The sequence below is a fragment of the Pontibacter vulgaris genome (assembly GCF_022758145.1).
Classification (GTDB): Bacteria; Bacteroidota; Bacteroidia; order Cytophagales; family Hymenobacteraceae; genus Pontibacter; species Pontibacter vulgaris.
Genome location: NZ_JAJVDH010000006.1, coordinates 1 through 115,343 on the forward strand (window position 1 = coordinate 1; position 115,343 = coordinate 115,343).

Annotated in this window: 93 protein-coding genes (1 of these 93 running past the window's edge); 43 read left to right on the plus strand and 50 right to left on the minus strand. The window is 41.4% G+C overall.

Annotated elements, in window-relative coordinates:
• Positions 1-98: 98 nt before the first annotated feature.
• The 15 genes from LWP20_RS14455 to LWP20_RS14525 form a co-directional block, all read right to left on the minus strand.
• Positions 99-1,385 carry a glycosyltransferase family protein gene (locus tag LWP20_RS14455; RefSeq protein WP_242928879.1) on the minus strand — a complete coding sequence of 429 codons (1,287 nt, stop codon included), beginning with the start codon at positions 1,383-1,385 and terminating at the stop codon, positions 99-101.
• Positions 1,386-1,492: 107 nt separating this feature from the next.
• On the minus strand, positions 1,493-2,695 hold the full coding sequence (locus tag LWP20_RS14460; protein ID WP_242928880.1) for a glycosyltransferase: 1,203 nt from the start codon (positions 2,693-2,695) through the stop codon (positions 1,493-1,495).
• 11 nt (positions 2,696-2,706) lie between these two features.
• A complete protein-coding gene (locus tag LWP20_RS14465) occupies positions 2,707-3,663 on the minus strand; it encodes a glycosyltransferase family 2 protein (RefSeq protein ID WP_242928881.1) in 957 nt (318 codons plus the stop codon).
• Between the two features lie 57 nt (positions 3,664-3,720).
• Complete coding sequence (locus LWP20_RS14470; RefSeq protein ID WP_242928882.1) at positions 3,721-4,536, minus strand: glycosyltransferase family 2 protein; 816 nt, start codon at positions 4,534-4,536, stop codon at positions 3,721-3,723.
• 20 nt (positions 4,537-4,556) lie between these two features.
• Positions 4,557-5,651 carry a glycosyltransferase gene (locus LWP20_RS14475; protein ID WP_242928883.1) on the minus strand — a complete coding sequence of 365 codons (1,095 nt, stop codon included), beginning with the start codon at positions 5,649-5,651 and terminating at the stop codon, positions 4,557-4,559.
• A 53-nt stretch (positions 5,652-5,704) separates the two neighbouring features.
• Positions 5,705-6,718 (minus strand): glycosyl transferase, encoded by a 1,014-nt coding sequence (locus LWP20_RS14480; RefSeq protein WP_242928884.1) that lies wholly within the window; start codon positions 6,716-6,718, stop codon positions 5,705-5,707.
• Between the two features lie 13 nt (positions 6,719-6,731).
• Complete coding sequence (locus LWP20_RS14485) at positions 6,732-7,568, minus strand: FkbM family methyltransferase (protein WP_242928885.1); 837 nt, start codon at positions 7,566-7,568, stop codon at positions 6,732-6,734.
• 4 nt (positions 7,569-7,572) lie between these two features.
• Complete coding sequence (locus tag LWP20_RS18270; protein ID WP_262914613.1) at positions 7,573-8,202, minus strand: acyltransferase; 630 nt, start codon at positions 8,200-8,202, stop codon at positions 7,573-7,575.
• Positions 8,186-9,460 carry an ABC transporter ATP-binding protein gene (locus LWP20_RS14495; RefSeq protein ID WP_242928886.1) on the minus strand — a complete coding sequence of 425 codons (1,275 nt, stop codon included), beginning with the start codon at positions 9,458-9,460 and terminating at the stop codon, positions 8,186-8,188. Before LWP20_RS14495 ends, LWP20_RS18270 begins: the two co-directional genes overlap by 17 nt.
• 4 nt (positions 9,461-9,464) lie before the next feature.
• Positions 9,465-10,316 (minus strand): ABC transporter permease, encoded by an 852-nt coding sequence (locus LWP20_RS14500; RefSeq protein ID WP_242928887.1) that lies wholly within the window; start codon positions 10,314-10,316, stop codon positions 9,465-9,467.
• Between the two features lie 125 nt (positions 10,317-10,441).
• Positions 10,442-11,554 (minus strand): GDP-mannose 4,6-dehydratase, encoded by a 1,113-nt coding sequence (gmd, locus tag LWP20_RS14505; RefSeq protein ID WP_242928888.1) that lies wholly within the window; start codon positions 11,552-11,554, stop codon positions 10,442-10,444.
• Positions 11,555-11,724: 170 nt separating this feature from the next.
• Positions 11,725-12,669: a GDP-L-fucose synthase gene (gene fcl / locus LWP20_RS14510; RefSeq protein WP_242928889.1), complete on the minus strand. Its 945-nt coding sequence runs from the start codon at positions 12,667-12,669 to the stop codon at positions 11,725-11,727.
• Between the two features lie 57 nt (positions 12,670-12,726).
• A complete protein-coding gene (locus LWP20_RS18405) occupies positions 12,727-15,102 on the minus strand; it encodes a GumC family protein (protein ID WP_242928890.1) in 2,376 nt (791 codons plus the stop codon).
• 24 nt (positions 15,103-15,126) lie between these two features.
• Complete coding sequence (locus LWP20_RS14520; protein ID WP_242928891.1) at positions 15,127-15,906, minus strand: polysaccharide biosynthesis/export family protein; 780 nt, start codon at positions 15,904-15,906, stop codon at positions 15,127-15,129.
• 136 nt (positions 15,907-16,042) lie between these two features.
• Complete coding sequence (locus tag LWP20_RS14525; RefSeq protein ID WP_242928892.1) at positions 16,043-16,717, minus strand: DUF481 domain-containing protein; 675 nt, start codon at positions 16,715-16,717, stop codon at positions 16,043-16,045.
• Between the two features lie 478 nt (positions 16,718-17,195).
• Here LWP20_RS14525 and LWP20_RS14530 point away from each other — a divergent pair, with 478 nt between their 5' ends.
• Both LWP20_RS14530 and LWP20_RS14535 read left to right on the plus strand, forming a co-directional pair.
• On the plus strand, positions 17,196-17,852 hold the full coding sequence (locus LWP20_RS14530; protein ID WP_242928893.1) for an HD domain-containing protein: 657 nt from the start codon (positions 17,196-17,198) through the stop codon (positions 17,850-17,852).
• Positions 17,853-17,960: 108 nt separating this feature from the next.
• Entirely contained in the window at positions 17,961-19,952 is a 1,992-nt protein-coding gene (locus LWP20_RS14535) for a monovalent cation:proton antiporter family protein (protein ID WP_242928894.1), read from the plus strand.
• Positions 19,953-20,020: 68 nt separating this feature from the next.
• On the opposite strand, the gene LWP20_RS14540 is transcribed toward LWP20_RS14535, so the two are convergent.
• Positions 20,021-20,617, minus strand: a complete 597-nt coding sequence (locus LWP20_RS14540; RefSeq protein ID WP_242928895.1) for a DUF4136 domain-containing protein — start codon at positions 20,615-20,617, stop codon at positions 20,021-20,023.
• Between the two features lie 201 nt (positions 20,618-20,818).
• Between LWP20_RS14540 and LWP20_RS14545 the strand changes: the two genes are divergently transcribed.
• The 4 genes from LWP20_RS14545 (at position 20,819) to LWP20_RS14560 (ending at position 29,432) form a co-directional block, all read left to right on the plus strand.
• Positions 20,819-22,108: an acetyl-CoA hydrolase/transferase family protein gene (locus LWP20_RS14545; RefSeq protein ID WP_242928896.1), complete on the plus strand. Its 1,290-nt coding sequence runs from the start codon at positions 20,819-20,821 to the stop codon at positions 22,106-22,108.
• A 68-nt stretch (positions 22,109-22,176) separates the two neighbouring features.
• Complete coding sequence (locus tag LWP20_RS14550) at positions 22,177-23,019, plus strand: DUF1206 domain-containing protein (protein ID WP_242928897.1); 843 nt, start codon at positions 22,177-22,179, stop codon at positions 23,017-23,019.
• Between the two features lie 128 nt (positions 23,020-23,147).
• Positions 23,148-24,506: a sigma-54-dependent transcriptional regulator gene (locus LWP20_RS14555; RefSeq protein WP_242928898.1), complete on the plus strand. Its 1,359-nt coding sequence runs from the start codon at positions 23,148-23,150 to the stop codon at positions 24,504-24,506.
• A 252-nt stretch (positions 24,507-24,758) separates the two neighbouring features.
• Positions 24,759-29,432 (plus strand): PAS domain S-box protein, encoded by a 4,674-nt coding sequence (locus tag LWP20_RS14560; protein ID WP_242928899.1) that lies wholly within the window; start codon positions 24,759-24,761, stop codon positions 29,430-29,432.
• A gap of 80 nt (positions 29,433-29,512) precedes the next feature.
• Here the strand turns inward: LWP20_RS14560 and LWP20_RS14565 are convergent, their stop codons facing one another.
• The 3 genes from LWP20_RS14565 to LWP20_RS14575 all read right to left on the minus strand — a co-directional run bounded on the left by LWP20_RS14565 (position 29,513) and on the right by LWP20_RS14575 (position 32,797).
• A complete protein-coding gene (locus LWP20_RS14565) occupies positions 29,513-30,334 on the minus strand; it encodes an ion transporter (protein ID WP_242928900.1) in 822 nt (273 codons plus the stop codon).
• Between the two features lie 157 nt (positions 30,335-30,491).
• On the minus strand, positions 30,492-31,034 hold the full coding sequence (locus LWP20_RS14570) for a plastocyanin/azurin family copper-binding protein (protein ID WP_242928901.1): 543 nt from the start codon (positions 31,032-31,034) through the stop codon (positions 30,492-30,494).
• Between the two features lie 29 nt (positions 31,035-31,063).
• Entirely contained in the window at positions 31,064-32,797 is a 1,734-nt protein-coding gene (locus tag LWP20_RS14575) for a L,D-transpeptidase family protein (protein WP_242928902.1), read from the minus strand.
• A 329-nt stretch (positions 32,798-33,126) separates the two neighbouring features.
• Here LWP20_RS14575 and LWP20_RS14580 point away from each other — a divergent pair, with 329 nt between their 5' ends.
• Complete coding sequence (locus tag LWP20_RS14580; RefSeq protein WP_242928903.1) at positions 33,127-35,022, plus strand: M1 family metallopeptidase; 1,896 nt, start codon at positions 33,127-33,129, stop codon at positions 35,020-35,022.
• A gap of 151 nt (positions 35,023-35,173) precedes the next feature.
• On the opposite strand, the gene LWP20_RS14585 is transcribed toward LWP20_RS14580, so the two are convergent.
• On the minus strand, positions 35,174-35,677 hold the full coding sequence (locus LWP20_RS14585; RefSeq protein WP_242928904.1) for a YciE/YciF ferroxidase family protein: 504 nt from the start codon (positions 35,675-35,677) through the stop codon (positions 35,174-35,176).
• Positions 35,678-36,019: 342 nt separating this feature from the next.
• Here LWP20_RS14585 and LWP20_RS14590 point away from each other — a divergent pair, with 342 nt between their 5' ends.
• On the plus strand, positions 36,020-36,913 hold the full coding sequence (locus LWP20_RS14590) for a cyanophycinase (RefSeq protein WP_242928905.1): 894 nt from the start codon (positions 36,020-36,022) through the stop codon (positions 36,911-36,913).
• A 69-nt stretch (positions 36,914-36,982) separates the two neighbouring features.
• Here LWP20_RS14590 and LWP20_RS14595 read toward each other — a convergent pair whose 3' ends face one another.
• Positions 36,983-37,909, minus strand: coding sequence for an isoaspartyl peptidase/L-asparaginase family protein (locus LWP20_RS14595; protein ID WP_242928906.1), 927 nt, complete (start codon positions 37,907-37,909; stop codon positions 36,983-36,985).
• A 173-nt stretch (positions 37,910-38,082) separates the two neighbouring features.
• Here LWP20_RS14595 and LWP20_RS14600 point away from each other — a divergent pair, with 173 nt between their 5' ends.
• Together LWP20_RS14600 and LWP20_RS14605 are read left to right on the plus strand one after the other, a co-directional pair.
• A complete protein-coding gene (locus LWP20_RS14600; protein ID WP_242928907.1) occupies positions 38,083-38,457 on the plus strand; it encodes a DUF3127 domain-containing protein in 375 nt (124 codons plus the stop codon).
• Between the two features lie 190 nt (positions 38,458-38,647).
• Positions 38,648-39,268: an RNA-binding domain-containing protein gene (locus tag LWP20_RS14605; RefSeq protein WP_242928908.1), complete on the plus strand. Its 621-nt coding sequence runs from the start codon at positions 38,648-38,650 to the stop codon at positions 39,266-39,268.
• 27 nt (positions 39,269-39,295) lie between these two features.
• On the opposite strand, the gene LWP20_RS14610 is transcribed toward LWP20_RS14605, so the two are convergent.
• On the minus strand, positions 39,296-39,697 hold the full coding sequence (locus LWP20_RS14610) for a toxin-antitoxin system YwqK family antitoxin (RefSeq protein ID WP_242928909.1): 402 nt from the start codon (positions 39,695-39,697) through the stop codon (positions 39,296-39,298).
• Positions 39,698-40,039: 342 nt separating this feature from the next.
• On the opposite strand from LWP20_RS14610, the gene LWP20_RS14615 reads away from it, so the two are divergent.
• On the plus strand, positions 40,040-41,473 hold the full coding sequence (locus tag LWP20_RS14615) for a PhoH family protein (RefSeq protein ID WP_242928910.1): 1,434 nt from the start codon (positions 40,040-40,042) through the stop codon (positions 41,471-41,473).
• 103 nt (positions 41,474-41,576) lie between these two features.
• On the opposite strand, the gene LWP20_RS14620 is transcribed toward LWP20_RS14615, so the two are convergent.
• Positions 41,577-42,128 (minus strand): SRPBCC family protein, encoded by a 552-nt coding sequence (locus LWP20_RS14620; protein WP_242928911.1) that lies wholly within the window; start codon positions 42,126-42,128, stop codon positions 41,577-41,579.
• Positions 42,129-42,335: 207 nt separating this feature from the next.
• Here LWP20_RS14620 and LWP20_RS14625 point away from each other — a divergent pair, with 207 nt between their 5' ends.
• Both LWP20_RS14625 and LWP20_RS14630 read left to right on the plus strand, forming a co-directional pair.
• Positions 42,336-42,785, plus strand: a complete 450-nt coding sequence (locus LWP20_RS14625; RefSeq protein ID WP_242928912.1) for a YkvA family protein — start codon at positions 42,336-42,338, stop codon at positions 42,783-42,785.
• A 150-nt stretch (positions 42,786-42,935) separates the two neighbouring features.
• Entirely contained in the window at positions 42,936-45,245 is a 2,310-nt protein-coding gene (locus tag LWP20_RS14630; protein ID WP_242928913.1) for a S46 family peptidase, read from the plus strand.
• 120 nt (positions 45,246-45,365) lie between these two features.
• Here the strand turns inward: LWP20_RS14630 and LWP20_RS14635 are convergent, their stop codons facing one another.
• The 4 genes from LWP20_RS14635 to LWP20_RS14650 all read right to left on the minus strand — a co-directional run bounded on the left by LWP20_RS14635 (position 45,366) and on the right by LWP20_RS14650 (position 51,819).
• Positions 45,366-46,799, minus strand: a complete 1,434-nt coding sequence (locus tag LWP20_RS14635; RefSeq protein ID WP_242928914.1) for a TolC family protein — start codon at positions 46,797-46,799, stop codon at positions 45,366-45,368.
• On the minus strand, positions 46,792-49,995 hold the full coding sequence (locus LWP20_RS14640; protein WP_242928915.1) for an efflux RND transporter permease subunit: 3,204 nt from the start codon (positions 49,993-49,995) through the stop codon (positions 46,792-46,794). Before LWP20_RS14640 ends, LWP20_RS14635 begins: the two co-directional genes overlap by 8 nt.
• Positions 49,996-50,020: 25 nt before the next feature.
• Complete coding sequence (locus tag LWP20_RS14645; protein ID WP_242928916.1) at positions 50,021-51,109, minus strand: efflux RND transporter periplasmic adaptor subunit; 1,089 nt, start codon at positions 51,107-51,109, stop codon at positions 50,021-50,023.
• A 347-nt stretch (positions 51,110-51,456) separates the two neighbouring features.
• Complete coding sequence (locus LWP20_RS14650; RefSeq protein WP_242928917.1) at positions 51,457-51,819, minus strand: hypothetical protein; 363 nt, start codon at positions 51,817-51,819, stop codon at positions 51,457-51,459.
• A 407-nt stretch (positions 51,820-52,226) separates the two neighbouring features.
• Between LWP20_RS14650 and LWP20_RS14655 the strand changes: the two genes are divergently transcribed.
• Positions 52,227-52,970 (plus strand): class I SAM-dependent methyltransferase, encoded by a 744-nt coding sequence (locus tag LWP20_RS14655; protein WP_242928918.1) that lies wholly within the window; start codon positions 52,227-52,229, stop codon positions 52,968-52,970.
• 88 nt (positions 52,971-53,058) lie between these two features.
• Here LWP20_RS14655 and LWP20_RS14660 read toward each other — a convergent pair whose 3' ends face one another.
• Complete coding sequence (locus tag LWP20_RS14660) at positions 53,059-55,548, minus strand: DUF5686 and carboxypeptidase-like regulatory domain-containing protein (protein WP_242928919.1); 2,490 nt, start codon at positions 55,546-55,548, stop codon at positions 53,059-53,061.
• Between the two features lie 283 nt (positions 55,549-55,831).
• Between LWP20_RS14660 and nirK the strand changes: the two genes are divergently transcribed.
• The 4 genes from nirK (at position 55,832) to LWP20_RS14680 (ending at position 59,639) form a co-directional block, all read left to right on the plus strand.
• Positions 55,832-57,307, plus strand: a complete 1,476-nt coding sequence (gene nirK, locus LWP20_RS14665; protein ID WP_242928920.1) for a copper-containing nitrite reductase — start codon at positions 55,832-55,834, stop codon at positions 57,305-57,307.
• A 22-nt stretch (positions 57,308-57,329) separates the two neighbouring features.
• A complete protein-coding gene (locus tag LWP20_RS14670) occupies positions 57,330-58,136 on the plus strand; it encodes a formylglycine-generating enzyme family protein (RefSeq protein WP_242928921.1) in 807 nt (268 codons plus the stop codon).
• A 13-nt stretch (positions 58,137-58,149) separates the two neighbouring features.
• Positions 58,150-58,776 carry an SCO family protein gene (locus tag LWP20_RS14675; protein ID WP_242928922.1) on the plus strand — a complete coding sequence of 209 codons (627 nt, stop codon included), beginning with the start codon at positions 58,150-58,152 and terminating at the stop codon, positions 58,774-58,776.
• Between the two features lie 224 nt (positions 58,777-59,000).
• A complete protein-coding gene (locus LWP20_RS14680; protein ID WP_242928923.1) occupies positions 59,001-59,639 on the plus strand; it encodes a hypothetical protein in 639 nt (212 codons plus the stop codon).
• A gap of 60 nt (positions 59,640-59,699) precedes the next feature.
• Here LWP20_RS14680 and LWP20_RS14685 read toward each other — a convergent pair whose 3' ends face one another.
• Complete coding sequence (locus LWP20_RS14685) at positions 59,700-60,575, minus strand: SDR family oxidoreductase (RefSeq protein ID WP_242928924.1); 876 nt, start codon at positions 60,573-60,575, stop codon at positions 59,700-59,702.
• Between the two features lie 126 nt (positions 60,576-60,701).
• Between LWP20_RS14685 and LWP20_RS14690 the strand changes: the two genes are divergently transcribed.
• Complete coding sequence (locus tag LWP20_RS14690; RefSeq protein WP_242928925.1) at positions 60,702-61,106, plus strand: nuclease A inhibitor family protein; 405 nt, start codon at positions 60,702-60,704, stop codon at positions 61,104-61,106.
• A 60-nt stretch (positions 61,107-61,166) separates the two neighbouring features.
• Here the strand turns inward: LWP20_RS14690 and LWP20_RS14695 are convergent, their stop codons facing one another.
• Entirely contained in the window at positions 61,167-62,048 is an 882-nt protein-coding gene (locus tag LWP20_RS14695) for a DNA/RNA non-specific endonuclease (RefSeq protein ID WP_242928926.1), read from the minus strand.
• A 223-nt stretch (positions 62,049-62,271) separates the two neighbouring features.
• Positions 62,272-63,729 (minus strand): phytoene desaturase family protein, encoded by a 1,458-nt coding sequence (locus LWP20_RS14700; RefSeq protein WP_242928927.1) that lies wholly within the window; start codon positions 63,727-63,729, stop codon positions 62,272-62,274.
• Positions 63,730-63,837: 108 nt separating this feature from the next.
• On the opposite strand from LWP20_RS14700, the gene LWP20_RS14705 reads away from it, so the two are divergent.
• From LWP20_RS14705 to LWP20_RS14715, 3 genes are all read left to right on the plus strand, one after another.
• Positions 63,838-64,665: an SDR family oxidoreductase gene (locus tag LWP20_RS14705; protein ID WP_242928928.1), complete on the plus strand. Its 828-nt coding sequence runs from the start codon at positions 63,838-63,840 to the stop codon at positions 64,663-64,665.
• 80 nt (positions 64,666-64,745) lie between these two features.
• Positions 64,746-65,984, plus strand: coding sequence for a BaiN/RdsA family NAD(P)/FAD-dependent oxidoreductase (locus LWP20_RS14710; protein ID WP_242928929.1), 1,239 nt, complete (start codon positions 64,746-64,748; stop codon positions 65,982-65,984).
• Positions 65,985-66,074: 90 nt separating this feature from the next.
• A complete protein-coding gene (locus LWP20_RS14715; RefSeq protein WP_242928930.1) occupies positions 66,075-66,527 on the plus strand; it encodes a ferritin-like domain-containing protein in 453 nt (150 codons plus the stop codon).
• A 344-nt stretch (positions 66,528-66,871) separates the two neighbouring features.
• Here the strand turns inward: LWP20_RS14715 and LWP20_RS14720 are convergent, their stop codons facing one another.
• A complete protein-coding gene (locus LWP20_RS14720; RefSeq protein ID WP_242928931.1) occupies positions 66,872-68,698 on the minus strand; it encodes a DEAD/DEAH box helicase in 1,827 nt (608 codons plus the stop codon).
• Between the two features lie 696 nt (positions 68,699-69,394).
• Here LWP20_RS14720 and LWP20_RS14725 point away from each other — a divergent pair.
• The 9 genes from LWP20_RS14725 (at position 69,395) to LWP20_RS14765 (ending at position 81,999) form a co-directional block, all read left to right on the plus strand.
• On the plus strand, positions 69,395-69,940 hold the full coding sequence (locus LWP20_RS14725; protein ID WP_242928932.1) for a hypothetical protein: 546 nt from the start codon (positions 69,395-69,397) through the stop codon (positions 69,938-69,940).
• A 171-nt stretch (positions 69,941-70,111) separates the two neighbouring features.
• Positions 70,112-73,507 (plus strand): UvrD-helicase domain-containing protein, encoded by a 3,396-nt coding sequence (locus LWP20_RS14730; RefSeq protein ID WP_242928933.1) that lies wholly within the window; start codon positions 70,112-70,114, stop codon positions 73,505-73,507.
• 41 nt (positions 73,508-73,548) lie between these two features.
• The gene (locus LWP20_RS14735; protein WP_242928934.1) at positions 73,549-73,977 is read left to right on the plus strand and encodes a VOC family protein; all 429 of its coding nucleotides are present in this window, start codon (positions 73,549-73,551) and stop codon (positions 73,975-73,977) included.
• A gap of 80 nt (positions 73,978-74,057) precedes the next feature.
• Positions 74,058-76,964, plus strand: coding sequence for a PD-(D/E)XK nuclease family protein (locus LWP20_RS14740; RefSeq protein WP_242928935.1), 2,907 nt, complete (start codon positions 74,058-74,060; stop codon positions 76,962-76,964).
• Between the two features lie 134 nt (positions 76,965-77,098).
• A complete protein-coding gene (locus LWP20_RS14745; protein ID WP_242928936.1) occupies positions 77,099-78,172 on the plus strand; it encodes an FUSC family protein in 1,074 nt (357 codons plus the stop codon).
• Positions 78,173-78,201: 29 nt separating this feature from the next.
• Positions 78,202-79,089, plus strand: coding sequence for an AraC family transcriptional regulator (locus tag LWP20_RS14750; RefSeq protein ID WP_242928937.1), 888 nt, complete (start codon positions 78,202-78,204; stop codon positions 79,087-79,089).
• 102 nt (positions 79,090-79,191) lie between these two features.
• On the plus strand, positions 79,192-79,584 hold the full coding sequence (locus LWP20_RS14755; protein WP_242928938.1) for a DUF983 domain-containing protein: 393 nt from the start codon (positions 79,192-79,194) through the stop codon (positions 79,582-79,584).
• 179 nt (positions 79,585-79,763) lie between these two features.
• Entirely contained in the window at positions 79,764-81,155 is a 1,392-nt protein-coding gene (locus LWP20_RS14760; protein ID WP_242928939.1) for an MBL fold metallo-hydrolase, read from the plus strand.
• Positions 81,156-81,393: 238 nt separating this feature from the next.
• Complete coding sequence (locus LWP20_RS14765) at positions 81,394-81,999, plus strand: hypothetical protein (RefSeq protein ID WP_242928940.1); 606 nt, start codon at positions 81,394-81,396, stop codon at positions 81,997-81,999.
• Between the two features lie 263 nt (positions 82,000-82,262).
• Here LWP20_RS14765 and LWP20_RS14770 read toward each other — a convergent pair whose 3' ends face one another.
• Positions 82,263-83,525 carry an alkaline phosphatase family protein gene (locus tag LWP20_RS14770; protein ID WP_242928941.1) on the minus strand — a complete coding sequence of 421 codons (1,263 nt, stop codon included), beginning with the start codon at positions 83,523-83,525 and terminating at the stop codon, positions 82,263-82,265.
• A 332-nt stretch (positions 83,526-83,857) separates the two neighbouring features.
• Between LWP20_RS14770 and LWP20_RS14775 the strand changes: the two genes are divergently transcribed.
• From LWP20_RS14775 to LWP20_RS14785, 3 genes are all read left to right on the plus strand, one after another.
• Positions 83,858-84,136: a hypothetical protein gene (locus LWP20_RS14775; protein ID WP_242928942.1), complete on the plus strand. Its 279-nt coding sequence runs from the start codon at positions 83,858-83,860 to the stop codon at positions 84,134-84,136.
• A 126-nt stretch (positions 84,137-84,262) separates the two neighbouring features.
• Complete coding sequence (locus LWP20_RS14780; RefSeq protein ID WP_242928943.1) at positions 84,263-86,140, plus strand: M1 family metallopeptidase; 1,878 nt, start codon at positions 84,263-84,265, stop codon at positions 86,138-86,140.
• A 147-nt stretch (positions 86,141-86,287) separates the two neighbouring features.
• On the plus strand, positions 86,288-87,664 hold the full coding sequence (locus tag LWP20_RS14785; RefSeq protein WP_242928944.1) for an MBL fold metallo-hydrolase RNA specificity domain-containing protein: 1,377 nt from the start codon (positions 86,288-86,290) through the stop codon (positions 87,662-87,664).
• 61 nt (positions 87,665-87,725) lie between these two features.
• Here LWP20_RS14785 and LWP20_RS14790 read toward each other — a convergent pair whose 3' ends face one another.
• Both LWP20_RS14790 and LWP20_RS14795 read right to left on the minus strand, forming a co-directional pair.
• Positions 87,726-88,190, minus strand: a complete 465-nt coding sequence (locus tag LWP20_RS14790) for an RES family NAD+ phosphorylase (protein ID WP_242928945.1) — start codon at positions 88,188-88,190, stop codon at positions 87,726-87,728.
• Positions 88,187-88,615 (minus strand): Xre family toxin-antitoxin system antitoxin, encoded by a 429-nt coding sequence (locus LWP20_RS14795; RefSeq protein WP_242928946.1) that lies wholly within the window; start codon positions 88,613-88,615, stop codon positions 88,187-88,189. Before LWP20_RS14795 ends, LWP20_RS14790 begins: the two co-directional genes overlap by 4 nt.
• Before the next feature lie 134 nt (positions 88,616-88,749).
• On the opposite strand from LWP20_RS14795, the gene LWP20_RS14800 reads away from it, so the two are divergent.
• From LWP20_RS14800 to LWP20_RS14810, 3 genes are all read left to right on the plus strand, one after another.
• Positions 88,750-89,475: a tetratricopeptide repeat protein gene (locus LWP20_RS14800; protein ID WP_242928947.1), complete on the plus strand. Its 726-nt coding sequence runs from the start codon at positions 88,750-88,752 to the stop codon at positions 89,473-89,475.
• A 79-nt stretch (positions 89,476-89,554) separates the two neighbouring features.
• A complete protein-coding gene (locus LWP20_RS14805; RefSeq protein ID WP_242928948.1) occupies positions 89,555-90,241 on the plus strand; it encodes a tetratricopeptide repeat protein in 687 nt (228 codons plus the stop codon).
• A gap of 158 nt (positions 90,242-90,399) precedes the next feature.
• Complete coding sequence (locus LWP20_RS14810; RefSeq protein WP_242928949.1) at positions 90,400-91,278, plus strand: OmpA/MotB family protein; 879 nt, start codon at positions 90,400-90,402, stop codon at positions 91,276-91,278.
• Positions 91,279-91,355: 77 nt separating this feature from the next.
• Here the strand turns inward: LWP20_RS14810 and LWP20_RS14815 are convergent, their stop codons facing one another.
• Together LWP20_RS14815 and LWP20_RS14820 are read right to left on the minus strand one after the other, a co-directional pair.
• Positions 91,356-92,231, minus strand: a complete 876-nt coding sequence (locus LWP20_RS14815; protein ID WP_242928950.1) for a c-type cytochrome — start codon at positions 92,229-92,231, stop codon at positions 91,356-91,358.
• Positions 92,232-92,501: 270 nt separating this feature from the next.
• On the minus strand, positions 92,502-92,939 hold the full coding sequence (locus LWP20_RS14820) for a DUF2062 domain-containing protein (RefSeq protein WP_242928951.1): 438 nt from the start codon (positions 92,937-92,939) through the stop codon (positions 92,502-92,504).
• Between the two features lie 513 nt (positions 92,940-93,452).
• Between LWP20_RS14820 and LWP20_RS14825 the strand changes: the two genes are divergently transcribed.
• Positions 93,453-94,247, plus strand: a complete 795-nt coding sequence (locus tag LWP20_RS14825; protein WP_242928952.1) for an SDR family NAD(P)-dependent oxidoreductase — start codon at positions 93,453-93,455, stop codon at positions 94,245-94,247.
• Positions 94,248-94,297: 50 nt separating this feature from the next.
• On the opposite strand, the gene LWP20_RS14830 is transcribed toward LWP20_RS14825, so the two are convergent.
• Positions 94,298-95,272: a multidrug resistance efflux transporter family protein gene (locus LWP20_RS14830; RefSeq protein ID WP_242928953.1), complete on the minus strand. Its 975-nt coding sequence runs from the start codon at positions 95,270-95,272 to the stop codon at positions 94,298-94,300.
• Between the two features lie 385 nt (positions 95,273-95,657).
• Here LWP20_RS14830 and LWP20_RS14835 point away from each other — a divergent pair, with 385 nt between their 5' ends.
• From LWP20_RS14835 to LWP20_RS14845, 3 genes are all read left to right on the plus strand, one after another.
• Positions 95,658-97,037, plus strand: coding sequence for a DEAD/DEAH box helicase (locus LWP20_RS14835; RefSeq protein WP_242928954.1), 1,380 nt, complete (start codon positions 95,658-95,660; stop codon positions 97,035-97,037).
• Positions 97,038-97,294: 257 nt separating this feature from the next.
• Positions 97,295-98,632 carry a DNA recombination protein RmuC gene (locus LWP20_RS14840; protein ID WP_242928955.1) on the plus strand — a complete coding sequence of 446 codons (1,338 nt, stop codon included), beginning with the start codon at positions 97,295-97,297 and terminating at the stop codon, positions 98,630-98,632.
• 167 nt (positions 98,633-98,799) lie between these two features.
• On the plus strand, positions 98,800-100,638 hold the full coding sequence (locus LWP20_RS14845; RefSeq protein WP_242928956.1) for a M2 family metallopeptidase: 1,839 nt from the start codon (positions 98,800-98,802) through the stop codon (positions 100,636-100,638).
• Between the two features lie 118 nt (positions 100,639-100,756).
• Here LWP20_RS14845 and LWP20_RS14850 read toward each other — a convergent pair whose 3' ends face one another.
• Both LWP20_RS14850 and LWP20_RS14855 read right to left on the minus strand, forming a co-directional pair.
• Positions 100,757-101,476 carry a pirin family protein gene (locus LWP20_RS14850; RefSeq protein ID WP_242928957.1) on the minus strand — a complete coding sequence of 240 codons (720 nt, stop codon included), beginning with the start codon at positions 101,474-101,476 and terminating at the stop codon, positions 100,757-100,759.
• Between the two features lie 168 nt (positions 101,477-101,644).
• The gene (locus LWP20_RS14855; protein ID WP_242928958.1) at positions 101,645-102,421 is read right to left on the minus strand and encodes an XRE family transcriptional regulator; all 777 of its coding nucleotides are present in this window, start codon (positions 102,419-102,421) and stop codon (positions 101,645-101,647) included.
• Positions 102,422-103,045: 624 nt separating this feature from the next.
• On the opposite strand from LWP20_RS14855, the gene LWP20_RS14860 reads away from it, so the two are divergent.
• Positions 103,046-104,296 carry a S8 family serine peptidase gene (locus LWP20_RS14860; RefSeq protein ID WP_242928959.1) on the plus strand — a complete coding sequence of 417 codons (1,251 nt, stop codon included), beginning with the start codon at positions 103,046-103,048 and terminating at the stop codon, positions 104,294-104,296.
• A gap of 49 nt (positions 104,297-104,345) precedes the next feature.
• Here the strand turns inward: LWP20_RS14860 and recQ are convergent, their stop codons facing one another.
• Complete coding sequence (gene recQ / locus LWP20_RS14865; RefSeq protein ID WP_242928960.1) at positions 104,346-106,481, minus strand: DNA helicase RecQ; 2,136 nt, start codon at positions 106,479-106,481, stop codon at positions 104,346-104,348.
• A 161-nt stretch (positions 106,482-106,642) separates the two neighbouring features.
• Between recQ and LWP20_RS14870 the strand changes: the two genes are divergently transcribed.
• Positions 106,643-106,978: a four-helix bundle copper-binding protein gene (locus LWP20_RS14870; protein ID WP_242928961.1), complete on the plus strand. Its 336-nt coding sequence runs from the start codon at positions 106,643-106,645 to the stop codon at positions 106,976-106,978.
• Between the two features lie 76 nt (positions 106,979-107,054).
• Here the strand turns inward: LWP20_RS14870 and LWP20_RS14875 are convergent, their stop codons facing one another.
• From LWP20_RS14875 to LWP20_RS14915, 9 genes are all read right to left on the minus strand, one after another.
• Complete coding sequence (locus tag LWP20_RS14875; RefSeq protein ID WP_242928962.1) at positions 107,055-107,393, minus strand: phage holin family protein; 339 nt, start codon at positions 107,391-107,393, stop codon at positions 107,055-107,057.
• A 46-nt stretch (positions 107,394-107,439) separates the two neighbouring features.
• Positions 107,440-108,525, minus strand: a complete 1,086-nt coding sequence (locus LWP20_RS14880; protein WP_242928963.1) for an agmatinase family protein — start codon at positions 108,523-108,525, stop codon at positions 107,440-107,442.
• A 1-nt stretch (position 108,526) separates the two neighbouring features.
• The gene (gene speE / locus LWP20_RS14885) at positions 108,527-109,822 is read right to left on the minus strand and encodes a polyamine aminopropyltransferase (protein WP_242928964.1); all 1,296 of its coding nucleotides are present in this window, start codon (positions 109,820-109,822) and stop codon (positions 108,527-108,529) included.
• A gap of 427 nt (positions 109,823-110,249) precedes the next feature.
• The gene (locus LWP20_RS14890) at positions 110,250-110,924 is read right to left on the minus strand and encodes a chemotaxis protein CheC (RefSeq protein WP_242928965.1); all 675 of its coding nucleotides are present in this window, start codon (positions 110,922-110,924) and stop codon (positions 110,250-110,252) included.
• Between the two features lie 9 nt (positions 110,925-110,933).
• Entirely contained in the window at positions 110,934-112,568 is a 1,635-nt protein-coding gene (locus tag LWP20_RS14895) for a chemotaxis protein CheA (protein ID WP_242928966.1), read from the minus strand.
• A complete protein-coding gene (locus LWP20_RS14900) occupies positions 112,565-113,683 on the minus strand; it encodes a chemotaxis protein CheB (RefSeq protein WP_242928967.1) in 1,119 nt (372 codons plus the stop codon). The genes LWP20_RS14895 and LWP20_RS14900 overlap by 4 nt, the downstream gene beginning before the upstream one ends.
• Before the next feature lie 57 nt (positions 113,684-113,740).
• Positions 113,741-114,103 carry a response regulator gene (locus LWP20_RS14905; RefSeq protein ID WP_242928968.1) on the minus strand — a complete coding sequence of 121 codons (363 nt, stop codon included), beginning with the start codon at positions 114,101-114,103 and terminating at the stop codon, positions 113,741-113,743.
• A gap of 41 nt (positions 114,104-114,144) precedes the next feature.
• On the minus strand, positions 114,145-114,732 hold the full coding sequence (locus tag LWP20_RS14910; protein WP_242928969.1) for a chemotaxis protein CheW: 588 nt from the start codon (positions 114,730-114,732) through the stop codon (positions 114,145-114,147).
• Positions 114,733-114,747: 15 nt separating this feature from the next.
• A protein-coding gene (locus LWP20_RS14915) for a HAMP domain-containing protein (RefSeq protein ID WP_242928970.1) crosses the window boundary here: on the minus strand, positions 114,748-115,343 show its 3' end. The gene runs 3,940 nt beyond the window's last position; only the last 596 of its 4,536 coding nucleotides appear in the window; the start codon falls outside the window, past its right edge; the stop codon is at positions 114,748-114,750.

Sequence of the window (115,343 nt, forward strand, 5' to 3'; positions counted from 1 at the left end):
TCGTTTCAAGTACTTCAGTAATCGCAGCATCGAGCTCAGGCTTTATTTTATGATATTGACCCTGTAGGTCGACCATCTGGATTCTCATATAAGCTATTTTAGTCTAAAATTTCTATTAATTTATACACTAAATTTTCAATATCGAATTCAGATGAATCAAATTCTAAATTTTGCTTTAGAGATTTATTTTTCCAATCAGAATAGATTTCAATCAAGCCATTATAAACACCACCCTCTGTTAATGAGTATCCGAGATTATGTTCTTGAATAAAGTTACTCGTCCAACAGCGTTCAGAAAATAAAGCTAAGGTTTTCTGTTGAGAAATATATTCATGGAATTTCGTTATTAGAGCATAACCTAAGCCTTTTGTAAGAAATAGTATACATACATCAGAAGTAGAAATACTCTTATATACTTCATCTAAAGGAACAACTCCATGGTATACAATATTTTTATGATGTTTTGTAGCGTCTAAAAAATATTTAGGTACATCCCCATAAAAATCGAACCTAATTATATTATATATTTCTTTATTATAATCTCTTAAATGATCAAGTGCATCGACTAATTCTTTGAAAATATAATCGATTTTTTCAAAAAGTGTTCCAGCATGAATAAACCTTAGAGTCTCATGATTAGTTATAGATTGTTTTATTATAGCATAATCATCTTTGTCGTAGCCATTAGGTATAGTTATAAACTTATTTAGATTTAAACTATAATTATCTATAAAGTAAGTATTCATTTCTTTTGATACACTAATTATTATATCAAATGATCTAACAACTTTAGCTTCTAATTGTAATTCATAATTCATTCTACTTTTAGATAATTCAGCATACCCAAAGCTTTGCAAATTATTGCACCAAGGATCTCTAAAATCAACTATAAACTTAATGTGTGGAAATTCTTTTTTTAAATCTATAATATCAGTTAACCATGTAAAAGGTCCTCCAGTAACAATTACATTTTTAAATTTATTACTAGTTAGTGAATTTCTGATTTGATTTAAAAAATCTTCATTAACAAAAAGAGTTGGGTCATAAATATTACCCTTAAATTTTGCTTTCAAATACAGTAATGTTAACCTATAATAGATTTTATCAATAAAAGAATATTCATCTTTATTTATAACACTAGGATAAAATAGATCGAAATATTGTATTTTATCTTTATACTCAAATGTATCGTTCAACCATGGAGAAACTTTATTTGAATGATTTAAAAAGGGCCTTTGGCTGTAAACAGAAATCTCAATGTTATTCCTATATAGATATTTACTAAACTTAGCCCATCTCCTTCCTCCAATACTGGGGTGTGGTGGGAAAAAGTATGATAATATTAAAACACTCTTTCTTTCTGATAAAATATTATTTATTTTCATTAAATAATTAGTTGATAGGATAAATGAACTAAAAATTTGCAGGAAATTTTACATCTAATTACTTTTTTAGAACTAGAGTTGTAACTCTTAAATATTAGTTTTTAATTTCAACTTAATAGTATGTCTGAGATATACTTTTTGAAGTTTTTATCAGCTCTAAAACGCTGTTCCCAGAAATACCTGACGCCCTTCCTGAATTCTAATGTATTATATTTAGAATCAGAAAAATTGTTGATGAGATCAGCGATTAGGTTAGGATCAAAATCTTTTTGTATAAGTATTCCTGTTAAGGAATTTACAATCTCTGGGATTCCTCCTACATTAGTACCCATAGTTGGAATTCCAAAACTTATAGCTTCTTGTATTGAAACTGGACAACCACCTTCTGATTCTGTTGTTGTTATAAAAAGGTTAACTTGATTTTGTCTATAGTAATCTACTATTTCTTTATTTGCAATACTTCCTTTAAAATCCACAGAAATATTTTTGGGTAAGTCTTTAGCTAATTCTTTGATTTCATTCAGCTGTGGACCATCTCCAAAATGTACCCATTTTAAAGGTAATTTAACGTATGAAAGAATTTCTACTATGAGATTAACCCTTTTTAAAGGAATAACATTAGAGCACGATAATAAGGTAAAAGAGTTATTTTCATTGAAAGGGCCTATTCCATTATCTGATACGCCAAGCCGGTGCATAAAAATTTTCTTTTCAAGTAAAGGATAATTCTTTAGTAGATAATTATAACCGGCAATAGAAACGGCACTAATTTTACTAACATGCTTTAATTGTAGGTTTCTGAAAGGAATAAATCCGTAGTCTGATCTTTCTTCATAAAGATCAAATCCATGCACTCTGGAGTAAAAATTAGTAATTAATCCATTTTCTTTTAATAGAGCTAAAATAGTAGCCCATTCATCAGTCCAATAGCTATAAAAGATACTTGAAGTATTTATTTTGTTTATTTTTAACCAACTCTCTACAAGTTTTTCTCTTGCTAATAAATTTTTAGTATAGCTTATCAGATACCGTATTTGCTCAAAACTTATTTCATTTGATAATTTCTTTTTAACAAAATAAACTATTTCTTGAATAACACTTATAGTAGGAATAGCAGGCAAACATCTTGACTTACTTACTTCCAACTGCACTACCTCAGCATTATCTGGTAAAGTACGAGGCTGACCAAATGCTATTAAGGGGAAAATTAAAATTTTATCAAAGGCTTCAGAAAGGTGAGCAATTTCATTTTCAATGAACGTTTCCCCAGTACCATATGGATAAGAGGAAGTAAAAAACATGAGTTGCATTAGTATATGCTCTATTTAACTTTGCTTACTAAGTTTTTGGTCTTACATTTGATAGGCTTTATAATATTGTCTTTAAATAGAAGAGTAAATAAGTACGGGTTAATTTTATAAAGCTTTAGGTATAATTTAATCTTAGGTAAGTTCCAGGCTCTTAAACCATTATGGATTGCATACTTAAGGTAAACATCTGCTAAAACGTTTTTATCAATAAAATTTAAGTTTTTTAATATCCAATCAAACAATATTGTGTATTCTAAAACATATCTTAATCCACTAGCCAAATTTTTAGATGCATTTATAGAATGTTCTCTATAAAAATTTAACGTCTCATTTAAATAAGCTATTTTATAGTCTTTGCATATCCTTAGGTAGCAGTACCAATCGCCAATATATTTAAAATCTTTATCTAGAGGGAAAATTTTTAATAATGCTTTCTTACTAAAAAGGACAGCGCTGGCATTATTTACAGTGCAGCTTTGAATCAGATTTTCCTGAATTTCTTTAGTGCCCTCTAGTATATAACTTCTACTCCACTTGTCGGTATTATAGTTATGATTTCTTAAATTAGAAAATGTTAAAATGTTTTGAACATCATCTTCCATAATAATATTAGAATTACAGTATATTAAACCTATACTTGGATCTACTTGTAAGACAGTAGTCAATTTATCTAAGAAAGATAGATCTGCCCAATCATCGCTTTCAGCAATCCAAATATAATCACCCTTAGCTTGTAAAACTCCCTTCTCCCACTGTTTAAACACAGAACCACTATTTTTTTCATTATATATTACCTTACTTATTTTGGGATGATTCCGATAAGATTCTATAATCTCTCTACTGTTATCTGTTGAATTATCATCTAAAATAATAAGCTCAAAATCAGAAAAAGTTTGATTTAAAACCGAGTCAATTCTTTGATTTAAATATTTTGCATGATTATAATTTGGAATTATAACTGAAACCATTTGCTAATATTAAAATTATGTTTATGTGATATCAAGACTTTTTAAACCTTATGCATATTATACAGATTTATTACACATTTTATAATACATATATTTAAAAAAAGATCGTAAGGGCCTATCCCGATCATTTTTGTATATATTAGATATGTGATGCAAATCTTTATAATTTTTGAGGAGTAGTTGCGCATGTTTAGAATAAAAGTATTCTAATCTTTTTGTTGCTCTACTTGATTGTTTACCACTTACAATTACTGAATCATGTCGGATTCTGTAGTCGTACAAGATCTCGTTTTTATGGTAAAATTTCCAACCAGCAGCAGCAGTTCTTATCCAAAAATCCCAATCTTCAATACCTATAAGAAATTTCTCTTCATCAAAGCCTCCAATATCTGCCCATACTTTTTTTCTAACTATAGAACATACATCAATATAATTATCGATAAGAAGTGTTTTCAAATTAAATTCCTTTGGGATAAAACGAGGTTGTGTTGAGTCTCCAAAAAAATTAGGATTACCATATACAACTCCTATTTCAGGATTACTCTCTAAAATTTCAATACAATCATCAATACCATTAGCTTTAATTTTATTATCACTGTCTAAAAACAATAAATACTTTCCCTTAGAAAATTGTACTCCAGTATTTCTTGCTGAAGCTGGTCCATGATTTTCTTGACGGATAACTATATATCCTAATAATTTTATTTTTTCTAATACTTCTAATGTATTGCTATCAGTAGATCCATCATCAACTACTATAACTTCATGTGGATATTTATTTTTGTATAAACTAATACTTGCTATAGCCTCTGGTAGGTATAAACCAGAATTATAGCAAGGGATTATTACAGATAACATGGTATCTTTTTTCATATTTGATTAATAAAGAATTTTCAGATACCAAACATTAATTTGAAATGATTTGAATTCTTTTTAAGTAGTGGCCACATCCAAACCTTTAACCTTCTAAGGTTAGTAAGCGATTTTAGATTCAACTTGATATACCACTTCATCAATGAAAAATATTGTTGAATTTCTAATTGATAGATTACTTCATTAGGCCTATATCTATTCAATATTTTGAGAGGAACTATCCAGTAAGCAACATGTTGTTTAAGTGTAAATCTATGTATACGCATATACCAGAATTTCCAAAATTTTCTATGTATGGTAATTAAGTTAATATTATAACCTTTTTTAAATGAGTCAAATATTATAGCGTACAATAAGAAATGATATGTAACATAACCAAAAGTTTCAAAATTATTTTTTAACTTTTCTAACTCAACCCTATCTTTTGGCATGTAATGCTTGTACTTTAATCTATCAGAATAGTATATTTTTCTACCAAGCATTAATATTGCTATAGCAACTTCATTATCTTCTCCCGCAGCTTTACCTGGAATCTTACTAGTAAGAGTTGAAAATCCTAATGATCTAATATAGTACCAATCGCATGCTTTTATTATCATACCAGCACCCCATACCCAGCAATTGTTTTTATTAAAATAACCTGGTTCCTTTATTGGACTTCCAATTATGAAATATGAAAAGAAATTTTCAATCCAAATTGGTGGTTGGGTTTCAAATACCCCGGTACTGTGACCTTGTAAAATGCCTATCTCAGGGTCATTCTTAAAGATTGAATAAGCATTAACTAAATATTTGGGATCGAGCCAATTATCATCATCTGCAGTAAGGATAAATGAGTATTTGGCACTGTCATAACCAGTTTCAATTGCATAGCCTTTTCCTGGTCTACACTCATCTATTACTTTGAGCGTAAAAGGATTACCAAATTTCTCCCAACAAGACTTAACGAAAGAAATTGTATTATCTTTTGAGGCATTATTTACTACAATTAATTCAATAGATATATCTTCTGGAATTTCAAGTAAACTTATATGGAGAAGAGTAGCTTCTAATCTTGATTCTCCATTATAAGTACATATGACAATTGAAAATCCTTCTTTTACTTCAGCTAGCACTTCTTTATAATATTAGTTAGAATAAATTTATCACAACATTCTTTATAAAACATCTACAAACAATTCAATAAAAGATGTTTATTAAATATCGTTATTACCTTTCTTTTTAGCTTTTGCTTGAAACTTAATTGTACGTTATTGCTATTTCTTTTTGCTATTGCTTCTTCATGTTTTGTTTTATAATATGGAACTAATGACTTGAAAAAGATGCTCCCATTTTTTAGAAGAGCTTGTTGATAGTTTTCAAAAAGTGGGGCAATATCTGGTCTGTTGTTAAAGTTAAACCTATTATTATAGATACTTATCCTTTCTGGTTTATTAACATCAAAATGACTGAAGTGAAAGAAAATTAACTTAAAAAGGCTATTAATTTCCCATTCAGAATTATTATCCATTTTAAAATGCCTTTCATGTAGGTTCCAATTAGCTGCATTGTACCCTGGGTGCCTAATTATATAATATGATTCGTAGAAAGCCGGGATGTAATTTATCCATATCTGATCGTAGAACATACCTTGATCATCTCTACGATAACCATACTTAAGACACCTGTCGCCCCACCAATTAAGAAAACAATTTAATTCTTTATGCTCTGATAATGCTACAAAACCTAAATTGAATATTCCTGTACGAAGTATGTGGTAATCATTCGGACCAAAATTATCATCAACGGGTGTGAGCATGTGAGGAGTTAATGTAATCATTGCCTTTTCCAAGCCCAATAATACTTCTTCCATCGGTGAGAAAAGTTGTATATCTGGATCAAGATATACAACTTTATCCGCATTTAATATGTTAAAGAAATGAGAAAAAAAGAATGGCTTTACTGTTGTATTTAACTCTACTATATTAAATTTTTGACAAAGAGATTCTATATTTTCAGGTAAATAAATATCTTCAGCTAGAATTATATTACATTCAAGAGATTGATAATCTATTTGTTTATCAATCTTGTCTACTAATCCTATATAAATATGGAATTCAGGATGGTATATTTTTAAAGAGTCTATTAAAACTTTTGCTGCGCCTAAATAATTGTTTGAACAAAGTGTAAATGCTATAGTCATAAAGGATATATATTTACTTGTAGCTTAATAAATTATTTAACGGCTTATCTCTATAGCCAAAAATATTTAATTGAAGATCATAATATAAATTCCCATTTTTATCGAACGGATGTTTCATATTTTCCCACGCTTCTTTTATGTATACCCTAAAACCTGACTTTCTTAAAAAGAATAAAATTTCATCCAATTTTTGTTCATTTGAAGGGTTACTATGATATTCAACAAAAATTCTATCTACATTTGAGAGTGATTCATAGCATTCTTTTAAAACCTCGTATTCAGCTCCTTCTATATCAATTTTTAAAAAATCTACTCTTTTTTCCTCCTTTAAAATTGAAGATAGCTTAATAGATTTAATGTTAACTTGATTCTCTGTATTTATTCCTAATGTTGAAATTGTTCCACCGAGAGCTCCATCAACCGAAAAAGGTAAATCTGTTTCTTCATTCCAAATTGCAGTATTATAAATTTCTATATTTTCAAAAGCAAATTGTTTTAAGTTATTAGAAAGAAGCTTATATATATTGGGATCTGCTTCATATGCTATAATTCTGCTTTGTGGATATAATTTCTTAAAGTATAAAATGCTTAATCCCCAATTAGCTCCACAATCTATTACTAAAGGTGTTTTTATTGAAGTTTTAAATTTATAAACTTCTTCAATAAAGAGTTCATCTAAACTGTGTGTATACCAAAAAGGATGGGAGATAAGAATGGGTTTATCGAATATTTTTGTTTCTGTTATTACTGATTTGTTTATTGTTTTTAGATGATTATACTCCTTCAAAGAAATTCCAATATTGTTAAGTTTTAACTCTATTGGACTTTTAGATTTAAATATTCTGAACATTCTATCATATATTTTTTACTGGATAATCTATCCAAGCACCTTGCTTGAAAGAGTATTTTTTTAATATTTTTGCTGGAACTCCAGTTGCAATTGAATAATCTGGAATATCCTTTGTGACTACTGAATGTGCCCCTATTACACAATTTTTACCTATCGATACTCCAGGTAGTACCGATACTCTATAACCTATAAAACAGTTAGCACCAATATTAACTTCTCCCTTTGAATATAGATCCTGCTGAATAGGAGGAGTATTTATAGAAGGATCGAAACCATGTGTATGATCAGAAGCATAAAAGTACTCACTAATTAATGTGTTATCATTTATAATTATCTTCTTTATACCAGTTATGCAAGCATAATTACCTATACAAACATTATCCTTGATATCTATAATTGGATTTCGATTTGAATTTAGTGCCTGGAATACTCCCAACCATGAGTTTTTTCCTATATAAGAATTCTTTCCTATTCGTATATTAAAACCATTATCGATTCTAAATGGCTTTTCAAGCTTTGCTCCTTCAGAAAAATCTAAACAATAAGGATTATGATGTATATCATGGCATAATTCTCTTTCGTCAAGGACTTCTACAATGATGTTTCTTATGAAATTTCTAATTTTCTTTTTCATAATTAAAACTTGAGGCTTCACATATGATACCTTGCCATTTTCCACCTAGAACAGAGCTATAATTATTTAATACATTCAAAGGGGTATAAGATAGCCATTGATCAATAACAATATTATTGCTAACAAGTATAATATCAATACTATATTGGCCAGCCCTAATAGCTAGTCTAGTATTTATATCAAAAATATAATCACCTTTTTCAATTTTGAAGAAATTTCCACCATAATCTCTACTATTTGTTGAATATATAATATAATCACTTGTATCTCTGACAACTAAGCCTAATTCAACATTTTCTAAAGATGTATAAGAGGTAAAATGGAATGAAAAAGTCAACTGTTCACCAGTAAATATTGAAAAGTTATCAGATACATTATTTTCAGACACTTTTTTTATGATCCATTTTCTAAAATATCCTTTTCCAGTATCAGGAATAGTATGACGGACTCCATCATTTTCTTTTATTATGTTGGTAGTTTGATATTTTTCTAATATGTCTGGTATATTACCCTCAAAATTTAACTCTCCATTTTTTAAAAGGATTCCATAAGAACACAACTGTTTTATTGCAGCAAGATTATGACTTACAAATAGAATAGTCCTTCCTTCCTTTAAACTAACATCTTGCATTTTACCAAGCGCTTTTTTTTGAAACTCAGAATCACCAACAGCTAATACTTCGTCTACAATTAGAATCTCAGGTTCGAGATGTGCTGCTACAGCAAAGGCCAGTCTTACCCTCATTCCAGAAGAGTAACGTTTGACAGGAGTATCTATATAACGTTCAGTACCAGAGAAAGCTACAATCTCATCAAATTTGGCTCTAATCTCAGCCTTTGTCATCCCAAGGATGGCGCCATTTAAGAAAATATTTTCCCTACCAGTTAACTCTTCATGAAAACCCGTGCCAACTTCTAATAGTGATGCAATGCGCCCTTTTACTTTGATGGCACCAGTTGTTGGAGCAGTTACTCTTGAGAGAAGTTTAAGCAATGTAGATTTACCAGCTCCATTTTTACCTATAATACCTAATACTTCTCCTTGCTTGACTTCAAAGTTAATATTCCGAAGTGCCCATGCATATTCACTTGTAGCTTTAGCTGATCTATCGTTTACCTCGCCGATCTTTAGGTATGGATCTTCCTTGCCACGCACTTTATGCCACCAGCGGTTTAAGTCATGAGAGATAGTACCTGTTCCTAACTCTCCTAGCCTGTATTGCTTCGATAGGTTCTCTACTTTAATAACAGTACTCATAAGATTAAACCGTATCCATAAATGATTTCTCTACTTTATTAAACACTACAATACCAAGTGCTAGCACAACGAAAGCAAATAAAGTAGAATACCCTAAATAAGCCCATTCAAATGTCCCCTGACCCAGAAAACTATACCTGAAGGTTTCTATAATCCCAGACATTGGGTTGGCTAATATGTAAATTTTATACTTCTCAGGTAAAGTAGAAATTGGGTAGATAACCGGAGAAGCATACATGGCTAACTGTACACCAAATGTTACCAGGAACTTCAGGTCGCGGTATTTGGTAGTCATGGCAGATATAAGCATACCAAAACCTAAACCAAGAGCAGCCATCAACAGCACCAGGTATGGCACAAGTATTACTGCCCAATTAGGTTGCACATTAGCATCATCTAAAAGATAATACGATAACAGCACCAGGAATAGAATAAACTGTACGCCAAACTTTAGCAAATTAGAAACGATAATTGAAAGTGGCATGATCAGCCTCGGAAAGTATACTTTACCAAAGATGTTCGCATTTTGCGTAAAGGTATTGGATGTTGTATTAAGGCATTCGGCAAAATAATTCCAGCCCACAATACCTGCCATGTAGAACAAAAGTGGTGGCACGCCATCTGTAGAAATACCTGCTATATTACCGAATACTATTGTAAAGGTTATGGTTGTAAACAGCGGCTGCAGGAAAAACCATATTGGTCCCAGAATAGTCTGCTTATATACCGCTACAAAATCGCGCCGCACAAACATCTGCAACAGGTCGCGGTAACGCCATACCTCCTTTAACTGTAAATCAAAAAGACCGGAACTGGGTTTTATTACCAGCGACCAGTCTTCATCCTGTTCTTTCATCGAAAGCTGATTAATTCCAAAACGTAATAAAAATACCTCAAAAGGTGCTATAAATTTAGCGAATCCTTTTGAGGTATAAATGTGTTAAGCAGTGTTTTTTTTACTGGCTATTCAAGAAAAAAAGCTTATTCATGATAGTTTAGCACTCTATGCCCGCCTTCCATCAGGTAGGTATCGCGCTTGAAGAGCTCCAAGTCAGACTGCATCATATCTTTTACCAGTCCAGCCAGATCATACTTTGGTTTCCAGCCAAGTTTGGTGTTGGATTTAGTAGGATCACCTATAAGAAGCTCCACTTCTGTTGGACGGAAATAGTTAGGATCAACTGATACCACTTCACGACCAATTTCGATCTGGTATTCAGGGTTATTGCAGGCAGCAACATAGCCTTTTTCCTCCACGCCTTCGCCTCTGAACTCAATATCTATACCCACTTCAGCAAAAGACATTCTCACAAAGTCGCGTACTGTAGTTGTAACGCCTGTTGCAATAACAAAGTCTTCTGGTTTCTCCTGCTGTAGTATCAACCACATAGCTTCTACATAGTCTTTTGCATGTCCCCAATCGCGTTTTGCATCCAGGTTACCTAAGTATAATTTATCCTGCAGGTTAAGAGCAATGCGGGCTGCAGCGCGCGTTATCTTGCGTGTTACGAATGTTTCGCCACGTAGCGGCGATTCGTGGTTGAACAGAATACCGTTGCAGGCATACATGCCATAAGCTTCGCGATAGTTCACCGTAATCCAGTATGCATAAAGTTTAGCAACAGCATAAGGTGAACGCGGGTAGAAAGGAGTCGATTCAGATTGAGGAACAGCCTGTACTAAACCATAAAGCTCTGAAGTAGACGCTTGATATACACGAGTCTTCTCCGAAAGTCCAAGTATACGTAAGGCCTCCAGAATACGAAGTGTACCTATACCATCAGCGTTAGCTGTATATTCAGGTGTATCAAAACTTACCTTCACGTGGCTCATGGCAGCCAGGTTATAAATTTCGTCAGGCTGCGTTTCCTGTATTATTCTGATAATGTTGGTAGAGTCAGTCAGGTCGCCGTAATGAAGTTTAAAGTTAATATTCTTTTCGTGCGGATCCTGGTACAGATGATCGATACGATCTGTGTTAAATAATGAGCTACGACGCTTAAGACCATGTACTTTATAGCCTTTGCTTAGTAATAGTTCTGCCAGGTAGGCGCCGTCTTGTCCGGTAACACCAGTTATCAATGCTGTTTTCATTATATCGTCTATTTCTTGTAAGGGTTAAATTTAGGGAGGCTTATGATTCCCCTGGCCCCTCCTAAGAGGGACCTTTCTATTAAATGAACAATGTTAATTTTTAATTGTGGGCACCTTTAATTCAGGTGTATGTTTTTCAATATATACGTTGTGAATACGTAACCGGAAGGCTAGCTGAGAGCTGGAGCTGTATATTTCTCTTTGAAATCGGCATAAGCCAGGGAAATACCTTCGAGAAGTTCAGTTTTATGCTTATAACCCAAGCTATGTAGCTTTGATACGTCCATCAATTTACGTGGAGTTCCATCCGGCTTAGCGGTATCGAATACGAGCTCGCCTTCAAAACCAACTACTTCTTTTACCAGCAGGGCAAGTTCTTTGATAGTAACATCCTCTCCTGTTCCAATATTTACCAGTTCACGCCCGTCGTAGTTTTCCATCAGGTAAAGGCAGGCTTCTGCCAGGTCATCTGCAAATAAAAACTCGCGTCTCGGGCTGCCTGTACCCCATACGGTAACAGTGCTATTTCCGTTTTCCTTCGCTTCATGAAACTTACGGATCAGCGCAGGAAGTACGTGTGAGTTGTTGAGGTCATAATTGTCGTTGAAGCCATACAGGTTTGTAGGCATAACGCTTATAAAATTGCTGCCATACTGGTCACGGTAGGCTTCGCATAACTTTATACCGGCAATTTTAGCGATGGCATAAGGCTCATTTGTCTGTTCCAATGCACCTGTTAAAAGGTACTCTTCTTTAAGCGGCTGAGGTGCCAGTTTTGGATAGATGCAGGAAGAGCCCAGGAACATCAGTTTTTTTACACCCGTTTTGTAAGCAGCATGAATGATGTTTGCTTCCATCATGAGGTTATCATACAGGAACTCTGCCCGGTACGTATTGTTGGCATGAATACCCCCTACTTTTGCTGCCGCCAAAAAAACGTACTCTGGTTTGTTTTCTTCAAAAAAATCATGAACCGCTACCTGATTGCGTAAGTCAAGCTCAGAAGATGTTTGGGTAAGTATGTTATTAAAACCGGCTTCTTTTAATTTTCGGCAAATAGCAGAACCTACCATCCCCCGGTGACCGGCTACATAAATTAAAGCATTATTTTCCATAGCCTCTTTATACTTAAATTACGCTATATAGTTATGATATTATTTAAAGAACCAGTATTAAATTTTAAGAAGCTTCTTCCATTTTGATCGATGTTGCCCGTCTTCTGCATAATAGCCGTACCCGTAACCATAGCCATAACCGTACCCATAGGTAAGTTTATTATAGTTTACATCGTTAAACAGAATAGCTACTTTATCTACTTTACCAGTTTCATACTGCTGCTGTATATTGCTCAGGAAGTTTTTATAAGTATAGTTCTGGCGTACCATGTAAATTGTTGCATCAGCAATGCGCATCAGTTCCAGTCCATCAGATAAAATACCTACCGGAGGCGTATCAATTATGATGTTATCATATTGCTGCTTTAGTAGATCAATCAGATCAGCCATTTGTTTACTTAACAGCAGCTCCGATGGATTTGGCGGAATTTCACCGGATGGTATAATATGCAACCCTTCCTGGATTGTATGGTGTACGATATCATCAATAGAGGCATAGCCTGCCAGGTAATTGCTTAGACCAACTCCACTGCTTACGCCAAAATCTGTATTGTTGTTTGGCTTACGCATATCCGCGTTTATTAAAATAGTACGTTCACCGGAAATTGAGAAAATATAAGCCAGGTTTTTAGCAGAAAATGTTTTTCCTTCGCCACTGATGGAAGAGGTTATAACATACATTTTTCCTTGCGCTTGCTGTGCGTTTATCATAAAGCGCAGGTTAGAACGAACCGTTCTGAAAGCTTCAGCTAAGGCTGACTTTGGACTTTGATCGATCAGGATGCCTTTTTCTTTCGTGTTGTGCCCTATTAGGCCTAGTACTGGGATAGTGGTGTATTTAGAAAGGTCTTCCGTAGTAGAAATCTTGTTGTTTAACATCTCTTTTAAAATGATATAAGCTGTAGGAAGTAGTAAGCCAATAAATAGTGCGATCAGGTAATTCTGGTCAGGTTTAGGTGAAATGACAGCCTTTACAGCGGCACCATTTACTAACTTTGCATCTGGTACTGTAGCGGCGGTAGATATGCCGGCTTCGGCACGCTTTTGCATCAGGAACACGTAAAGGCCCTCGCTTAATTCATACATGCGCTGAAGGTTAATGAATTTGCGCTCAGCTGACGGCAATTGTTGCAGTGAACCCATCATGCGCCTGATACGGTTATTGATATCATTTATGGCTATCTGGTTTACTCGCTGTAGGTTTCGTACATTTTCAGACATGCCCGCTAGTAACTCTTTTATCCTGTTGCGGGTAGTCCGGATCTGAGTATTAATAAGGGGGTTTTGAGTTTTTTCTTCATTCAGTGTAGTAAGCTGCAACTGAGCTTCTATTAATTGCTGGGTTAGCTGATTTAGAACTGGATCGGAAACTCCGAACGAAGACGGTGCTATTACACGCTCTGTTATATTGCCGGTAGCTATATAATTTTTGAGGTAATCAAAATATTTTGCGTTTATAAGCAAGGCCGCTTTTTCGCGCTCTAGTTCCTGGACCTGTTCAGTAGTCTTAGCCCCTTCATCGCTCATAGTAAGGTCGGTATTAGCCTTTTTAAAGGATTCAAGTCTATCTTCTACTAAAAACAAAGAGTCGCTTATCTGCTGCAATTGTTCATCAATAAAATTAATGGTATTGACTGCTGTAACATTTTTCTCTTTGAGCCCTTGTGCAATATAGGTTTTGGCATGCTGGTTCAGGAAGTCTATTGCCTTTTGGGTATTATCGCTCGTTGTGCTTATTTCAAGTATAGAAGTTTCTTTAATAGGTGCAATAATTAAACTCCCACGGTAATGATTTACGAGATCTTCTTTCTTATTAAAGCTAAAAAATAAGTCAAAATCGAATGGCTCGTTAGGCTTATACCTAACTACAGTAAAACTAAAGCCATTGGTGCTTATTAGTTGACCTGAGCGGAAGGTTTTACCTTTGAAGGCGTTGTTTAATTCCTGGTTACTTTCTGTAGAAAGAGTGAATGTATTGCCTTCTTTTAGTTCACATTTAATGAGTACGCCATAAGGAACATGCGTAGAACTAGTATCAAGTGTTACTTTAATTGGGCTCCAACCATAAACTTCTGTAAATTTAATTTCCCCCTCTGCAAAATAAGAGACATCAAAATCCAGATTATCAATAGTTTCACGTACAAGCTCGTTCGATTTAAGTAACACAGACTCATTATTCAGGTTTTTATCAGCTCCAAGTAATTCTTTCCCATAGAGCAAGTTAACAGGTGCATTAGAGAGGTTATCCGGCTCGTTTATGAGGACAGTTGTACTTGCTTCATAGATCGGTGTAGTATATCTGTTAACTATGTATGCTGCCAGCAGTGCCAGCGGAACAGATAGCAGAAATAAATACCAGTATTGTCTTAACTTTTGCAGGATTAACTGTAAGTCAAAAAGAGTGTCCTGTTGTTGTATTGGTGCCGGATTCACGTGGTGGCTGATTTAAATTTGATACTATAGAAAACGGGAAACCAGTAAGCTGAGCGTGGTGATAAGGCTTAGCGCTAAGCTTACATTAGTAAGCATATTCTCTCTTATATTTTTTGCAGGCAACGGATCAACTACGATCATGTCGTTTGGTTGTAGGAAAAAATTAGCCTGGGCTATAGTCTGGTTATTCAAAAGGCTAAAAGTATAAAGTTTAGCCTGGCCATTATCGTATCGTATAAGTTTGATCTGGCCGCGATTGGCATACGAACTCATCCCTCCTGCCGAAGCGATTGCTTCCATCAGGTTAATATTATCCTGGTAGGTAGTAAACTGCCCTTGCCTTGTTACTTCCCCAAGTACGGTATACCTGAACGTAAGCAGGCGCAGATTAACGGTTGGGTCTGTTAAGAATGGTTTTAAGGCTTCGGTTACTTTTAATCGGGCATCCGGCATACTCAGGCCGTTCAGATTTACTTTACCTACAGCCGGTAACAAGATATTTCCTTCGGTATCCAAAGTATAACCATCCAGAACTGGGTCAGTTTGTCCAAAAGTGGTAGATCCGGCACTCAGGAAATTAAATTCGGTTGGGGTTGTGCTCTGTACTTTAAGCGAAAGCACATCGCCTGGCTTTAATAAATATGCTTTTTGCTGGAGAGCAAACGTTTTTAATAATTCGTCGGCTTTACCTTGCTCTTTAACCTGTGGTTTGTCCTGCAGCAGGATAAGTTTTTTTTGTGGTACACAGGAGCTAAACAAAATTACTCCTGTAAGTATCCAGAATGCTAAAAGGGTGTTACGCATGCGTTGTGGCTTTGTCGCTTAATGAGGCTTTATTTGATATTATGGCAAATTTTAAGCCTTACTGTAAGTGGTGAAATTAACAAATTATTGTGGCAGTAACACAATTTAAGAGCTAATTAATTATAGTTTTATACTTTCAGAACTGTACCTGTATGCCGTTAGATATGGCATATACGAATTTAGTTACCGGCACTATCGGTTCATCTTCAAAGGTACAGTTAAAGTTGGTACGGAAGGTCAGTGTTTTATTGAGCTTTACATTTAGAGTCAGGTCGTTGCTGATGCGGTTACGCCAATCGTCAATTTTGCCATCATAGCCGGTCTGGTAATAGACTATGCCTTCGGTATTTACGTGGTCGTTTAATTTTACTTTTGCACTGAAGTAATTGGTAGATTTTGGCAGATCAGATACGCGTAAACGTCCCTCTTGTTCCGGGTCCTGCCATTCTTCGTGTTCGTGCATCAGGCCTGTGCCAAAGTATAAACTGGTATTTTCTTTTCGGAGCAAGGCAAGTCGCAGGCCACCTCCTGCCAGTGTTCGCAATTCTAAACCTCGGGCTTTATCGGCTTGTAGTTGCGTGAAAAGCTCGTAAGAAAGTTTCCGGTTACGATGCAGGTTAATGCGAAAGTGGGAATAACCGTTGCTGGCTACCGTGTTTCGCTCTGTTTTAGAATCGTAATTAATAAGCAGGTAGTTCAGGTAATTCAAAAGGAGGTAACTGTGTTTGGCTGAAATGTACGCCAGATCGCCGTTGAAGGTTAATAACAGGAAGTTGTTTGGGTTGTTTTTACCAGCATTACGGTTGAACATTGAAAAGTTAAGCCCTCCCTTTCCGGTAAGGTAATTAACTGTATCTCTGTCAACACGGGAACGTTCTATATTAAGGATTTGAGATTGAGCAGGGCTGGCTACTGAAAGTATAAATAGTACTGGTAGAATAGATGTTAGGATAATGGTTTTTAAGCGCATCAATCGGGCAAGTATAGTAGACGAAGAACCAAATATAAACCTTTCTAAATAAATTGATTTACAAACCTATATATAACACAGGCGATTTTTGACAGTAATGAAACGGTTGCATTATAGTTTTTGCTGGCTTCTTTTGTAAACCTGGGGTGTTTTGAAGTTATGGTAGTTTGTTTTCTCTTTGTAGCTGCTTCTTAATGTAGTTTTTAGCTAAAAGCATTTCTTGATTTTAGTTTATACCTATCAAAGTATAAGTAGAATTTAATTGCTGCTTTAAAGTATAATCAGCAGTTTTGAGCTGTAAATTAATCTACTACGCAAAATGCACTCAGACGAAGAACTGATAAATTTAACGGCTGAATATGTAAAGAATTTGCTTTCGGGCGAAGGTTCAGGCCATGATTGGTGGCACATACAGCGTGTTTGGAACAATGCTAAAAGTATAGCTGCACATGAACAGGCTGATATTTTTATAGTTGAACTGGCCGCTTTGCTGCACGATATCGGAGACCATAAATTTCATAATGGAGATGAAACAGTTGGACCGCGTATGGCACGTGAATGGCTGGAAAAACATGAAGTTAAAAATGAAACTATAGACCTTGTTTGTGCTATAATCAGTGAGTTATCTTTTAAAGGTGCGGGCACAACTTCAGCCATGAGTAGTCTGGAAGGTTGTATTGTGCAGGATGCTGACCGACTGGATGCGATAGGCGCCATTGGGATTGCACGTACCTTCGCCTATGGCGGACACAAAGGCCGCGAAATGTACAACCCTAACATCCCTCCTGTGCTGCACGATTCGTTCGAAGCTTATAAAAACAGCGCCGGTCCTACATTAAATCATTTCTACGAAAAGCTACTATTGCTACAAGACCGTATGCATACTACTACGGCAAAGCGTATTGCTGCAGAGCGCCATCAATATATGGAAGAGTTTGTGAATCGTTTCTTGGCTGAATGGGATGGCAGGCTTTAATAGGTAGATGATATAGGTTTAAATATTTTCTTATTTATTACTCTCTGAAAATTGTTAGCATTCTGATAATCGATTATTTATACTTTAGTTTTTCAAAACCAACTTTCTATGGAAATACCATTACTGCCCGATATTGTAATCATACTTGGTCTGGCAGTGATCGTAATTCTGCTTTTCCAGCGATTCAGGTTGCCAACTATACTTGGGTTTCTGGCTACAGGCGTAATTACCGGGCCTCACGGGCTGGGCATCATCAAGGAAACGCACAACATTGAAATCCTGGCCGAGATCGGCGTTATCTTGTTGCTGTTTATTATTGGGATGGAGTTTTCTCTCAAGAGCCTTTCCATGATAAAGCGGACAGTTTTTATAGGAGGATTAACACAGGTTTTGCTAACCATTTTATTAGTAGCGCTTGTTCTCTGGCTTGCTGACCTCCCGCTTAACCAATCTGTTTTTATAGGATTTCTGTTCTCGCTAAGCAGCACGGCCATTGTTTTAAAACTGCTGCAGGACCGCGGTGAGATTAACAGTCCGCATGGCAAAATCGTTTTAGCCATCCTTATTTTCCAGGATATTGTAGTAGTGCCCATGATGCTGCTTACGCCGCTAATGGCTGGGGGCTCTCAAAATATTGGTTCTGAGCTAGCCTGGATGGCGTTGAAAGGCGTTTTTGTAATTGTATTTGTACTGATAAGTGCCCGCTATTTAGTACCACAGTTACTATACCTGGTAGCTAAAACCAAGAGTAAAGAGCTGTTTATACTTTCGGTTGTGGTTATATGCTTTGCCGTGGCCTGGTTGACCTCCAGTATCGGTTTATCGCTGGCGTTGGGGGCTTTTATGGCAGGGTTGATTATTTCAGAATCAGAGTATAGCCACCAGGCTACCAGCAATATCCTGCCCTTCCGTGAAATTTTTACAAGTTTCTTTTTTGTGTCGATAGGAATGCTACTCGACTTTTCTTTTTTAGTGGAGCATTTACTCTATATTTTAGCATTTACAATTCTTGCCTGTATCTTAAAAGGTTTGGTGGCCACATTTGCTGCCCGTATTCTGCAATACCCCTTGCGTACTTCATTACTGGTTGGATTAGCTGCTTTTCAGGTAGGTGAGTTTGCGTTTATACTTTCTAAAACTGGTATACTTAATGGTTTACTGAGTCAGGAGGCCTATCAGTATTTTCTGTCGGTATCTTTGCTGACAATGGCCATAACCCCTTTTGTAATACAGTATTACCAGCCCATTTCTTCAAGTATAAGTTCATGGTTTGTAAAAGGACCTCAGTTAACACAGCCTGAGCCTGCAGATTTACCGGATAACGATCCGCTACACAACCTAAGTGACCATATTGTTATTATAGGCTTCGGAATTAATGGCCGCAATGTGGCTAAAGCTGCCCGCCATGCCAATATTCCTTATGTAATTGTAGAATTGAATGCCGTTACGGTAAAACATGAGCGCAAAAACGGGGAGCCGATAGTTTATGGTGATGCTGTACATAGCTTCATTCTCACGCATGTTAACCTCCACCGGGCTCGTGTAGTAGTGGTGGCAATTTCTGATCCCGAAGCTACTAAGCGCATAATATCCAGTATCCGCCAGATTAGCGATAAAGTTCATGTTATAGTTAGAACACGTTTTCTTCAGGAAATGGAAGAGAATTTTTTACTTGGCGCTGATGAGGTTATTCCGGAAGAATTTGAAACCTCTATTGAGATATTTACCAGGGTACTTTCAAAATACCTGATGCCGCGCGATGAGATTGAAGCCTTTACAAACAGCATCAGGGCCGACAATTATGATATGCTACGCAGTATGGTGAATATTAAAGAACCTGCCAGAAAAATTGAGCTTGATTTGCCGGATATAGAGGTAGCCAGCCTGCGCATTTTTACAACAGATGATACAATTGTAGACCTGCCCCTGTATAAAACAGATATCCGCACCCGGTTTAATGTAATGGTGGTGGCCATAAAGCGCGAAGGGCAAACTATTCTTACCATAAATGCCCACACCAGATTACAACGAGGCGATATTGTGTATGTAGTAGGTAAACCAACAGATGTAAATAGATTCGGGAATTTTATTAGCAGATAACTCTTCAGGCAAAGTATAAATACCTTTCTAACTGAAATTTATACTTTGCCTGAAGAGCTTTATCCATGTTATTTTGTAGCCGCCGGAAATTTATTTAGTATGGTTTCTACTTCTTTATGTACGGTGCCGGCACTGGCTTTAAAGTTTTCAATTGCCCCTTCTGTCCAGCCTCTCCAAAGTAATTGCTTCGATTTTGTATCTACTACATCAAGTATAAGTGTGCCTTGTTTAAACAGATCTACGGCGCGGTAACCTGGTAAACCGGCATCGCCATACTTATAACGGTAACCTGCCATGTAGCCATAACTGTAGCCAAAACCAGGGGCAAAATTTTCAGGCTTATCTTTTTCTACTGGCACCGATACACTAACATCATAAGCCAGCAACATGTCTGCTTTGCCCGTAGCTTTCTGATAGCCCTTTTTGAGCAACTCCTGTTCTATTGCCAGCCTGATATTCTTATCCAAAGCTGCATTGTATCCTTTATCAAATACCGGTTCTGCAGCGGGTTTATCCTGGTACCAGGCAAAGGTTTTATACTTTGTGAGGTTTGTTTTAGGTGCCAGAATTGTATTGGTATGGCTTATGCCGGAAGTGGCTACGCAAGCACTAAACAAAGTAAGTATAAGCAAGAAGTAGCAGGCATTGAAATATCGTGGTGTCATAGTTTTGTTTGTATAAGTGCATTTGTACGGTTTTACCGCAAGTGTGTGACAAAAATCGTGATAGTATCGAAAAATGCAATACTTCTTTAAAAGAACTGAGAATTATCATTTGCAGCATGATCAACACCCTGTAGCTTGCACCCGCTTTTAAGTATAACATCAACCCTAAAATAAAAGTATAGCCTACATAAATCAGGAAATATGAATGATATAGCTCCAAAATATAAAACAGCCGAAGAAGCTTTAGCCATTGTGCAGTCCGGAGATCGGGTTTTCTTACATGGCAGTGCTGCCACCCCGCAATATCTTATTCATAAGCTGGCAGAACGTGCCCATGAACTTCGGGATGTAGAATTGGTAAGTATCAGTACGTTTGGTGAAATGCCTTGCGCCGATATCAAGTATAAAGACTCCTTTTTTATTAATTCCCTTTTTGTTTCGGCAAATGTCAGGGAGGCTGTAAATAGTGGCCGAGGCGATTATGTGCCTATTTTCCTGAGCGAGATTCCGCAGTTATTTCGGTTGGGGATCATGCCGCTGGATGTTGCTATTGTTCATGTCTCTCCTCCTGACAGGCATGGGTTTTGTTCGTTGGGTGTTTCAGTTGATATAGCCCGCGAAGCAGTAAAAAGAGCCAAGTATGTAATTGCGCAGGTAAATCCGCAAATGCCCCGCACCCATGGCGATGCCCTGATTCATAGCCGCCGTTTTCATGCTATGGTAGAAGTAAACGAAGCAATTCCGGAGGTTGATTATTCCACCAAGATAAGCAGCGTGGAAGAAACCATTGGCCGCCATGTTGCAGGCCTAGTAGAAGATAAAGCCACTTTGCAAATGGGCATTGGCGGTATACCTGATGCAGTATTGAAAAGCCTCACTAACCATAAAAGTCTGGGTATCCATACCGAAATGTTTTCTAACGGTATTATTCCGCTAATAGAAAAAGGGGTTATCACAAATGAGTACAAGAAAATACTGCCGGGTCGCATTGCCACCGCATTTATAGCCGGTAACCGTGCCCTGTATGATTTTGTAGATGATAACCCGCTGATAAGCATGCACAGTACCGACTTCGTAAATGATGTCTCTGTAATTAAAGAGAACCCAAAAGTAACTGCCATTAACAGCGCCATTGAAATAGATATTACCGGGCAGGTTGTATCAGATTCTATCGGCACATATCAATTCTCAGGCATTGGCGGCCAGATGGACTTTATACGGGGAGCTGCATTATCTAAAGGCGGCAAACCAATAATTGCGTTGCCATCTGTTACGGCTAAAGGTGTATCGCGTATTACCCCTTTTATTAACCAGGGAGCAGGTGTTGTAACTACACGTGCGCATGTGCATTACATAGTTACGGAATATGGCGTTGCCTACCTCTACGGCAAAAATTTACGCCAACGCGCCAAAGAACTGATACGCATTGCCCACCCCGATCATCGCGAACGCCTTGAAGAAGAAGCATTCAAACGTTTTAAGCAGATGTAGCATAAATAAGGCTACAACATTTGTATCATTTCTGCGTGTATGCAATCATATACAAAAGAACTATACTTATGAACATAGCATCCGTTGCATCGAATATTCCTTCTCCCCGACCTGAATGGATCGAGCGATTTGCCCGTTTTGGTTTAATAGCTAAAGGCGTAGTTTATTGCCTGGTAGGTATACTTGCCTTTATGGCAGCTTTTGAACTAGGGGGAAACCGCCAGAATGCAGGTAAAACCGGTGTATTCCAGTTTATACTTGAACAGCCTTTTGGTACCATACTGCTGGCATTGGTAGCAGCCGGTATGCTTTGTTATGCACTGTGGCGCTTTATACAAGCAATAAAAGATACTGAAGATAAAGGCACAGATACAAAGGGCATAGGTAAACGTATAGGATATGCTTTCAGTGGTTTTGTGTACGGAACACTTGCTTTTTATGCTTTTAAATTACTGATGGGTAACAGCAGCGGTAGTAACGGAGACTCACGTCAGAAGATGGCAAGTACCCTGCTTAGTCAACCTTTCGGGCAATGGCTGCTTGGCGCTGTAGCGCTTGGCACAATTGCAGTAGGTATACATCAGATTTACAGGGCTTTGTCTGGCAAGTATAAAAAGAATGTACAGGGTATGCACCTGAAGCCTGAAATAGAAAAAACATTAATAAAGGCTGGAAAAGTAGGTTATATTGCCCGTGGAGTTGTGTGGATGATTATTGGTTACCTGTTTTTGAAAGCAGCTACAGAAGCAAATTCATCAGAAGCCGGTGGTAGCAAGAGGGCATTTCAATTTCTTGAGGAAGCCTCATATGGTTCATACTTACTGGGTGCTGTAGCGCTTGGGTTAATATGCTATGGTATTTTTATGTTTGTAAGAGCAAAGTATCAGAATATTGGTACGCCGGCAAACTAGGAGATGCTTCTAAGTATAGAACGGCAAAGAAATTAAAACATGGCTCTGCTTAATTTAATTCTTTTTTTAATGCCTGCGCTTTATCCTGTATCTTTGAAAGTCTGCAATGACTTTGTATTTCAAATTTCATGAAAAACGCGCCCTTTAAAATCTTTATTCTGGACGATGATGTGTGGTATAGTGAGCTACTCGAATACCATTTATCTCTGAATCCGGATTACGAACTAAAAAAATTCCATTCCGCCAAAGATTGCCTTGCCAGCATGTACGAGCGGCCCAATGTTGTTACACTTGATTATTCCCTGCCTGATAAGAACGGCGACGAAGTACTAAAGAAGATAAAAGAACAAAACCCCGATACACAAGTAGTTGTAATCTCAGGGCAGGAAGATGTGGCTACTGCCGTAAACCTGCTTAAAAAAGGGGCATATGATTACATTGTAAAGGATGAGGAAACCCCGGAACGCCTTTGGAATACCATTACCAAGATCAGGGAGAACGTATCGTTGCGCGAGGAGATTAATCAGCTTAAAGAAGAAATTGGTCAAAAGTATGATTTCAGCAATGTAATAATTGGTAAAAGCGAGCCTATCAAACGTGTTTTCGCTATGATGGAAAAGGCTTCTAAAACAAATATTACAGTTTCTATAAACGGAGAAACAGGCACAGGTAAAGAGCTTGTTGCAAAGGCTATCCATTACAATGGCCCTAAAAAGAAAACACCATACGTAGCTGTTAACGTTGCCGCAATACCAAAAGAGCTAATTGAGAGTGAATTATTCGGCCACGAAAAGGGCGCTTTTACAGGAGCTCTCGCCCGCAGATTAGGTAAATTTGAAGAAGCAAATAAAGGCACTATATTCCTGGACGAGATCGGTGAGCTAGATATCAGTCTACAATCTAAATTGCTGCGCGTTTTACAGGAAAAAGAGATAACCCGGGTAGGCGGTAATACCGTTATACCTGTTGATGTGCGTATTATTGTAGCTACACATAAGAACCTGGCAGAAGAAGTTAAAAAAGGTACTTTCCGTGAAGACCTTTATTACCGCTTGCTGGGTCTGCCAATTAACCTTCCGCCGCTGCGTGAGCGAGGTGGCGATATACTCGTACTTGCAAAACATTTTATTGATGCTTTTGCAAAAGAGAATGGCATGGGGCGTAAAACATTGTCGGCTGAGGCTCAGCAAAAGTTGCTCTCCTACCCTTTCCCAGGAAACGTAAGGGAGCTTAAAGCCCTCGTAGAGCTCGCTGCTGTTTTGTGTGATGAAGCTGTTATTCAGGAAGAGGATATAAACTTTTCAGCAAACCATATTGTCAGGGATTTTCTGGATCAGGAGCGTACTTTAAAAGAATATACAACCGATATTATTCAACGCTTTCTCAATAAATATGATAATAACGTACTGTTAGTGGCAGACAAACTAAACATTGGCAAATCTACGATATACAGGATGATTCAAAATAAAGAGTTATCCGTGGAGTAATAGGTATAAGTATTCATACTTAGAGCGCCTGTGTACTTATTACACAGGCGCTTTATTTTTATAGCTCTATATACTTATCTTAAAGCTGGGCTTTCGTTTATAATTTCAAGAGACGCGGCAAGTATAAGTATAGATGATTTTATACTTTATGCCCATTTTTTATTCATTCGGGAATAACTGAATTTTATCGGGGCAACTATTGAATCTTTCATCATAAAATTGCCTTAACTTGTTGATTATTATTTTACCCGGATGAAAACCCCATATGATGTAGTCCTGTTGCAGCAGGAATTGGAACGAGAGCGTAGTGCAAGAATTGCAGCTGAACAACAGGCCCGGCTATTTGCTGAAGAGCTTAAAGCTATAAAAGCAACTCAGACAGCTACCTTGTACCAGAAATCTCAGAATGATAATGCATGTAGTTTGATTCCATCCTTGATGGCAAATTTGCCATATGCAGTATTAGGTACAGATGATTCAGGTATAATTGTATTTATAAACAGCCATTTCTGTTCACTTTTCGAAATCTCATCAGATCCGGAGGACTTAATCGGAACGCCTGTCAGGTTACTGGAGCAATCGCCACTGCTGCAAACAGTTGATGCCCACTATATAAAAAATACAGCTGAAGGTATAAGCTATTTTCAAGAGTTTAACCTGCTTAATGGCAAAGTTATTGAGCGCGAGTATTTACCATTGGCTCAGCACCTGGCAATTTGCGGCGCAGCCTGGATTTACAGAGATACTACAGCTCATCGTACAGTACAAAATAAGCTGGAACTCCATTCAGATCTGCAGGAAGAGTATCCGCACCCTGTTTTCAGAATTAGTTTTAACAGTGAGCTTCTCTTCGTAAATGCAGCTGGCCAGGAACTGCTGCGCCATTATTCCAAAAAGCGGGCAGCCGGTTTCGTAAAGCTGATATTAAATAAAGTACTCGATTCGGGTGCATATACGAAGTCTGAAAGTATAGAAACACGTGTTGATGGTAGATATTACCTCCTGTTTGCAGTTCCTTTCCAGGAGAAAGGCTATGTGAATTTATACCTGACAGATATTACTGAAAGAAGGTTAACAGAACTTGCCCTGCAAGAGAGCCAGAACTTTGTTCATAATATTACCCGCACCATACCCAACATTATTTATATCTATGATCTTGAAAAGGATCTTACCATATATGTAAATCCACACATACGCAATGTGCTTGGCTATGATGAACAAGATATTCAGGCTATGAACGGGCATGTGCTGATGACTCTCGTTTTGCAGGAAGATCTCGGGAAATTAGAAAAACACATAGAAACGATGATGCTTTCCGGTAACGGGCAGGTAGAAGAAATAGAATACCGGGTTCGTAGTAAGAATGGCGATGTCAAGTATTTGCATTGTCGTGAAAGCGTTTTTAAAAGAAAAGAAGATGGAAGCGTATGCCAGGTAATTGGCTCTGCCGAAGATGTTACCGCCCTACGTGAAAACAGTAAAGAGCTTGTTCGGCAGAAAGAATTTTACGAATCAATACTAAACCATATACCTTCTGATATAGCAGTATATAACAGCGATCTGCGTTACCTTTTCGTAAATCCTGCTGCTGTCAGCAATCCTGAGATTAGAGAATGGATCATTGGTAAAACGAATGAGGAATATTGTGCCTTTCGAAATGTGCCCCTGCATCGGATTAAAACCAGAGGTCATAATCTGAGGAAATTGCTGGAAGAAAAAAAGATGGTTGAATTTGAAGAGAAACTTGTAGATGCTTCAGGTAAATCATCATACTTTTTACGCCGGCTTAATCCTGTTTTGAACGAGAATGGCGATGTAAGCCTTATGATTGGCCATGGCCTTAACATTACGGAACTTAGGGAGGCTCAGGAAGAGATCTTACTTAGCGAAGCGAAAAACCGGGCAATTCTGGCCGCCATACCTGACTTGTTATTTATAATAGACAAGGATGGTACCTATCTTCACATGAAAAGTGCTGAAAAGGATAACCTGGCTGTTGATATAGACCAGATTATTGGCAATTCAATGCGCAATATTTTGCCAGCCCACCTACATGCTGAGGCACTTGGGCTGGTGCAGCAGGTTTTGCGAACCGGTAATTCAGAACGTCTTGAATATGAATTGGAGGTGCCAGAAGGCATTCGTCATTTTGAAGGGCGTATAATTAAGTATAGCGAAACTGAAGTATTAACCATTATCCGGGATACTACGGAAGAACGCACAGTAACGCTAGAAGTTAAGGAAAAGAATGAGCTTATTCGGCTTGTACTGGACTCTAGCCCAAGCATTATTTATGTAAGAGATGGCTCGGGCAAATTTGTATTGGTAAATCAGGAGCTTGCTGACCTGCTGGGCAAAACACAGAGCGATCTCATCGGAAAAAACTTGTATGAATTGGGTTTCTTGGAGTCTGATATTTCAAATTATTATAGTACCGACCGTCAGGTAATTCAGGAAAACCGCGAAATTAAGTTACAGGAGTGTTTCACAAATCCGAAAGGTGAAGAAGTATGGTTCAGTTCCATTAAAAGGCCCCTGGAAACAGCTGACGGTGAAATACATGTGCTTGCTATTTCTACTAATATTACCGAGCAAAGGCTGGCAAATAAGCGCTTAGAGCAAAGCGAAGAGCTTCACAGGTTGTTATCTGAGAACTCTAAAGACATTATTTGTTTGCATGACCACACAGGGAAGTATATTTATATTTCTAAAGGTATGGAGGAAATGCTGGGTTACGCTCCTGCTGAATTAATCGGAACAGATCCATACGAGCTGATACACCCCGATGACAGGATGCATGTGATGGAGGACGGCCATTTAGTAGCAACTATAAACCAACAGGGTGCGCTTATACAGCACCGCATGCGTCATAAAAACGGCCACTATATCTGGCTGGAAACAAATGTCAGGCCGCTTTTAAATCAGAATGCAGCTGAAGTCAGGATTCAAACATCTACAAGAGAAATTACACAACGCCGGAATGCAGAAGAAGCTCTTAAAAGGAGTGAAAAAAAATACCGTGATCTAATTAATTATAGTCAGGCTTATATCTGCACCCACGATATGCAAGGGCATGTTTTATCTGTTAACCCATACCTGTTGAACATGTTAGGTTATACAGAGGAAGAAATGCTGGGAAATGTAATTAGTCAGTATTTTCCGTTGCAACATCAGAAGAATTTTAAGTATTACCTGGAGCAAATTAAGCACAAGCAAGTGGTTGACGGAGTGCTTTGTATTTTGAATAAGAATAACGAAGAGCGTTACTTAAATTACAAGAATTATAAAGTTCAGGAGCCCGGGCAGGACCAATATATTATTTGCATTGCTCACGACATTACAGATCTGATGCAGGCAGAGCAGGACCTTAAACTAGCCAAAGAAGCAGCAGAAGAATCGGCACGCGTAAAAGAGAATTTTCTTGCCAATATGAGCCATGAAATTCGTACCCCAATGAACGGTATATTAGGTATGGCTGGTTTACTGGGTAAAACAAATCTTAATGAAACGCAGCATAATTATCTGAAAATCATAAATAAATCTGCAGATAACCTGTTGGTGGTGATTAATGATATTCTGGATATTGCTAAAATTGAAGCAGGTAAGCTGGATCTTGAGACTATACCTTTCAATATTACTGAAACCATAAACAGTGCATTTCAAAGTTTGAGTTATCGGGCTGAAGAAATGGACATCGCTTATACCTTGCTGCCTTTAGAGTTGAAACAACCCCATGTATTGGGTGACCCTTACCGCTTAAACCAGATTTTACTGAATTTACTTACCAATGCCCTCAAGTTTACGGAAGAAGGCAGCATTACGCTCAGCAGTAAAATACTGGAAGAAACAAAGCAAACTGTTACACTGGAAATTGCTGTTGCAGATACCGGTATAGGAATTTCGGAGAGCAAAAAAGACCTGATTTTTGAAGGCTTTATGCAGGCATACTCCAGCACCACGCGCAAATATGGCGGAACAGGGCTAGGGCTGAGTATTTGCAAGAATCTTGTAGAAATGCAGGGAGGCCGTATTTGGGTAGAAAGTACCGAAGGCCGGGGCAGCACATTTAAATTTATACTTACTTATACTAAGTGTAAAGAAAAGCAGAAGCCTAAAAAAGAGGAAGCCCAGGTTAATTTAAATACGCTGCATAATGTATACGTGCTGCTGGCAGAGGATAATGAAGTGAATATTTTCCTGGCGCAGTCTATTCTGGAAGGTTGGAATTTTAAAGTAGATGTGGCACGCAATGGGCGTGAAGCAGTGGAGTTGGTAGAACGCTTTAATTACGACATTATCTTAATGGATATTCAGATGCCTGAACTTAGTGGCTTGGATGCAACTAAAGCTATTCGCTCCCATTTTGATAAAGTAAAAGCCAACATTCCTATTATTGCACTAACTGCCAATGCCCTCAAGGGAGATGCTGAAAAGTACCTGCATGCTGGTATGAGCGATTATATTTCAAAGCCCTTTAACGAAGAAAGGCTATACATAAAAATGCAGAACCTGCTTCCACATAAAGTCTCAACTATTCAAAAACCAACCGAGCTCAATTCTTTAGCCAATGAAGCTGTTCATACTTCACCGTTGTATGATCTCTCGTTGCTGGAGAAAATGTCGAGAGGGAATATGGCGTTTATACTTCGTACAAAGCAAATCTTTATTGAGACCGTGCCAGTTACACTGAATGAATTGCAACAAAATGCGAAGCTAGGTGACTGGGTTGCAGTTAGTGCAGTTGCTCACAAACTCAAATCAACCATCGATACTATCCGGATAGAGCGTTTAAAAGATGTGATAAGAAACATCGAAACCAAAGCGAAATCTGGAGAGATCACATCACAAATTCATAAAAACATAGATTACGTGGTTGAAGTTATGCAGGAAGTTATTGCCCGGTTTAAATCGGAGTTAAACAACTAATTGTTTTATACTTATAAAAAGAGCTTAGCCAATAACTGGTTAAGCTCTTTTTAATTTGACGTATACTTGATTTATAGCATTTATACTTCCAACAAACTGCCACAATTGCTGCAGTAATGTGCATCTGGCGTGTGTCCTTCTTTATGGCAGTTAGGGCAAACCTGCGTAGTAAAAGATTCTTTTTCGCTTCTGGCAAGTTCTACGGATACAATTCCGGTTGGCACAGCAATTATGCCATACCCCATTATCATAACAAAGCTTGCCAGAATTTGCCCCAAAGGCGTAGCCGGTGCTATATCGCCATAACCCACTGTAGTCAGCGTAACTATGGCCCAATATATACTTTTAGGAATGCTGGTAAAGCCATACTTTGCACCTTCAATAAGATACATTAAAGAGCCCACTATTACTACAATTATAAGTACAGCTCCCAGAAATACAGTGATTTTGGTTAAGCTAGCTTTTAGCGCCCTTGACAGTACCTGCCCTTCGTTAATAAAATGAGTAAGTTTAAATATACGTGCAGCCCGCAATAGCCTTAGAACCCTGATAATTAACAAGTACTGGGCGCCAGGAAATAACAGGCTCAAATAGGTTGGTATAATTGCCAGAAAATCAACTAAACCAAAAAAGGAGAACATATAGCTTAACGGTTTGGGCGAACTATACACTCTCAGCAGGTATTCCAATGTGAAAAGTCCGGTAAAAATTAACTCCAGAAACCTGAAGGTATCGCCATACTTCCTATTAAGCTGGCTCATACTTTCCAGCGAAACAACTAATACACTAAGCAGAATAATAAAGAGAAGCAAAGCATCGAAAACCCGGCCCGAAGTAGTTTCTGCTTCGAATATTATTTTATAGATCCTACGACGTACTGAATCTGATGTATTTGTTTGCATAGCTTATTCAGTTCTTCTGCTTTATTATGTTGGGCCTTATACGCTACTTGATTGGTTTTATGATTTAGATGGGTGAATGCTTGTACTATACTTTAGGATGGAGTGCCGGTAATGAAAACGGCGCCATATCTTTGTAGACAGGGCGCCGTTTTTAGAGTTAGTACACAATGAGTTTGCCATGCATACGGCGCCAATGTCCGGGATAAGTACAGACATAATCGTAAGAGCCCTGCTTTGCTGGCGCAGTAAATTCTATTATAACAGACTGCCCTGGCTTTGCTAAAGGAGAAGCTGCAATAATTACCTCGCTAGCAGGTATATAATTACCGGTAGGGCCTATTTTAGCACCAGCAAGTGCTGTTAGTTTATACTTGCCCTCTTCGGTAATTACCACATTATGTACCATAGGTTGTTTTGTCCCTTCATTTATTAAGGTAAGTTTTACAAATGAATTTGCTTTTACCTTTAAAGTGTCGTGGTCGTACCGGATATCTGTAATTGTATCACCCAGGGCCTTTAAAGTTAATTCTTCAACTACCTGCAACGTGCTATCAGAAGCAACAGTTTGAGATACAGCTATACTATCTGGCAGTGATGCTGGCACAGTCTGCTCAGCAGTTTCCTGCTTACCCTGGTTGCCGCAAGCTGCCATACTTAGCGCAAGTATAAAACCCAGAAAATATGCAGTTACTTTTCTCATGGGGTTATGTTTCTAAAGCTTGTTTAATATTAGCTGAAGAATTCTTTCTTAAGTTTTTTATCATGCCCGTAAATGTCTTCACGGAAATGCACATCGCCGTTTTCATCTACCCAACTTGTAAAATACACCAGGTATACCTGAGTTTTCTTTGGCAATGTGATCCATTTCTCTTCATTATTGCTTATGGCGCTTTGTATACTGCTTTCATCCCATTCAGGCATATCTTTAAGCAGGTATTTAGCCAGTTCAACCGGTTTTTCAAGTCGCACACATCCATGGCTGAAACCACGCTGCGTCTGGTTAAATAAGCCATCTGCCGGGGTGTCGTGCAGGTATACAGAATATTCGTTCGGGAAAAGGAATTTAAGCGAACCTAATGAGTTCTTTGGTCCCGGGCGCTGACGCACCATGTATGGGAAGTTCTTCTCTGTAACGGATGCCCAATCAATAGAACTGGCCGAAATCGGCTTAGGGTCTTTTTCTTTGGTTACAATTTCCATGTCCTGTGTTTCGAGCCAGTAAGGATTGCTCAGCATATTTGGTTTAATCTCTTTCTCTACAATGCTGTTTGGCACATTCCAGTAGGGTGCAATTACAACGGATTCGAGTTTATCGCTGAAAATTGGCGTTGAATTCAACTCCTTCCCTACTACCACACGCATCGACATGACTTTTTTATACTTGCGTTCAGCATCCGGATTGTTGTCCGGGTCTTCATAAATGTAGAGCATGTACTCTGGTATGTTCACCCAAATGTATTTCTGGTCAAGGCTTTTAGGTACCATGCGTTTCGGTATCCATCTCCAACGCTCCATATTGATGATGATTTGCTCAATGCGGTCATCTATAGGAACATTCATCGTTTTCAGGGTATTGCCACCTACCAAGCCATCTGTATCAAGCCCATGGAGTTCCTGGAATTTCTTTACCTGCTGCACCAGCGCATCATCGTAAACGCGCATTTTAGGGTCATTCACGTTGATAGCTTTCCCGGGATTAAGTCGCTTACGGAGTGTAACTACAGCTTCAGCCGAATCTCCTTTCTTAAGGCTTTTTAGTTTACCAAGATCTACTTTTGGCCATCCGCCTTTTGCCTCTATCTCTCTGTATTTCTTTAAAGCATCGCGCAGGTTGGTGTATCCGGCGTGCAAGGCCTCAAACTCATAGTATGGATAGGTGCTTTCGCGCTCTTTCAGTATAGTCTGGAGCGCTTTATTCAGTTTTATTTTGTTATTTTTAACGTTCCAGTCTACCTGTTGCGCTTCGTTAGGATTAATTCTGCCCTTATAAAAGTCCGAAGCAAAGTTAAAGTATGAGGCAGTTAGGGCCACATCAATTTCCTGCTGCAGTTCAAGGCGCGCTGAATCAGATGAACTCATTTCCTGGTATCGCTTAATCAAGTTTTCAAAGTCCACGAGTTTATAGCGTTTCGGATCAAGTCCTTCTGCAGTAGATCCTTCAATAACACTGATGAATTTTTCTGATTGCGGTACTAATTTATTTTCTTTAAACCAGGCAAGTTTATAGTCTCGTTCGCCATAAAACTGATAAAGCAAATCATCGTTTTTCTTAAAAGCAGGTTTCTTGCTTATATAGTTTTTTATAAAAAGACTATCCGTTTTAGTTTGTGCCAGCTCTTTCGAAAATATCTCTTTTACTTTGTTCTTACCGTCGCCTGAATTTTTGTTACATCCTAGTAAAAACAATACAGCTAATAGAGCTGCAATATTTATGGTGGTTAGTATTAATTGTTTAGGGTACATGTCGGGGTTATGTTAGAGTTGTGTATAAGCTTCAGCAGTTTTATGCTTTTATTTTATTCTTCTATTTGATAAGTGCAAATTTTGGATTTAAAACAGGGGCTAAAGCTTATCAGGATTATGTACTTTAAATATGTATAAAATGTTATCTAAGAATTTAACAGTATAAATGGAGCTACTCAATTAAAATGGCTTGCTTAAATAGGTGCAATTTCCTGCCTAACAGCTTTTATTTAATTTATACTTTCCCGGTTAAGTTGATTACTAACAACAGCCTGTTTTCAGAATAACCGTAAATAGCATATCTTAGGCGTAAGACATTTAAACTTACCATGAAACATTATACCAAGTACCTGTTTGGCCTGGGCCTTGCCGGAAGCCTGCAACTGGTATCCTGCAGTACCCAACATACTAACGATAATACTATGACTACAACACAACAAGAAGTGGAGCGCACACCTGCTGATGTGCACAGCTACGCTAAACCATCTGAGGCCATAGCCAAGGACCTTGACCTGGATATAGCTGTTGATTTCGATAATAAAATCATAAGCGGGAAAGCTACTTACCAGATCGAAAACCTGACCAAAACTGATAAGATCGTATTTGACACCAGGGACCTGCAAATCGAAAAAGTATACCTGGGCGACAATCAGGAGCAAACAACTTTTAACCTGGGAGAGAAAAATAAATTCCTTGGTCAGCCGCTTACCATAACTATAAAACCGGAGACAAAATCTCTAACGATAGTTTATAAAACTTCGCCCCAGGCAGCTGCTTTACAATGGCTTAGCCCACAGCAAACGGCCGGTAAAAAATATCCTTTCCTGTTTACGCAATCGCAGGCTATACTTGCCCGAACCTGGATTCCGATTCAGGATAGCCCAGGTATCCGGATTACATTCAGTGCTAGAGTGAAGGTGCCAAAAGAGTTGATAGCAGTGATGAGTGCAGAAAACCCACAAGAGAAAAATAGTGCCGGAGAGTATAAATTTTATATGCGACAGCCTATTCCTTCTTACCTGATGGCGCTTTCTGTTGGCGACCTGAAATTTAAAGCAATTGGCGACCAAACTGGTATTTACGCGGAGCCCGCTACACTTGAAACTGCCGTTTACGAATTTGCCGAAATGGACAAAATGCTGGTGGCAGCAGAAAAAATCTATGGCAAGTATAGATGGGACCGTTACGATCTGCTGGTGCTTCCACCATCTTTCCCATTCGGGGGCATGGAAAACCCGAGACTCACTTTCGTTACCCCGACTGTTCTGGCTAAAGATCGATCACTTACCAGTCTTATAGCACATGAGCTGGCACATAGCTGGAGCGGTAATTTAGTTACCAATGCCACCTGGAATGATTTCTGGCTGAATGAAGGCTTTACCGTATACTTTGAGCGCCGCATTATGGAAGAGCTGTACGGTAAAGAATATGCCGATATGCTAAACGTGCTTGGTTACCAGGATCTGCAGGCAACTATAGAAGAACTTGGCAAAGATAGTGAAGGCACTCACCTGAAATTAGATCTGGAAGGCCGCGATCCGGATGATGGCTTAAATGATATAGCTTACGAAAAAGGCAATGCGTTTTTACAGAACATAGAACAAGCCGTTGGCCGTGAAAGATTTGATGAGTTTGTAAATAAATATTTTCAGACGTTTGCTTTCCAAAGCACTAATACCGAACGTTTTCTGGAGTTCTTGCGCACGGAGCTAATAAAAGGTGATGAACAGCTGGCAGAGAAAATAAACATAGAAGGCTGGGTATTTACAGCTGGTTTACCGGAAGAACATAAAAAGCCAACCTCTACCCGGTTTGCCCAGGTAGAGCAAACTTATACTTCCTGGAAAAATGGAACGCCTGCTGCCAAACTAAATACGAAGGACTGGTCGAGCCATGAATGGCTGCACTTTATAAGAATGTTGCCTGAAAAGATGAGTAAAGAGCAGATGAATGATCTTGATAAGGCTTTCAACTTTACTAACTCAGGTAATTCTGAGATACTAGCGGCCTGGTTTTTGCACGCTATTCATAACAATTATATTACCGCTGATAAAGCCCTGGAAACTTTCCTGACTAATGTTGGTCGTCGTAAATTCCTGTTGCCTATATACAAAGCGTTAATGGCTACACCAGAGGGTAAGAAAAGAGCGCTTGCTATTTACGCAAAAGCAAGACCAAATTACCATGCTGTATCTACTGTTACCTTAGATGAACTTGTAAAGTAAAGCGATTTGCTGATCTGTTAAATATAAAAAGGCCCGCCAAGTATGCGGGCCTTTTGCTTGTAAATGAAAAACTCTGTTACCTTCTGGCCAGCATGGGTGCTTGGGGAAAGTACAGAGTTTTTTTCATGTTATATGGTAAGTAATGCGTTACTTACCGTTGTGATCTATGCTCGGCTTTTATGTTTACTTTGCTCTCAGCAATAAATGTCAGTTTCTGGTCAGTGTTCTTCTCTTCATCAAGAGTCATTTGCAATAAATGCAAAGCATCTGTAGCGCCAAGCTGCTTGGCATAAGTACATAGGGTGCCATAACCTGCAATTTCATAATGCTCTACGCGCTGTGCACTGGCAATCAGAGCGGCATCCATAACATCCGGATCAGCGTTTTCGCTAAGTATATCCTCTGCCTCTCTTATTATACCTTCCATGGCTTTGCATTTCTCTCCGGTGGCTTTCTCTCCCAGCGACTGAAAAACTTTGTCCAGTCGCTCAATCTGCGTTTCAGTTTCCTGTAAATGCGTCTGGAAAGCGGTTCGCAGTTCGTTTGAATGGCACTTCTCCATCATTTTAGGAAGTGCTTTCATGATCTGATGTTCTGCGTTATAAATGTCTTTCAGCTCGTGGATGAAAAGGTCGTTTAAGTTGTTTAGTTTCATAGCTTGGAAAGGTTTGGTCTCAATTAATAATCTACAATTGCTTGTGGACTTACTATACGGCATGTACCTTTGTTGGTTAGATAAATATGGTTAAAACATGCTGAATGTGCCTGATTTAATTGTAAACGCGTTTAATATATAAATTTATATATAGTAAGCTTGTTTGGTTGATTTTAAATCTGATTCATTTCAGTTATTGCCTTAATCAGAAACAGGATTGGCGTAACGAATTATTCTAAAAAATGGTACAGTTTATGGAAGATTCGATATTGTCAGGCTTGTATTGGCAGAGATTTTGTATTATAAAATTGATTACGTTTAACTTAAAATATTAACTACCAAGTGGATAAACCTAAAGGAAAGCTGATAGCCATAGGTGGCAACGAAGACAAAGGCACTTACCCAAACCCAAGAAGCAAGAAGAAATATTATCTTGATTTTTTTGAGTTGGGTATACTTAGGCGCTTCCTGAAGGAGATTCCTGCTCAAAATCCTGTTATTGAAGTCATCACTACCGCATCCCTTATTCCTGAAGAAGTTGGCGTAAGATATGAAAGTGCCTTAAGCATTTTAGGTTGTGAGAATATTGGCATCATGCACATACGCCACGAAGAAGATGCCTTGAATCCGGAATATATCGAGCGAATCCGAAAAGCAGATGGTGTCATGTTCAGTGGTGGCGACCAATCCAGAATTACACGGATGTTCCTGAATACCGAAATACTGGCTATTTTAAAAGATCGCTACTGGAACGAGGAGTTTGTTCTAGCAGGTACGAGCGCCGGTGCAATGGCTATGTCTGAAATAATGATAAAAGGTGGCAGTGCAACAGAATCGCTGTTGCGGGGTGCTGTTAAAATATCGCATGGTCTTGGTTTTATAAGCGGCGTAATAATAGATACTCACTTTGTGATAAGAGGGCGTTTTGGTCGCTTAATGGAAGCTGTTGTAACACACCCTAAAACGATAGGCATAGGCTTAGGCGAAGATACTGGCGTTTTAATAACCGAAGGGCATAAAATTGAAACGATTGGCTCTAACCTGGTAGTTATTGTGGATGGGCATAACGTTGGTTATACAAACGTGCATAATGTAGAAAAAGGCCGGCCAGTAGCTATTGAGAACATGGTAATGCACGTGCTGGCCAAAGGAAATGTTTATAACATACTTACCCGTGAATTTAATAAAGACCATACAGCCGTAGCAAAGAGCGAGTTGCACGAACAGGAAAAATAGCATTGCTCTATAAACAGAAAATGGCTGGTAATTTAAGTTTACCAGCCATTTTCTGTTTATACTTTATACTTACTCTTTATAGATACCAATGTAAGCTTCGTTGTTATTTACTTTGCTTCCCCTGTACATACCTTCTGAGTTAAATGGCAATGCCACATTTCCGTGAGCATCTACTGCAACCAGCCCGCCTTCGCCACCAAACTTAACCAGCTTATCCAGTACTACTTTTTCACAGGCTTGCTGCAAAGTATAACCCTTATACTCTATCAGGCAAGAAATATCATAAGCCACAACCGCCCGGATAAAAAATTCGCCGTGGCCGGTGCAGGATATGGCGCAGGTAGCGTTGTTTGCATAAGTGCCTGACCCAATGATCGGTGTATCGCCGATACGGTTGTAATTTTTGTTTGTCATACCTCCTGTAGATGTTGCTGCTGCCAGGTTGCCTGCCTTATCAAGCGCTACCGCCCCTACTGTTCCGAATTTCTTTTCTACGGTGTGGTCAAGTATAAACAGGTCGGTATCGCGTACGTCGCGCCATTGTTTGTAGCGCTGGGCAGTATAGAAATATTCTTCCGGTTCAAAAGCAACTTTATACTTCCTCGCAAATTCCTCAGCGCCATATCCGCTCATAAACACATGGTCTGAGTGCTCAAGTATGGCTTTGGCCAGCACCACCGGGTTGCGTATACTCCGCACGCCTGCCACTGCTCCGGCTGCCAAAGTATCGCCACACATAATGGCGGCATCCATTTCATGTTTACCGTCCTTTGTAAAAACCGAACCTCTACCGGCATTAAATAAAGGGCTGTTTTCTAAAAGCAATACAGATTTCTCGACGGCATCCAGAGCAGAGCCGCCTTCATTTAAAATTCTGTGGCCAGCCTCCAGCGCATTGGCCAGATCGGTTTTGTAAGCGTGCTCCAGTTCTGGTGTCATAGATGCCGGGGTAATGGTGCCGGCACCTCCGTGAATGGCTATAGAAAAGTTAGTCATGGTTTAACGGTAATGTTGGTTTGTCTGCTGTACGCCTGTTGTGCTTAGGCTGTTATAAAAGTACTGGCTGCTTCAGAAATTTGTATCGAATATTAAGCGTTTTTTTAATGGCAAAAAAGGGCCGGAATTCTTATCTTTGTACTTATACTGATAAACTATTTAATAAAGTAATTATGTCGTTTGAGATCCAAGGAAAGCTATACGAGGTGTTTGAAGAGCAGCAAGTGAGTGACAAATTCAAGAAACGTGAGTTTGTGCTGGAGATACCAGATGGTTCTTATACCCAATACTGCAAGTTTCAGCTTACTCAAGACAAGTGCAACCTGCTTGACCAATACAAAACTGGCGATGAAGTAAAAGTTACTTTCAACCTGTCTGGTAAGCCATTTGTTAAAAACGGAACAACCATGTATTTTACAAACCTGCAGGCATGGCGTTTAGAAGGTGCATCTAATTCTTACGGAGCCCCGGCGGGAGCGCCATCACAGGCTTCAGCGCCAGCACCATCTTTCTATAGCAGCGATGCAGACAATGACCTGCCTTTCTAATTAATTAACTCATCATAATTAAAAGCGAGCCCGGTGCTCGCTTTTTTTATGCCTTCAAAGCTCATTGTATACTTAAACTTCTTCATAACACTTATAGCTTAAGTATAGTATAGCTGTTATCATTAATTTCAGGGATGAACTATAGCAAAGTATACTTGTTTTAATTTAAACCAGCCTCCTTTTTACTATCATGGATGATCTTCAGCGCCTGATACTGCAAGGCGAAAACGATACAGTAGATTTTAAGCAACGTGTAACCCAGCCAGAGAAAATTGCCCGCACGCTGGTATCGTTTGCAAATACACGCGGAGGCACCGTTCTGGTTGGGGTTAAAGATAATGGCACTATCTGTGGTATAGATCCGGAGGAAGAAAAACATTTGCTGCAACTCGCCGCCGAATTTTATTGTGACCCGCCGGTTGCCTTACACTATGAAGAGCTCGAAACTGATGGTGAGGTAGTGCTTAAAGTAATCATACCTGAAAGCACCCATAAACCGCACTTTGCCAAGGTTAAAGAAGATGATTGGCGCGGGTATGTACGGGTTAAAGACACGAGCGTACAAACCAGCAAAATGGTAAATAAAGTTTTACAGGCTGAAGAGCCGGAATTTGAGCAGCTGCCGCTTGACCGATTCGAACTTGCCATACTCGATTACCTCCATAAAAAGCCAAGTATAACTTTGAAGCAATTTTCCAGACTGGTTAATATTTCTGAGCGGCGGGCCTATCGTATACTTGTAAAGCTTGTTATACACGGATACCTGAGGCTACACGACAAGGAAAAAGAAGATTACTATACACTGAGTTAATTTTATACTTTAACTGAAGTATAAATCTCAGAGTTTACCTATTACCAGATTACCATTTTCATACAGTTCAGTGTGTGAGTATTCTCCTGCCGAATTGTATACCTGCCACTCTCCAAACCAGAAGTACTTTATAATATTACCACTTTCTATTCTTCTGGCCTGACCTGTTCTGGCTAGGTTGCCGTTTTCGTGGTAACGCGTTACTGGAATATAGTTAAGCTTGCGTTTATATTTTTCTTCCATAAACAGATTACCATTCATGTGGTAATAGCGCCACTTACCAACTTCTCTTCCGTGCCTAAACCGCCCGTTTCGGACCATTACATCGCCAATATATATTTTCCAGCGGCCATGGTTGCGTCCTTGCTTATCAAGCCTATTAGTACCGAACAGATTCAGGAAATGCTTTTTCCCCTTGTTTTCCGGCATACTACTACTCGAAGTTGGAAAGTTTAGCAGCACCAAAAATGTAAGACAGTACAGTATTTTCATAATCTAAAACTTTACAGGTTAAGAATCTGACAGGATTAAATATAAATATTTAGTAATAATTAATTAGCTAAACGCAGGATTAAAATTGTAAGTTTTTAACTGTCAACTTAATACGAAGTATATGTCTTTGATTTACATCTCAAGCGAAGCTGTATGTTACTTTCAAATATATACCTGCGCTAATTTTATCCGTAAAAAGCATAGAAACTTCCTGCTACTGGCACCTGGAAGATAAGTGTTTAGCGCCAGATACGAACTTCACCCTTAGCCCGCACTCCTATGCCAAACCCAATAAAAGCACCCAAAGCAAAATCAGATAAAGCAATCAACGGATCTGCTAAAACAGCAAGTATAAAAGTTACCAAAACTACAAAGTCTAAAGCTTCAGAACTTAACCTGAAGAAGATATTTGTGCTCGATACTTCCGTTATACTTTATGACCACAGTGCTATTCAGAATTTCCAGGAGCATGATGTAGCCATACCTATTACCGTGCTGGAAGAACTGGATAATTTTAAAAAGGGCAACGATATCAAGAATTTTGAAGCCCGCGAGTTTATTCGTTTTATAGATAAGAAATCATCTGAACATAAACTACAGGAATGGCTACCGCTAAACGGAAAAAATAAAGGCTGTTTCACGGTTCTTATGAGTGATGCATCCGGAAAGGTGGATGCCACCAAGATTTTCGGAGATAAAAATGACCACCGTATACTTAACTCTGCCTTACAGTTACAGGTTGATAAGCCTGATAAAAAAGTAGTGTTGGTTACAAAAGATATAAACCTGCGACTTAAAGCCCGTGCACTTAACTTACCTGCAGAAGATTATGAGACCGGTAAAATACAGGATGTAGCAGGCCTTTACACAGGCAATGATACGATAGAAGATGTGCCGGCTCAGGCAATAAACCAGTTATATGAGCAGGGCCAGTCAGAAATCGGCCAGGTGCTTTCAACTCCTCCTGCTGATAATCATTTCTACATCCTGAAAAGCTATAAAAATTCTGTTCTGGCCTACTATAATGCAGCCGAAAAGCAACTGGAGCGTGTAGATAAACAAAGTGCCTTTGGAATTAAGCCGCGCAACGCTGAACAGACTTTTGCCATGCATGCGCTGCTTAACCCAAGTATAAAACTTGTGTCGGTACAGGGTGTGGCGGGTACTGGTAAAACGCTGCTGGCGCTGGCAACAGCCCTGGAGCAACGCCGCGACTATAAGCAGATATACCTGGCCAGGCCAGTTGTGCCACTCAGCAACAAAGATATAGGTTACCTGCCCGGCGATATTAAATCAAAACTTAACCCCTATATGGAGCCGCTCTGGGATAACCTGAAATACATACAGAACCAGTTTGCAGAATCTAGTAAGGAGTACCAGAAAATCAGGGATATGCTTGACCTGGAAAAACTTGTGATTACGCCTTTGGCCTATATCAGAGGGCGCAGCCTTTCTAATATTTACTTTATAGTTGATGAAGCGCAGAACCTGACACCGCATGAGGTAAAAACTATTATTTCAAGAGCGGGCGAAAACACCAAGATCATCTTTACAGGCGATATTTACCAGATAGATACGCCCTACCTGGATTCGCAAAGTAATGGATTATCATACCTGATAGATAGGGCTAAGAACCACCCGCTTTATGCTCATATTACACTCTTACAAGGCGAGCGTTCAGAGTTGGCAAACCTTGCGAATGAGCTATTGTAGTAACTCATGCATTAATTTTACATCCTGATTTTAAGCAAACAGAATGGCCTGTAAGTATAAAGTATAAACTTACAGGCCATTCTGTTTGAATTATACATTAGTTTTACCTTGCTGCGCTCCTCCTGCTTTCCTGATCAAGTAATTCTTTTAATCCTTTTAGGCTTTCCATAAGCTCTTCTTCGGTTTTATACTTCTGCCAGATCGCATTTAGTTTAGCAATTGGTTTATCAGGTACGTTTGTTACCTGCTGCCAAGTAATTCGGGTGCCCTGGTTTAATTCTTCCAGGGTAAATGAGCCCCATACCTTAAGATCTATGCTTAAAGTCTGCTCATAAGTTAATGTGCTGGGTTTTATACTTTGGGTGAAGATAATCCGGCTCTCTCCCAGCATATCGCCGCTCCAGCTTTGTTGCGCACCCTCACCAGATAAAGGTCCCCCATACATTAGAATAAGCGTCGGATCTTTTTCTTTGGACCAAACTGTCCATCTAGGCCATTGAGTCGGGTTGTTGAGGTAAGAAAATACCTGCTCGGGCGTAGCATCTACCAGCTGCGTTTGCGTTACTTCATAGCGTGCCGGTAAAAAAAATGTACCTCCGTACAGGATAACGCCTGTAGCCATCAGAATTAAAAACACCTTCAGCAAGAGCTTCATAATAAGTATAGGTATAAAAGGCCTTTCGCTAAAACAGGTATAGGAATTATATGCCAACTTTAAGGCAGAAAAAGATATTTATCAAGAAGAAAGGTATAAATTTTTTATGATATTTCTGTAGCGTGCCATGCTCACACGCTATATTTATTTTGCTTTATCTATTTAAAAGTGCTGCACGTATAAAAGCCAACTTAAATTAAATGGAACATGCTACAAGATTTAATAAATAAAGGCCTTAAACTTTCTAAAACAGCCATTTTTCATCGCTTTGTTGGTAAGGCCGGTGGAGTTCTGGGCAAACCCGTAAAATTGGGATTGCTACTTTCAAATGCGTACGGCAAACTGATTGATACCAAAAGCAGCCAGAGTGGTTATGAACAGGTAAAAGATATAATGAAAACCTTTATAAGGTTAGTAAAAGCTTATGCTAACGGCAGTTACCGCGATGTTTCCCGGAAATCGCTGCTGATCGGGGTTGGTGTGCTTCTATACCTGGTTACTCCCCTGGATCTTGTTCCAGATTTTATTCCTGTGATAGGTCTTCTGGACGATATCAGTCTGATTGCCTGGTTTGTGGATGCTTTCCAAAGCGAGATCAGGAAATTCAGGGATTGGGAAGACGTTGGCAGCTTTCAGCCAACTCCCGGCACACTATAATTCTGAATCACTTATAAAGTATAAAGGCCGTTGCAGCAATGTAGCGGCCTTTATAGTTACAGAAAGCCATATTCTGTCGGTCAAAAAACAACCTTTCAGATTTTATTTCCCTAACTTGAGGCATTTATTGTTTCATCATTTATTTTATCCATGATCAGCAAACGCCTCGTTTCATTGTTCGCGGCTGCTTGTTTGAGTTTAGGTATAACGGTTGCACGCCCTGATGAGGGTATGTGGTTGCCTATGCTCCTGAAGCAACTGAACGAATCTGACATGCAGAAAAAGGGCATGAAGCTCACTGCAGACGACATTTACAGTGTAAACCAATCCAGCTTAAAAGATGCGATCGTATCTTTTGGAGGTTTCTGCACCGGCGAAATGATTTCTCCGGAAGGACTTTTACTAACAAACCACCACTGCGGCTACGGACAAATTCAGCAGCACAGCTCCGTTAAAAACGACTACCTGACGGATGGCTTCTGGGCCATGAACCGTGAGCAGGAACTTCCCAATCCGGGTCTAACGGCTACTTTCATCGTTCGAATGGAAGATGTGACCAAGCAGATTCTGGATGGTATTCCGGCTAATATTGCCGAGGCCGAGCGCGAAGCTATTATTCAGCGTAATATTGCCAAAGTGCGTAGCGCTTCTACAGCTGGCACACACTACGATGCAGTCATAAAGCCATACTTCTATGGTAACGAGTACTACATGTATATTACCGAAACTTTCCGTGATGTTCGATTGGTAGGCGCTCCGCCATCATCTATTGGTAAGTTTGGCGGCGATACAGATAACTGGATGTGGCCACGCCATACCGGCGACTTTTCTATTTTCCGTGTGTACGCAGGAGCAGATAATAAACCGGCTGACTATTCTCCTAACAATAAACCATACAAGCCTAAGCACCACCTTCCTATCTCGCTTAGTGGCGTTAAGGAAAAGGATTTTACAATGGTGTTTGGTTTCCCGGGACGTACCAACGAATACCTGACTTCGCAGGCTGTTGAGGAAATCTACTCAGTATCTAACCCAGCCAAGATCAAGATCCGCGATACTAAGCTGAACATCCTGGATAAGGATATGAAGGCTTCAGATGCTGTGCGTATACAATATGCTGCTAAGTATGCCAGTATAGCTAACTACTGGAAAAAATGGATTGGCGAGAACCGCGGTATCCGCAAGGCTAATGCTATTCAGAAAAAGCAGCAGTTAGAAAAGCAGTTTGCCCAGTGGGTAGCTGCTGATGCTAAGCGCCAGCAAAAGTATGGCAACCTGTTAGCCGATTTTGCTAAAAACTATAAAGCGCTAGAAGGCATTACCATTTCGCGTGATTATTACATGGAAGCTGCTAACGGCGTAGAACTGATTAAGTATGCTACTGAGTATGGTAAGCTTCAGGAAATGCTGGACGGCAAAGCTCCGCAAGCTGAAATCAATTCCCAGATAGAAAAACTTGAAAAAGGAATTGCCGCTTTCTATAAAGACTATAACGCCCCTACCGATATGAAAGTATTCGCAGCACTTATGGCCATGTACTACAACGACATCGACCAGAAACTGCATCCGGAGGCTTTCAAAACAGTTCGCCAGAAGTATAAAGGCGATTTCGCAAAGTATGCCGATGAAGTATACAGCAAGTCTTTCTTTACTTCAGAAACTGGTGTACGTAAAGCTTTAGCTGAAATTAAAAATGGTAAAACTGCTACCCTGAAAAATGACCCGGCTTTCCAGCTGGCAAACAGTATCAGCAGTTATTATAAGGCGAATGTATTGCCAACTTATAACACGGTAAACGATAACCTTAACCTGTTGTACCGGGCTTACATTGCCGGCCTGCGCGAAATGCAGCAGGACAAGAAGTTTTACCCGGATGCCAACTCTACCCTGCGTGTGGCTTATGGTGTAGTTGAGCCTTATGAGCCTGTTGATGGGGTTAACTATAAATACTATACTACACTGGAAGGTATAATTGAGAAAGCAGAAACAGGTGCCGCTGAAGACTACGCTATACCAGCCAGACTGAAGGAGCTGTATGTGAAGAAAGATTATGGCCAATATGGTGTGAACGGTGAATTACCGGTAGCTTTCATTGCTTCTAACCATACCACAGGTGGTAACTCGGGCTCTCCGGTTATTAATGCGAATGGCCAGCTTATAGGTACTAACTTCGACCGTAACTGGGAAGGTACAATGAGCGACATTACGTATAACCCTGACCAGGTTCGTAATATTGCCGTGGATGTGCGCTACATGCTTTTTGTAGTTGATAAATTTGCTGGCGCTGGCCATCTTGTAAAAGAGATGACGTTAGTAACGGATAATACTTCCGGTCTGCCCCAGGTTGATGAGCGCAGGAAAATTGAAACTGGCGAAACCAAGCTTTCTAAAAAAGAATTGAAGAAAGCCAGAAAGGCCAAGAAGAAAGCTGAAAAGGAAAAAGCTGTAGAAGTTAACTAAGCAGGCTACCCTATTGTAAGTATAAAGCCCCGACTAAATTATAGGCGGGGCTTTATTTTTTAATTATACAGGGAGTAAGTCATGTTAAGTATTGTGAAAATACCTGCCAATGCCGCGGCTTTATTTCCAGCCGCCACCCAATGCCTGGTACATGGCAACATATGCATTCATTTGCTGCATCTTGGTCTCGATAAGTTCAAACTTAGATTCCAATGCTTCGCGTTGGGTCAACAGTACCTCCATATAGTCTGCCCGTGCTGATTTGAACAGGTCATTTGAGATAGTGATGGATTGCGTAAGTGCCTGTACCTGCCGCATTTTCAGGTCGTAGCTTTTTTCCAGGTTATTGATGTTCGACAGTTGATTTACAACCTCGATGTACGCATTTAAAACGGTACGTTCGTAGTTATAAACGGCCTGTAGCTGCTTTGCATTCGCACTATAGTAAGTGGCCTTAATCGCATTCTTATTGATTAAGGGAGCAGTAAGATCGCCAGCCAAAGTATAAAGTATGGATTCAGGCGATTTCAGTAGAAAAGATGGATTGAATGCCTGAAACCCCACACCTGCGGTAATACCTAAGGACGGATAAAAATTGGCTTTAGCCACCTTCACATCCAGTTTGGCTGCCGCCAGATCCATTTCGGCTTGTTTTATATCTGGTCGGTTTTCTAAAAGCTGTGCAGGTATACCAGCCTGAATGTTTCCCGGCTTTAGATCACTAAATGCTTGTGAACTCCTTGTAATAGGTTGCGGGTATCTGCCTAACAGGAAGTTGATTTTATTCTCAGTTTCTGTTATCCTTTGCTGAATGCTGTATTGGAGGCTTTTAGTGTTGAGCACCTGGGCTTCAAATCTGCGCACCGCCAGCTCATTTACACGGGTAGCTTCTTTCTGTGCCTTTACTATTTCCAGGGCATTGGCCTGTATATCAATATTCTGTTTTACGATGTCCAGTTGATTATCAAGAGCAAGCAATTCATAGTATGAATTAGCAATCTCTGCAACCAGGTTAGTAACCATAAAATTCTTGCCTTCAACAGACGACAAATAACGGAGTACTGCTGCTTTTTTAGCGTTGCGCAATTTATGCCATATATCTACTTCCCATTTAGCATAAGCACCCACCATAAAATCCGGCAAAGGCTCAGGCATTTCTCTATCCCCTTCAATATTGGTAGTAGCCTCCATGGCTCCTATATTGGTATACCTGGCTACCTTGTCAAGGCCTGCACCTGATTTCAGCCCAACCGATGGCAAGTACTCTCCTTTTCTGGCTCTTACTTCACTTTGGGCAATCTGAATTTCCTGTAAAGTAATGTTCAGTTCCTGGTTGTTCTGCAGCGCAGTGTCTATCAGTGCGCTCAGGTGTGGATCGGTGAAATAAGCCTGCCATTTGGTGGTTGCCGTGTTGGCAGTGTCCTGCGAGTTATTATAACTCGCAGGTACCGACGTATTCACTGATTTTTCAACTAAAGCAGGAGTAGTACAAGCCGTAAAAGTGCACGACATGCCAGTTACTCCTATGCATATATATAATATTCTTTTAAGCATCGTACTCAACTTCTTCGGTTAAAAGTTTTAATTCTTTACTGTGCCCGAGTCCTTCTGTTAATGGGCTTTCATGCTCATCTTTTATCAGATGGCGGCCATCGGCCAGTTTGGCAAATATGTAATACAACCCAGGCACAATGATGACACCGAATATTGTTCCGAACAGCATCCCGCCAAGTGCAGAGGCACCAATTGTCTGGTTACCTATAGCACCAGCACCGGTAGCAATTATCAGCGGTATCAAGCCGGCAATAAAGGCGAACGAGGTCATCAATATTGGGCGGAAGCGCACTTTTGCACCTTCTATGGCTGCATCAAAAATTGTGGCGCCTTCCTGGCGCTTCTGAACAGCAAATTCCACTATCAGCACGGCATTTTTACCTAACAGACCAACCAGCATGATAAGACCTACCTGGGCATAGATGTTGTTCTCAAGCCCCATCAGCTTAAGTAATAAAAATGAACCGAATACCCCGACCGGCAGCGAGAGCACTACCGCCAACGGAATAATAAAGCTCTCGTACTGAGCAGCTAATACCAAGTACACAAACAAGACTACAACCAGGAACACATAAAGCGCCTCATTGCCTCTACCCGCTTCGTCGTAAGAAAGGCCTTCCCAGGCAATGTCGTACCCTTGTGGTAAGGTCTGGCTTGCCACTTCCTGCACCGCTTTTATCGCATCTGCAGTCGTATACCCCTTGGCCGGAAGCCCCTGGATGGATGCAGAATTGTACATATTGAAACGGGTAACTTCGTTAGGACCCTGCGTTTTCTTCATTTTCATAAACGCAGAGTAAGGCACCATTTCTCCATGATCATTTTTAACAAAAAGCTTTAAAACATCTGATGGAAGCCTTCTGAATTGAGGATCGGATTGAACGTATACTTTGAAAAACTGACCGAATTTGATAAAGCCTTGCTCGTAGGTACTGCCAATCAAAATGTTGAGGTTTTCCATTGCAGCTTCGATAGACACGCCTTTTTGCATGGCCAGTTTATTGTCTATCTCTAATTCATACTGCGGATAATTGGCTGCGAAAAAGGTAAACAAGCCTGTCAGCTCTTTACGCTTGCGCAGATTATCCATGAACTGCTGGTTAATTTTATCAAATTCATGGTAGTCGGTATCGGTGGTTTTATCAAGCAAACGCATCGAAAAACCGCCCGAAGACCCAAAGCCCGGAATTGCCGGTGGCTCAAAGAACTCAACTACAGCTCCTAGGCCTTTCGACTTCTCCTCTAACTCCTCCATGATCTCTTTAACAGTATGATCACGATCAGACCAGCTTTTCAGGTTGATAAGGCAAGTACCGGCGTTGGAGCCCCTACCTTCGGTCATGATCTCGTAACCTGCCAAAGATGAAACCGATTCTACACCTTCAACTTCTTCACAGATTTTCTGAAGTTTATGAGATACCTGGTTTGTTTTTTCAAGGGTTGAGCCCGGAGGAGTCTGGATAATGGCGTAGATAGTGCCCTGGTCTTCATTCGGAATAAAGCCTGCAGGCAGCACCTGATTTTCGTAGAATATGCCTGCACCAAAAGCTACTAATACACCGAAAGTAAGCCATCTTCTGCTCACAATTGATTTCAGCAATCCTACATACCTCCCGGTAAGTTTGTCGAACCCACGGTTAAAACCATCAAGCGATCTGGTCAGGATGTTGCTCTTCTTTTCATGACCATGATGATTTTTTAACAACATAGCGCATAGTACCGGAGTAAGTGTAAGTGCTACCAGAGCAGAAATTACAATAGAACTGGCCATTGTAATGGAGAATTGCCGGTAAAATGTACCTACCGGACCAGACATGAATGAAATAGGCAGGAATACCGAAACCATTACAGCTGTGATGGCGATAATGGCACCACTGATTTCACCAAGTACCTCCTGAACAGCCCTGTAAGGTGATAGTTGTGGCTTTTCCTCCATTTTGGCATGGACAGCCTCTACCACCACAATAGCATCATCTACCACAATGCCTATAGCCAGTACTAGCGCAAACAGCGTTACTAAGTTGATGGATAACCCAAAGAACTGAATTACAAAAAACGCCCCTACCAGCGATACCGGCACAGCCAGGATCGGGATCAGGGTAGAGCGCCAGTCGCCCAGGAAAATGAAAACTACGATGGCAACAAGTATAAATGCGTCCCGCAATGTATGGATCACCTGCTCTATGGAAGCGTCCAGGAACTGAGAAACATCATAGCTGATTTTGTAATCCATGCCCGGAGGAAAAGTGGCTTTCATTTCATCGAGCTTCGTTTTTACTTCTGCAATTACATCGCTGGCATTACTGCCATAGTTCTGCTTCAACACAATCGCCGCTGATGGATGTCCATCCAGGCTGGAATAAATATCGAAGAATTCACTTCCAAGTTCTACCGTAGCAATATCCTTCAGGTGTATACTTTCTCCTTCTGTATTGGCGCGGATAATAATTCCTTCATATTCCTCCGGCTTGTTATACCTGCCTTTGTATGTAAGCACATATTCAAGCGACTGGGAAGCTATACCTGAGCTTTGACCTATCCTGCCCGGGCGGCCGATTATACTTTGTTCTCCGAGGGCTTTCATTACCTCTTCTACCGAGATGTTATAAGCCCGCATGCGGTCAGGGTTTAGCCAAACGCGCATGGCATACCTGCGGCTACCCAGTATCTGTGCCCTTGCTACCCCTTTGGTCCGCTGTATTTCTGGGATCATTTTAACAGTAGCATAGTTGAAAAGGAATTTTTCGTCCATGCTCTTATTCTTCGAATATAGATTGACATACATCAGCATACTGGGCTGGATAGGCGTAATAACAACACCTTCGCGCTGAACCAATTCTGGCAGGAGCGGCATTACCTGGTCTACCCTCGTCTTCACTCTGACTACGGCATCATTGGGATCTGTACCCGGCTCAAAAATTATTCTAAGCGTTGCTTCGCCGGCACTGGTGGCATCAGTAGCTATATACCGCATCCCTTCCACGCCATTTATGGCCTGTTCAAGGGTAATAAGCGTGGAATTAACCAGTACATCAGCACTGGACCCTGGATATGCAATGAATATATTTACCGTGGTGGGCGCAATATCCGGGAATTGGGAAATAGGTAGCTTCTTGATAGCGAGCGTGCCTACAAAGACAATCATGACCGATATTACAATAGCGAATACAGGTCTGTGTATAAATTTATTAAACATTTCTTCTGCTTTTTAGGATGCCTAACTATTCTGCATATAAATCTAAATCAGACAGGACTGCAGTAGGCTCCAAAAATTTGTATTGAATTTTCTCCTTTTCGCGTACCAGTCGTAAGCCCTCTAAAAGGATCTTATCGTTTTCAGCTAATCCTTTCTGTACTACATAGATGTGAGGTATTTCTGCAGCTATACTTATCTCCCTTGACCTTAACACATTATTTTTATCTACCACATATACATACTTCTTATCGAGTACTTCGAAAGTGGCTTTTTGCGGAATCAGCAGTGCATTTGTCAGCGGAATACTCATGCGGATGTTACCTGTTTCGCCGTGTCTTAACAGCCCATCCGGATTAGGAAAAGTAGCCCTGAAAGCAATATTACCCGTCTCATTATTGAAATTGGCTTCAATTGTTTCAACCACACCCGTATGTTTAAATAGCTGATTATTGGCCATCAAAAGGTTTACTTTCACCGAATTATCCTTCTTTTCATTCGTTTGATAATCCAGGTATTCAGCTTCGGGTACGTTGTAATAAACCCACATTTTACTGTTATCAGATAGTTCGGTCAGTAGTTCTCCCTCATCTACAAGGCTACCTAGCCTTACATGGAAACGGTCGATTATACCATCAAAAGGAGCCCTGATTTCTGTGAACTGCAGGTGTACATTAGCCAAGGATACGTCAGCTTTTGCCTTGTCCAGTTTTGCTTTGGCCATCGCCAGTTCAGTTGGAGCAACAATGTTTCTATCAGCAAGTGATTTTGTGTTCTGGTATTCTATTTTAGCGAAATTGGCCTCAGCCTGCGCTTTTTGTAGTTCGGCCTGATATAAATTAGGCATGATCTGAAAAAGCAGCTGACCTTTTTTTACGAACTGCCCTTCATCTACAAATATTTTCTGTAAGTAGCCCCGCTCCTGCGCTCTTAGTTCAATGTGGCGTATGGAATTGACCTGGCTCACGTAATCTTTCGTAATGGTTGTGTCCATTTTTACCGGACTGCTTACCAAAAACGTGGTTTCGTGTTCCTTTTTCTCTTCTCCTTGTGATGATGTACAGCTTGTGTGGCACAACAAAGCACACATGCCCATAAGCATGAGAATTCTCTTCATGATAAATAAATTTATATAAGATTGGTTAATGACTTTATAAAGGGGATGTGTAAGGCATTACACCTTACTAAAGAAGTAAATAACATAATAGGCAGAATGTAAATCTTTCGGGGCAGGCAACAGGACGTTATTGACGTCAGCTATTTTATAAGGTAATAGCGCTTTTATGGCTACAGCTATACCTTAGCAAATAGTTATGCTTAGGTATAAAGACTTAGCGGTAACAGCAGATTACCCGTACCCGGAAATTAAAACTTTTGAATTTGGTGCTTAAGAAAGCGGGAAAATTTAGTTGCAGATAGCCTTGGTGCAGGCCTACAGAAGTATAAGCAACTTAAAAGAGGAAACTATAGTCTGAAATTTTGGTGCTGAATGTAGGCAGCAAGCTCTTTATCTTTTATGGATGTACCATAATGCAACAAAAAGTGTTTGTTAAATAATTTAAAGTCAGGGATATAGCTATACTCCGCAGGTGCTAAGAGCAAAGCAATATCAGGTAAAAGCAGCTTGTCTTCAGAATCTTCTTTGTTGAGCTGAATGGTTTGTAAATCGACTACTGCCTTCTTTACTATATGCTGCCCAGCATTAGGTAATGCTATAGGTAAGGTATTGGTATTTTGCTGCGCGAGTGCAGTTGCTGCAATAGAATAACCGCCTGCAAGATTTATGCAGGTTATAGTCATTAAAAGCAAAAACAATATTCTCTTCACAACTTAAATTTTGATGTCGCAAATGTAAAGCAAATTCAATTGTTGTAAAGCCCTTAAATTACATTTTTATCATTTTTCCATTTTCTGCCTTATTCATTCTTGAAAAGAAACTATTCATGTATTATTTAAGCATGCTCCCGTTATTACTTCTCCTTTAATTTTAATATCTGTGCTTGTATTTATTTTTTGCTATACTTTATACTTCAGCTTACTCTTTATTCTATTCTAAAAGTATAAATCGTTAACAAAAAAGCAGCAGATGTTATACATGCAAAGTATACAAGCAATTGTAACCGGAATCTAAATTCTTTATCAGGCCTGTAACACCTATTTATAAAAAGTACAGTACATAAAATCGATGGCAATTTATACTTGTAATCGTTAATGCTACAGATATTATCTTTCTTATGAAGCAAGCAAAAGACAACTTCTCTGTGCAGGCAACACAGTATGCCCGCTTCAGGCCACATTATCCGGATGCTTTATATGAATACCTGTTTAGTTTACCCTTGCAGTTTAATACCGCCTGGGATTGCGGCACCGGAAACGGGCAAGTGGCCGTAAAGCTGGCGGAGAAGTATAAACAGGTATATGCTACCGATATAAGCGAAGCACAGCTACAGCAGGCTTCTAAAAAAGACAACATAACCTACCTCCTGTCAAGAGCTGAAAACACGCCTTTGCCGGATACAAGTATAGATTTAATTACGGTTGCCACAGCCCTGCATTGGTTCGATATTGATGCTTTCTTTGAGGAGGTAAAACGTGTAGCCCGGCCCGGTGCCTATATTGCTGCATGGTCTTATAGCCTGGTCCGTATATCACCCGAAATAGATCCGGTTATCCTAAATTTTTACAGCAACACACTTGGCCCTTACTGGGACCCGGAGCGCAGACTGATGGATGAAGAGTATAAATCCATTTCTTTCCCATTCGAAGAAATACAGGCTCCGCCTTTCCGGATTACGGTTAACTGGTCGCTTAGCGATTTTCTGGGTTATTTAAGTTCCTGGTCCAGTATGCAACATTATATCCGGAAAGAACATACTACTCCGCTTGACCCACTTAAGCAAGAGCTTTTGCAGTATTGGCAGGATGATGAAGTAAAAGAACTGACTTTCCCGTTATTTATGCGGTTAGGAAAAGTATAACAGTTATAAAGACTCTAAAGTAAGAAATTAAAAAAGCCTCTCCCGATTCTTCAGGAAAGGCTTTATTTATATTTGGAATCAGATTCTTTTATAGTTTAAACTGTATTGAGAATTTCACTCCGAACTTTCTGGCACCCGGATTATCAAGGTATGTTAGGCGGTGATAAGCATCTACTCTAAGTACTTTAAAGATATTCTCGATACCATACCCTACTTCTACATAAGGTTTATCCGTGAAAGTATAAAAAGCTTCCTGCGGTGTTCCGTTAACTCCAACTGGCGAAAGCATAGCTTTATTCTGCTGGCTTAGGTTACCATAGAGTATGTTTGTACTGGCAAGTGTGCGCCATTTTAATTTTTTGATGAGGGGCAATCTGTTAAACAACAATCCTTCGAAATACTGTTCGTAGCGAAACGTGGCAAATGCATCGCTGGCAAACTCAAAGTAATTCATTAACTGGTAGGTTTGGTCGTAGTAGAAAGGCGTTTCGTTTCCTGCATGTACTTCGAGTAACGGATATGGCACTGCCGAAAATATTTTACCTGCTTCCAGTCTGTAGCGGGTTTTACCTAAGCGGCCCATCAAAAATTCCTGACTCATACCCACATCGGCACGCTGGTAGCTCAGTGTAGAGCCCAATGCATTGTTCAGGCCAAGCGTGTACTTAAATGTAAATACCGGCCAGCTGCCATTACCCAGGCTTATTCGCTCGTTATCGTTTTGTACAACTACTTCATTTTTAGCAACTCTTGCAAAGTAGCTTAGTTCGGTTGTTTTAAAATTACCTATAAGTTTTTGTGGTGCTTCGCCATGTGTATCCTGGTAAGCAAAATCATACTGAGGTCTGAACTGACGGTTATTTACACCAATGCGCTGGTTAATCCCTCTGAAAAGTTCACGCTGCAGATAGGCATTTGTTTCTGTTACAAGTATAGGTCTACGCAATTCACCAAACCTTGCAAAACCCATAAAGAATGGACTTGCCATCAGTTTTTCCGACATAAGGCCAACCTGTTGCAGGTCTTCTTTATGGGATACCCCAACTTCGCTCCAATGCTTCCGCGACAGGATGTACCGTGCATTTGCGCCATACTTTGCTTTCTTATCTTCGGTACCATAAGCGGCATAGCCACCAAATTCCCACTTATCGCTGAGACTGGCATTGGTTTTAAATCCTACCTGAAGGCGGTGGCCCTCCACGTTGTTATAGGCATACGTATAAGGGTACGGGCCAAGGCTAACTTTACCAACCTTCTTATAACCTGTAGCCAGCACGGTAGCAATTTTGGTAAAACGTGCTACTTTAGGCGATGCTTTTATGGAATCTATAGTTGCGAAAACCAATTGGTCGGCTACAGATAAAGTATCGTGGCGGTTTTGATCCCAGAATGTTTCGGTATTAGAATTTGCCTTTTGCGCCAGGGAAATCGGCTGGTCGAAGAAGTTGGATTTGAGTGGTTTGTTTACGACAAAATTTTTGGCAGATGTACTAACTTTTGCAAATACCCCCGGCCTTGATTCGCTCAGCTTCGCGATCTTCATTTTAACTTCCGTTTTCACAGGTAACCAGGACCCCTCTGCCGTAGGCAAAGATTCCTGGAACAATTTTATACTTTCCACAAAGTTAATATTGGCTGTTTTGCTTACCGCCACATCAATCTTTCGCAAAGCATAAGTATCTTCCGTTATCCAGATATGGCCATTAAATGCCAGGTCTTGTGGCCTTTTCTGGTCTATTTTAATTTTATAGCACCATTCTTCGCCAACATACATACTATCCAGTAACTCATACTCATAATAGCTCTTCCAGCCATCCGCAATGGGGCTTATGAAATCTTTCTGAAGCACGCTTACCCAGTTCTGGTAAAAATTATAATCCTGGTATGAAGTGCCAATAACCTGGGCAACCAGGTTACCATCCTGTATACCTATACCTGAAATCTTGGAAGCCTTTATTACCTCTTTTGTTTTCTTGGGGTCGCGGTTATAGTAGAAGTCTGAAAGAGATTCGGAAATAAAGAAAGGCAGCACTTTTTTGCCATCCTCCCCTTTAATGAACATAGAAGTATCTACAACAGAAGTGATAGCTGATTTTATACCTGGTCGGCGTTTTTTCTGAGTGAGGTTATCTACATCAAACTGCATTTTGGTATAAGCTTCATACTGGTAAGAGGTCAGTTTGCGCTTATCGTTTGCCTTTTTGTGCTCCATTACCCGGCGCATAATTTCCCAGGCTGGGTTCTCGCCTGGCCTGATTACCACTTCCTGTAATTTGTGTGAGGCTGTCTCGAGCTTAAATTGCAGATCTTGTACCGGCAGGCCAGCCTTAACAGCTTTGGAAAGCGTGAGGTATCCTACATAAGAAACAGTTAATGAATCGGGAGCTTTTGAAAGTTTAATGTTAAAGGATCCGTTTATATCGGAGGTAGTACCTATTGACGAATTCTTTATGTAAACGCTTACAAATGGCAAAGCTTCGCCGGTTTTCGCATCTGTTACCTTACCCGATATCCGGATTTGGGCATGTAGGGCCGGTATGCTGAAAAGAAAAATCAGGAAAAGTATATATTTTTTCAAAACACTCAAAATTTAAATTTGCTGGCGCAAAATTAAATTGAATAATCATCAAATACTATATAATGTACATACTTATATGTTGCAACATTAAGTATAAGATGGCTTAACTTTTATCCGCATAATTATAAACCCCATCCCCCCACTGTTCAATTTACCTTTTCTTGAATTGGCCTAATAAGGCATTCAGTGATATATGTCATAAACCAATATGACTACCATCATAAGAATAAAGCAGCCCATGGTATTTCTTTGTACCATACAAAATCACTAATCCTTTAACATTATGAAAATGTCTACACTGAGCAAAGTGGTACAGCTAACAGCTATAGGTATCTACAGCTTAGGATTATTGGCATCCTGCAGCTCACAGGCAACAACTGCTGATAATAAAGCGTCAACCGAAGAGGCACTTGCAAAAGAACTTCCAGTAATTCAGGCAGAGCTAACGGATGCACCTAAAGTTCCGGCCCCTATTACCCGAAAGCATGCTGCAAAAGTGGTTGTTAAACTGGAAGTATCGGAGGTTGTTAAAAAAATGGCTGACGGTGTAGACTATACTTTCTGGACATTTGGTGGTTCTGTACCGGGTAAGTTTATTCGTATCCGGCAGAACGACGAAGTGGAATTTCACTTAATGAACCACCCCGATAGCAAGAACCCGCACAACATTGACTTACACGCAGTAACAGGCCCAGGCGGTGGTGCTGCTTCTACTTTCACAGCTCCTGGCCACGAAACTATCTTTAACTTTAAAGCCCTTAACCCCGGCTTGTATGTTTACCACTGCGCTACTGCCCCGGTAGGTATGCACATTGCCAATGGTATGTATGGCTTAATACTGGTAGAGCCTGAAGAAGGACTTCCTAAAGTTGATAAAGAATACTACATAATGCAGGGCGATTTCTATACTAAAGGGGCATTCGGTGCACCTGGTTTACAGCCTTTCGATATGGAAAAAGCATTGGACGAAAACCCATCTTATGTCGTGTTTAACGGTTCTGTAGGTTCGCTTACCGGCGATAAAGCCCTTACAGCCAAAGTTGGTGAAACTGTACGCCTGTTTGTAGGTAATGGCGGCCCTAACCTGATCTCTTCCTTCCACGTCATAGGTGAAATTTTTGACAACGTTTATACAGAGGGTGGTACCAAAGTACACAGCAACGTGCAGACTACCCTGGTGCCGGCAGGTGGCTCAGCTATTACAGAATTTAAAGCCGATGTGCCTGGTAACTATGTGCTAGTAGATCACTCTATCTTCAGGGCATTTAATAAAGGAGCTTTGGGTATGATAAAAGTGGAAGGCGGCGAAAACAAGCGCCTGTACTCTGGCCAGATAGATGACAGGATATACCAGCCTGAAGGATCCACTGTGCAGGAAATGCCACAATCTGCTACACCTAAAGCGATGGTTGCATCAAACAAGAACATGCGCATAGAGCTTGGCAAAACATTGTATGCTCAAAATTGCCAGGCTTGCCACCAGGCTGAAGGCCAAGGTATGAAAGGCGCCTTCCCTCCGCTTGCTAAATCTGACTTCCTGAACAGCGATCTGAACAGAGCTATAGGTGTGGTAGCACACGGCCTGGAAGGTCAGATAAAAGTGAACGGAGAAGTTTATAACAGCACCATGCCTAAACTGAAGTTAACAGACGAGGAAATTGCGAATGTAATAACCTATGTAGTAAATAACTGGGGCAACAAAGGCGGCGAAGTAACCCTCGACCAGGTGAAAAAAGCGAAAGCCACTTACAAGCACTAATTCAAAGTATAAAGTATAGATTATGATCCGCAGACTTCTGACAGCTTTCCTGATTTTCGGAACTTGTGGTATGGCAATGGCACAAAAGAGCACTCCTGCAAACCTGGCCCAGGTAAAAGGAGGCACTTTTGTGCCGCTTTACGGCAGCAACGGCAAAGCTGTAAGCGTGCAGGGTTTCCGGATGGATAAGTACCCGGTTACAAATGCTGAGTACGCTGCTTTTGTGACTAAAAATCCTAAATGGAAGAAGCATGCGGTAAAAAAGCTCTTTGCTGATGCCAACTACTTACGCCACTGGACCTCAGATTCTAATGTTGGTAAAAATGCAGACAAACTGAGTAATAGTCCGGTTGTAAATGTATCATGGTTTGCAGCCAAAGCTTACTGCGAATGCCAGGGCAAACGCTTGCCAAGTATAAATGAATGGGAGTATGCTGCACTTGCCAGCGAAACCAAAGCCAATGCTTCTAAAGATGCTAAATTCTACCAACGAAGCCTTGACTGGTACAGCCAGCCAAACCCAAAGTATCTGCCCCCTGTTCAACAAAGCTTTAGAAATTACTATGGAATTTATGGCATGATCGGCTTGGTTTGGGAATGGACTTCTGACTTTAACTCCAACATGTTAATCGGTGAATCAAGGGCTAATTCCAGTCTTGACAGACAGCTGTTTTGCGGAGCCGGCGCTACCGGTGCGAGTGATGTTCAGAATTATGTTGCCTTTATGCGCTATGCCTTCCGCTCCAGCCTGAAAGCAAACTATACGGTAGGCAACTTAGGTTTCCGTTGTGTGCAGGATGTAAAGAATCAAGCTATTGCCAAAAAGTAAAAAGATGAATACGATGAGAAAATATACAACAGCTACCCTATTGCTATTAGCAATTGTGTTGGGTGCATGCCAGGGAGAGCAAAGTATAATTAAAGCGACAGAGTCAGCTACCCTTGCTCCGACCACAGGCTCTACAGAAATTTCTGAAATGTCACTTTATAATCTTGATTCGGACTGGCAGAATCAGAATAGCGAAACTTTAAAATTACAATACCTGCAAGGCAAAGTTCAGTTAGTGGCCATGATCTATACCAGCTGCGGTTACGCCTGCCCACGCATTGTAGCTGATCTAATACGTATTGAAGCATCGCTGAAAGAAGTTAAGCGTGAAGATGTTGGAATAGTACTGGTAACTATGGACCCAGCCTGGGATACGCCAGAAAAACTAAGTGCTTTTGCTAAAGAGAACAATCTTGACCCTGACCGTTACAAACTGCTGACCAGTAAGCAGGAAAATATTCAGGAGTTGGCTGCTTTGCTGAACATGAAGTATAAAATGTCTCCTGATGGTGAGATAGCGCACTCTAATATTATTTCTGTACTGAATGCAAAAGGTGAGATCATACATCAGCAGGAAGGTTTAGGTGCAGACCCTAATGAAACTGTGAATGCTATTAAAGGCCTGTTGCATAAAATTTAACCTTGTCAGAAAGTAAGCAAAAAGAGCTGTACTTCTCTAAGTATAGCTCTTTTTGCTTTTGGGTTTATTAGTTAATTATGTGAAATAACTCCGCTGTTCTTATAATATCAAATCTACTTAATAGTAGCATTTTTTAAGTCTCTTCTTAAATTAATTAATCTATATCTATTGTTATTAATATTGTAGCTGATTAAATTTGAATAATCAACTTAAAGCCAAATCCTTTGAAAAAACATCTACTATCATTCTTTTTAGTTCTGGGTAGCCTTACTTTTTTACAGGCTCAGGACCTGATCACTAAGCGTAACGGGGAAATATTGCAGGCAAAAGTACTGGAAGTCTCTTTAAACGACATCAAGTATAAAAGCTTTAGCAATTTAGAAGGCCCAACCTACGTGGTGCCTAAAGCAGAGGTAACCGTAATTCAGTATGCCAACAAAACTACCGAGGCTTTTGAATTGCCTGAAGCGGCAAGTGCTACGGCATCCAACCAACCTGCACCAGCAGTAAACGCTGTACAGCCCGTAACATCATCTGCTTCTTCAGTGGAACTCTTTAACAAAGGGCAATTAGATGCACTAAACCATTATGATGGTTACAAATCTGCTGGTACGGGAGTTCTGGTTGCAAGCCTTGTTTCTCCTTTAATCGGGCTTGTACCGGCAATTATTACATCCTCTACGCCTCCTAAAGTTAAGAACTTGGACTCTCCGACTCCTGATATGCTAAACCAACCGGATTATGCTTCTGGTTACCGAAAAAGTGCACGCAAGATAAAGTCAGGTAAAGTATGGAAAAACTGGGGTATTGCCTTTGGGGTTAACCTGGCATTGGTGCTTATGCTAAGCAGCGGTTCAAACTAGAAAGAATAAGCCCTATAAAAAACCTCTGCCTGAAACAGAGGTTTTTTTATACCCAATATCTTACTGCCCTTTACCACGCATCTGCTTTTCCATCGCATCCCACATTTCCTGCGGGATCTGATCGAAAGAGTTGAATTCGCCGGCGCCGTAAAGCCATTCTCCCCCATCTATAGTTACCACTTCCCCATTCACAAAAGAGGCGTAATCTGATACTAAATAGGCAGCCAGGTTGGCCAATTCCTGGTGCTCGCCAAAGCGGCCTACAGGTATACGCTTCACCGGATCCAGTTTATCGGCCAGTTGTTTCGGGAACAAGCGTGTCCAGGCACCTTCTGTTGGAAAAGGGCCTGGGGCAATGGCGTTTGAACGGATGCCATACTTTGCCCACTCCGATGCCAGAGAGCGTGTCATGGCCAGCACACCGGCTTTTGCGCAGGCTGATGGAACAACATAACCAGAGCCGGTCCAGGCATAGGTAGTAACAATATTAAGTATAGCTGCTTCCTGTTTCTGCTCTATCCAGTGTTTGCCCAGTGCCAGGGTACAGTTGTAGCTACCTTTCAGCACGATGTCAGTAATCACGTCAAAAGCTTTATGGCTCAGGCGCTCGGTTGGGCTAACGAAATTTCCAGCAGCATTATTTACCAGTATATCTACACGTCCAAACTTTTCCAGTGTAGCTTTTAGCATGGCTTCTATCTCGAAGTACTTGCGTACATCGCAGGCAATAGGTAAAACCTGGCCGCCTGTTTCCTGCATTAGTTCCTGTGCAGTTTGCTCCAACACTTCTAATTTGCGACTACAGATAACTACATTAGCACCCAGTTCCAGGAAATATTTAACCATAGACCGGCCCAGGCCTGTACCGCCGCCTGTTACAATTATTGTTTTGCCTTTCAGTGCGCCTTCTTTCAGCATCGGTTCAGCTTTTATCATAGTTTCTTTTGTTTAGTATGTGAAAATGCAGCTCCTGGTTAGGCTGCCTGCATAATAAAGATAACGATTGCTTTGTTTATACTTTTAAAAATGTCGTATTCTTTTGCATAACCTATACTGAACAGCATGGACAATGAAAGTATGAAAAGCGAACTGGTGCGGGCTGCAGATGGCCTGCTGATGCTAAGCGAAACCGATGCACCTCTGGAATATTATTTTCATGAAAAGCCAGAAGACGGATTTTTTGATGAAACCGTAGTTGTGCAATGGGCAGGAAAGCCAGCCGGCAAAAAAGTAGAAGTGCAGGAAGTGGATTATTTTTTCCGGAATATGATGAACACTTATCCTGATGATGTAGATAAAAGAAAACAAGATGCAGAGCGTTTCCGGCAATTGGTAGTAACATTAAAGAATCTGCTGCAGGATGTTAAAGTATACCGTATTCATGAAATTGGTATCGATGTATTTATACTGGGCCGTACGCCCGATGGTAACTATGCCGGCTACAAAACATTGGTTGTAGAAACCTGAGTATATAAAAAAATCCCCTGCCAGGTCTGACAGGGGATTTTTTTGAAGTATAAACCCGGCTTATTGCGTTGGGCCGTTATCTACTTTAGCTTCAATGGTGGTTTGCACTGTAGATGATACGTTTGATAAGATGTTATAACCAGTTTTGGCTTCTATAGCGTCTACGGTAGTACGGTAACCACCCCAGGAGCTGCTGACGGTATTTGAATTTGGAGTATCCACGGCGATAACGCGTGTGCTGGTGGTAACACGAGCAGCATCTCCGGTACCAACTGGCAATACAACAATTACTTTCCAGATGCGGTTTGGTACTGTAACCTTGCCGCCAGCTATTGTGGTTTTATAGCCAGCACTTCCATCGCCACCTGTTCCGTAACTTCCCATTATCACGTAAAGCTCGTTGCCCTGGTTTACAAGTGTACGGCAATAGTTTTCAAGATTACCCCAGGTTTGCTGGTTATTGTTAGGGGCCTGCGGAATCATGTTCGACATCAGGAAAGTAGCTGAGTTGTCGGTAACAGTAAGGGTGCGGTCTGCTGACGGGCAATTATGTCCACGATCGAAGCCGCTGCCAGTGTAGTCAGTGGACTGTACTTTATAAAAACTAGAAGGTAGTGAGTTGTCGGCACGGAAATCGTCCTGCCGAGGCGTGCTACCTAACCACGCACTGCTCAGATGCCAGCTAACCCAGTTTGGCGTACCACGGTAGCTGTTATACGACATAGCGTACTGACTCTTTGTAACCAGGTAATTGGAGTAACTGGTTCCGGCGCCGCTCGGGTTGCCCATGGCCATGTTATTGTCCTGGGTTGCATTTGCCACAGAATCTACGGTTCCGATTTGCTGCTTGGTAGCATCCGGATTCATTTCCTCCTTAGAGCAGGAAACAAGCATCCATCCTATTGCAGACAGATACAAAAAGCTTTTAAAGTTTCTTAACATAGGTATATATAGGGATTAAACAATACTCCAAAGATGCAGTTTAATTTTAAATCTGCTATTACCTGCATGTTAAACTTTGTCTGATTTTATAAATTATTTAAACTACTATAAATTAGGTTGTTAAAGTGATATGAACTGGTGTTCTAACATTATACTTTAAAGTATAAATTATCAGTTGAGACAGTACTTGCCAGTTAGATTTTTGAGCAGACTTTCTTACAATTTAATAATGATCCTGAAGTAATTTATGCGCAGCTATGATGCCACTCAGGCAAGTGCCCGGTATGCCTTGACCGGGATAAACGGTATCGCCACAGAGGTAAGCGCCTTTATGGTCTAAGCGGGCATCTTTCATTTGCCAGAGTTTTAGATGCTGATATTGCGGATAACCACCCACCATACCATAAGCCCTGCCCGTCCATTGGAGCCAGGAGCCAGGTGTAGCCGATTGCAAGTATAAAATGTTTTCTTTGCGAACTAAGCCTCTCTCCTGCAGCACCTTTATAATTGCATCTTCAGCAATCGCTTTATGTTCGATATAATTATTTTCTGGATCCTGAATGTGTGTACTTACAGAAGCTATAGTTTCTCCCTTTGCGGCTCTTAACGTGTCTTCGGGGTGGCTCAGGCTCAGAAATATACTTTTACTTTTGATGATGGGAAGGCCTTCCGGCACATGCACTTGATGATGTATCGTTTTAAGTGCCGGCGTGTTTTTAAGCACCATGCTTATGGAGAAAGCACTATTCAGTTTTGGTGAAGGCAATATGTATTTGCGCAATGACTCCTGCACTTTCTCATCTTTTATCAGAGAGGCAGTATTATTAAGCGGAACCCCGCTTATGACAAACCTGCTGGTAAGTATACCTTTAGAAGTATGAATTTTATATCCTTTTTCAGGTAGCGGAATGATAGCATCAACTTTATGCCTGTAAAGTATGGATGATCCGTTGGAGGTAATATAATCCGTTATGGGATTGATCAGGTTAATCAGGCCTCCATCTACATAAAAGTTACCGTACAAAGTATAACATAGTGCGGTAGCCCCAAAAAGTTCGTTGACTTCGGGTAAATAATTCTGTGCTGTTATGAGCAACTGTTCGTTTACAAATTCAACGAATAACTTATTCTGCAGAAGATCATACTTCCTAAGCACATCTTCCATTGTTCGGAAAGCACCCGGAATAAGCCTAAGCTGGGAAGGCCGTGCACGAAGTATACTTTGCCAAAGATCCTTATAATTTGATATCGGGAAACTCAGCTGTGTTAAAGAAGTTTGCCATACTTGTTGGCTTATACTATACAGATGCTTCCAAAAGGTACGTTGATTCTTCTTACCAAAAACACGCTCAGCTTCGCTTATCCAATCCTCCAGATCAGGATATCGGTTTATAACCTGCCCGTCAGGTGGGTGTACCTGCATAGGCAATTCCAGTTTGCGAAGGTTTACATTTATCCCGGTTTCATCAATCAAGTATCGAAGCGGCATGTGCTCATCAAGTCCGACCAAGGTAGTAGCGCCTGTTTCAAACCAATAGCCCTTGCGTTTGTAGGTGGTAGAGCAACCGCCTGCATATTTGTTCTGTTCCAGTACACCAACCTTAAGCCCGCGCTTTGTAAGCAGTGCAGCCGCCGTAAGGGCACCAAAACCAGAACCAACTATAAGCACATCGTACGCCATTTATTTTGTTACTTTACCTGAGGTTTCTATTCCTATTGGTTAATACGCTTTGGTAGCAGTAACAAGGAGTCCGAAAAATTGTTGAGTCTAAGTATAAGTAAAGTATAAATGGCAGCAACTGCAGATATAAGTATAATGGGGTGCGGATGGCTTGGTATGCCACTGGCCGACCGATTTGTGAAACTTGGCTATCGTGTTAAAGGCTCTACAACAAGTACAAACAAAGTAAATTTGTTAAGCGAAAAGCAGATACAACCATACCTGCTAAACCTGCAGGATGAGACACTTGACCAGAAGCTGCTTGAGGATTTCCTGGATACACGTATACTTATACTTAACATTCCGCCGCGCCTGCGATCCGATAGCGGCGCTTCTTATCTGAAACAACTGGAGCTATTACTTCATGCTTTGCAAAATTCACAGGTCAGTCGGGTTTTATTTGTAAGCTCCACCTCCGTTTACCCAGATTTTAATAGGACGGTAACAGAAGACGACATCAGTTATACCGATATACTTGAACCTAGAAATATGCTGTTACAGGCAGAACGAATGTTCCAGGACCGTGAAGACTGGGTAACTACTATTGTTCGGTTTGGAGGACTTGTTGGCGGCGACCGCCAGCTAGGCCGGTTCATGGCAGGCAAGCAACATATGCCCAATGGCGATGCACCCGTAAACCTAATCCATTTAGAAGATTGCCTGAATATTCTGGTAAGTATAGTACAGCAAGAAAAGTGGAATCAGGTATACAATGCCTGCGCAGACGAACATCCCCTGCGTAAAGAGTTTTATCCTGCGGCTGCACTTGCTTTAGGGCTAGAACCTCCTCTATTTGATGATATGCAGGAAACCCATTTCAAACTCATCAGCAGCCAGAAATTGAAGAATGATCTGAGCTATATTTTTGCTTACCCCGACCCTATGGCTTTCTTTTAGTATTTTTGTTTTCTTAAATGGAGATCGATCTACAGGTTTTCCATTTTAAGGCAAAGTATAAATAGTTGATAAGATAATAAATGAAAGTAGCAGTAATAGGCGGCGGTGCGGCGGGTTTTTTTGCGGCCATTACATGTGCAGAGGCAAATCCAAGCAGTCAGGTAGTATTATTGGAGAAAACAAACAAGCTGCTCTCCAAAGTGCGTGTATCAGGTGGTGGCCGTTGTAATGTTACGCATCATTGCTTTGTGCCTTCTATATTCTCTCAAAATTACCCACGTGGTGCCAAGCAGCTGAAAGACGCTTTTAAAACGTTTGGAGCTACTGAAACAATAGCCTGGTTCGAAAAACGCGGAGTAGCTCTGAAAGCTGAAGCTGATGGACGTATGTTCCCGGTTACCAATACTTCAGAAACTATAGTTGATTGCTTAATGCAGGCAGCCAGAAAAGCCGGCGTAAGTATAAGAACCGGTGTTGGTGTTGAAAGTATAGAACCGGTAGCTTCACTTGATGGTCATACTTCCTTCATACTTCATCTGCAAAACGGTTCATCCATAACTGCTGATAAAGTACTTGTAAGTACAGGTGGTAATCCCAAATCTCAAAGCTATGAATGGCTTCGCAAACTGGGGCATACCATACTGGAGCCCGTGCCTTCGCTGTTTACATTTAATGTGCCGGATTCTCCTTTAAAAGAGTTGCAGGGTGTTTCGGTGCCAAATGCCAGAGTAAGAATAGCCGGACAAAAACTGGAATACGAAGGGCCATTGCTCATCACCCATTGGGGGTATAGCGGACCGGCTGTGTTAAAGCTTTCTGCCTGGGGAGCCCGTGTCTTCCACGATCAGCAGTATACTTTTACTGCTCTCATTAACTGGATACCTGAACATACAGAAGAAAGCTTGCGGGCACATTTGCAGCAATACCGGCAGGCGCATCCGAAAAAAGTGGTAAACACAAACGCGCTTTTTGGTTTACCACAACGTCTCTGGAAAGCCCTTTGTGAGCTTGCCGAAATACCTGCTGAAACTCGTTGGCTGGAGTTGCCCGCAAAAAATACGAATAAACTGGTTGAAGCCTTGTTGCGGGCACCGTTTGATGTTAAAGGGAAAACTACTTTTAAAGAAGAATTCGTAACCTGCGGCGGAGTTGATTTAAGTGAAGTAAACATGAAAACCATGGAAAGCAAAATACAACCGGGTTTATACTTTGCAGGAGAAGTGCTTGATATGGATGGTATTACTGGGGGGTTTAACTTTCAGGCAGCCTGGACTACAGGGTACCTGGCAGGTCGTTCGATGGCAGCAAAAGTAAATTAACTGGCTTCCTGATTGCCTCATTATATTCGTAAGAAACAAAAAAGTCTTCAAATCAGTACATGTGCATACTGAAACAAAGTAAATAAAACTATGGAGACCAATAAGGAAGTATTCGCCACAGTGCACCACCTGATAGAAAGATGTAAAGATGGCGCAAAAGGCTATGAAACAGCCGCAGAAGATGTAGAAGATAAGGACTTAAAAGACCTGTTCAGAAAATATGCCGTTCAGCGCGACAGCATGATAACAGAGTTGCAGGACCAGTTGCATAAAATGGGCAAAATGGATGATGAATCCAGTTCTATTGAAGGTACATTACACCGTGCCTGGATAGACCTGAAATCTGCCTTAACTTCTAAAGACCGTAAGCGAATTCTGGAAGAGTGCGAGCGTGGCGAAGATTACGCTGTAAAAGCTTACCAGGATGCTCTTAAACATGATCTGCCGGGTACGCTTAAACAAGTTGTTGAGCAACAGTATCAGGATGTTAAGCATGCGCACGACCATATCCGTACATTGCGCGATACAGCCCGCGAAGCATAAAATCCAGCATATAAAACTTAAAGAGAGGAGCTTCGGCTCCTCTCTTTATTTGCAAAAAGTGACTTTTGATAACTGCCGGAAGTATAAAAAACAAGAAGGGTGATATCCGTCTGATATCACCCTTCTTTATAACTGTTCTTTTTTAAGGAGCAGTTAAATCTTCCAACCTTTTTATGATAGTATCTTATACGCCGGTATGATGGACTGGTTACATTCTTTCTGAAAAAAGATAAAACAAAAAGGCCAACGTTTCAAGTTGGCCTTTTCTAACAATCTATGAAGCTTTTGACACCTCATACTTTGTATAGTTAATTATACGGAAGTATAAATGACTGGTTACCGGATTAGAATCTTTTTTTTCTGAAACCACGGCTATCACCACCACGGTCTCCGCCTCTGCGATCGCCATCACGGTCGCCACGGCCACCGAAACGACTGCCGCCTCCGCCGTAACCACCTTCACGACGGCCACCGCCGTATCCGCCTTCGCGTCCACCACGGTCACCACCAAAGCCACCTCTACGGCCACCACCATCTCTGTCTCTTCCACCGCCGAAGCCGCCTCTGTCCTCTTTAGAGCCAGAACCTTTCTTCTCAGATTTCTCAACAACAACCATACGGCCATCCACTTCTATACGGCCAACTTTTTCAAGTATCTGGGCTGTGTATTCAGAAGGTACTTCAACAAAGCTGAACTTATCGTAAAGATCAATATCGCCAACTTTAGAAGCTGGTATATCAGAATTCTGGCTTAACAGGTCGATAAGGTCTTTTGGATGTACGCGGTCTTTTTTACCGATAGTAATGAACAGACGGTCAAAACCTTCTTTAGCAAGGCCCAGACCTTTTTCAGCTTCCTGACCAGCTTCCTTCGCTTTTGCTTCTTTCAGGCTCATTTTAAGAAGCGCTGCAGCAATTTCAAGCGAAGTATAATCTTCATTAACAAGTGTTTCTATTTTAGCAATGTGCTTTGTAAGGTTGCCTTTCTCAAGTACCTCACGCACTTTGCTCAGGAACATGCTGGTTCTTAGCTCGTTTACGTCTTCGTAAGTTGGTATCTGCTGCATAACAATATTCGCTTTTGTATAGCGCATAATGTCTTTCAGCTTATACATATCAGAGCGGCCTGCTACAAAAGAAAAGGCTTTACCTGATTTACCGGCACGGCCAGTACGGCCAATACGGTGCACGTAAGCTTCTTCGTCCTGTGGCAGGTCGTAGTTAAATACGGCCTCTACGTTGTCTACATCCAGACCACGAGCTGCAACGTCAGTAGCTACCAATATTTCCAGCTGCCCGTTACGGAATTTACCCATCACGTTAGAGCGCTGATTCTGGTTCAGGTCACCGTGCAGTGCATCGGCAAAATAGCCACGTGCCTGCAGGCTGCTTACCAGCTCATCAACCATACGCTTTGTATTACAGAAGATGATAACAGACTTCATGTTGTGCATGTCCAGTACTCTGGATAACACTTCACCCTTCATGCTGTTACGCACTTCAAAGTATGTCTGGTCAATGTTTGTAACCGTAAGCTCTTTGTGAACCACTTTTACAATAACAGGGTCAGTCTGGTAACGCTTTGTAAGCTCCATGATCGGCTTGGACATGGTAGCTGAGAAGAAAATTGTCTGACGCTCTTCCGGCATCTGGCTAAGTACAAACTCAATGTCTTCACGGAAACCCATGTCTAACATTTCGTCAGCTTCATCCAGGATAATTTTCTTTACTTTATCTAAAACTAATGTACCACGCTCGATATGGTCCATTACACGACCTGGCGTACCAATTACGATCTGAACACCTTGCTTAAGAGCACGCAGCTGGCGCTCGTAAGGCTGTCCGCCGTAAATAGGAACTACACTAATGCCTGTTTTATACTTGGCAAGTTTCTGAATCTCACCTGATACCTGGATAGCAAGTTCACGTGTAGGGCAAAGGATAAGAGCTTGTACACTACGGTCACGCTCGTCTATACTTTCAATGGTAGGGATGCCGAAAGCGGCAGTTTTACCGGTACCTGTCTGGGCCTGACCAATAATGTCACGACCTTCTAAAACAACCGGGATAGCTTCTGTTTGAATGGGAGAAGCTTCTTCGAAACCCATGTCAGCGATAGCACGCTGTACTTCCGGCGAAAGCGGAAGCTCATCAAATCTGATTTTGTTCATCTAAATACTTAATAACTAATTATGACACATCTGGAGGCAGCCTGTTTCCAATCTCGTCTCTTTTACGTTAAAGAGGACTCTTTACGACAAAGAGTGTAACTAAAAAAACTAGGATAAGCCAACGACAGATGGTGTAGCCAGTTATAAAAGTGATCAGACTGATTCCAAATCGGCTGCAAAGGTACGGATTTTTTATTTACTAACCTATTTTACTCCGGACCTGCATTGTGACATGGCGAAACCAGGCAAACGAAGTACTGAAAGTTACACTTTTGATTACAGGAAAATATTATAAGTTTTTCTTTAACTTTTGATATTTATTTATTTAAATTACATAATAAATTACAAATAAATATTAGAATAGGTAACAATAAAATTGCTTCACACGTAAAAATATCACGTTCACCCTTAATAAATAAACATTCACTTGTAAATATGTTAAATGGCTAAAACTTTATAACGAAAACGCGTACAATTCAGAACTTCAGTTTCTGTAGCATCTCTTAAACCTTTTAATAACTGGCCAATATGAAAAGTATGAGTAGCTTAAGAGCTAGAGTTCCCCGCCTCCCATAAATCCGTGTGACAATTTAAACTAAGCTGATGAAAGACAGAAAGGGCTTACATCAATTTATTAAGCTATTGCCTGTTTTTATTAAACGTTAAACAATTCCTTAACCCCTTAGATCCTCTACTATGTTACACTTTTCCAAAATTTCTACCCAGGGCAAAGATTTCAATTTAATCGCCTCAGGTGCATTAGCTTTCAAAATTCACAACAAAATACTGAAAGACGAAGACTTTCAGCATGGCACACGCGTTAGCCGCAGTATGTTGCTAGGTAGCGTTGGGGCTCCAACCCAACTTACAAACCCGGACCAGAAAAAAGTATACTTTGTTATTATCTCCGACCTGGACAAAACCAATGTAGACTCGCTTTGTAAAATGATTGCAAAAGAGCGTGCTAATGGCAGTTATGCCGTTTGTGAAGTAATTCCTGCCTTCTACAACGAGCCTTCTTTTAAAGCCCTTAAAATGCTTCGTCAGAACTTTGATGAGGTAATCGAGCTTAGCAAATTCAATCTAGGTAACAGTAAAGCGCTTGTTAGCTCAGAGCAGCAGCATTGTATTGTTACAGATTACTCCCTGTCAATGGCGCGAATCATGTACCATGTATGTGTAAACGATTTCGCATCAAAGCAATCCGCTGAAAAATCAAAATCCCAACCGGTTTACGCCTGATATATCTTTTATCATAAACGCATAAGCCCCTTCTGTTGCCACGTTACAGAGGGGCTTATGCGTTTAAAGCCTTTGTAAATCTATTACTTATAAAAGAATCGAAAATAGATATGGCAATGGCAGGCCACATCTTGTATCTTTATGTGTTCTGATAACACAGGATTTACAACTATGCCATCAACTTTCAAGATATACTCTTCCTCTGCGGGCTCCGGTAAAACATACCACCTTACCAAGGAGTACCTGAAGCTTGCATTGCATACACCTGATCCGGATTATTACAGATCTATTCTTGCCATTACTTTTACCAACGACGCTGCCGCAGAAATGAAGGAGCGTATACTTGGTGCATTACGCGGTTTTAATGATCCGAACCAGTCTGAAAAGGCAAAAAGCAAAAGTGAGGACTTATTACAAAGTATAACTGAGGACTTACAAGCAGAATATCCGGAAGAAGGCCTAAGTATAAATGTAGTGAGGCAACGAGCGCAGATACTTTTCACCCAGATACTTTATAACTACAGCGACTTTTCGGTAAGTACTATTGACAGTTTTGTAAACAAGATTGTACAGGCTTTTACGCGCGAGCTTAACATACCTTATAATTTCGAAGTGGATCTTGATTCACAGACACTGGTAAACACGGCCGTGCAGCTTTTATTGGATAAAGTAACCAACTCAAAGGATGATCTGCTATCAGAAACCCTGGAACATTATGCCCTGGAAAAAGCCCGTGAAGGCCGCAGCTGGAATACCCTGCCCGATGACCTGGCTGATTTTGCCAAAAACCTGCTGAATGAACAAGTATACGAAGCAGTTACAGACATCCAGAGCCTTACCCTGGAGGATTTTAAAAGTATAAGAGCACAGCTGAAAGCACTACAGGAAGGAATAAACGCTGCCGTGCAGGAAGATGCCAATAGAGCATTAACCGCTATAGAAAATGCCGGTCTCTCCCCTGCCGATTTTTTCCAGGGCAACCGCGGTATCTGTGGGTACTTCATTAAATTCTCGAGAGAAGCTGACCTGAATTATGGCAACAACTACGCCCGCCAAAGTATAGAAGATAACAAGTGGTATGCCGGTAAAGCAAGCACTTTTACCAAGAGCCAGATCGACAGCATTAGTGCGCAGCTTACGGAGCTTTATTACCAGATCGAAAATATAAAAGAAGAGTACGCAGCCACCTTTACGCTCATTAATGCCATAGTTCCGCATTTGTACAAAGTATCGGTGCTGAATGAGTTGGAGAAATGCCTGCAGGAAATAAAGCGCGATAAGAATACGGTTCATATTTCGGAGTTCAACAAGCGCATAATCGATATTGTGTTGCAGGAACCTGTGCCTTTTATTTATGAGCGACTCGGCGAAAAGTATAACCACATCCTCATCGACGAGTTCCAGGATACCTCGGTGCTTCAATGGAACAACCTGCTGCCGTTAGTAGATAATGCCTTGGCTTCCGGTCATTTCAGTATGGTGGTAGGCGATGCTAAACAGGCTATATACCGTTGGCGTGGCGGCGAAATGGAGCAGATCCTTCATCTTTACAAACGCAACACTGAGAGGCTATACCAGAACAAACGCCATGGAAGTATGATCCGGGAGCGCTATGAATCGGTTGATCATGCCCTTGCCCCCGACGACCTGAATACCAATTTCCGGAGCCGCGCTGAGATCATTGATTTTAATAACGAGCTTTTTACCTACATCAGCAAAGAACACGAAGTATACTCCATGTTCGCCTCCATTTACGATGAGAAATTCGTGCAGAAAGTTCCGGAAGGCGATAAAAGTGGCGGGCATATCCAGGTCATGTTTACGCACCCGGAGGATACCAACTATAAGTATGACCTGAACAATTGCGCCCGCACCGAGGAACTTTACGATGACTATAAGCACCCCGAAATTCTGAGCTACGATGAGAGTATGCTGAACATGGTGCTGCAACTGATAAAGCAGGGTCAGGATGATGGCTACGAACTGAAGGACATGGCTATACTTTGCCGGACCAATGTTAAAAGTAAGCTGATTGCCAATTTCCTGAAAGAACGCAAGTATGACATCATTTCCCAAGATTCGCTCTCGCTGCAGTTTGCCGAAGTCATTAATCTTATCATCGCTTTATTCCGGGTTTTCAACCGCCAGCAGGATACCCTGTCAAAATCGGAGGCTTTATACCTGGTATGTGCCGTGGCCATGGAAACCATTCCGGATACTGAAATGACCCAAACGATTGCCCGTATCGCAAACGAAAAAGATTCTGCCGCATTTTTTGATCAGTTGCGGGTATTTGGATTTGACGTAAAGGAGCGCGAAACTGGCAACCTGTCTATTTATGAACTGACTGAGCAACTCATTCGCATTTTTGATCTGCTGGGCCATAACAACGAGTGCGAATATCTTTTCCGCTTCCTGGATCTGGTGCTGGAGTATAGCTTAAAGAACAGCAACAACCTGAATAACTTCCTGGCTTACTGGGATGTGCAGAAAGAACGTTTAAGTATAAATACGCCAAAGGATCGGAACGCCATTACCATTACTAGTATCCATAAATCAAAAGGGCTGGCCTACCCTATTGTTATCATTCCTTTTGCCGACTGGAGCACAGAACCGCAAACAAAAGCATTGATGTGGAGCCAATTGCCGCACGAAGTAAGTGTAACAGGTAAACTGCGCAGTGTGGCAGTAACGATAAGCTCTAAATTAGAGAACACCGTTTTAGGGCAGCAGTACAGTACCGAGATAGAAAAAACGTTTATCGAAAACCTGAACATGCTGTACGTGGCCCTCACGCGGCCCATCGACAGGCTATACCTTATTGGTAACAGCAAAGACCTTCTGGATGATAAAAAAGCTGCAAGGGCTTTGGAAGGTACAGCTAAAAACGTAAGCCATTTGTTATACCGTTACCTTGTACATAAAAACATCTGGCAAGCGGGGCAGTTCTGCTATCAGTTACATAAAGGCAACCAAAGGCAGCATCATACTACTATAGACACCGGGCATACTTATTTTTTAGATCACCTGGTATCAACTGACTGGGCTCAACGGCTGCAGCTTAAGCAACATGCTAACAACGTATTCGACTTTGAAACGCAGACAAAGCAGCGCACTCTGAACAAGAAATTACATTATGCTTTGTCGCGTATTATAACCACGCCACAGTTAGATACTATCCTGCGCCAGATGGTTTACGAAGGCATCATCAGCGAGCGCGAGAAACCAGCCTTGCGGGATCGTTTACAGGAAGTTATTAAGCATCCGAAACTACAGCATTATTTTTCTGATAAGGTTGTTGTGGAACATGAAAAAGAACTCCTGGATGCCCGCGCTTACCTGTATAAACCCGACCGCGTTGTGTTTGATGGAGAGCAGGTTGTGCTGATAGAATTTAAGCTTCCGCCCCCGCAACCCGAGCACCGCAACAAACTCGACCATTATACTGTGCGCTTTAAGCAACTGGGTTACGAGAAAGTAAAATGCCTGCTTTATTATTTCGATACAGAAGAAATTCTGGAGTGGGGCTACGGTGGAAAAAATATGCAAATAGGGCTCGCGTTGTAAAAGCAGCACAGAAAAACAAAAAGAAATTTACAAACCAGTATATGGATCAACGAATAACGCTTATCACGCTTGGTGTTAAAAACCTGCAACGGTCTAAAGATTTTTACCAGAACATACTTGGCTGGCAACCGCTCGAAAGCAGCAACGAGAGCATCGTATTTTTCCAGCTAAATGGCATACAACTAGCGCTTTTTCCGCAGGAATCACTGGCCGATGATGCTGGCGTAGAGGCTGATGGCAAAGGCTTCCGGGGCTTCTCGCTGGCCCATAATGTACGTTCCGAGAAAGAAGTAGATGAACTTGTGGCAGCTTTAGAGGCAAAAGGTGCGAAGGTTTTGAAGCAGCCTGAAAAAGTATTCTGGGGAGGCTACAGCAGTTATATTGCTGATCCGGATGATAACCTCTGGGAGATCGCCTATAACCCTTTTCTGCCGTTGGATGAAAAAGGGAATACTCAAAGTATACATTAGTATAATAGATACTCTCTTATGTGTACTTCATAGTTTAAAAAGTTACCATTTCAGCCATAACCTAATACAAAATTAACTCCGTGCAAACTTTCCTGGAGCTTACTGCCAAGTATATTTACGAGAAGTATAAAGAGAACATCAGCGACCTATGCATTATCCTGCCCTCACGTCGTGCAAGTTTCTTTTTCAAGAATGCCTTAGCACAGGCCGCAACTGAGCCTATCTGGTCGCCGGAGGTATCGGGTATGGAGGATTTTATTACCCGGCTTGCGAAAACCGATGTACTGGAGCCCATTAATTTACAGTTGGAGCTTTACGACCTGATGCGCGAACAGGACCCGGCCCTGGATTTCGACCAGTTCGTTACCTGGGGCGGCACATTGCTCGATGATTTCAGCCACATCGACCAGAACATGGTAGATACCGGCAAACTGTTTGAATACCTGACAGAAGCAAAAGCGCTGGAACGCTGGGACCCGAAGTATCTTGGAAAGGAACTTTCTCCTACCATGAAGAAGTACTTCAGCCTCTGGGATAACATCGAAAAAACGTACCACAACCTGAAAAAGCGCCTGTTGCAAAACAAGAAGGCCTACACAGGTATGGCTTTCCGGAAAGTAGCTGATTCTATTGAAAGTATAGCCAAAGACCCGGGATGTGCACAGTACATTTTTATAGGCCTCAATGCTCTTACCAGCTCCGAAGAAAAGATCATCAAAACATTACTAAAGCATAACAGGGCCGAAGTATTATTTGACTCAGATGATTTCTATATGGAGGAAGGCACACCCAACCGGGCAGGCAGTTTCCTTAGGAAGTATAAAAGCACCTGGAAACTACCCGAATGGCGCTGGCAACAGAATCTGCTTCTCACAGATGAGAAAGAAATAAACGTGATTGGAGTGGCCAATGCCAGTATGCAGGGTAAAGTGGCAGGGCAGTTATTACAGGAAATCCGGCAGCAGGACAAACACGCGCAGGTGGCCATTATTATGCCTGACGAAACCCTGCTGCTACCGGTGCTACACTCCATACCTGACGAGGTGCCCAACTATAACGTAACTATGGGCTTGAGCTTTAAGGGCACTCCCCTGTTCAACCTGATAGATCTACTGTTTGATGTGCACCTGACTGGCGTAACACAATTGCAGGAATCAGGCTACAAAGTATACCAGTACCACCATTTATCAGTCACAAAGCTGCTCACGCATCCTTTTATCCGGAGGTATGATTTATACTTGAGCGAACAGCCTGAACAGGCTAAATACCATGGCTTTATACAGAAGGTATTGGACCAGATAGTTCAGGATAACCGCGTACTTATCACAGCAAATGATCTTCTGAAAATGGGCGATCACCAGCCGCTTTTTGAAACGCTTTTCAAAAGCTGGCGGGACTGCGATGATATTATTGCGGCGCTCTACAGCCTGATCGACATGCTACGTGAAGTATACAGCCACCAACCCAATACGATTGAAACCGAATACCTCTACATTTTTTATACGATCGTAAAACGCCTCGATACGATTTTTGATTGCCGCGAGCAAAAGATCTCGGTGCGTAGTTTCCGCAAGTTCCTGAACGAGCTTATCGCTTCTACCCGACTCCCTTTTAGCGGCGAGCCTATCTCGGATGTGCAGATAATGGGTATGCTCGAAACGCGTGCGCTGGATTTTGAGAATGTGATTATACTTTCGGTAAATGAAAACACCTTGCCGGCTCCCAAACGCCACGAATCCCTGATGCCGTATGATGTGCTGAAGCAATTCGGGCTGCCGACCTACTCCGAAACCGAGGGCGCCATGGCGTATAATTTTTACCGCCTGTTGCAAAGAGCCAGGCGTGTAAACCTGCTCTACGTGTTGCCTTCCGACACTTATGGCTCCGGAGAGAAAAGCCGGTTTATACTTCAGTTAGAAAACGACCTGGCACTACGCAACCCCCGCATTAAATTCCGAGACCTTACTGCTGCCGTAGACCAGAAGCAAAGCAAGAAGTATGACGAGGACATCGTAATTCAAAAAGATGAGCAAACGCTGGAGCAACTTAAAAATGAGTTAAAACGCGGCCTCTACCCTTCGCACCTGAACATGTACATCAACTGCTCGCTGCAGTATTACTTTAGCCGCATCGCTAAAATAAAGGAAATGGATGAGGTGGAAGAACAACTGGGCACCGATCAGTTTGGTACCATTGTGCACCAGGTGCTCGAGGATTTTTTCCGGCCATTTGAGCAAAGCGGCAAGCCCATTGAAAAGCAGCATGTTGAGGACATGATTTTGCAGCTTCCCAAACAGGTTGAAATTGAGTTCAAGAAAACCACCCGTGGTGCTACACCGGAGCGTGGCATGAATTATCTCCTGTTTAAAGTGGCCGTGCAGGTGCTCGAAAAATATCTTGATAAACTTAAAGACTCCAGCGAACTGCCACTTTATGTGCTGCGCCTTGAAGAGCAACTGGAAGCTATACTTCCGGTGCAGGTTGGCGATGAAGTAATACCGGTTAAAGTAGCTGGCAAAGCCGACCGTATTGACCTTACGGGTAACGAACTCCGGGTTATAGACTATAAAACAGGAAAAGTGGAGCAAACGCAGCTTCGCGTTAAGCCCGAGGAAGTAGAACTGCATTTTACCACTGATCCAAAGTATGATAAAGCCCGCCAGTTATGGCTATATGAATATATTTTGCACCGTACGTTAAAGCAGCACCCGGAAACTATACTCCGAAACGGGCACCATGTGGCAGTACAAAGTATAATTCCGAAGTCGGGTATTTTGTCGTTCCGTAACCTGGATGCAGGTGTTTTGTCTTCGGAGTTTAACTTTATGGAAGCCGACGCAGCAACGCCTAAAGATTTTGTAGCTGCTTCTGAAGAACTACTCGGCCAGTTTGTAAAGCGGATGCTGGATACTGAAGAACCGATCCGGAAAACAAAAGACCTCGATGTGTGCCAGTACTGCCCATACCGCGGTATTTGTGCACGGTAAGTATAGATCATTTTATAAATCCGTTTGTCGATTAAATAGCAAGATTACATCATAAAAATCAAAAATTAATAGCAAGAATAACCAGCAACTTAACGCCTGTTACTTTTGGTGAAACTATAAATAGGATTTAAAATTTGATTAAAAGTATAGAATATCTGGCCCGGTTCGGACTTACACTTCAGATTCTGAAAACAGCACTGTCAGCTGCTATATCCTGGTTTGTAGCTACCAATCTGCTTCATGCTGAGTATCCATACTTTGCTGCCATTGCAGCCATACTTACAGTGCAGGTTACCGTTGCCGACTCCGTAGACAAAGCCACACAACGCATAATTGGCATTATCGGCGGCGTACTCTTAAGTATGCTGATCGGGCATTGGTTTAAAGTTGGTGCGCTTTCCATTTTCTTTGTGATACTCATCGGCATGGGGATTTCGAAAGCGCTGCGCATGAACCCCCAGATCATTTCACAGGTTGCTATTAGTTCGCTCCTTGTGCTTGCTTTTGGCCAGTTTAAGGAAGGCTATGCTTTTGACCGTATCACCGAAACCATTATCGGCTCTGCCATTGCTGTTCTGATCAACGCAGTTATCATACCTCAGAATGCCATACCAGATGTAGAAAGTTGCATTCTGAACCTGAGTAAAACCTGTGCTCAGACACTGGTAAGTTTGAAAGCACTCCTGGACACCACCACAAGAAAAACAGGCCGTTCCGAAGTAAATGCGCTTAAAAAAGAATACCAGAAATGCCAGGACACGTTGAAGCTTGCGGAGCAAAGTTTAAAGTATAACCTCTTCCTGACACGCAAGCGAACCAGGCTTAGCAGGTTAGCAGTAAGTATAAATAAACTCGACCATATTACGGTGCAGGTACGCGGCATACGCAGAGGGCTTGCCGATCTGCAGCAAAACAAGGCTTTTGGAATAGAATTAGCCTTTTCAGAACAATTGGAGCGTGCTATGGAAGCTACAGCAACCTGCATCGAGCTTTTTGGTAAAACCATTGTAAATGCATCCGCAGAAAACCTAATGGCCTTAAGTACAGCCAATGAAGTAGCAAGAGCAGAACAGGCTCTCTGCCTTCGGGAGCTTAAAAACATATTCTCCCTGGAAACGCTTCGTGATGTTGGCAGCATTCTCACAGACCTGAGCCGCATTGTTACTGAAACTGAGAGGCAAAACTCAGCAATTATTGCAAACAGTTGATTCATACTTAATTCTGTAATCACTCTCTCATGCCAGAAGCGCCATTACCCATCTTCCAGATACAGGATTTTAACACCCGGTTGCAGCAGGAACGCTATTTCTATTTAAAGCCTTTTTCGCAGCACCTGCAGGAGCATGATTTTATACAGAAGCCGCACAAGCACGATTTCTACATTTTACTCTTTATTACCCGCGGCACCGGCACGCATACCATCGATTTCGAAACATATCCTGTAAAACCGAACACAGTATTTTTCCTGACGCCGGGGCAGGTGCACAACTGGCAATTAACTCCTGATACTGAGGGTTATATCTTGTTTTTTAACCCGGCTTATTACCTGCTCGACTTCCCCCACCATAAACTTCAGAATTTTCCTTTTTTTCAGAACCTATTACACAAACCCTTTCTCATACTTTCAGATGCTGACCTGTTAAAACTGGAAAGTATAATTAAAAGTATGGAGCAGGAACTCCGGCAGCAGCAAGCCTACACAAATGCAATCATCCGGAATTACCTCGATATTTTATTGCTACAGCTAACGCGTTTGTACCAGACTGAAAAACAGGAGAAACAATTGCCGGCAGGTATGCATTCGCAATTGGAGCAGCTTGAAAACTTGATTGATGCACATTATAAAGAACACCTGCCGGTAAGTTATTACGCTCAGCAACTTAATGTATCAGCCAAGCAACTGAATGAAATCTGCAAACGAGCCATAGGCCAGACGACTACCGAACTGATACAAAACCGCATCATACTGGAAGCGCAACGGTTGCTGGCTTACGCAGATCTTACGGTAACGCAGGTAGCTGCAGAACTTGGGTATTTTGATGCTACATACTTTTTCCGCTTCTTTAAAAAGAAGGTAGGCCAGACACCCGAGCAGTTTAAAAACTCACAGTTATACTTGAGTTAACAACTATATTTTGCCGAGGAAAATTGTACAGTATTTCAGGTAATAAGTGCAGTTAACGAAGCGCTTAACTTTCGTATTTTTGTACCGGTAAAAGCCCATATTATGAGTTGGAAAGACACAACGCTTTATAGCATACTAAATACAAAATGCCCTCGTTGCCACACAGGCGATATGTTCCCGAAAGGTACGCTTTACAATTTCCGTAAATTTGCCGCCATGCACGAAAAGTGCTCCTGTTGCGGACAGGCTTTTGAACCGGAACCCGGCTATTACTATGGAGCCATGTTTGTGAGCTACGCCTTTAGTACAGCCATTTTTATTGCTGTCTGGATCGGGTTAAGCTTTTTTGTGGAAGAAGTTACACTAACGATGATGATCATCGCGCTGATCATTTCTGTAGTAGCTTTGTTACCTATAAATTTCAGGCTCTCGCGCAGTATCTGGATTAACATCTTTATCCGGTACAAAGGCCCCTGCCAGCATCAGGAAGTATAACTCAGAAAAGTAGTACCAGATCAGAACAGGCAACGGCGCAAGTCGTTGCCTGTTTTTTTGTATTGTTTTAAAGAGATTCCAGCCACCAATTCTCACCTAAACTTTTACAGGCACGTACTTATCCTCACACTTAGGTAACCTATAGGTACCTAAAGTATAAACTTATACTATACATTTTTATGCCTGAACATACTCATGGTCCTCTACGGTTGCAGTTTGTAGGTGCAGCCGGTGTTGTAACCGGTTCACAGACTTTGTTGCAAACCGGCAAGTATAATATACTTATTGATTGCGGCCTTTTCCAGGGCACAAAAAAAGAACGGAAATTAAACCGGGTTAACAGATTGCCTTATAAGCCTTCCGAACTGGATGCGATTATACTTACACACGGCCACCTCGACCACAGTGGCTACCTGCCTGTTCTGGTTAAAAAAGGATATACCGGCCCGATCTACGCCACTGCTCCTACCCGCGATATTACCGAAATCATACTTTGCGACAGCGCCAAAATACAGGAAGCCGATACCCGGGACTATAACCAGTATCGCGATCCTACTAAAAGGCCTCTGAAACCATTGTACCGCGAAAAACACGTAAACATGACCATGAAGCTTTTTAAAGCCCATGAAGACGACGAATGGGTAAGTATAGCCGATGATCTGAAGTTCCGCTTCCAGAAAAGCGGTCATATACTGGGCTCAGCTACAGTAGAACTCGAATGTCAGGGCCGCCGGTTTGTTTTTTCAGGTGATGTGGGCCAACGCGACCCGCTTATACTTGACCCGCCTGCCCGCATTAAAGAAGCCGATTATATTATCATGGAATCTACCTATGGCGATAAACTCCATAACAACGATACCTCGCCGTACCAGGCATTGCAGGATGTGGTGAACAAAACGTTTGAGAAAGGCGGATCGCTGGTAATTCCGAGCTTTGCCGTAGAGCGTGCCCAGGAAATAATTATGCTGCTGAATAATCTCATGGACGAGAAAAGTATACCTAAACTGCCGATTTACTTCGATTCGCCGATGGGTATTGGAATTACAAAGCTCTTCCAGGAGCATAACAATTGGCACAACATGACCGATTCCGAAACAAACAAGCTTACCGACAATGTGCACATCATTGAAAGCTTTGAGGAAACCCTTACCGTGCTTGATGACAATGGCCCGAAATCGAAAATAATTATTGCCGGCAGTGGCATGGCAACCGGTGGCCGGGTACTTCACTACCTGAAAGAAATGCTTTACGATGCAAAAAATACGGTGCTGCTTGTTGGCCATCAATCTAAAGGAACGCGCGGTTACCAGCTTCTGCATAATGCCGAGGCAATCGGAATAGAGGGAAAAAATTATAGGGTAAATGCGGAAATTTGCCAGATCGGCTCGCTGTCAGCGCACGGCGACCAGGCCGATCTTTTGTGGTGGCTTGGGCGCTTTAAAGAAAATCCGAAACAAATATTCCTGAACCATGGCGAAGGCGATGCTGCTCACAAGTTAAAAGATAAAATTGAAGAAAAGTATAGCTGGCCTGTAACTGTTGCTGAACTAAACAAAGTATATGGTTTGTAAAACTGCAAGCTCAGTTTGTATGGGAATAAAGATAACTTGAAAAGTAAATTTTTTAGTAAAGCATAAATAGTCAATAACTATTAGTAGGCTCATATACTGCCACATCATATTTTTTGACTATTACACTACATTAACTTTTTGTCCCTCAATACCTTGAACAATAACATTTAGCCAGCGTTATTACTATATTAAGGTAAAATGTATTGTTTAACACTATTTAGGATGAGGACGATGGATTATGAAAACTTTATTTTTACTCTTCTTACTATCTACGGTAACCATTAATGCAATCGCACAAGAGCAGATAGAACCACCTGCAGTATCAGCACCCGGCGAGGCAGATGCATCCATTAGTAAAGGAAACTGGCTGGTAGGTGCTAATATCGCCTCTACCGGATACAATTTCAGCAACGATACATATAACCTGTTCATCAACCCCAAAGCAGGTTACTTTATCGGCGAGAACATTGCCGTAGGTTCCGAAGTGGTTTTGGGCTTAGAGGCTTTCGATGGTGGCACTAACTTTCGATACGGCATCACACCATTTTTGCGCTACTATTTCACCCAGGGCGGTGGTCCATCAGGCCGAATTTTTCAGGAAGCTCTAGTAGGTATTGCCGGTAGCTCTTTAGAAGACAATGAAGAAGATGAACCCGTTTCTTTTATAATCGGTATACGGTTTGGTTACGCTCACTTCATTGCTAGAAATATTGCCATAGAGCCAATTTTAGGTTATACTTACACAAAAGCAGACTTAGGTAGCAGCAGTTCCGGAGGAGGTGGCTTAGCCTTAGCACTTGGTTTCCAAATATACCTGCCTGGCAGAGGCGCCGGCGGTGAATAAGCAGGCTGTAAGTAAAACGCCGCTTCAGAATTCTGAAGCGGCGTTTTGTTTTTCATAAGCTATACTATTACTCCTTGCTGCCAGTTGTCATCAGCAAGCAGATGTGCTTCGAAGTAAAAATTGTTGGTGAGAACACCAACAATGGCAATAGCGTTTTTCAGAAGCTACAGCCTTAGCCCCTGCTGCGTATTCTCACCAATAAGTTTGATACGGGGTGCTTAATGGCTATAGTTTAACCAGTGACGAACTATCTAAACAGCCTCTTACTTCAAAACCTTTTTCGACAGCTTCTTCTTGCCATCAATTTTGTGCGTGTACTCCAGGCCAAGCAGCTCAGCTACAAGCGGGTATACATGGATGTTTTTGAATGAGCTTATCTTCTGCCCTGCCTTAAAAGCCGGACCCCAGGCATAAAAAGTAGCATGCATCTCTTTTACTTTATCCGGGTCGTAGCCGTGTGCTCCCGGCGATGGTTTGCGGCTGGAGAAATGGAATACTTTAGGAGCATCAGTCAGTAGTAGAATATCGCCTACGCGTTTATAGGTATCGTCTTTTGTGCCATAGTGCAGGCGGCGCGGCAGGTTGTTGCGGGTGTATACTTTATACTTGCCGTCAGCTTCTGCTTTCAGTTTTTTATAAGTGCTTTTTATAGCTGTTTTATCCTTGGCATGCAGCTCTACCACCATACCACCACCAGATACCAGGAACTTAGCTGTATCTACTGCAGCAGGCAAAGGCAGAGTGTTTTCCTGGTTTATCTTGATCATGCCATGATCTGAAACAAAGATGAAGTTTACAGGCAGGCCGGTGGTTGCTACTGCATCCGTCAGTTTCTTAATGTTCTCGTCCAGCTCTTTAACAGCTTTTTCGGTTTCAGGAGCATCGGGTCCAAAACGGTGGCCGGCATGGTCTACTTCAGGTAGGTAAAACGTGATCAGGTGCGGGCGTTGCTCTTCAGGCAGGTTCAGCCAGTCTACTACGGTTTTTATGCGGCTTTCCATAGGTACAACCTCGCTGTACCTGTAATAGTAAGTTGGGCGAATACCCTGAATCGGTGCTTCGGAACCTACCCAGAAATAACTTGCAGAAACCATTTGCTGCTTTTCGGCCAATACCCAAAGTGGCGTGCCACCATACCAGCTGCCATCCTCTACCTTGCTCCTGTCGCCGATGGAGTAACTTTGCTTGCGTTGCGGGTCATAGAATACATTGTTGATCAGTCCATGCGTGGCCGGGTACATACCCGTTACGATGGTATAATGATTGGGGAAGGTTTTGGACGGAAAAGATGGCGCCATAGAGGCGGCTTCTACGCCCTGAGCCCGTAAAGCTTTCAGATTGGTAGCATTATACTTGTCGGCATAATCATAGCGGAAACCATCAGCCGAGATAAGTATAACATAAGGTTTTTTCTGCTGCTCAGGGCTGTTTCTGCGGCCGGAAGCCACACGTTGGGTAGTATCGGCCTGGGCAAAAGCTGCCGAAGACAATACCACAAAGTATAAAAAGAGTAAGTAACGTTTCATGGTCGCGAAGTTACGCCACTCCTGTTTAAGAATTGCACAGAAATTATTAAGATTAGATTATCTCGTCTCCTTTTCCGGGAGCGCAACCACAATGTATAGTTCACATAATTCATAAGCCATGCAAAACGATGAGCCCGCTTGATATGCAGTAGAAATGAGCTATATTAGTGTTGTGCTATATAAGTTGTTGATGTGAGTGGCATCTATGGTAAGTATACTTTTGTAAGTTTGCTATCTATTCAATACATAGTGAAGATTGTATGAATTGATTCTTCATTAGAAATTTGTGTGGTGATTTAAGTTTACTTTAATTATTGATAAAACCTTTGTTTATGGAATATTTAGAGAACGATAGCTTAATAATTTTTAGAAGTCCCTTTACCAAAAAGATAATATCATCTACCCCCTTGATGGTGGCTTATTTGAAATTGACTGAAGAACATGGCATTAAAGTGAAGGAAACAGAGTTAACTATAGAGCTTGTTGTTAAAGCATTTGAAAAGCCCGGTGGATATAAGGTTGAATATTATGAAGTAGTAGGTGATTTAATTAACCTGTATGTATCTACGCATAGTGAAAGACTTTTTGGACCAGAAAAAACTAAGTTTTAGAAATATGAGCCATACATTATTTATATATAAGAATAAAAATATATAAACTGCTAATCACAGCTAAACATCATTTACACTTCTGTTTAGTAGGGCCATTACCACAAACACTACCAAAACCCAAATATCTTGAACATTAAAACTATACTTATTGCTTCGTTACTGCTTGCAAGTAGTGCGGCCTTTGCGCAAGAGCAGTTGCAGATGCCGCGCAACATTCAGCAAGCTTATGAAAAAGGTACCCGCTCTACGGATGGTACTCCCGGCAAAAACTACTGGCAAAACGCCGCCGACTACGACATCAAGATCAACTTCGATCCGCATACGCGTAAGCTTTCGGGCACGGTGAACATCCAGTACATCAACAACAGCCCTGATACGCTGAAGCAGATCCTGTTTAAGCTTTACCCAAACCTCTACAAAAAGGGTGCTGCCCGCGCCAATAACATAGATGCAAAAGATGTATCGGATGGCGTGCAGATCCAGAAGCTAAGTATAAACCAGCAGTCCGAAGATGTGAGCAAGCTCCGCATTAACGGTACCGATATGCAGGTGCGTGTAAAGCCTATCGCTCCTAAGTCTAAGGCTACTATTGCCATTACTTACAGCTATACTTTAAATGAAGGATCGCATACCCGTACAGGCCAGATAGATGAAGGCTCTCATTTTGTTGCTTACTTCTTCCCGCGCGTAGCTGTTTACGATGATATTGATGGCTGGAACCGAAATCCATACCTGGGCTCACAGGAGTTCTACAACGATTTCTGCAACTTCAATTTCGAAGTAACTGTGCCTAAAAACTTTGTGGTTTGGGCTACCGGCGACCTGAAAAACACGAAGGAAGTGCTGCAGAAAAAGTATGCAAAACGACTGGAGCAGGCCGAGAAGAAAGATAAGATCATCACGATCATCGATAGCACCGAAATAAAGAAGTATGACATTACAGCCCAGAACCCGACCAACACCTGGAAGTTTGAAGCTAAAAATGTAATTGACTTTGCCTTTGCTACCAGCGACCATTATATGTGGCAAGCTACCAGCCTGGTGGTAGACCCTAAGACCAAACGCCGCACACGCGTAGACACAGCCTTCAACCCGAAGCACAAAGATTTCCTGGAGGTTACTTCTTTCGGTCGCAAAACGGTAGAAGCTATGAGTTATACTTTCCCGAAGTGGCCCTTCCCCTACTCGCACATCACGGTTTTTAATGGCCTGGACCAGATGGAATACCCGATGATGGTGAACGATAACCCGCTGGAGGACCGTGCCGATGTGATCATGCTCACCGACCATGAGATCTTCCATACGATGTTCCCGTTTTATATGGGCACCAATGAAACCAAGTATGGATGGATGGACGAAGGCTGGGCAACTTTAGGCGAATGGCTCATCACCCCGATCATCGACCCAAGTATAAATGATGATTATGGCGTGGCCCCTTACGGCGCTATGGCCGGCACCGAAATAGATTTGCCCATCACTACACTTACCACGCAGCAAAGCGGTACTTCTATGTTCCTGAACTCCTACCCTAAACCTGCGCTGGGTTACCTGTATGTGAAAGACATGCTGGGCGATGAACTATTCCTGAAAGCGCTTCACCACTACATCGGGCTATGGAATGGTAAACACCCTCAGCCTTACGATTTCTTTAATGCCATGAATGCCGGTTCCGGCCGTAACATGAACTGGTTCTGGCAGCGCTGGTTCTTCGATGGCGGCTACCCAGACCTTGGCATAGCCAAGGTACAGCAGCAGAACGGAACGTATACTATAACTGTAGAGTCTGTTGGCAGCAAGCCTTTGCCAGTAGACCTAGTTGTTACCTACGCTGATAATACCAGCACTACCATCCACAAAGATGTATCGGTATGGGAGAAAGGCAACAAAACTACCGAGCTAAGCTTTAAGCCCGCCAAAGCCGTGAAGAAGCTTGAACTAAAGCATTCGCACACACCTGACAGCAACAGGAAAAACAATCTATACGAAGTGAAACAGAGCAGTTAAGCATCCTGATATTTAGAATGTTACTTTACCAGTCAAAAGCAGCCCGCACAGGCTGCTTTTTTCGTATGCTATACTTCAGGATTACAAAGTGAGATAGTGAGGCCTGATGTAATTCCGGAAAGCAGGTATAACCTTCAATTAGAGACTATGGAAAATACGCTTTCTACAGTGCAGCTACAGTTTTTAGGTGGCGCGGGCACTGTAACCGGTTCCAAAATTCTTCTTAAAACAGATAACCACCAGGTCTTAATTGATTGCGGACTTTTCCAGGGGTTAAAACAATTACGCTTGCTAAACTGGGAAGAATTGCCACTCGAGCTGCAGAAACTTGATGCGGTTATACTTACACACGGCCACCTGGACCATTGCGGTTACCTGCCTGTGCTGGTTAAAAATGGTTATGCCGGGCCTATACATGTTACTACCCCAACCCGCGACGTAACCGAAATTATACTTCGCGACAGTGCCAAAATTCAGGAAGAAGATGCAGCCGAGGCAAACTTAAAAGGGTACTCCAAACACCACCCTGCTATGCCTTTGTATACAGAAGAAGATGTAGACAATACCATGCCCCTGTTTATAGCGCACAACGATAACGAGTGGGTAATCCTTAACGAAGATTTTAAATTCTGCTTCCGTAAGAGCGGGCATATACTTGGTTCTGCATTTGTAGAGCTACATTGCCGTGGCCGTAAGTTTTTATTCTCCGGGGATATTGGCCGACGTACTCCTTTGCTGCTGGAGCCTCCCGTTTTTGTGCAGGAAGCAGACTATCTTATACTTGAATCTACTTACGGCGACAGGCTGCATGAGCAAATTTCGCCTTACGAAGAATTACAGGAGGTAGTAACGCATACTTTTAATAAAGGCGGTGTGTTGGTTATACCTTCTTTTGCTGTTGAACGGGCACAGGAGTTACTTCTTATCCTGAACACCTTGCGCGAAGAAAATAGTATACCAGCTATTCCTATTTACCTTGATACCCCCATGGGGATTGATGTTACTTCACTTTATCTTAAATACCCCAACTGGCACAGCCTCTCACCTGCCGAGTGCCGTACCATGATGCATAATGTACACCTGGTGCGCGAATTTGAACAGACCCTGCGTGTGCTGGATAAGTATGGCCCTAAAATAGTTATTGCTGGAAGCGGAATGGTGACAGGCGGTCGGGTACTTTATTACCTTGCCCGTTTAATAGGTGATAGTAAAAACACGGTGCTGCTTGTTGGTTACCAGGCGCCGGGCACACGCGGAAACCTGCTTCGTAGCGGAGCTTCTGAGCTAAAAATGCAGGGTAACTACTATGCTGTGCATGCCGAGATCAGGACTATTTCCAGCCTTTCAGCCCACGGCGATCAGGCTGATCTGCTTTGGTGGCTGGGTCATTTTAAGAAAGCGCCAAAGCAGGTTTTCCTCAATCACGGTGAGGCACAGGCTTCTGAGGCATTGCGCCTTAAAATATCAGACACGTTGAGTTGGCCGGTAACTATTGCTGAAACTGAGAAAGTATACGAAGTATAGTTATCTACATGAATTTATACTTCCACTTTATACTTGTAAGTGTTTGTATAGCAGGCTTATACTAGGGTTTTACAAACAGTCTTTTGTCAAATTCAAAAAGCTCTGTTGACGTGACGGAGATCAAGTTAAAATCTTTGTGGCGGGGATTAATCAGGTAATTAAACGTGCCCTGCACAGCCGAAGAAGGCACTTTTAATACAAGGTGTTCTGAATCGAAAGCAAACTGATCGCCGATATCCTGGGTGGCATTCGGGTGCGGAAACGATTTCCAGTCTGGTGGTAGTTCTTCTTCTGTAAGTTCTTTTATGGTAATATCATCAGGAATATTGATGCGCACCAGATGATAATCCAGCGGCACTATACCAAGCGGCATGTGCACAGCCACTTCTACCGTACACAAAGCAATGGATTCACTGGTATAAAGCATGGCTACACCTTTGCTGTTCCAGCGGCCTCCGGCCAGTTCAGCACCTCTACCTGATAAGTCTTTGGCAAAGCGGCCTTTGCTCAGGCGGTATACGATCATGCCAGAACGCCGTGCTCAATTCTCGTTAGTTCATCTTTCAGCAGGCCAATGCCAAAGGTGTTATCCAGCAACTCTTTAGGCTTAATGCCCCCTAGGGCAACATTTTTTGCTTCAAGCCACGCATCAAAATTCGGTTTATCGCCAAACACTTCAATGCCTTTATTATAAACCAGCGTAATCTCCAGTATTTTCTCTGAATGGATGGGATCAAACGTGCGTCTTTCTTTTTTATAACGCTGGAAAGTGCGCTCTGATAAGTGCAGGTAAGCCGACCATTCGGCAGTGCTGAAGGGGCTTTTATCAGCAATAGACTTAAACATGGCATACTTTATACCTTCGCGCGCAGTGCTCATCAGCATAAATACGTCACGATCATCCAGTAACCTGTAGCTTAATGTTTCCGCTTTTTCTAATGCTCTTCCCATAATTCTGGTTGTTATCTTTTCAAAGATACGAAACTTGTCTTTAAATAAACGACAATTGTCGTGATTAGTTCAGCAATATTTTTACACTAACCCGGCAGATTGACCGTTGTAGGTGCAGAATTAAAATTAAAAGCATGCAAAAGTGGATTCTGGTGCTCTGCCTGATAAGTATAAGTTTGGGCGCCTGTAATATATTACCCTCAGCTACCCATACATCAGCAAATAAAAGCAAGACAAAAACAATTGCTGCTGTAGTGCCGGTAAAGAAGCCCCGCACAAAAACAGAAAAACAGCAACAGGATAGATTTATAAAAACCAGCACCAAACGCTTTAAATCGAGGCAGAAAGCCGGGGCTTATTATGTAGCCAAGGCTAAACGAAACTATAACCAGGAAAAAATAGATTCGGCAAAGTACCTGTTTGGCCGTGCCTGGATACTGGACAGCACCAATGCCGATATTTACTGGGGTTACGGCAAAGTATACGGTGAGCAAAAACAGTATGATAAAGCTTTGGCCATGTTGAACAAAGCACTCAAGAACGATAAAAATAACCCGCGCCTGTTAACAGATATTGCCACCTCCCACCTGGGCAGATACTACCAGACCAGCAACCCGGAAGACTTACAGAAAAGTAAAAAACTCCTGGAAAAAGCCGTAAAACTGGACCCCACAAAAGCGGAAGCTCACTACAAACTCGCCATCAGTAGTTATTACCTACGCGAATACAATAAAGCCTGGGATAACCTTCATAAAAGTGTGAAACAGGATAAAAGTGTAGCAGATGCTCGGTTTATTACGGCGCTGTTACACAAACAGCAGGACCCGAAAGGAATATATAAGAAGCAGCGCAGGAAGTAGCTGTTGCATTATGGTTAGAGAAGTGTTATTTTAGCTGCAAGTGCAACAGCACTTAAACCAGATCTACTAACCTTATCCAATGAAGAGATTATTATTTGTAGCTGTGGCACTTTTAGTTACCGCCACGCTAAGCTTTGCTCAGGAACAGAAAGACCCCAAAGTGCTGCCTATGTTCGGCAACCAGGCAAAAACAGAAGCTCAGCAACTGAAAGATCAGAAATTCCTATCGAGCTGCGATGCCAGTTTTAAAACCCGCCAGGAAGCCAGTAATTTCTTTATGGAACGTGGCTGGGAATACTTCAGTGAAGGACAGGTAGATACTGCCGTTTATCGCTTTAACCTGGCCTGGCTCCTGAACCCCGATAACAGCAACACTTACTGGGCTTTTGGATTGGTTACTTCAGGTAAAGGTAATAACGCAGAGGCTATAACATATTATGAAAAGGCCCTGGCATATCAGCCTAAAAACTCGATGCTGCTTACAGATCTTGCCTCAGCATATATAAACATCTACAAAACACAGCCAAAGAAAAAGAACCTGAAAAAAGCATCTGTTTACTCAGAGCAGGCTATCGCAAACGACTCAACAAACAGTTATGCTTATTATACTCTCTCGCAGGTAAAGTACCATGAAAAGAAGTATGCCGATGCATGGGCGTATGTTCACAAGAGCCGCGGCATAAACCTGGCACAGATAGACTATGATTTTGTGACAGAACTACTGGCTAAAATGCCGGACCCGCAGGGCTTCTTTAAAGCAGACTAATTTCAGTTATACTATAAAATTAAAAGGCGTTTCTTACCGGGGCGCCTTTCTTTTTATAGCATAGTATCTTTCAAAAAAGTACAGTTTCCTGTTCCTCACTACCTCCATATTGCTATATTTGTATAGTAACCCTGAACCACCAATGTTATCTTAGTAATATGAAAAAAAATCTTTACAGAGCATCTGTTTACTTATTGGCAGGTACTATGGCCCTATCGTCCTGCGTTGTTTCTAAGAAAAAATATGATGATCTGCTTGCACGTAAAAATGCGCTGGAGGTAGATAAAGCCGGCCTGGAAACGCAGAAAACCACCCTGGAGCAGCAAAAAGCTCTGCTGGAAGAAGAGAAAGCCAATCTTGAAAAAGAAAGAGCACAACTGGAAGAGCAGAAAGCAGAATACCAGAAAAGCTTGCAGCAGGCTCTGAAAGAAGGCAAAACACTGGGCGATAACCTGAACATGAGCAAATCGCAGATCGATAAGCTGAACGCAGACCTGAAAGCCCGCGAGCAACGCCTTGCCGAATTGCAGCGCATACTTGATGAAAAAGATAAAGCTGTAAAGAACCTTCGTTCTAAAGTAAGCAATGCCCTGCTTGGCTTCAACGATAAAGACCTGACTGTGAATGTGCGTAACGGCAAAGTATACGTGTCGTTGGCAGAACAGCTGTTATTTAACTCCGGCTCTACCAAAGTAGACCCTAAAGGTGTTGATGCCCTGAAAAAATTAGCGACTGTTTTAAAAGACCAACAGGATGTAAATGTGGTAGTTGAGGGCCATACCGATGATGTGCCGGTTGCAAAAGGTACAGTAGGTATGCAAGATAACTGGGACTTGAGCGTTCTACGTGCAACAGAGATCACACGCATCATTACAGATGCAGGTGTAGCAGCTGAAAGAGTAACACCTTCAGGCCGTTCCAAGTATGTACCACTCGATGTAGCTAAGACAAAAGAGGCGCGCCAGAAGAACCGCCGCACCGAAATTATACTTACACCAAAACTTGACGAGCTATTCCAGATACTGGAAACTACATAATCTACACTTTTAGCCAACCAAAAAAGCCAGCCTGTATTTCGGGCTGGCTTTTTTATTTTAAAGTATAGTTTAATCGGTTACTTTTTACTCTTCAGGTACGCATACAAGGCTTTTATTTCTGTATCGTTGTAGCCTTTGGTCATTTGCCAGGGCATTTCGCTGCTCAGTTTAACACCATTTGGCCTTACTCCTGTTCGTAGTGTATTTACAAACTGCGACTCTGACCATTTTCCAACAGCACCGCTTGCCGTTATATCAGGAACCGATTTACCGCCCGGCACTGGCGACTCCCCTCCTTTTAAATTTTCGTGATGACAGCCCGTGCAGGCAACAGCCAGATATTCTCCATAAGCCGGAGAAATTTCCGGAAGCATCTCGGCAGGAGCTTTATAGTTATGGTCGATCATTTCGGCGGAAAGCATCGGTATCTTGTCCAGAGCGGTCAGCACTTTGCCAACCGGTCGTATCTCAATATCCGGCAAATCGCGGTCTACAGGCTTCTGGCTGCGACAGTAAGCTATAATAGCAGCCATGTCATTATCAGATAATTTATAGATATCGTGCGATGGCATTACAAGCAATGGTTTGCTGTCTTGCCCGATTCCATGCCGCAGCGCACGCACCCAGTCCTTTACTTCATAATTAGCTGGAAGCCCGCCCTTACCTGAGGTCAGGTTTGCAGAAGTGATCCTACCAACAGCAGGGTCATCAAAAACAACTTTGCCTCCCAGGTCAGCGCCGTGGCAATCTGCACACCCTTTTATAGTATAGAGCCGTTTTCCATTTCCCAGAATGGTCTTGTCTTTAGGCAGGTCTAAAGTAGCTGCATTTACAGCATATACTTTGTTCATGCGCGAACTAACATTAATTGAAATGTAAGCATACGCAAGTGCCACTGCAAGTACCAGCAGCCCTACTACTTTTAAAGTTACTTTAAGTATCTTTTTCAGCATACCATTATGTTTAAGATTAAGAACTTAAGAGCAATATGTTTTGCCTTTAGCAAACAGAAGCCACAATAGCAGAAGATGTGTTGTAATTAAATCTAAATTAAAGTTGTAATAATATAAATAATTTAAGAGTAAAATTATCTTGTGGCGGTAATATTTGTGAATGAAGTTATTTGAGGGGTGAAATGAAGATTAGGTAAAGGAAGTATCACGTTATTAGTAATATATAACAGGCTGCAGTTCTTATACCAGAACTAGTAAAGGCAAATTAGGTTATAGAGCCTCTACCTTCTTAGGGAGTACTTTATGGAAGAGCGGTAATAGCAGGAAGTATAGTATAACCCCTGATGGTATAGAAAGTATAGCCCACGCAGAAACACCTGCCAGGTTAGCTACCCAGAGTGTATTCAGCGCCTCCAGCCAGTCGGTTTTAAACATTGAAAGCATTTCGTCTACAGTTAGTTTTATTTCAGATAAACCAAACATGAAAATGCCAGCCTTTATAAAGGGAATGATAAATAACAACTGGAGCGGTTGTGCGAGGTAACTTACCAGAATGGTAGCCGCTATATTTAACCTGAAACGGGCAGCAATGGCTGTAACAAATATAGTTACCACGCCAAAAGCAGGAATAATTCCAACTATAGTTCCTACGGCTACCGTTGCCGAAAGCTTCTGAGGCGTCATGCCCTGCTTCAGAAGATTCGCCATAGGCCCTATCAGCCTTTTCCTGAAAAATGCGGTAACTGTAGCTAAGATCAAAATAAAATGTGTGTGCGGTTGGGAGTACTTCTATAATCAAGACACCTTATGCAGCCTAAAGGTTGCGTGCCTGCAAATTAAAATCACTATACTTTTATTAATTAATACCTGACCGGCAGTAAAGTAACCTGAAATTGTAAGTAATGTTCATACATTGTTTTAGCAGCTGTATAATCCCGTTAATGCAGTAAGTATAAAAGGTACTTTTGACTCCAACACCTTAAGTAGGCACTAAACGCTATTATGCTTTAAAGAGTATCAGGGATAGCTGTTTTAAGTTTGCTATTAAAAATCTGTAAGATTAAATTCGTACAATGCTCAAATTTCAGTCTTCTAGTTTTTTATATTTTTATGTATGGCAACATCAAACTAAATATCTGTGTACTCATTCAAGCTAAGTGTTGGGCTAGCGTATTAAGTATAACAGCTATGGTTTAAGAAGAAACAATCTAAAGCGGTGTTATGGTTACTTATGATTTTAAGGAAAAGGTAGTGCTTGTAACAGGTGGTAGTTCCGGGTTAGGAAGAGCAACTGCCCAGAGCTTTGCTGAGTCTGGCGCAATAGTTATCATTGCGTCGCGAGATCCGGGAAAAGCCCAGGAAACGATGGCAAGTATAAAAGGTGAAGTAGAATACATCCAGACTGATCTTTCGAAAATGGATCAGGTAGATTCCCTGATGTCGCAGATAAGGACACAATTTGGCAGACTGGACATTGTGATAAACTGTGCTGCAGGGGATTCTGGTATCGGGAAGACATTAGAGGAATTTGCAATGGAGGAATTTGACAGCACCATTAACATAAACCTGAAAAGTATGTGGCTGGTGATGAAGCATGCTATCGCCCTGATGAAAACCAAGAGTCCGGCTGCGGGTCATATTGTAAATGTTTCTTCGGTAAACGGGTTAGGCGGTATCGAATATGGTTCGTTATATGCCGCAACCAAAGCTGCTGTAATCTCTTTATCAAAATCAGCAGCACTGGAACTGGCAAACACAAACATAGAAGTTGATGTAATCTCGCCTGGTGCATTCGATACGCCGCTGCTCCGAAAGGCTATGGAAATGCAAACCGACGGAGACCCGGCTAAACTTCAGCAGGTAAGGGAGAAATACATGCAAAGCATACCTGCTGGACGTATAGGTACTCCGGAAGAGTTTGCCAGAACCGTACTTTGGATATGTTCGGAAAAGCCATCCTACTTATTCGGAAACACCTTTATTATCGATGGCGGCATGACCAGCAGGATGAGGTAAGACAAGAACAAAGTAATCAAATAAGATCTACCAGGAGCGTAAGTATAGCATTAAGCTTTGTGCTTTATCTTATTCGTACTGAATTGCTTATTTTGTGATGGCATTCCGTAAAGTATAAGTCCGCTCATAATAATCGCAATACCGGAATACCCCATCCAGTTAGGCCAGGCGATACCCAATAAAAGCACCTCGCCTATGACTGTAGTTACAATTTCTACTGACTGTGTGGCCTCTACAGCTGCCAGCGCAGCACCATCGTTGCGGGCTATGTGCATGGCCTTAAAGAAAAGGATGCAACCTATAACCCCCGAACTAAGCGCAATTACCAGCACCGCTAACAGTTGCTGCTGACCGGGCCAGCCTGCTTCGTTGTACCCAAAAAAGAAAAGTATAAGCTGTGCCGGAAAACTGCCAATAGCAATACCCGCCACACGCTGAAAAGAGTTAAGCTTTATACCTTTTGCCTCCTGGTGCAGCATGAGCTTTCGGTTAGCTAAGGGCCACAGGAAAGCAGCCGCAAGTGTTAGGACTACACAAATCCATAGTTGCTGCGACGTGTATACCCCGTTCTTCTGGCTCCACTGCATTAGGGCAATGCCCGCTAAAATAAGTATGGATAACAACAGTGCCCGTACCGGAATTTTAGCCCGATGATCTTTATATATAAGCGGTGAGATAAGTATACCTGCTACTATTGTAAACTGGAAGACGCCTGCAATTAGCCAGCCCGGCCCCAGCGAAGCAGCATACGTGAGCAAAACATATACAATACCAAAGGCGGTGCTTCCCCAGGCCATCCAAGGCAAGGGTTGTTGTTTTAATACTTGTAAAAGCTGCTTCAGTTGGCCCTGTACCTGCAACAATAGCATGAGTAGCAAAGCCAGAAAAAACGAGCGCAATCCTACCGTCCAGGCCCAGTGGCCACCATTAACAGATAAAAAGCTATTGACCACGTAGGTAGAACAAAAGAAAACTCCTGCAACAGACCCAATGGCAACAGCTTTTAAATTGTCAGATACCTGCATAGTAATTGTAAAGGAATAAACCGCCTGCAGCGCCTATTACTGTTTGGTAACTTGTGCTGCTGTATGGCAATAAGCGTTAAAAGTAAATTGAATTGAACCAGCGTTCAGGTTATGCTTACTACAAGATAGTCAGCTTTGTATGAATGTCTGATTTATTAAACCCATTTCCTAAAATAATGACTGGTATAAGCATGGCTGTCATTTATTTTTATTTCACTTTTATGAACGAAGTGTTTGGAGTACAAAATTTAACATACTTTATAATCAAGCATTTATAATTAAACATTGAAGTAGTGGTTTAATTACTACAGGATAATGATCTCTGTTTATCCACGAGCAAATGGCGAGTAAATAATACGTACCTTTGTAGCTTATATTATAGTTCATGCCTTCATTTAACGATCTTAAGCTGAGTCCGGCCTTGTTGCAAGTCTTACAGGAACTCAGTTTCAAAACACCCACTCCAATACAGGTTGCTGCCATACCGCTGCTTTTACAGGGGAAAGATGTAGCCGGCCAGGCCGAAACCGGTAGCGGAAAAACAGCGGCATTTGGTTTATCGCTTTTACAGCAAATCAATCCGGAACTGCAGCAGGTACAGGCACTTATTATTGTGCCAACGCGCGAACTTGCCCTGCAGGTGCGCCATGAGCTGAAACAATTTGCACGTCAGCTGCCTCAGTTAAAGATAAGCGCTTTTTACGGAGGCCACTCCTTCTCTCAGGAACGGGCTTCGCTGGCGCATCCTCCACAAGTACTTGTAGGTACGCCCGGTCGCTTAACCGATCACTTATTCCGGAAGACATTAGATCTTAGTAGCGCCAGGCAACTGGTACTGGATGAGGCCGATAAACTTCTGGAAATGGGTTTTGAAGAAGAGATTGACAAGATCATGCAAAATCTTCCGCGTGAGCGACAGACAATTCTATTCTCTGCCACAATACCCGATGATGTGAAAGCATTAATTGCCAACTCCCTGAAAAATCCTGAATTTGTAAAAGCATCAGCTAACTCTATACCAGATAAAGTAAAGCTGGTAGGTATAAAAGTTGAGCATAACGAACGGCAGGAAGCTATTAATAAACTACTGCAAGGTATAAATTATAACGGCACTGTTATTTTCTGCAATACCCGCGCTGCTTCTGATAGCCTTGCTTCACATTTACAGGCACTTGGAATGGCGGTAAAAACGCTGCATGGCGGTATGGAACAAGCAGATCGTGACAAGACCATGACCCTTTTCCGGAATGGCACTACACAAGTGCTGGTTGCCACCGACCTGGCTGCTCGCGGACTAGATATTGCAGCGCTTAAAACCATCATTCATTATGAGTTGCCAGATGATGTGGCTGCTTACATGCACCGAAGCGGCCGAACGGGCAGAGCAGGTAAAAGCGGCATTGTGTATACTTTGCTTAGCCAGCGCGACGAAAGCAAAATACGTGAATGGCAAGAAGTACAAATGGATGAATGGCTGTCCCTAGCGGGTTTAAACAAACCGGGTATAAAAGCTAAAACGGAGCAAACGGCTGATTTCGCAACGCTGCATATTAACGGCGGGAGAAAAGACAAGATCAGCCCGCGCGACATTGTAGGTGCACTAATTGCTGAAGCAAGTATAAAAGCAGATCAGATAGGCAAAATTGAAGTACAGGACCGTAGTAGTTTTGTGGCCGTTCCCGCTGCCCTGAGCGCCACTATACTTTCTAAACTTAGTGAAGGAAAAATAAAAGGCCGGAAGTATAAAATACATCTGGTTAAGTAAGCTATACTTCAAACATGATTTACTAAGCGGATAATTAGATGTATAGGTTTATACTTTGTATAGGTTAGTATAATACGCTCTTTAAAAACGAATTTTTTTGTTCGGCTATACTTGTAAGCAGGTATAGCCGTTTTTCTTTTAAAGTTTAAACTCATCTTTAAACAAAGGATTACTAAAAGTATTGCCTAACTACCAATCTAAAAACTAATTCTCTTAGCATTAAGTAAAGAATACTAAAATCCTTTACCTTTACCTTTATGGAAATAGTAGTAGGCATAGCGGCATTTTTAGGAGGACTGTTAGTTGCTTTTCTGGCTCTGAAGGGAAAGCAAGCAGCCTTGCAACAGGCCCTTAATCAGGCGCAGGTAACACAGGGTGTTCTGGAGGGGCAAGCCCGGATGAAAGCAGAAGAAGCTGAAAAGTTACAGCTGCATTTGCGGGAAGCACAAACAGAAACACTGGAGCTAACGAACGCTTTAACTAAAGTAGAAACCGACTACGACCACCTGCAGCTACGCATGAAAGAGCAAGCGCAAGAGCTGGAGCAACTACGTGAAAAATTCCTGCAGCAGTTCCAAAGCATCTCTAACCAAGTATTGATGACCAATGCCGAGCACTTTAAAAAAGCCTCTTCCGATAACCTCGAACAGATACTGGCTCCGCTGAAAGAACGCATAAAGGAGTTTGAAGCAAAGGTTGATGCAACGTATGAGAAAACACTGAAAGAGAGCGTTTCATTAAAAGAGCAGATAACCCAACTCGCCTCTCTTAACCAGCAAATGAGCCAGGATGCACTTAACCTGACTAAAGCACTGAAAGGAGAAAGTAAAACACAAGGTAACTGGGGCGAATACCTGCTGGAAAGTCTTTTAGAAAAATCCGGGTTGCGCAAAGGCGTGCATTATGAGCGCGAGGAAGTACGGCAAAATGATGACAGCAAAGTATACCGCCCTGACGTTATTATCAGATTGCCAGACAGTAAACACCTTATCATCGATTCTAAAATGTCGTTGGTCGCTTACGAGGCTTACTGTAGCTGCGAAGATGAAACCCAACTGGAGTTATACTTGCGAAGCCACATCAATTCCATCCGAACGCACTTTACAGACCTGGGCCGTAAAAGCTATCACCGATTAAATGGCATCAACTCCCCGGATTTTGTATTAATGTATATTCCGATTGAGCCAGCTTTTAACCTTGCACTGCAGCACGACCAGGATATATTTACCGATGCTTTTGACAGGAATATTGTTTTAGTAACTACCTCTACCCTTTTGGCCACCTTACGAACCGTGGCCGGTGTATGGCGTCAGGAAGACCAGAAACGTAACGTGCTTAAAATTGCAGAAGAGAGCGGCAAGCTATACGATAAATTTGTTGGTTTTGTAGATGATCTTAAAACGATTGGCAAGCACCTCGAAAGCAGCCAAAGTTCTTACAATGCTGCTATGAACAAACTTACCGAAGGCAAAGGAAACCTCATCAGGCGTGTTGAAATTCTGAAAGAATTAGGAGCTAAAACAAGCAAACATATTGATGATAACCTCCTCCAGGAAGCACAATTAACAGAGAAGCCGGAAGAATCGGAAGTTTAAATTTTAAGCCGTTGTTGTAGCCAATACAGCAACGGCTTTTTATATTACGGCAAAGTATAAATTATCACACTCAGAACATATTAAACCTGTTCCGTTAAAGTAACATAAATAAGCAATACAGAATACCTTAGGCATATTGCCATACATGTTCCACCTAAACGTTTTTTATGAAACGCATCTTTCTTTCAGGCTTAACAGCAGCGTTTATGCTGTCCTGCACGAGCCAGCAAACTCCTACTGCAACAACAGAAACTACCACAGAAACTGCAACACCAACGCAAAGTTCGCAACAGGAAGCGCAGACATTTATCGACAATTATTCAAAGCAGTACCAGCAACTTTATACTGCTTCTGCCGAAGCGGAGTGGCGCTCTAATACACACATTGTTGAAGGCGATACGACAAATGCAGCAGCTACACAACGTGCTAACGAGGCATTTGCCGCTTTTACGGGCAGTATTGATAATATTGAAAAGGCCCGTGGTTTCATGAAGAAAAAAGGTGAGCTGACAGACCTGCAGGTTAAGCAACTGGAAGCTATACTTTATGCTGCAGCCAATAACCCGCAGACCGTGCCAGATGTTGTAAAAGCACGCATTAAAGCCGAGACAGAGCAAACGGAAAAGCTGTATGGCTTTGACTATAAGTTGAATGGGAAATCGGTAACCACCAATGATATCGATAACATTCTTAAAACTGAGAAAAGCGTTAGCAAGCGCCTGGCTGCCTGGAATACAAGCAAGGAAGTAGGCAAAGGCCTCAGAACCGGTTTACTGAACCTACGTGAATTACGTAACAAAACGGTACAAAGCCTTGGCTACGACGATTACTTCAGTTACCAGGCTTCTGACTACGACATGTCGCGTGAAGAAATGATGCAGTTAATGGAGAAACTAAACCAGGAGTTGCGCCCGCTGTACCGCGAATTGCATACTTACGCACGCTACGAACTGGCTAAAAAGTATGGCATGAAACAAGTTCCGGACTACCTGCCGGCTCATTGGCTACCTAACCGCTGGGGCCAGGACTGGAGCCCAATGGTAGAAGTAAAAGGTTTGGATCTGGATGCGGCTTTAAAAGCAAAAGGGGCTGAGTGGCAGATAAAACAGGCAGAGCGTTTTTATGTGAGTTTAGGTTTCCCGAATCTGCCGCAGTCTTTTTACGAGAAATCGAGCCTTTACCCATTGCCGGAAAATGCCAAGTATAAAAAGAACAACCACGCCTCTGCCTGGCACATGAACCTGGAAAACGACGTGCGCAGCCTGATGAGTGTGGAGCCCAATGCCGAATGGTATGAAACAACACACCATGAACTTGGCCACATTTATTACTACATGAGCTATACGAACCCTGATGTACCGGTGCTGCTACGTGGCGGGGCAAACAGGGCGTACCACGAAGGTATTGGAAGCTTAATGGGATTAGCAGCTATGCAGAAGCCTTTTATGGCAAGCTTAAACCTGGTAGACCCAAATGTTAAGACTGATGAAGTACAAACTCTTCTGAAGGAAGCATTAAGTTACGTTACATTTATACCTTTCGCCGCAGGTACCATGAGCGAGTGGGAACATGATTTTTATGCCAAAAATCTGCCTAAAGAAGAGCTTAATAAGCGTTGGTGGGAATTGACAAAGAAATATCAAGGTATAGTACCGCCTGCAGAACGTGGCGAGCAGTTTACCGACGCAGCTACTAAAACGCACATCAACGACGATCCGGCCCAATACTACGACTATGCCTTGTCTTATGTGATATTGTTCCAGTTGCATGATCATATTGCTAAAAACATATTGAAGCAGGACCCACACGCTACTAATTATTATGGGAATAAAGAAGTTGGTAAGTTCCTGTACGAAATTATGTACCCTGGTGCTTCCGCTGACTGGCGTAAAATGCTGAAAGATAAAACCGGCGAGGAATTAAGTGCACGCGCTATGGTAGCATACTTCCAGCCGCTAATGGATTATCTGAAGCAACAGAATAAAGGCAGAAAGTATACACTATAGATTTCTGCAGATTTCAGCAGTTATTAAAAAAGAAGCGGCGATGAAATTATCATCGCCGCTTCTTTTTTAGAAATCTTATACTTTTAGTTAACCAAGATGCTTTAAATTTATACTTATTTTAATAATTAGCCTCTACAGCCGGCACATCAACAAGTATAAATGAAGAAGCAGATGTAGCATGTATAGTTATAACATCCTGATCTTCCATCCTTACCTGGTCATTTTTATCAGCTTCTACTCCATTCACGATCAGGCTGCCTTCCAGTATATAAATTAAAACCTTTCTGATCTTAAATGTTTTAAAAGCAATATCTTCTCCCTGGCCCAGATTCGCATGATAAATAGTCGAGTTAGAGTTAATGAATACTACATCTTCCAAAACCTTTTGGCCTGTAACCAAAGGCACCAGCTTATTCTTGGAATTCAGAAAATCAACCCTCAATTGTTCGTAAGAAGGTGCTAAACCACGTTTGTTTGGCAGAAACCACAGCTGAACCAGATGTGCCTCCTTATCAGATTCGTTAGCTTCAGAATGTGTAATGCCTGTTCCGGAGGTCATACGCTGCACATTACCGGGACTTAATTTGGTAGTATTGCCAAGGCTGTCAGTATGCGTTATCTCGCCATCTAATACAAGCGTAACAATTTCCATGTCGGTATGCGGATGCGTAGGAAAGCCAGAGTTTGGAGAAACCAGATCATCATTAAAAACACGTAAAGGCCCAAACTGCATATTAGAAGGATCATAGTGATCTGCAAAAGAAAAAAGATAGTTAGACGTAAGCCAGTCTCCTACTTTAGCTTCGTGGCGTTCTGCAGCGGTTATAAGCTTTACCATAGCACATTGTGGTGTATAAATTCTGTATAATTACTCTCCTTGATAATACTACTGTATGCCTTTACGAATATACCAACATCTTGTTAAAAAAGATACCCTTCGCAAATAGTGTCAATCTATTTGCGAAGGGTATGCATGCGTAAAAGCTTCGTAATATTGAAGCCGAATTTATTCTGCTTTTTTAAGTTTTTGAACCTCTTTCTGAAGATCAAGTACGATAGAAGATAACTTATCTAACGAAATATCAGCAATCGGGAAGGTTGAACTGATGTAAGCCTTTGCTTCCCAGATCTCGAGTATATCCCCCATATGAAGTTCATATGGCGCATATACAGGATTGTCAGAATGCAGTCGGAGTACAGTACTATCAGGAGCCTTATTATAAATACGCTTAAAGACAACACCTTCTTTCTGGCTTACAATTATACATGGCGTGCCATCCTTTATTGAACTCCACTCATCTATAAAACGCCCCACTATAACAGTACCGGAAGCTATCGGCAACATGGAATCGCCACTGATTTCGAAAGCCCGGTAAGTACCGCCTGCACCAAGCATAGGCAACTTAAAACGTGGTAAGTCTTCAATAAATTCAGGATCGGCATAGCCATTAAGATAACCCGCACTAGCCTTATAAGGCACAAGTTCGATGTTCTCTTTTTCCTCCTTATCCACGGTAATAGCTAAAACACGCAGCTTTCCGCCCGACTCGTTCCCAACTTGTTTAACTCCTGTGCTTTCAGCCAGATTTAGTGTTATCAGCTCATCAAGCGTAATATTGAAGAGTTGAGCAATATTAACCAGTGTACTTAATTTTGGTTCTGCCCTCCCCTCTTCATAAGCACCCACCAGCGAGCGCTTAATATCTAGTTTCTCAGCAAGTTGTGCCTGCGTATAACCATTCTTTTTGCGCAGATATCTGATATTAGAAGTTACTTTTTCCACGGTATATGCCAATAATCTTAGTTCAAAATAAATAATCCGGTTATATTATAACCAGAACTTTGTAAATATACGCAGATTAACTAAAATATCATACATTTCATACTAAATAAATTAGCAACTTATACCTTAGTATTTATCATTAACTTATATTTCTGAAAGTTTAATTTTTCATATAATCAGATTTCCAGTTTGTCAGAATGGCTTTTACAATATTGTCTTAGTTATACTTTATAAAGTATAAATTTAAATATTGATTAGATTTGTCCAGGCTTTTCAATTAACTGAATAGATAAGCTTATTCGCATTAAATTTCTTGCCTTATGGGCTGCATTTTATATGCATTCACCATTCTTAAGCCCGTCATACTTCATATTATTATATTTTTTCAAAACATCATCAAACTTAAAAAAATTAAATTCTAATTTCTTCTAAGTTTCTGATTTTTACTGAACTTATGTGAAAATCGCGTGGTTACGGATACTATAATTTTAAGTTACAGTTAAAGCTTAATTTATTTTTAATCCTAACCTTCAGATTATGATGCCAAGTATGTTTACCAGATCAGTGTATTGTGTTGCACTAGCAGGCCTAACCTCGCTTGCGGGCTGTCAGCAGGAAGATTTAATGGAAGATCAATTCAAATCTACTGAGAGTTCAGTTTCAGAAAACGTGCAGACTATACCCGGGCAATATATTGTGGTGTTAAAAGATGGATCTAATAATCTGCAGACTACCGGCATTTCGAATGCTGTTTCTGAAAACCGTGCCTCTATAAATGGTGTTCGGGAAAGTGTTTTAGAAGCTGTTGCACTGGACCGGCATGAGGTAAGAGAAACGTATGAGGGTGCGGTTAATGGTTTTACAGCCCGACTGTCTAATGAACAGGTTGAGAAACTACGTAATAACCCTGAGGTAGCTTATGTGGAGCAAGACAAGGTTATAGCACTCGGAAAATTAAATATGAAGAGCTTGTTCCGTAAAATATACGGAAATGCTCCAACTCCTGCGCCAGCACCAGTTGACACCGTAACACAGCCGGTAAGTACTTCACCAGCACCTACCTTAACCACATCAACTTCAGGTTTAGCTTATACTACAATTACCCCACTTGCCGGCGACTTAGTACCCTGGAACATTGCAAAAGTTGGTTATGGAAATGGTACAGGCAAAACGGTTTGGGTAATAGATTCAGGCGTTGATACAGACCACCCTGACCTAAACATAAACCTCACCAGAAGTAAATCATTCATCTATGGAGAGACCTCAATTGAGGATGGCTATGGCCATGGTACAACTGTGGCAGGCATAATTGCGGCAAAAAATAATGGCACAGGTATGATTGGCGTAGCATCTAATGCTACAATTATTGCCTTGCGAGTATTTGATAATGCAGGTAGCGGTACAGTATCCAGGGCAATTTCTGCGGTTAACTATGTAATTCAGAATGCAAAGGCTGGAGAGGTTGTAAATCTGAGTTTAGGTGCCGGCATTTCAACAACATTAGATAACGCAGTTAAAACAGCAGCTGGTAAAGGTATATTATTTGCTATAGCGGCCGGTAACAGCGCAGTAGATTGTTCTGGTTTATCTCCTGCACGTGTTAATGCTACTAATGTTTATACAATTTCAGCGATTGATAATTATAACCGCCTTTGGGATAAATCAAACTATGGGTTGGGAGTTGATTTTGCAGCACCCGGTGTTAATGTAACCGGAACTACAAAAGGTGGTGGTTTAGGATACGCTGGTAACGGCACATCTTATGCTGCTCCTCATGTGGCGGGTTTATTGTTGCTTCGTGGTACTGTCTATTCACAAGGTACCATTACCGGTGATAAAGATTCAAAGCCGGATCCGATCGCATCAATCAAATAACCAGAAGAGTTAAAAAAAGAGGCTGCAAGATATTGCAGCCTCTTTTTTTCTATCCTGTAGCATGTTCTTTTTTATAAACCGCCAGCGACAGCCTTATTTTATAGTATTCGTACCCTTCGCCCAGTTCTTCAAAAAGATCTTTAAGTTTAGCATCTGCGCCGAGTTTTTCTATTGATCTGGCAATTGTTTTATATTCAGTTCTGGTTACAAAATCTTCGATACGAATGGCATAGCCTTGCTCATAAAGCGTTGCCAGATGAGAGTATACAGTAACCGGGTTTAAGTTGCGTTGAATTGCGATTTCCTCTGGCATCAGGCCTTTCTGATATGCTTCAAAAGTAACCAGATGCGTAGCACCTTTTAATTTATTTCCCCGGGACTGCTCCTCTGTCATGAAATTGATGATATCGTTAACAAAGTCATGGCCATAGCGTTCAAATTTCTGAGCACCAACACCTGAAATAGCCAGCATAGCAATTCGGTTTGCTGGTTTTTCCGCAGCCATTTCCTGTAGGGTACTATCGGTAAACACTACATAAGGAGGCACATTATGCTCATCAGCCAAACGTTTTCGCAGGCCTCGCAATCGCTCAAACAACGCATCCTGTACAATCTCACGTTTTGGCCTGGCTTTTACTGTAGCTGCTTCTTCTTTCTGTTTGGTTTCATCAAACTTAACAAGCTGCACTGGCTTTCCTTCAAAAAGAACTTTCTTGCTTTGCTCCGTTAATTTTAAAGTATAACCTTGGTCATAAGCTAACTCTACCAGGCCGGCATTTAATAACTGGTGGAGGTATCTTTGCCAGTCTATAGAATTGATATCCCGGCCTGCACCGTAGGTTTTAATTCTGTCAAAACCATGTTGCATGACCTGGCTGTTTCTCGAACCACGCAGTACATCAATCAGCAAACTCATGTTTGCTTTTTCCTGGGTACGAGCGATGGCAGACAAAGCTTTTTGTGCAATAGTGGTACCATCAAACGTAACAGGCGGGTTTCTACATATATCGCAATTCCCGCAATCCTTCTCCATTGTTTCGCCAAAATATTGCAGCAGAATACGCCTACGGCAAATAGCAGCTTCTGCAAACTGTTGCATGCGCTCTAATTTTACCATTTGTAATTCTGTCTGAGTTTTTACTCCTTCCGACAGCATGCTGCGCAGGTTCATAACATCTGCAAAACTATAAAACAACAATGCATCAGACGAAGCCCCATCTCTACCTGCCCTGCCTATCTCCTGGTAATAACTTTCTATATTCTTCGGTAGGTTATAATGGATCACCCATCTTACATTAGATTTATCAATACCCATACCGAAGGCTATGGTTGCGCAAACGATCTGCACATCATCCCGGAGAAAATCTTCCTGCGCTTTTGCTCTTTGCTGCGGCGACATGCCGGCATGATAAAAGGTAGCTTTGTACCCGTTTGCTTTCAATTTACCGGCGATCGTTTCGGTAGCATTACGGCTAAGGCAATATACTATACCCGGTTGCCCCCGATGCCTATCCAGGAAAGCTAACATCTGGTTCAGGCGGTCGCGGCCAGGTTTAACCGTTAAGTTGATATTAGGCCTGTCGAAAGAAGATATAAACACCTGCGGATTCAGCAGATTTAACTGCTCTTGTATATCTTTTTTGGTAAGTTTATCGGCGGTTGCAGTTAACGCCACCACCGGTACTTGCGGAAACTGCTGCTTAAGGGCTTTTAATTGTGTGTACTCCGGCCTGAAGTCGTGCCCCCATGCCGAGATACAATGTGCCTCATCAATGGCAAATAATGCGATCTGAAGGCGTTTAAGAAAAGAAAAGAAACCAGGCGAGAGTAGTTTTTCCGGCGATACATATAGTAGTTTAAGCTTGCCTTCCAGACACTGGTTCTCGATGTTATACTGATCTTCTGCGTTTTGGGAGCTATTAAGATAAGCAGCAGGTATACCATTTTCGAGCAGGGCCTCTACCTGATCTTTCATCAGCGCTATTAATGGCGAAACAACCAAAGTAATTCCTTTCATAACCACAGCAGGAACCTGGTAGCAAACAGATTTACCGCCACCGGTAGGCATTAGCACCACCACATCTTTCTTTTGCAGAATACAAGCTATAATCTGCTCCTGCATGGGGCGGAAATGTTCGTAACCAAAGTATAACTTAAGTGCTTCGCGCGCCTCTCTAATATCCATTACTGCTGCTTGTTAGTGTCTTTGGCAATGATAATAAACTGCCTGCTTCGAACTCCAAAGATAACCATAATTACGGGTTAGTGGGACCTATAACCTGAGCAAAATAACAAACCCAATAGATGCCCCGTACCTTTAAAGCATTAAACCAATAACAAAAAACTATGAAATCTGAGAGAACGAACGAGCTTGAGCACATACTTATAAAGTGTGTTACAGCATGCGAAACCTGTGCTACTTTGTGTTTGCAGGAAGAAGATGTTAAAATGATGGTGCGCTGTATTATGCTGGACCGTGACTGTGCTGATATCTGTGCCCTTACATCGCGGTTTGTAGCCCGCGACTCAGCACATGCAAAACATGTTATGAAGGAGTGTATTGAAATTTGCAGACAGTGTGAGCAGGAGTGCCGTAAACATAAACACGACCATTGCCAAAAATGCGCAGACGCCTGCCAGGAATGTGCCGAGGCTTGCGAACATTGGATGGCTGGAAAGTAAAATTTATAAATAAGTATAAAAAAAGCGGTGGCGGAAATTACTTTCTGCCACCGCTTTTTTTATAAGAACTATACTATTAAAATATCAGGTTTAGTATCCAGGTAAGTATGGCAATTGCAATACCAAATATCAAAGCAGTAAAAAAGCCTGCGATATCAATACCATCCACTAAATAATCAGCAAGTAACACCATTCCAACGTTTATCACAATCAGGAACAAGCCAAGTGTCATGATAGTAATGGGTACTGTCAGGAAGGTCAGCACTGGTTTTACAAATGTATTGAGCAAAGCCAACACAAACGCAAATACAAAAGCAGTTAAAAAACTGTCAGTTATAGTTACGCCAGGAATAATGTAAGTGGCAATGATAACAGCTATACCTGTTATAAGTACTTTAATAAAAAATCCGGTCATAAAGTATGGTTATAGGTGAAGTATAATTATGTTGTTCTAATCTGGTTTATACTTCAAGTCGCTTCTGCGACACTGCCATCCAGTTGCATAATTTATACAACATGCGGGCTCCTACATTTCCATTCCACTCACTCTCGCCCGGGCCAACTTCGCAAAGATCAAAGCCTATGATCTCACGACCAGATTTAACCAGCTGCTTGATAAGGTACACTGCCTGCTCAAATTCTAAACCGCCTGGAACTGGTGTACCTGTACCCGGGCAAAGTTTAGGGTCAAGTCCATCAATATCAAAGCTGATGTATACTTTCTGAGGTAACTGAGCTATAATTTTTTTACAGTCTTTTTTCCAGCTATCGCCATCATATTGGTTCTCCTTAAGAATTGAATCATAGAACACAATAATCCGGCCGTTTGACTGCTCAGCCAGTTCGGCTTCAGACTGCGCCTGATCTCGAATACCAACCTGAACTAGTTTCTTAACCTGTGGCAGCTTTAGCGCATTAAACATGATAGAAGCATGCGAATAAGTAAAGCCTTCATAAGCATCGCGCAAATCCATGTGCGCATCTACCTGAAGTATACCAAATTCTTCATGCCTTTCGGCAAGCGCATGCATTAAGCCAAGCGGTGTGCTGTGGTCGCCGCCTAAAACACCAACCAGTTTGCCTTCATCCAGATGAGCGGTAGCTTTTGCTTTTAACCACTGCAGCAACTCTTCTCCTTTTTGGGTTATCTGCTTAGGTAAATTTTCAAAAGCTGAACGGCCTTCTTCCGGGCTTCCATCTTCTAACCAACCGATATATTCTTCTGCTTTGGAGCGTAACTCTTCGCTGGCAGCTTCCCAGTCAGCCGGAATTTCTTCCATGGCTATACCTAATTTCCAGGCATCTTTAATAGCTGGATCGTAAAGGTCAAGTTGTGGCGAAGCATCTTTAACCGCTTTTGGACCCTGCGCTGTACCAGCACTATATGAAACTGTTACTTCCCAAGGCACAGGTATAATTACAACTTCAGATTCCTCCACTGTATAAGGCAAACCAAAAAGGCCGCCGCTTACATCGCCAACGCCATTCGGGTCGAAGCCTGCTATACGTTGTTCTCTACTTTCTTTTCTTTTTTCTGAGCTGTTCATACTACTTGTTTGCTGTTGTATTTAAAAGCTCTTTTACAAAGTTTGGAAGTGCAAAGGCAGCTGTATGAATATCTTCGTTATAATATTTCAAGCCTTGCTCTTTCGAGAATCTGGCAGCTGCTTCACGGTCGAATTTCATTGGGTGAGACTCGCCTTTAGATGAGTATGAGAAGCTCCATGTTCCTGTTGGGTAAGTAGGTATAGCAGCCAGGTAGCAATGCACTTTATCCTGACCAAATATCTGCTTATAGGTATCGTAGATCTCAACAAAAACACCACTGTTAAAGCGAGGCGATTCAGATTGCGTAATCATAACACCATCCGGCGTAAGGCAACGGTATACTTCCTCGTAAAACGCAGCGGTAAACAAACCTTCACCTGGGCCAACCGGATCTGCAGAATCAATTATAATAAGGTCATACTTCCCGTCAGCGCACTCTTTAATATACTTTATACCGTCGTCAACAAGCAAGTTAAGGCGTGGGTTATCAAAAGCTACAGCCGTTTCAGGCAGGTGTAGTTTACAAGCTTCAATTACAAGCTCATCTATCTCCACTAAAGTAACTTCCTCTAACTGCTCATAGCGTAATAATTCACGCACTGTGCCTCCATCTCCACCACCAATTACAAGCGCACGTTTAGCTTTTGTATGGCTGAACATAGGCACGTGTGTAATCATTTCGTGGTATACGTACTCATCTTTTTGCGTGCACATTACCATGCCGTCTAACGTGAGCATATTGCCATACGCCAGGGTTTCGAACATTTCTACACGCTGGTAAGGCGAATCTTTTTTGTAAAGCTGGTTACCTGAGTGCTTTAAAGACAAAGCTATATTTTCATCGCGCTCTGTAAACCATACATCACGTGTAATTGTACCTAATTTTTCCTGAGGCTGGGCTGATACATCACGCAATGACTCCAGGTTAAAATCCATGCGCTTAAGCAGGTCCAGCTGACCGCGACGGCACTCCATAGCAGAACCATGGCTGGCTTCAAATGCATCTTTCAAATACCTGTAAGATACCCATGGGTCAACAGAATCTCCGCAGGTGAATAAGTCAACCGCTGCATAGCCATATTCAGGCCAAGTATGAATAGCCAAATGACTTTCCTGAATTACCACAACCCCGGAAACTCCGTACGGCGAAAAGTGGTGAAAAGTACTGTTGATTACAGTTGCACCAGCAGTTTCGGCAGCTGCAACCATGCTGTTTTCGATGTGTACTACATCGTTCATCAGCTCAGGAGAGCAATTGTAAAATTCAACTAAAATGTGTCTTCCTAAGGCGTTCATTAATCAGGTATGAAGATTATAAAAGTATTTAAGAGGGCAAAAGAAACAAATCTATAGCTATTATCAAAGATAGATAAACGACTATAAAAGCCAACAGGTTATACTTTAGCCATTTAGGCCCTGAATGAAAAGTATAAATACTAAAAGGTACTTTAAATTGAAGGAGGGAATTGCAATAGACAGGAAACTATTATATTTCCAATCGGGAATGGAAATGTAAAATAGAAATTAAAAAAACAGCAAGATTTTAAGATTGGGAGTCTTAAAATTGCGGATTAACAGGTATAACACCTTAAAGTAATTACTAGTGTAACAGCAAAGTATAATATACTTCATTTTTTAAAATACAACCCAAAACATAGTATACGGATGAGCTATACTTTATTGGTATACATACTTCTAAGCTGAAAGATAAAGTATACTGGATTTATTCAGTGTCCAGTATGTTGTTCTTATCTACGCTGAAGGTTCTGATAATTTCTAGAATCTTTAAAAGTGTATTTGTATCAAAAAACAGTAAGAGTGGTAATTCTACTTTTTTAAAGTTGTGCGTAAACTGCGTAATTACTGTAAATACTAATGGCTGAAATAAAGGATGCTGCACCAGTATGTCCTTTAATGAATCGGCAATATGGCTTTTAGGGGCCTTTGGCGGAGAACCGTAAATATTTGCCTTCAGGATATTTGCCAGTTGTGTTACCAATGCGCCGGTAATAATATTACTGATTTCCAGTAATAGTGATTCCTGCATTACATTAAGCTCACCTTTTTGTACGTCCAACAGACCCAGGCAAACTTCAGATAAGCGCGCAATATGATCATCGGAGAATAACATGAGCGTTGCGCCATTAAAATCGCCTTTTATATCCGATTGTATGATAGAGTGCGTGGTTTCATACTTGGCAACCAGTTGCAAAAGGTCCTTCACCTCGATAAGTTGGATATCGGGCACTTTTAAAAGAACTTTATCTTTGGCAATGGCAGCAAATGAATCAGCAGCACGTGCGAGGCCAATGTTCAGTATCTCTTTAATTATATCACGCTCCAGCTCCGATACATGAGGCTCTATCATAGTAGTCGTATTTGTAGGTTTCTTCTCCATCCCTTCTTTCTATCTGCGATGAATAAAATATCGTGTTATTGCCGGTACATCCAGTACCAAGCAGACTTTACCTGTACCCAACAGCGTAACCCCTCCATAAAGGTCAATAGTATCAAGTGGCTTGCTCAACGGCTTTACCACTATATCCTGCTGTCGGTACATCTTATCAACTATCAATCCAAGCTTCCTGTTGTTGTAAGATACAATAATAATATTCTGTATCAGGCCGCTTAGTTTGGTTTTATCTCCGAGTCTCATTGTTTCTTCAGGAGCGTTCAAAAGTTCATTCAGGTAAACAACGGTAATAGTCTCCCCTTTTACGTCTGCCAGCAGTACATCGCCAACTTCGTGAAGCTCGTCTGTTTCCATTGCTACTACAGACTCAGTGTGTATCAGAGGAATAGCGTAAAAAATATCCGCTACTTCGAAAAGCAGCGCTCCTTTAACGGCTATTGAGGTAGGTAATTGCATTGTAAAACTGGTGCCCTTACCTTTTTCAGAATCTATATTGATACGCCCGCCAATAGAATCGATTGCGTTTTTAACAACATCCAGGCCAACTCCTCTACCCGAGAACTCGGTTACTTCTTTAGCTAGTGAAAACCCAGGTTCAAAAAGAAAACCTAAAAGATCAGAGTTGCTCAGGCCTGCGGCAACATCAGAGGCAACTAACTTCTGCTCTACTGCTGCCTTACGAACCTGCTTGAAATCAATGCCTTTACCGTCGTCAGATAGTTTAATCACAACATTGTCCCGGTCGTTACGAGCCACAAGCGATACATGCCCTTCCCTGGATTTACCTTTTTTCTCTCGTTCTTCCGGACGCTCTATACCATGGGTAATGGCATTTCTAACAAGGTGGAGAAGCGAGTCCGTAATAATCTGAAGTATGTTACGGTCAATCTGAATTTCCTGTCCGATAAGACTCAGGTTTATAGTTTTACCTTCTGCCGTGGCTATATCCCGGATAATTCTGGGGAACTTGTTAAACAAAGAACCTATACTTACGAGGCGGGCATCCATTACACTGTACTGCAGTTCCTCCGTAATACGGTACAGGTGCGAGCTTACGCTTTTCAGTTCATCATTATCAAGTTCACGACTTATCGACAAAACACGGTCACGATCTATCATCAGCTCCCCAACCAGATTCAGCATGTGGTCAAGTTTCTTGATCTGAATGTAGATGAGATCGGAAAGCGAAAGATTTTTAGAAGTATTATAACGTTGTACCTTCGCCAGCTCGATGGTGCTGCCAGATAAATTATCAACGATGATATCGAGGTTACGGAGCAATACCGGGTCGGGCTCGCCGTAGCTATCGTTATCAATGTTAGTGATAAGATCACCAAGCAGGTCTATACCATCAAAAAGAACGGCAACTACTTCATCACTGAAACTAAGTTCTTTGTTCCTGATAAGGCTAAAGGCAGTTTCCAGTTTATGCGAAAGGTCAGAAATATGCAGGTAACCAATAGCTTTAGCATTTGCTTTCAGGTTATGGAGCAAACGGAATATCTCCGCCAGAACCTGATCGTCCTGCGGTCTCTTTTCCAGATCGCTTATATGCCTGTTAAGAGCATCATAATACTCCAGCGCCTCGGCTATAAATATTTCTTTATATTCCTGTTCTCTCGATTTCATGCATTACTGTCAGTAGAACTGACCTTGTGCTGCCGCAACACATACTTATTCAGGAAGTATGAAATCTGCGACAATGGCAGTACCTTATTTATATAGCCGCTATCTATAGCTGACTTGGCCATCCCGAAAATAGCCGATGATTCTTCGTCCTGAGCGATCAGCACGCCTCCTCTTTCTTTAATATAACTGGCACCAACTGTACCATCCTTACCCATACCGGTAAGTATAACTCCCACCACGTTTTTAACTCCACTAACTGCTACCGATTTCATCAGCAGGTCAATCGACGGATATTCATCAGAAGTATTGTTGTCTTCAGTAAAACCAATACGTAAGTTAGCAGCATTACCCATAATTGAGTTGGCAACCATATTACGGCCACCTGGAGCAACAATAACTTTTCCCGGTTTTAGCATAAGTCCGGTTTTACCTTCAACCACATTTAAAGGTGTAATTTCCTTTAGCCTTTTGGTAAAAGTGGTACTAAAACCAGCCGGCATATGCACTGCCACTAAAACAGAAGCATTAATGTCAGGTGCCAGCTGCTTGATTATACTTTCCACAGCCAGTGTTCCGCCCGTTGATGCCCCAATCACTATTATGGTATCAGCGGTAACATTTTGCTTACTAACAGCATGTTTCTGTTGTTGAATTGAAACTTCAGGAACCTGATTAACCAGCCGTTTAGCATCACGCAATTCTGATTGCAGCACTGCCCGTACTTTAAATAATAGTTCATCTTTCAGAACACGGTAGTTCGGGAAATTCTTCTGCCCTTCCGGCTTAAAGACAACAGCATAAACTCCAATTTCAGTGGTTTCTTTTATTAAGTCCAATGTATGTTCCTCCTGATGAAGCAACAAAACGATCGGGGTAGCCAACTCACTAAAAATGCGTTTAAGTGTGAACAGGTTGTCATGCTTTAGCAAACCAAGGTCTGCCACAATAACATCTGGCTTTGTTTCCTTCAGTTGTTCTAAAAGTTTATCACTATCCGGCACTACACCAACTATAGTAATATCCTTTTCACTGTTGAGTATATCCTCCAGCACTAACCTTGTATAGCTCGACTTATCAGCAATCAGTACTCTTACTTTATTCTTAAGATCCTGCACTACTTACTAGCTCTACTATTAAAACTCACTAAAATTTACTCATTAAATGGAAATGAGCTATGCACTTAATGCTTTGCTTACTACCTCAAGTACCTTTTCTTCTGAAAAAGGCTTTACTATGTAAGCAAGTGCACCATGATCAAGCGCTTCGTTAACGATTACTTCCTGGCCTACAGCACTTACAATGACAATCTTCATATCAGGCTGCTCACTTTTTATACCCTTAAGTACATCAAGTCCGGTGTTATCAGGCAAAATCACGTCAAGTGTGATCAGGTCCGGTTTAGTCTCTTTTGCCAGCTCTAATGCAGTTTGCCCGTTAGGGGCCTCACCAACTACTTCGTAGCCTGCGTCAGTAAGCATGTTCTTCAGCATGGTGCGCATGTAGAAGGAATCGTCAACAATAAGAATTCTATTCATAATTTCTTTTGCGTTTCTACAGTTAAATCTGTTTTTGGGAGTTATTCAGTTAATTCCGAAATTTCATCGTGGGTCAGGATCTTAAACATATCCAGCACAATGATCAAACGGTTATCAACTTTGGCGATGCCTTCAATATAGTTTTCATGGATATTGATATCCTGAAGGAAAGCCGGGGTTTTATCTATTTTAGAAACAGATAAATTTAATGACTGTGGTACTTCGCGAACAACAACGCCTATACTATAATCTTTTGCTTCGATAACAAGTGTATAGGTTAGTAGCGAACTGTTCGCATCTATTACAGGCCTGATTCCAAATCGTTCCTCCAGATCCATAATTGCGATAATATCACCACGGATATTGGCTACTCCCTTCACAAAATCAGGTGTGCGGGGCATTCGGGTAACATTCGGAGTAACTGTTACCTCTTTTACTTGTTCAATCCTAATGGCATAATCTTCGGCCCCAAGTTTAAAAACTATAAGATGGACAGTCTCTTCTGGTAAATGTGGATTAGGAGTTGTTTCTGAAGGTCCTGCTTCGTGTAAATCAGAAGAAGTGGGAGCCGAATCAACCGGCTCCGCTAATCCTTCATTATCTATACTTTTATTCTTATCTCTCTTCATTTTCAACGCTTCTAATTATTTTCTGCCTTCTCCTGATCTGCTTGTAATAGCAGAATTTCCGGTTGCTGGTCTGTTATTGCCAGCTGGCTGCTTTTGTAGCTTGCGTTGTACCGGAACAGATGCCAGTCGACGATTTTTAGCGTTATTATCGAAGAAAAGATTACCATCAACAAGTTTGAAGGCTGAAATACTGATCTGCAGATCGGCTGCAATATCGTTCAGGTTCTGCGAAGATGAGGTCAGTTCCTGCATCGAAGCTGAAAGTTGCTTGGCAGTGCTTGCCACTTGCTGCGTACCAGAAGCTGTCTGTTCCGCAATGGCTACCACTTCCTCCACATACTTCACAACGTCGCCGATTGATGATTTCTGAACTTCTGTTGCAGTTAAGATATCCTGTGCAGTACGAAGCGTTTCGCCACTGGAAGCTGCAATGTTCTTAAAGGCGCCTGATGCTTCGAATGTTGCATTTTTACCTTTTAATACACGGCCTTCCATGGTTGAGATAGCTGTTGCTGCAGAAGCTGTATCTTTCTTCACATCCTCTACCAGCGTAGCAATTTCACTGGCTGATTTACGAGAACCTTCGGCAAGCTTTCTGATCTCTTCGGCTA

What these genes read in the sequence shown, in the direction of transcription:
- LWP20_RS14455 (WP_242928879.1), bottom strand. Translation starts at nt 1,385, where the DNA reads ATGAAAATAAATAATATTTTATCAGAAAGAAAGAGTGTTTTAATATTA.
- LWP20_RS14460 (WP_242928880.1), bottom strand. Translation starts at nt 2,695, where the DNA reads ATGCAACTCATGTTTTTTACTTCCTCTTATCCATATGGTACTGGGGAA.
- LWP20_RS14465 (WP_242928881.1), bottom strand. Translation starts at nt 3,663, where the DNA reads ATGGTTTCAGTTATAATTCCAAATTATAATCATGCAAAATATTTAAAT.
- LWP20_RS14470 (WP_242928882.1), bottom strand. Translation starts at nt 4,536, where the DNA reads ATGAAAAAAGATACCATGTTATCTGTAATAATCCCTTGCTATAATTCT.
- LWP20_RS14480 (WP_242928884.1), bottom strand. Translation starts at nt 6,718, where the DNA reads ATGACTATAGCATTTACACTTTGTTCAAACAATTATTTAGGCGCAGCA.
- LWP20_RS14485 (WP_242928885.1), bottom strand. Translation starts at nt 7,568, where the DNA reads ATGTTCAGAATATTTAAATCTAAAAGTCCAATAGAGTTAAAACTTAAC.
- LWP20_RS18270 (WP_262914613.1), bottom strand. Translation starts at nt 8,202, where the DNA reads ATGAAAAAGAAAATTAGAAATTTCATAAGAAACATCATTGTAGAAGTC.
- LWP20_RS14495 (WP_242928886.1), bottom strand. Translation starts at nt 9,460, where the DNA reads ATGAGTACTGTTATTAAAGTAGAGAACCTATCGAAGCAATACAGGCTA.
- LWP20_RS14500 (WP_242928887.1), bottom strand. Translation starts at nt 10,316, where the DNA reads ATGAAAGAACAGGATGAAGACTGGTCGCTGGTAATAAAACCCAGTTCC.
- gmd (WP_242928888.1), bottom strand. Translation starts at nt 11,554, where the DNA reads ATGAAAACAGCATTGATAACTGGTGTTACCGGACAAGACGGCGCCTAC.
- fcl (WP_242928889.1), bottom strand. Translation starts at nt 12,669, where the DNA reads ATGGAAAATAATGCTTTAATTTATGTAGCCGGTCACCGGGGGATGGTA.
- LWP20_RS14520 (WP_242928891.1), bottom strand. Translation starts at nt 15,906, where the DNA reads ATGCGTAACACCCTTTTAGCATTCTGGATACTTACAGGAGTAATTTTG.
- LWP20_RS14525 (WP_242928892.1), bottom strand. Translation starts at nt 16,717, where the DNA reads ATGTTCAACCGTAATGCTGGTAAAAACAACCCAAACAACTTCCTGTTA.
- LWP20_RS14530 (WP_242928893.1), top strand. Translation starts at nt 17,196, where the DNA reads ATGCACTCAGACGAAGAACTGATAAATTTAACGGCTGAATATGTAAAG.
- LWP20_RS14535 (WP_242928894.1), top strand. Translation starts at nt 17,961, where the DNA reads ATGGAAATACCATTACTGCCCGATATTGTAATCATACTTGGTCTGGCA.
- LWP20_RS14540 (WP_242928895.1), bottom strand. Translation starts at nt 20,617, where the DNA reads ATGACACCACGATATTTCAATGCCTGCTACTTCTTGCTTATACTTACT.
- LWP20_RS14545 (WP_242928896.1), top strand. Translation starts at nt 20,819, where the DNA reads ATGAATGATATAGCTCCAAAATATAAAACAGCCGAAGAAGCTTTAGCC.
- LWP20_RS14550 (WP_242928897.1), top strand. Translation starts at nt 22,177, where the DNA reads ATGAACATAGCATCCGTTGCATCGAATATTCCTTCTCCCCGACCTGAA.
- LWP20_RS14555 (WP_242928898.1), top strand. Translation starts at nt 23,148, where the DNA reads ATGAAAAACGCGCCCTTTAAAATCTTTATTCTGGACGATGATGTGTGG.
- LWP20_RS14560 (WP_242928899.1), top strand. Translation starts at nt 24,759, where the DNA reads ATGAAAACCCCATATGATGTAGTCCTGTTGCAGCAGGAATTGGAACGA.
- LWP20_RS14565 (WP_242928900.1), bottom strand. Translation starts at nt 30,334, where the DNA reads ATGCAAACAAATACATCAGATTCAGTACGTCGTAGGATCTATAAAATA.
- LWP20_RS14570 (WP_242928901.1), bottom strand. Translation starts at nt 31,034, where the DNA reads ATGAGAAAAGTAACTGCATATTTTCTGGGTTTTATACTTGCGCTAAGT.
- LWP20_RS14575 (WP_242928902.1), bottom strand. Translation starts at nt 32,797, where the DNA reads ATGTACCCTAAACAATTAATACTAACCACCATAAATATTGCAGCTCTA.
- LWP20_RS14580 (WP_242928903.1), top strand. Translation starts at nt 33,127, where the DNA reads ATGAAACATTATACCAAGTACCTGTTTGGCCTGGGCCTTGCCGGAAGC.
- LWP20_RS14585 (WP_242928904.1), bottom strand. Translation starts at nt 35,677, where the DNA reads ATGAAACTAAACAACTTAAACGACCTTTTCATCCACGAGCTGAAAGAC.
- LWP20_RS14595 (WP_242928906.1), bottom strand. Translation starts at nt 37,909, where the DNA reads ATGACTAACTTTTCTATAGCCATTCACGGAGGTGCCGGCACCATTACC.
- LWP20_RS14600 (WP_242928907.1), top strand. Translation starts at nt 38,083, where the DNA reads ATGTCGTTTGAGATCCAAGGAAAGCTATACGAGGTGTTTGAAGAGCAG.
- LWP20_RS14605 (WP_242928908.1), top strand. Translation starts at nt 38,648, where the DNA reads ATGGATGATCTTCAGCGCCTGATACTGCAAGGCGAAAACGATACAGTA.
- LWP20_RS14610 (WP_242928909.1), bottom strand. Translation starts at nt 39,697, where the DNA reads ATGCCGGAAAACAAGGGGAAAAAGCATTTCCTGAATCTGTTCGGTACT.
- LWP20_RS14615 (WP_242928910.1), top strand. Translation starts at nt 40,040, where the DNA reads ATGCCAAACCCAATAAAAGCACCCAAAGCAAAATCAGATAAAGCAATC.
- LWP20_RS14620 (WP_242928911.1), bottom strand. Translation starts at nt 42,128, where the DNA reads ATGAAGCTCTTGCTGAAGGTGTTTTTAATTCTGATGGCTACAGGCGTT.
- LWP20_RS14625 (WP_242928912.1), top strand. Translation starts at nt 42,336, where the DNA reads ATGCTACAAGATTTAATAAATAAAGGCCTTAAACTTTCTAAAACAGCC.
- LWP20_RS14630 (WP_242928913.1), top strand. Translation starts at nt 42,936, where the DNA reads ATGATCAGCAAACGCCTCGTTTCATTGTTCGCGGCTGCTTGTTTGAGT.
- LWP20_RS14635 (WP_242928914.1), bottom strand. Translation starts at nt 46,799, where the DNA reads ATGCTTAAAAGAATATTATATATATGCATAGGAGTAACTGGCATGTCG.
- LWP20_RS14640 (WP_242928915.1), bottom strand. Translation starts at nt 49,995, where the DNA reads ATGTTTAATAAATTTATACACAGACCTGTATTCGCTATTGTAATATCG.
- LWP20_RS14645 (WP_242928916.1), bottom strand. Translation starts at nt 51,109, where the DNA reads ATGAAGAGAATTCTCATGCTTATGGGCATGTGTGCTTTGTTGTGCCAC.
- LWP20_RS14655 (WP_242928918.1), top strand. Translation starts at nt 52,227, where the DNA reads ATGAAGCAAGCAAAAGACAACTTCTCTGTGCAGGCAACACAGTATGCC.
- nirK (WP_242928920.1), top strand. Translation starts at nt 55,832, where the DNA reads ATGAAAATGTCTACACTGAGCAAAGTGGTACAGCTAACAGCTATAGGT.
- LWP20_RS14670 (WP_242928921.1), top strand. Translation starts at nt 57,330, where the DNA reads ATGATCCGCAGACTTCTGACAGCTTTCCTGATTTTCGGAACTTGTGGT.
- LWP20_RS14675 (WP_242928922.1), top strand. Translation starts at nt 58,150, where the DNA reads ATGAGAAAATATACAACAGCTACCCTATTGCTATTAGCAATTGTGTTG.
- LWP20_RS14685 (WP_242928924.1), bottom strand. Translation starts at nt 60,575, where the DNA reads ATGATAAAAGCTGAACCGATGCTGAAAGAAGGCGCACTGAAAGGCAAA.
- LWP20_RS14690 (WP_242928925.1), top strand. Translation starts at nt 60,702, where the DNA reads ATGGACAATGAAAGTATGAAAAGCGAACTGGTGCGGGCTGCAGATGGC.
- LWP20_RS14695 (WP_242928926.1), bottom strand. Translation starts at nt 62,048, where the DNA reads ATGTTAAGAAACTTTAAAAGCTTTTTGTATCTGTCTGCAATAGGATGG.
- LWP20_RS14700 (WP_242928927.1), bottom strand. Translation starts at nt 63,729, where the DNA reads ATGGCGTACGATGTGCTTATAGTTGGTTCTGGTTTTGGTGCCCTTACG.
- LWP20_RS14705 (WP_242928928.1), top strand. Translation starts at nt 63,838, where the DNA reads ATGGCAGCAACTGCAGATATAAGTATAATGGGGTGCGGATGGCTTGGT.
- LWP20_RS14710 (WP_242928929.1), top strand. Translation starts at nt 64,746, where the DNA reads ATGAAAGTAGCAGTAATAGGCGGCGGTGCGGCGGGTTTTTTTGCGGCC.
- LWP20_RS14715 (WP_242928930.1), top strand. Translation starts at nt 66,075, where the DNA reads ATGGAGACCAATAAGGAAGTATTCGCCACAGTGCACCACCTGATAGAA.
- LWP20_RS14720 (WP_242928931.1), bottom strand. Translation starts at nt 68,698, where the DNA reads ATGAACAAAATCAGATTTGATGAGCTTCCGCTTTCGCCGGAAGTACAG.
- LWP20_RS14725 (WP_242928932.1), top strand. Translation starts at nt 69,395, where the DNA reads ATGTTACACTTTTCCAAAATTTCTACCCAGGGCAAAGATTTCAATTTA.
- LWP20_RS14730 (WP_242928933.1), top strand. Translation starts at nt 70,112, where the DNA reads ATGCCATCAACTTTCAAGATATACTCTTCCTCTGCGGGCTCCGGTAAA.
- LWP20_RS14735 (WP_242928934.1), top strand. Translation starts at nt 73,549, where the DNA reads ATGGATCAACGAATAACGCTTATCACGCTTGGTGTTAAAAACCTGCAA.
- LWP20_RS14750 (WP_242928937.1), top strand. Translation starts at nt 78,202, where the DNA reads ATGCCAGAAGCGCCATTACCCATCTTCCAGATACAGGATTTTAACACC.
- LWP20_RS14755 (WP_242928938.1), top strand. Translation starts at nt 79,192, where the DNA reads ATGAGTTGGAAAGACACAACGCTTTATAGCATACTAAATACAAAATGC.
- LWP20_RS14760 (WP_242928939.1), top strand. Translation starts at nt 79,764, where the DNA reads ATGCCTGAACATACTCATGGTCCTCTACGGTTGCAGTTTGTAGGTGCA.
- LWP20_RS14765 (WP_242928940.1), top strand. Translation starts at nt 81,394, where the DNA reads ATGAAAACTTTATTTTTACTCTTCTTACTATCTACGGTAACCATTAAT.
- LWP20_RS14770 (WP_242928941.1), bottom strand. Translation starts at nt 83,525, where the DNA reads ATGAAACGTTACTTACTCTTTTTATACTTTGTGGTATTGTCTTCGGCA.
- LWP20_RS14775 (WP_242928942.1), top strand. Translation starts at nt 83,858, where the DNA reads ATGGAATATTTAGAGAACGATAGCTTAATAATTTTTAGAAGTCCCTTT.
- LWP20_RS14785 (WP_242928944.1), top strand. Translation starts at nt 86,288, where the DNA reads ATGGAAAATACGCTTTCTACAGTGCAGCTACAGTTTTTAGGTGGCGCG.
- LWP20_RS14790 (WP_242928945.1), bottom strand. Translation starts at nt 88,190, where the DNA reads ATGATCGTATACCGCCTGAGCAAAGGCCGCTTTGCCAAAGACTTATCA.
- LWP20_RS14795 (WP_242928946.1), bottom strand. Translation starts at nt 88,615, where the DNA reads ATGGGAAGAGCATTAGAAAAAGCGGAAACATTAAGCTACAGGTTACTG.
- LWP20_RS14800 (WP_242928947.1), top strand. Translation starts at nt 88,750, where the DNA reads ATGCAAAAGTGGATTCTGGTGCTCTGCCTGATAAGTATAAGTTTGGGC.
- LWP20_RS14805 (WP_242928948.1), top strand. Translation starts at nt 89,555, where the DNA reads ATGAAGAGATTATTATTTGTAGCTGTGGCACTTTTAGTTACCGCCACG.
- LWP20_RS14810 (WP_242928949.1), top strand. Translation starts at nt 90,400, where the DNA reads ATGAAAAAAAATCTTTACAGAGCATCTGTTTACTTATTGGCAGGTACT.
- LWP20_RS14815 (WP_242928950.1), bottom strand. Translation starts at nt 92,231, where the DNA reads ATGCTGAAAAAGATACTTAAAGTAACTTTAAAAGTAGTAGGGCTGCTG.
- LWP20_RS14820 (WP_242928951.1), bottom strand. Translation starts at nt 92,939, where the DNA reads ATGGCGAATCTTCTGAAGCAGGGCATGACGCCTCAGAAGCTTTCGGCA.
- LWP20_RS14825 (WP_242928952.1), top strand. Translation starts at nt 93,453, where the DNA reads ATGGTTACTTATGATTTTAAGGAAAAGGTAGTGCTTGTAACAGGTGGT.
- LWP20_RS14830 (WP_242928953.1), bottom strand. Translation starts at nt 95,272, where the DNA reads ATGCAGGTATCTGACAATTTAAAAGCTGTTGCCATTGGGTCTGTTGCA.
- LWP20_RS14835 (WP_242928954.1), top strand. Translation starts at nt 95,658, where the DNA reads ATGCCTTCATTTAACGATCTTAAGCTGAGTCCGGCCTTGTTGCAAGTC.
- LWP20_RS14840 (WP_242928955.1), top strand. Translation starts at nt 97,295, where the DNA reads ATGGAAATAGTAGTAGGCATAGCGGCATTTTTAGGAGGACTGTTAGTT.
- LWP20_RS14845 (WP_242928956.1), top strand. Translation starts at nt 98,800, where the DNA reads ATGAAACGCATCTTTCTTTCAGGCTTAACAGCAGCGTTTATGCTGTCC.
- LWP20_RS14850 (WP_242928957.1), bottom strand. Translation starts at nt 101,476, where the DNA reads ATGGTAAAGCTTATAACCGCTGCAGAACGCCACGAAGCTAAAGTAGGA.
- LWP20_RS14860 (WP_242928959.1), top strand. Translation starts at nt 103,046, where the DNA reads ATGGAAGATCAATTCAAATCTACTGAGAGTTCAGTTTCAGAAAACGTG.
- recQ (WP_242928960.1), bottom strand. Translation starts at nt 106,481, where the DNA reads ATGGATATTAGAGAGGCGCGCGAAGCACTTAAGTTATACTTTGGTTAC.
- LWP20_RS14870 (WP_242928961.1), top strand. Translation starts at nt 106,643, where the DNA reads ATGAAATCTGAGAGAACGAACGAGCTTGAGCACATACTTATAAAGTGT.
- LWP20_RS14875 (WP_242928962.1), bottom strand. Translation starts at nt 107,393, where the DNA reads ATGACCGGATTTTTTATTAAAGTACTTATAACAGGTATAGCTGTTATC.
- LWP20_RS14880 (WP_242928963.1), bottom strand. Translation starts at nt 108,525, where the DNA reads ATGAACAGCTCAGAAAAAAGAAAAGAAAGTAGAGAACAACGTATAGCA.
- speE (WP_242928964.1), bottom strand. Translation starts at nt 109,822, where the DNA reads ATGAACGCCTTAGGAAGACACATTTTAGTTGAATTTTACAATTGCTCT.
- LWP20_RS14890 (WP_242928965.1), bottom strand. Translation starts at nt 110,924, where the DNA reads ATGGAGAAGAAACCTACAAATACGACTACTATGATAGAGCCTCATGTA.
- LWP20_RS14895 (WP_242928966.1), bottom strand. Translation starts at nt 112,568, where the DNA reads ATGAAATCGAGAGAACAGGAATATAAAGAAATATTTATAGCCGAGGCG.
- LWP20_RS14905 (WP_242928968.1), bottom strand. Translation starts at nt 114,103, where the DNA reads ATGAATAGAATTCTTATTGTTGACGATTCCTTCTACATGCGCACCATG.
- LWP20_RS14910 (WP_242928969.1), bottom strand. Translation starts at nt 114,732, where the DNA reads ATGAAGAGAGATAAGAATAAAAGTATAGATAATGAAGGATTAGCGGAG.